Source organism: Arthrobacter sp. HY1533, from assembly GCF_027568515.1.
In the GTDB taxonomy this organism is placed as follows: Bacteria; Actinomycetota; Actinomycetes; order Actinomycetales; family Micrococcaceae; genus Specibacter.
Genome location: NZ_JANKZF010000006.1, coordinates 1 through 115,343, shown reverse-complemented (window position 1 = coordinate 115,343; position 115,343 = coordinate 1). Strand labels below are relative to the sequence as shown.

Genomic DNA, 115,343 nt, shown 5'->3' with positions numbered 1-115,343 from the left:
GCGGGGTGTCCCGGTTGAGCAAGTGCCGGAATTGCCCTACAGCTGTGTTGGCCTGATCCACCCCCAATTCGACAAGAGCGCCGTCGGCGCCGATGGAAAGGCCGTGCCCAACGCATGACATCCCCCACCTTGGTTGCCTGCGACCTGGACCGCACGCTCATTTACTCCAAAAGCGCGCTCTGGCTCGAGGGCGCCGACAAGGACGCCCCGGCCATGGTCGTGGCGGAGGTTTACGACGGCGCACCCCTGTCCTTCATGACCCTCGCGGCCCAGCAGTTGCTGGGGGCGGTCAAGGAGTCCGCGACGTTCGTCCCCGCCACCACGCGCACGCAGGCGCAGTACGAGCGCGTGCAGTTGCCCGGACCGGTTCCCGAGTACGCCATCACCTCCAACGGCGGCGTGCTGCTGCACCACGGTGTGCCGGATGCCCAGTGGAACGCCAAACTTTCGGCGCTCATGGCGGAGAGCTGCGCCCCGCTGGAAACCATTGAGGCGCACCTCTCCAAGCCCGAGTTTTCGGCGTGGATCCTGCGCCTGCGCCGGGCCGAGGACCTGTTTGCCTACGCCATCATTGACCGCGATCTCATGCCGGACTCCTTCGTGGCCGAGCTGGAGGAGCTGTGCGCGGAGGCCGGTTGGAGCGTGTCCGTCCAGGGCCGCAAGCTGTACTGCGTGCCCGCGCCCATCAACAAGGCCGACGCCCTGGCCGAGGTGGCCCGCCGCACCGGCGCCGCCAGCGTCATTGCCGCCGGCGATTCCCTGCTGGACCAGGGCATGCTGGAGCTGGCCCACGTGGCCTTCCGCCCCATCCACGGAGAACTGCACGACGCCGGATTTGCCGCCTCGCACCTGCGCCTGACCTCCGTTCGTGGCATCCTCGCCGGGGAGGAAATGCTGCGCGAGATCCTGGCCGAGGTCACCGCCGCCTGACCGGGACACTCCTTGGCTGCTAGCATGCAGGGATGGCATCGACTAGGGAGATTCAAGTCACCTTCGACTGTGCTGAGCCCGTTCGGGTCGCTCGTTTCTGGTGTGAGGTACTGGGGTACGTCCTCCCGACGCAGGAGGGGTTCGATACATGGGATGACTTCGATCGTTCGCAACCGCCTGGGGATCAAGGCTCTTGGTGTGCCTGCGTGGATCCTTCAGGTTCGGGCGCTCGACTGTACTTCCAACGTGTCCCGGAAGGCAAGGTCCTCAAGAACCGTCTGCATCTCGACGTACGGGTCGGTACCGGGCTCGTGGGCGACGAACGCCTGGCTGCGCTGGAGAGTGAATGTGGACGTCTGGTCGCCCTCGGCGCAAAACGCGTACGGCTCCTGCCAGCCGACAGCGACAACGAGTCGTGCCTCGTCATGCAAGACGTCGAGGGCAATGAGTTCTGCCTCGCTTGAGATGAGTGGCCCGACATCTGTCCCAGGGAAGTTCTGGCCGAGGATGTTGATGATCGCCGCCCAAGGCAGGCGCAACCATTGACCGAATTGCCACGCCGCGAGTTGGCCACACCAGGAACAATGCTCACGGCCGCGGCCATGAGCGGGAAGTTGATTAACCGCTAGTTAAGTGATTGACTCAACCGCATGGAAAGTCATTTGGAACATCGGAGTGACCCGGCATCCGCCCGCGAGGCGCTCGAGGCGATCGGCACTGACCGCGGCCGGATCGGCGAACGTGTAACGGCCGAGACGTGGTGGACTGCCCCTGCGCAGGGCCTGGGTGTTGCGCTTGTCATCGCGGCACCCGCGGCCGGGCTGCTCTGGGCGTGGTTGCCCTTTGTCCTCAGCATAGGGATCTTCGTCGGCGTTGAGGTGTTCTTTCGTAAGCGCAGCGGCCTCGGCATTACCCGACCGGCTGGTCCTCGCGGGCTCTGGTTGCTGGTTGCGCTCTTCTTGATCATCTTCTTCTCGTTTGTGATCAGCATGAAGCTCGCGTTGTTCGGTCTGACAGGGTGGGTTGTTGCCCTCGCTGTGGCCGCGGGTGTCATCACCGCGGTCATCGTCGTGGCATATGACCGCGCGTACGCTGCCGAGGTGCGCCGTGCGGGCTGACCCCCGTTTTGACGAAGCGATCCACGCACCAACGCGGCTGCGACTGTGTGCGATGCTGCGCCCCCTCGCCGACGCGGACTTCGCGTCGATTGCCGCGACGCTGGAGCTCAGCGAGGCAAACCTGTCAAAGACCGTGAGAAACCTGGTCGAAATTGGCTATCTCGCAACGAGCAAGCAGGCCTCCCCGCAGCGGACGGACGCGCGCCAGACGACCACAGTCAAACTCACCGCGCAGGGTCGCCGCGCCTTCGATGGGCACCTCGCGGCGCTGCGGGCGATGGCGGGCGATTAGGGCGTGTCTCCCACTTGTGGCTTGATTGACGCCCGATTCTGGGTGTGTGGCTTTTAGCCTGGGTTCTCATTCTCGTCGTTTGGGCAACGGCATACGGGACATCAAACTATGGTTGGGCAGCCGATTCGGCGATGCGCCGTTTCAGGGCCGCCGAGAAGGCCCGATAGTTGTCATAGGCCGCGTTTTCTTGACTCCCGATTTCGGCGAGTTGGACCTCCATGGCGCTTAGGGCTTCCTCATGACGGTTGAGAAGCCACAACGCGACAGGCGCACGGAACACTGTCTGCCATCTGTGGCCTTCTTTCGCCACTAGCGCCTGGGACATGGTCTCTAGAGTGACCCTCTTGCGCATGTAAGGCAAACCATAAGCATTTAGGCTGGCAAGGATGTCTGCGATGACCTCATCATTCGTCTCGGGGTCTTCGCGAGTCAGTATCCAGTCCATTCGGCTTTCGATTGGAACCAAATACCGTAGCGGTTCTGAAACCGTTGGTGGCACGTACTGGTGGAACTTTCGGCCAGTAATCTCAGCCAAGTTGCGTTCCAGCGACTGAATGCGCACACCACATATGGGGTGCATGTTCAACTCGCCTGGTCCGCCGGCTCGGCTTGCGTAGTTCAGTCCGAGAATGCCGAGAGCATCGTCGTTGAGGTCCATGGTGAAGATCCCATCGGCACGCTTCCTGAATCCGGCGCCCACCAGCGCTTCACAGAGTGACGCCTCCCCGGGATGCATTCGAGAGTTCACCATTTCGTCCCCCATATTTCCTAGTCAGGAATCGCGATTCGGGCCGCACCTGCATTTCAAAACACCACACCCACCAAGACGTCCATCGCCTGATCACACTGTACGACCAGAGTTCGCCGCTCTACAGCAGAGGCGGGAAGTTCCTCAAGCTGCCGCAGCCGAATAGCTTTGCTGCCTCAATGCCATGAAAGTTCAGGTCGATTCAGCGATGATCCGTTTTAGAGCTGAGGCGAAGTCCCGGCAGTCGTCATAAGCCGGGTTTCTTTGAGTGCCGAACCCGGCGAGTTGTTCCATGATGGCAGCTAGGGCCTCCTCTTTGCGATTGAGAAGCCACAAGGCGGTTGGAGCCCGGTACCAGGTCACCCATTTGTGACCCTCGTTGGCCACTAGCGCCTGGGACATGGCCTCCAAGTTTGCCCTCTTGCGCATATAAGGGAGGCCATAGGCATCTAGGCTCGCCAGGATATTTGCAATGACCTCCTCATTCCCCTCGGTGTTTTCACGAGTAAGAATCCAGTCCACCCGCTGTTCTTTTGGAACTAAATACCGCAATGGTTCGCACACGGTTGGGGGATTGTACTGGTGGAATTTTTCGCCCCTAATTTCAGCCAGGGTGCGTTCCAGTGACTGAATGCGTACACCACACACAGGATTCATGTTCAATTCACCTGGCTCGCCAGCGCGGCTGGCACGGTTTAGGCCGAGCCAGCCCAGAGCGTCGTCGTCGAAGGCTATTGTGAAACTCTCTCCGGCGCGCTTCCTTAATCCGGCGCCCACCAGGGCGTCACAGAGTGCCATCAATCCGGGATGATTTAGCGAACTCACTACTTGTCCTCCAGAACTCTTATCCGAGAATTGTTGACTGGATCCCGCTGGTTGCGACCACGACGACTCAATGCCCATAAACACACTACGAGCTAGGAACTGCACCTTCCCAGAAGAGTCAGGGAGAACTCGGCCTCTCCACAATGTCAGGATTTGAGTCCACACGAGGCCATCTTTTTGGCTCTGGCAGTCAATGCGGGACCCTTCAGCCGCCGCCTGATCCCGCGGGGCTCGCCTTAGCCATGCGGTCCTGGTGCGAAGGACAGCCGCTGGACCACTCCGCCGTCGAGCCCGCGCATGGTGAGCTCCAGGGACTGGTCCGTGGCCATGCCTTCGATCCACGTGGCGGCTTCCTCGCTGGCGGGGTCGTCGTCGGGCCCCCCCAGCCACCAGCTGGCCGTAGGGGAAGGTGTCGCCGGGCGGCAGCCAGGCCGGGAAGTGCGTGTGGCCCGAGACAACCACCTGGGCGCCCCATTCCTGCAGGGCGGCATCCCATGCGTCGCGGCTCCGGCGGCTGAACCAGTCATAACCTTCGTTGCCGTAGTCCACCTCGGTCTCGTCGATCCAGCGCAGTGGAATGTGGCAGAAGACCACCTTGTAGGGTGCATCCCGGATTTCCGGGCGGGCCGCCACCTCCCGCAGCCACTGGGCCTGTTCGGCGCGCAGCGGGTCAAAGGCCACCCGCCCCTCAAACGTCGGGTGGTCGTCGGGCTTGTCCTCACCCGTGTGCAGCACGATGCAGGCCACCGGTCCGCTGCGGAACGCCGAGAACGGCCGGTCCTCCGGCGTGGCCACGTAGTCGCCCAGCTGGTAGGCCCACGTTCCCCTGACGTCGTGGTTGCCCACCACCACGGCCAGCGGGCGGCCGGCACTGACGTCCTGCCCGGCCGGGTTCAAAATGGTGGAGACGAACTGCCCGTCGTCCTTCCAGTCATTGCACAGGTCCCCGTTCCACACCAGGAAGTCAACGCCGGGAGTGGCGGCGTGGAGGGCCCGGAGCGTGGCGTTGTTCTGGTGGGTGTCGTTCCAGACGGCGAAGTGCGTGCCGGCTGCCTCCGGATCCAGCGTCCGCACCGTCTTCCAGGGGCTTTCATGGCGTTCGGGAGGGCCGGCCACGGACTCGGTGACGGCCCGAACCGACCGTTCCTCTCCGGGAAGCCAGCCCTCCACTCGAACACGCAGCACCTTTTCGCCCTGCGGCACCATGCCGAAGGCGTCGGAGCCCGCCGTTCCACGGCTGCCGTCCGCCGCCTCCCACTCGAGCCATCCGCGGCTCAGGCGGCCAACGCCCCACACGGCCTCAAAGCCGTCGGTGCGTGGTGCCATGACGGATGGCGGGCTGGTCACGAGGTTTGAGGTCATGGTTCTCCTGTCATTGAGGGTGGCGGTGTCACTGGCCCAGTTCAAGGCTGAAGCGGAACAGCAGGTCGTCGTCGAGCCACATGGTGAAGTTGGTTCCCCAAACATTGTTGTGCAGGTTCACGTGGAATCCGTCCTCCGGCTCGGCGACGGCGTTTTCGTTGCGCAGCAGCGCCGGACGGCCAACAGCCACAAGTGCTGCATCCAGCGGCCGCAACGCAAAGCTGCGTTCGCCCGCGTGCGCCACCTCGGCCACGGCGTGCAGGCTCCGGTTGCCGTTGCGGACAACGTCGCGCGGATCCACCCGGGTGCCCAGCTTCCCCAGCGACCACGTGCCGGGGCCGGTCAGCGGGCGGAAGCCGAGCCAGCCGGCCTCCGGCAAACGGGAGGCGTCGGCGCCGCAAAGCTCTAGGCTGATGCCAATGGGGCCGGGCTCCGCGGGGAAGCTGTAGTTGAGCCGGATGTCCCGGGGCGCACCCCACAGCTCACTGGCCTCCGGGGGAAACGCCAGCCGCAGTTGCGCCACCGACTCCGTGCCGGACTCGAGCACCTCGGCGGACACCACGGAGGGGGTGAACACCGTGGCCGGCTGCGTGGCCGCGATGTTCAACCCCGGCTTGCTTTGGTCGGGCACGGCCCAGAAGCCCGTCTCCTCGATGTCCCGGCAGTACTCCTGAACCCAGCGGGCCTCATCGCGCTCGTCAAAGGTCTGGTGCCGGTAGCCGGCCAGCGCGTTGTCCGGACCGGCCCACTGCACGCCGTCCGCATCGAGCAGCGAGACGAGGGCGCCGTCGTCCCCGAAAACCGCCGCGTATGCGCCGAGCGCCTGCTCCTGCCCAACGGCAAAGGGCGTGCCAGGGCGGGCGCCGTGTGGCAAGGGCGAGCACTCCGCGATCACCCTCCTGGCCTGTTCCGCGCGTTCCGGGGACAGCGCCGCCACGGCGCGGTCCACATGTGCGCGCTGCTCCGCCCATGACCGTTCAAAGGCCGCATAGCCCAGCCCCTGCGGGGTGGGGTGTCCGGAGAAGGCCCAGGCGAACTCGTCGAAGTCGGCGGGGTTGGCAGAGGGGTCAATGGTGTCCGCCGCACGGGCCGCCGTGAAGTCCGCCTTGGTGTAGTTCACGTAGTCGGGCAGGAATGTCTTGAGGTCTTCGCCCCAGGTGTGCTCCGGGACCAGCAGCAGTCCGTCGCTGAACGCGTCGCACTCGGGCGTCCCGGCCACCAGCTCCCCTGTTTCCAACCAGCGTGTGCGCAGGCGCAGCAGGGCACGCAGCCGCGCCGTGAGCACGGGGTCGCTGGCCACGCCGTGGATCCAGGAGTCGCCAATTTCCGATTCAACCACGGGCAGCTCCGCGCGGTTTTCCAGCACGGCATGGGCAAAGGCGTCGAGGGTGGAGGCAATGATTTCCGCCCCCGGATAGCTGGCCTGCAGCTGCGCAAACAGCTCCTCAACGTCCTCGATGGGCGGGGGCCCAAAGTTGTCCCCCGTGTGGGCCAGGTGCAGTGCATGGGTGCCTCCGGGGGCCACGGCGGCACCCAGCTCGGTTGCCCCGTAACTCTGGGCGTAATTGACCACAACCTCGCTGCCGTCCGGTGCCCGCCAAATGAAGAATTCGGGAACGTCAGGCACGGCCGATGCTCCGTTGACCCCCAGGTGCAGGTACTCCAGGCCCGCTTCGGCCAGCAGCGGCACCAGCCCTATGGTGTGCCCTGGCACGTCAGTCATCTTGGCGGCCATGGTGTGCCGGTTGAACCGTGCATCGAGGCGCCTGCCAATGGAAATGCCGTGGCGCACCAGCCCCGGGTCCATCAATTCCGTGTGGGTGGTCATCGGCAGGCCGTGCCAGCTGACATGGCCGTCCCGGATGGCAGCCTCAAGCCTTGCCTGCTCCTGCTCCGTGCCCAGCCGGAACGCCTCGTGGATGAGCCACGAGCCTGTGGTCCAGTGGAAGCGCGCCGGCCCGCCGCGGCGCTCCAGCTCCTGGGCAAGGTCAATGGCCCGCGGCAGGTAGTCGTGGATGTACCGATCAGTAACATTGCGTGCGTAGTCCGTGAAGCCAAGGTCAAGATGCGTTTTGAAAACGACATGAAGCGTGCAGATCATTCGTGACTCTTTCGTTATAAAGTTTCTGAAGCATGACTGTTTACGCAAACATTATCGTGTCGTATAGTCGGTGGCAACGCAAACATTTTTTGACAGAAGAGGCTCAAATGACGAGGAAGTCATTCTCCGGAGTTGTCGGGGAGGTACGGAAGTGACAGATGCATCTATCAGTTCCTCCTCGCACACCGCGGACCGGATCCGTGCGAGGATCAGCAAGGAAGCACAGCCCGCCAAGGGCGAGTTCCGCAAGAACAAACGCAACTGGTCGGGTTGGTGGTTCGTCGGGCCGTTCATGCTCGTCTTCACCCTGGTCTTCATTGCCCCCCTGCTGTATGCCATCTACCTGAGCCTGTTCCGCGAATCCCTCATTGGCGGCAACGCCTTTGTGGGATTCGGGAACTACATGCTGGCGCTGAAGGACCCCAAGTTCTGGGACGCCACGCTGCGCGTCTCGATTTTCCTTCTCATCCAGGTGCCCATCATGCTTTTCCTGGCCATGTTTGCCGCCCTGGCACTGGACAGCGCCAGGCTGCGCTGGGTCCCGTTCTACCGGCTCTCAATCTTTCTGCCCTACGCCGTCCCGGGCGTCGTGGCGGTCATGATCTGGGGCTACATGTACGGCTCGCAGTTCGGCATGGTGGCCGACCTCAACAACTTCCTCGGCATTGAGCTGCCGTCCCCGCTGGCCTCCAACCTCATCATGGTGTCCATCGGCAACATCGTCACGTGGGAATTTGTGGGCTACAACATGCTGATCTTCTTCTCGGCACTGAAGGCAGTTCCCCAGGAACTGTATGAGGCCGCCGAGATTGACGGTGCGGGAACCTTCCGGACCATCTGGAGCATCAAGCTGCCCCAGATCCGCGGGGCCATCCTCATTGCCACCCTGTTCTCCATCATCGGCAGCTTCCAGCTGTTCAATGAACCATCCATCATGCAGTCCATTGCACCGAACGCCATCACCAGCTACTTCACCCCGAACATGTACGCGTTCAACCTGTCCTTCGCGGGCTCGCAGTTCAACTACGCGGCAGCCATCGCCATCATCTCCGGCGTCATCACCATGGTTGTTGCCTACGCCGCACAAATAGTCGGGAACAGGAAATGAGCGCAACCGTGACCGAGAAGCCCACGCCGGCCGAGCGCCGTCGCACCCCCAGCCGGCTCGCCAGCGGCCGGATGGCCAACGCCGGACGCGCCCGGAACAAGACCGCCAAGAAGGTCAGCCCGCGGCACCAGCGGGCATCCATAACGCTCACCGTGCTGATGACCCTGATGCTGCTCTACTGCCTGGTGCCGCTGTTCTGGCTGCTGGTCAACGCCAGCAAGACCAAGGAACACCTGTACAACTCCTTTGCGTTCTGGTTCAGCGGCCCTTTCGCCTTGTTCGACAACATCGGGCAGGTCCTCACCCACGGGGACGGCATCTTTGTCCGCTGGTTCCTGAACACCGTCATGTACGTGGTGGTTGGCGCCGGTGGTGCCACTGTCCTGGCGGCGCTGGCAGGCTACGGCCTGGCCAAGTACAAGTTTCCGGGCCGACGGGCGGTGTTTGCCATCATCCTGGGCGCACTGGCCATCCCCGGCTCGGTCCTGGCGGTGCCGCAGTTCCTGCTCTTCAGCGGAATGGGCATCACCAACACACCGTGGTCTGTCATCATCCCGTCCATGGTCAGCGCCTTCGGCCTGTACCTGGTGTGGGCCTACGCCTCCCAGGCCATTCCCGACGAGTTGATCGAGGCGGCCCGGATCGACGGCGCCGGCGAGATCCGCATCTTCTTCTCCATTTCGCTGCGGCAGCTGGCACCGGCGCTCATCACAGTGCTGATGTTTGCCGTGGTGGCCACCTGGAACAACTACTTCCTGCCACTGATCATGCTCAGCGACCCCAAGTGGTACCCACTCACCCTGGGCCTGAACCAGTGGGCGGCAGCAGACAGCTCCGTGGGCGGCGTGCCCATCCCCCACCTGGTCATCGCCGGGTCCCTCCTGACCGTAATACCGATCTCCGCGGCCTTCCTGTACCTGCAGCGCTACTGGCAGTCAGGGCTCACCGCCGGAAGCGTGAAATGAGCCGGAACCCCGGCTCGCCCAACAAGTTGTCCCAAGCGAAAGGAACCACCATGAAAAAAGTTACCCCCGCACGCTGGCTTCGAATTGGCGCCACAGCCACCGCCACAGTGCTGCTGGCAGGCACGTTGTTTGGATGCAGCAGCGGCAATGACGCCGGATCGGGCCAGGCCGCCGTCAGCCAGGCCGACATTGACGCGGCAGTGCAAAAGGAAACCACGCTGACATGGTGGACCTGGAGCGACGGCAACCAGCCGCTGGCCGATGCATTCATGAAGAAGTACCCCAAGATCAAGATCGACATGGTCAAGCTGGAGAACCCCGACGCCGTGGTGACGAAGCTGCAAAACGCCGTCAAGGCGGGCAAGGGCGCCCCCGACATTGTCCCCGTCGAATACCAGACCCTCCCCCAGCTCACCCTGGGCAAGGCACTGGCGGACATGACCCCGTATGGCCTGGACAAGTTCAAGGCCAACTTCAGCGATTCAACGTGGAACGCAGTCAACGTGCAGGGCAAGCTGGTGGGCCTGCCCCTGGATTCCGGCCCCATGGTCATGATCTACAACAAGGAGCTTTACGCCAAGTCAGGCGTCACCGAGGCACCCAAGACGTGGGACGAATTTGCCGCGGCATCCAAGAAGATCCACGCCACCGACAAGGACGCATACATCGCCAACAGCGGCGACGCAGGCTTCTTCACCAGCATGATGTGGGCATCCGGCGGACAGCCGTTCAAGGCCGACGGCGAGAAGGTCACCATCAACCTGCAGGACTCCGGCACCAAGAAGTTCGCCGACAACTGGGGCGCCCTGCTCAAGGCCGATGAGCTCTCCCCCGTTGCCACCTGGTCCGATGAATGGACCAAGGCGCTGAACCAGGACAAGCTGGGCACACTGCTCATCGGTTCATGGATGATCGGCGGCATGGACGACTACGGCACAGGAAAGTGGCAGGTTGCCCAGATGCCCACTGCCGACGGCAAGCCCGCCACAGCGGAAAACGGCGGCAGCTCCCTCGCCGTGACCGAGCAGAGCGCCAACAAGGCAGTGGCCGCGGCCCTGCTGCAGTTTGCCGCCGAAGGCGAAGGCCGGACCGTGGTTGAGGCCAACGGCTTCCCGTCCTCCACGGCAACCATGGAAAACCCCGAGTGGCTGAACAAGGAATTCCCGGCCTACGGCGGCCAGAAGGCCAACCAGGTTGGCGTTGAAGCTGCCAAGTCGGTTGTTCCGGGATGGCAGTACCTGCCGTTCCAGGGCTACGCCAACAACGTCTTTGGTGACTCCGTGGGCAAGGCGCTGGGCGCCAAGGGCGACATCAACGCCGCCCTCGTGGACTGGCAGCAGACCCTTGTCGACTACGGCAACACACAGGGATTCACGGTCAACAAGTAACAGCACCACCATCAAGCCCGCGCGGGGGGCCCGCCCCCGTGGCAGGCCCCCCCCCGGCCAAGAACCAACAAGCGCACACCAACCCCCACACCCACCCCGCGCGGGGGGGGCGCGTCCCTCGGGGGCCGCCCCCCCGCGTGCAATGACACAACAGGAGCATTGATGCCTTCCTTCGCCATCGGTGAGACAGACTTCCTCAAGGACAACACGCCATTTCAGGTGCTCTCGGGGGCCCTGCACTACTTCCGGGTCCACCCGGAGCAGTGGGCCGACCGCATCCACAAGGCCCGTCTCATGGGCCTGAACACGATCGAGACCTACGTTCCCTGGAACGCGCATGCCCCGCGGCGCGGCGAATTCAACGCCACAGGGCAGCTGGACCTGGGCCGCTTCCTGGACCTGGTCCATGCCGAGGGCATGCAGGCCATTGTGCGGCCCGGCCCCTACATCTGCGCCGAATGGCACGACGGCGGCCTGCCGCGGTGGCTGCTGGCAGATTCGTCGCTGAAGCTGCGCAGCAGCGACCCCAGCTACCTGGCCTTGATCGCGGAGTACCTCGACGCCGTGTACACAATCGTGGCCCCCCGCCAGATCCAGCACGGCGGACCGGTCATCCTGGTGCAGATCGAGAACGAGTATGGCGCCTACGGCTCCGACAGGGGCTACCTGCAGGCCCTGTCCGACATGACGCGCGAGCGCGGGATCGACGTCCCCCTGACCACTGTGGACCAGCCCACGGAGGAAATGTTGGGCAACGGCAGCCTCCCGAGCCTCCACCGGACGGCGTCGTTCGGCTCCCGCTCCACCCAGCGCCTGGGCACGCTGCGCAAGCACCAACCCACCGGGCCGCTCATGTGCTCCGAATTTTGGTGCGGCTGGTTCGACAGCTGGGGCGAGGCCCACCGCACCACAGACGCGGCCGAATCCGCACGGGAACTGGACGAGCTGCTGGCCGCGGGCGCTTCTGTCAACATCTACATGTTCCACGGCGGCAGCAACTTTGGCTTCACCTCCGGCGCCAACGACAAGGGCACGTACCGGCCCATCGCGACGTCGTATGACTACGACGCACCGCTGGCCGAGGACGGCACGCCCACCGAAAAGTTCTGGCGCTTCCGCGAGGTCATTGCCAAGTACGCGCCCGTGCCCGAGGAGACCCCGCCCGCGCGGGTGCCGGCCCCCAGCTTTGTCGTGCCGCTGCAGGGCAGCGTTCCCCTGTGGCAGCTTCCACTTGCCGGCGCCCGCGACTTCGATGAACTTCCGACGCCGGCCCAGTTCAGTTCCGCCGGCGGCTACTCCTGCTACACCACAACCATTGCCGCCGGGGGCCTGCTGGCCTTCGCGGAGGTGCGTGACCGCGCGCAGATCTTCCTCAACGGCGCCCCCGTGGGCACCCTCAGCCGGGACCACCATGAACGGTTCCTGCCGCTGCCTGCCACTGCGCAGGGGGAACTGGCAATCCTGCTGGAGGACCAGGGCGGGGTGAACTACGGGCCCCGGCTGGGCGAAGCCAAGGGGCTCATGGGACCGGTGACCCTGAACGGTGCGCCGCTGGCCGGCTGGCGCGTTGGAACAGTGGACCTCGATGACCTTGACGCCGTCCGGGCGGCACTGGCCGCGGCCCCCGCAGTAGGCCAGGGCACCGGCGTGTGCGGCCCAGCCTTCATTTCCGGCACCTTCGAGCTGCCGGAGGCGGCGGACCTGTTCCTGGACACGGCCGGATGGGGCAAGGGTGTTGCCTGGATCAACGGCTTCAACCTGGGGCGCTACTGGAACCGCGGTCCGCAGACCACGCTGCACGTGCCGTCCCCGCTGCTGCGCTCAGGCCGCAACGAGCTCATCGTGCTGGAAACCGTGGGAATGGACGCCGCCGTGGCCCGTTTCGCCACACGGCCAAACCTCGGTCCCACCGAGGAGTGATGCCCGGACCAGCGGGGCGCGGGGCAACCCGACGCCCCGCACCGGGGTCCCGGATTGTGCACGGCCCCGGTTCAGGAGCTGAGCTGCCCCCGCACGGGGCCGGTACTGCTGCGCACCACGAGGTCCGTGGGGATCAGCTTGTTTTTCGGGGCCGCCTTGCCGTCGATCATGGACAGCAGCAGGGCCGTGGCCCGCTTGCCCACCTCGCCGAAGTTTTGGTGGATGGTGGTCAAGGCCGGCCAGTAGGCCGCCGCATCCTCGGCGTCGTCAAAGCCCACAACACTGACGTCGCCGGGAACCTGCCAGCCGCGCTCATGGAAGGCATGCATGATGCCCAGCGCCATCTGGTCGTTGGCGGCGAAAACCGCCGTGGGCGGATGCTCCCCGGCCGCTATTTGGCGGCCCACCGCAACCCCGGAGGCGGCGGTCCAGTCGCCGCGCAGCACGGGCGGCGCGTCCAGCCCGGCGGCCTTCATGGTGTGCAGATAGGCTTCCGCGCGGCGTTTGGCCGAGAAGGAGATGGCGGGCCCGGATACGTGCAGGATGTCCTTGTGGCCCAATTCGATCAGGTGGCGGGTGGCCAGCCTGGCGCCCTGCTCCTGGTCGGTGTCAACAATGTTGTAGGGCTGGGATCCGTCGGAGTCCACGATGACCAGCGGCAGCCCGGCGGTGAGCTGCAGCTTCTCGGGGGACTCCACCTCGGCGGACATGATCAGGATGATGCCGTCAACGGCCTGCTCCTCAAGCCGGCCAAAGGCCCCGGCAACATCCAATTGGGTGGGGTCCAGCACGGGCAGCAGCGTTGTGGTGTATCCGGCCGTGGATGCCGCCTCGGCAACGGCGTCAAGGGTCCGTTCATTGCCCAGCGTGGTGAGGCTGAAGGTGACCACGCCAATGCTGCGGAAGCGCCCGGACTTCAGGTTCCTGGCGGCGCTGTTGGGCCTGTAGCCAAGGGCCTTCATGGAGGCCAGCACCTTGTCCCTCGTGTCGGGCCGCACATTTGTGGCCCGGTTGGCCACGCGGGAGACGGTCTGCGCCGAAACCCCCGCATGTATCGCCACGTCCTTGATGGAGGCTCGCGCATGTGCCGCGGGTTCCGGCTTCTGAATCTCTGTCTCAGTCATCATGGTGACGTAAACACTATCTGAATCAACCCCCGAAAGGAACTCCCATTGTGAGTGAAATGCCCGAGCTTGGCCTCGTGATGCGCGCCGCCGGCGTTGCCCTGGTTGTGGACCTGGGCGCCAATGCCCTGCCGGAGATTGTGCACTGGGGCGCCGACTGCGGCCCGCTGGACCAGCGCGCCTACCGGGCCCTGCGGCTCGCCGGCGTCGCGCCCGTAGGGGCCAGCGAAGTGGATGAGCCGGTGCGCATCTCCATCCTGCCCGAACACACATTGGGGTGGATGGGCCGCCCCGGGGTGGGCGGCTCCCGGGGCGGGACAGCGTGGTCGCCACGGTGGCGCACGGGGCGAATCCTTCTGGATGGCCGCGAGCTGGACGCCGGGCAGGTGGTGAACTGCGGCGCGGGGCGCCTGGAGGTCGAGGCGGAGGATGAGCAGGCCGCCCTGCGGCTTCTGCTCACGCTCGAATTCTCCCCGGAGGGAATCCTGCGGACCCGGGCTTCGGTGGTGAACCTGGCCGCCGGGACGTACCAGCTCGATGATCTCCTGCTGTGCCTGCCCACCCCCGCCATCGCCAGCGAGAGCCTTGACTTCGCCGGGCGCTGGGCCGGGGAACGGGCGCCCCAGCGCCGCCCCGTGACCATCGGCGCCCACCGCCGCGAGGGCCGCCACGGACGCACCGGGCTGGATGCGGCCACAATCCTGTCCGTGGGGACGCCGGGCTTCGGCTTCGCCGACGGTGAAGTGTGGGGCATCCACACTGCCTGGTCCGGCAACCATGTGCACCAGGTGGAGCGCGGGCTCAGCGGCGTCCAGCTGCTGGGCGGGGGCGAGCTCCTGCTCCCCGGGGAGGTCCGCTTGGGGCAGGGCGAAAGCTATGAGAGCCCGTGGGTGTACGGCATCTACGGCCGGGGCCTGGATGATGCGGCCCGGCGCATGCACCGCCACCTGCGCGCCCGCGCAACCCACCCCAGGACGCCCCGGCCCGTGACCCTGAACTCCTGGGAGGCCGTGTACTTTGACCATGACGAGCAGGGGCTGCTTGACCTTGCCAGCCGTGCCGCCGGGGCCGGTGTTGAACGGTTCGTCCTGGACGACGGCTGGTTCGGCGGGCGGCGCGGCGACCGCGCGGGCCTGGGCGACTGGACCGTGTCCCAGGACGCGTGGGCCGGCGGCCTGCACAGGCTCGTGGACCATGTGAACTCCCTCGGGATGGAGTTCGGGCTGTGGTTTGAACCGGAAATGGTGAACATGGATTCCGGGCTGGCCAGGGAGCACCCCGAATGGATCATGGCCACGGGCGGGCGGCTCCCGGTCGAGTCCCGCCACCAGCAGGTCCTGAACCTGGGCATTGAGGAATGCTGGGAACACATCCTCAACGCCATGGACGCCATCCTGAACGAATACAACATTGCCTACATCAAGTGGGACCACAACAGGGACCTGGTCGACGCCGGGGCGCAGCCCTCGGGTGCCCCCGGCGTGCACAGCCAAACGCTGGCCTACTACCGGCTCGTTGACGAGCTGAAGCGCCGCCACCCGGGACTGGAAATTGAGTCGTGCTCCTCCGGCGGGGGCAGGGTTGACCTGGGTGCCCTGGCCCGGACCGACAGGATCTGGGTTTCGGACAACAACGATCCCCTGGACAGGCAAATGATGAACAGGTGGACCACCCAGCTGGTTCCCCCGGAACTCATGGGCTCCCACCTGGCGTCCGCAACCTCACACGTCACGGGGCGCACCCACTCACTGTCATTCCGCGCCCAGACGGCCATGTTCGGGCACCTGGGGGTTGAGCTGGACTTGCGGCTCGCCAGTGGGGAGGAGCTTGAAAAAATTGGCAGCTGGATAGCCCTGCACAAGAGGCTGCGATGCGTCCTCCACCACGGCGATGTGGTCCGGCTGGACCACCCGGACGGCTCGCTGGCCCTGCACGGGGTGGTTTCCGCCGACGGCGCCCAAGCCGTCTACTCCTACGTTTCGCTCGCCCGGGGCGTGGTGTCCAACCCCGGCCGGGTCCGTCTTCCTGGCCTGGACCCGGCCGCCTCCTACCGGATCGAACCCCTGTTTCCCGACGGCGGGTCCGGCTACGTCCAGGGCATCCCGGCATGGTGGGATTCAAGGTCAACTGGCAGCATCGAACTGGGCGGCGCCTTCCTCGCAGGGGTGGGCATCGCCATGCCGGTCATTCACCCCGAACAGGCGGTGCTGCTGCTGGCAACCCGGATCTGAGCGCTGCCGGGCCCTGCCGGAACGGCCGGAGGGGCCCGTGTCAGTGCCCGCAGGTAGGCTTGAGGGCATCCGAACACCACCCACCCGGGGAGAACTACGCCTTGCCTGCACCACGCCCTGCCCGCACCATCGGGGCAGCCGAATTCATCATGGGCTCCGTGCTCGCCACAGTCCTCTTCACGGCCACGGCGTGCGGCGGCGCCTCGGCAGCGAAGGAGGTGCCGCCGTCGTCCACGGCCGCTGCAACGGCCCGGGCCACCCAGGAGCCCACGGACCTGGACACCGCACCGCTGGACGGCGATGGGGTTCCGGACCCCGGGAATGCCAGCCTGGCTGGCAACGTGCAGCCTGACTACGCATCCACGGCACTGGAGGTTTTGGCCGGGCTGCCCATCAAGGGCCGGGCACCAAAAACCGGGTACAGCCGTGAGGAATTCGGCCAGGCGTGGGCGGACGTGGACAGGAATGGCTGCGACACCCGCAACGACATCCTGGACCGGGACCTGGACGCCAAGACCTTCAAGCCCGGCACGCGGGACTGTGTGGTGCTCACGGGCGTCCTGGATGATCCCTACACGGCCTCAAGAATTGACTTTGCGCGGGGACCGGACACCAGCAGCGCCGTGCAGATCGACCATGTGGTGGCACTCAACGATGCCTGGCAAAAGGGTGCGCAGAAACTCACCGTGGAACAACGCACGGCCCTGGCAAACGATCCGTTGAACCTGCTGGCCGTGGACGGTCCCAGCAACCAGCAAAAGGGTGCGTCCGACGCCGCCACGTGGCTGCCGCCCAACAAGGCCTACCGCTGCCAGTACGTTGCCCGGCAGATCTCGGTCAAGGCCACCTACAAGCTGTGGGTCACGCAGGCAGAACACGACGCCATGGCCAAGGTGCTGGGCGGGTGCAAGGACACTCCCGCACCCACCAACCAGGGCGCCCCTGCCACGACGCCGGCCGAGCCGGCCCCGGTGAAGCCTGTCATCCTGCCGCCCGTGGCGCCGGTTGCCCCGGCTCCCCCGGTTGAGGCAGCCGCACCTCCTGCACCGCCGGCCGCACCGGTTGCTCCGCTGGTGGAAGCTCCAGCCGCCGCTTACTACGCCAACTGTGCCGCCGTGCGCGCAGCGGGTGCTGCGCCGATCCGTGCGGGCGATCCCGGCTTCCAGGCCAAGTTTGACCGCGACGGGGACGGGGTTGGCTGCGAGTAGGGCAACATCAGCCCTGCTGCGTGCGCCACTCGCCGAGTTCGGCCAGCAGGGCCGCCTTGCGGTCCGCGCCAGCAAAGGACGAGCGGATTGAGTTTGCCGCCAGCGTGGCCACGGTGTCGGCATCGAAGCCGAAGCCGGCCACCAGGGCGGCAAAGTTGTCATCCACGTAGCCGCCAAAATAGGCCGGGTCATCGGAGTTGACGCACACGTTCAGCCCCGCCGCCAGCATCTGCGGCAGTGGGTGCTCTGCCAGCGTGTCCACGGCGCGCAGGCGCACATTGGAGAGCGGGCAAACCGTCAACGGCACCTGTTCGGCGGCCAGGCGGGCCACCAGCGCGGGGTCTTCCATGGAGCGGATGCCGTGGTCGATCCGTTCCGCGCCCAGCAGGTCCAGCGCGTCGCTGACGTAGCTGGGCGGGCCCTCCTCGCCGGCGTGGGCGATGAGGCGCAGCCCTGCCGAGCGGGCCCGCTCGTACAGGCGCACAAATTTGGCCGGAGGGTTGCCCACCTCGGCCGAATCCAGGCCGATGCCAATGATGGGCGCGTCCAGGGCCAGCAAGTCCTCCAGGATCTCCAGCGCTGACTGTTCTGGCTCGTCCCGCAGGAACGCCGCAATCAGCGCGGTGGTCATGCCGAATTCCTGCTCGGAGGCGGCCAGGGCGGCGGCAATGCCGTTGACCGCGGTGGCCAGCGGGACCCCGCGGGCCACATGGGCCTGCGGGTCAAACATGATTTCTGCGTGGCGCACGCCGCCGGCCGAGGCACGGGCCAGGTAGGCGCGGGTCATGTCCGCGAAGTCTGCTTCGGTGCGCAGCACTGACATGTTGGCGTAGTACAGGTTCAAAAACGACTGCAGGTCGGTGAACTGGTACTGGGCACGCAAATCGGCCAGCGAGGCATGCGGCAGCTCAATGCCGTTGCGCGCCGCCAGTTCCATGATGAGCTCGGGCTCCAGGGTGCCTTCAATGTGCAGGTGCAGCTCGGCTGCGGGTACATGGCGCGTGGTCATTGCATCTCCTCTGGCTTCAACTCTTTGTCCTGGTATCCATTGTTGCCCGGCTGCGGGAGATTGGCCGCAATGCCCGTGGAAACGAAACAGCCCGCGCTGGTCAGCGCGGGCTGTTCACGTTTGGCCGGGGCACCATGTGCGGCGCTCCCATGCGGGTGGCTTGAACCATGCGGATGAGTAATGGTCATCGCAGCCACCTCCTTTCACAAAAAGGGGTGGCGGTCAGCGGATGTTGAACAAGTCAACCCGGATCATGTCCTGCTGCAGGTTTCCCCGCATCCGCTCAAACTTCTCCTGGTCCACCGGCGCGAAGAACACCCTCTTCACGGCCGACAAGCGGCCGGGATAAGACGATTCCTGTTTCATTTTTTCACCTCCCCAAATGACCTAGTGAATGCAATTATTGTATTTTTTGGCGCGACAAATAAAGCCATTGTTTATTCCCTAACAGGGCATTATGAGAGCACAAAAATGCGCGAATGATTTTGTGCATGAATTTCGGCAGCACCCGTGCGCGGACCCAGGGCCCAACGATCAAGGGGAAAGCCAGCCCGACCTGACAGGTCCGGGCGTTCGTAACTTAAGCGGTTACGACGCCTGATTCGCGTGCCGGGAAGGGGCCTTGCCGAACTCATGGACTTCGGTCTTGATTACTGTAAACATCATGGCCTCCTTTCAACGTGCATGCGGACATTCCGGGGGAATTCACCGGAACTGTTTACCAACCTACAACACAATCAATCCAAAACGCCAGCCCATCCGGCAAATTAATTCAAATATTTCTTGGACGCATTCCGGCGGCCCGGCGCACGGGCGGGAATGGCTGCGCCGGCACCCCGGAGAGTGGGCCACAATTGCCTCTGGAAACTGGCCGGGTTCTGGCTAGACTTTAAGCGTGAGCTCACGCAGCGACCAGCCTTTGGTTCCGGCAGTTTGGCAACGCCATGACACGGAGATCCTGCCGATATGGCGTGAGCGGCTTTGCGCCGAAATGGGCCCCACCGTGGCGAGCCGCTATGCGGCGGGGCTCTTCTTTGAGGACAGGCGCCGGCCCATTGCGCAGTGGTTCAATCCAGCCCTGGGTGCCGCGTTGCTGGTGGGGCTGGAGACCTCCGCGGAATGGCCCGTGCAACGCTTTGGCCTGTACTACGCCCCCGCGGGCGGCGGCGTGGTCCGGGTCCACATGAACACGCACGAGTGGTTCACACGCACACCAAAGCAGTCCCCCACGGAGGAAGAGGCTTTCATCGGTGCCGTGCGATCGGCCGAATCCTTCCTGCAGGTGGAGATGGACTTCATCTAGGCGCCGAGCGCCATTTTCAAGCCCAGGAAAAGCATGACGGCGGCAATCAGCCCGTCGAGCACGCGCCACGCGCCGGGCCGGGCAAAGATGGGACGCAGGAACCTTGCCCCGTAGCCCAGGGCGCTGAACCACGCAACGCTGCCCAGTGCGGCGCCGGCACCAAACCACCAGCGCAGTTCCCCATGCTGGTTGGCCAGGGTGCCCAGCAGCAGCACGGTGTCCAGGTACACGTGCGGGTTCAGCCAGGTCAGGGTCAGCGCAGTGGCGAGCACGGCCTTGCGGGTCAGGCTCCCCTGCCGGCCGCCGGCGGTCAGAACGCCCGGGCGGAAGGCGCGCTTCGCGGCAAGCGCCGCGTACCCCAGCAGAAACGCCGCGCCGGCCAGCCTGATGACCACCACGACGGCCGGAACTGCCGTGATCACGGCCCCGATGCCGAGGATCCCGGCGCCAATGAGCACGATGTCGCTGAGCATGCAGACCAGGACCACAAGCCCCACATGCTCGCCGCGGATGCCCTGGCGGAGCACAAACGCATTTTGGGCGCCGATGGCGACAATGAGGGCAAGCCCGGCGCCGAGTCCGGTGGCTGCAGTTCCAAGAATTTCCAGTGGCATCACAGCTTTGAAGCTACTAGGCTCGGCCAAGACAGTACAGCTAATTATTTTCACGTTGCATAAGGAAAACTAATGGCATCGTTCCAAACCGAGCAGCTGCGCACCTTCCTGGCGGTGCTGGACCATGGCACCTTTGATGCGGCCGCCCACCGCCTGCACGTCACGCCGTCGGCCGTTTCACAGCGCATCAAGGCCATGGAGCAGGCAGCCGGGCAGGTGTTGCTCCAGCGCACCACACCCATTGCCCCAACCCCGGCCGGCGCCGTGGTCCACAGGCTGGCGCGGCAGCTGCGGCAGCTGGAAGCTGATGCGGCCGCCGAACTCGGGCTGGCAGGCACGGGCCCCGGCACCCTGGCAGTTGTGGTCAACGCAGACTCCCTGGCCACGTGGTTCCTGGATGCCCTGGAGCTCATGCCCGAATCCGCACAGCCAGCCATTGAGGTGGTGCGCGAGGATGAACAGCACTCCGTGGGGCTGCTGCGCTCCGGCGCCGTCATGGCTGCCGTGACGGCCACGGCGGACCCCGTGCAGGGCTGCTCGGCAACCCCCCTGGGTGCCATGGCCTACCGCGCCGTGGCCTCCGCAGGCTTCATGGGCCGGTGGTTCCCGCGGGGGTTCTCATCCGGCGCGTTGGATGCAGCCCCTTCGCTGAACTACGACCGCACCGACACACTCCAAAGCAACTTTGCCGCAGCCGTTGCCGGCGGGGCGTTGGCAGGGCCGCGGCACTATCTTCCGGACACGCTGCAGCTGGCCGACGCCGTGGCCCGCGGCCTCGGCTGGGGCCTCATGCCACAGGCCCATTGCAGTGCGGGGCTGAAGGACGGTTCGCTCGTGGATCTGGTCCCCGGGCACACCACGCGCATCCCGCTGTTCTGGCAGCGGTGGCGGATCGAGTCCCCCGCATTGGACGTCTTGACGGATTCGGTGCAGCGCGCCGCCAGCCTGGCACTGGACCAAGGCGCGCACCGCCAGGACGGCTAGGCCCGCAGTGCCGCGCCCATCTGCTCCACGATTTGGCGCAGGATCGGTGCGGGTGTGGCAAAGTTCAGCCGGACAAAGCCCTTGCCGGCATCCCCGCACAATCCGCCCTCGGTCAGGGCAACGCCCGCCCGGGCGGCGAAGAACTCGGTGGGCGTCCCCTCGAAGCCGCCCAGGTCCAGGGCATTGCAGTCGATGAACGCCAAGTATGTCCCCTCGGGCATGGCAAAGGAGGCGCCCGGCAGCTGCTCCGCCACGAGCCCGGCCAGCAGCATCCGGTTCCGGTCCAGGTACGCCAGAACCTCTGCCAGCCAGGGCCGCGCATCGTTGTAGGCGACGGTGTTGGCCACCACGCCCAGCGGCGTGGCGGAGTGTTCTTTGAAGCCGCCCTTGGCCTTCCACACGGCGGCGTCAGCCGCATTGGAGAGGATCAGCTGCGCCGTCTTGAGCCCGGCAAGGTTCCACGCCTTCGAGGCGGAGGTTGCCGTCACTGTGTGCCCGGCAGCGGCGGCACTGACCGATGCGTACGGAACGTGCGTGCCGCCGTCGTACACCAGGGGCGCATGGATCTCATCGGCAAAGACCCTGGCGCCGCGGCGCTCCACAATTCCTGCCAACCGTTCCAGTTCGGCGCGTGTGTACACCTTGCCAATGGGGTTGTGCGGGTTGCAGAGAATGAGCAGGTCGCCGGGCGCGAGCGCATCCTCAAGCCCGGCAAAGTCCACGTCCCAGGAGGCTGCCCGGACCATGGGGAGCTGCACAAGTTCGCGCCCGTACAGGGCTGGCAGCCACATGAACGGCATGTAGGCAGGCGTCATGACGACGATCCGTCCGGTCTCCGGGGTGAAGAAGCGCACCGTGCACTCCAGGGCCGTGAGGACGTCGGTCACGGGGCGGATCCACTCCGCCGGGACGTCCCAGCCGTGCGTCTCGGCCATGAATGCGCTGGCGGCCCGTCCCATGCCGGGGATCAGCACGTTGGGCAGGTAGCCCACCCGGCCGGAGGCCACGGTCTCCGCGACGCGCGCGGCGATGGGCTGCGCCAAGCCAAAGTCCATCTCCGCCACCCACGCCGGCAGCATGTCAGGGAACTCTGACCACTTCAGGCTGCCGACGCTGCGCAGCTGCCCCGCGGTGATCGCATCAAAACGGGCTGTCGCGTCGGTCTGTGGTGTTGCCATGGCGGGGCGCTCCTCTGTCACACTGGTTTGGTCTTCGATTCACCCTAGGGCAATTCCGCGCCCCCAACCGGCACCCCGCCTGCCAGCCAAGGACCCACCCATGACCTCCCTTCCCCGCCAGCGACGCAACCAGGCTGTTTTGGTTGCCGGCCAGCTTTTGTCAGGCGTCGGCGTCGCCTCGGGTGTTGCCGTGGGCGGCATCCTGGCCGCCGAGCTGGCAGGCACCACGGCGGCCTCCGGCTTTGTGCAGACGGCCTCGGCTCTGGGCGCAGGCCTGGTCGCCGTGCCGCTGGCCAACCTTGCCGTGCGGGCCGGGCGACGCTGGGCCCTCAGCGCGGGCTTTGCGCTTGGGGCCGTGGGTGCCACGCTGGTGCTGCTGGCCGCGGAGCTGGGGCAATTCTGGCTCATGGCCGCCGGCATGCTGTTCTTTGGCTCGGCCACGGCGGCCGGCTTGCAGGCCCGCTATGCAGCGGTGGACGGCGCCGCCCCCGAGAAGGCAGGGCGGGCCATGGCGATCGTCATCTGGGCCACCACCGTGGGCTCCGTGGCCGGCCCCAACCTGTCCGAACCCGGCCGCCTGCTGGGCATGAACCTGGGCCTGGTGCCCCTGTCCGGGCCTTTTGTGTTCTCCCTTGTGGCGTTTGTGACGGCCGCCCTGGTCATTGCCGTCTTCTTCCTGGCTCCGGCGGCAAACGCCGGCGCGAAGCCCGTCAAGTCCGCCAAGCAGCACGGCGCGTGGCGGGCGCTGCGCCTGGCCTCACGCAATCCGCGCGCCCTGTTTGCCCTGGCGACCGTCACGGGCGGGCACGCCATCATGGTGGGCGTCATGGTCATGACCCCCGTGGCCATGAACGCGCATGGGCATTCACTGGAGATCATCGGCATCGTGATCAGCCTGCACATCCTGGGCATGTACGCCGCAAGCCCCGTGTTTGGCTGGCTCGTGGACCGGATCGGCGCGCAGTCCGTGGCGTTCATTGGCATGGGCATCTTCCTGGCCGCGATCGCCCTCGGCGCCGTGGTCTCGGACAGCAGCGACCCCATGCTCATGTCCGTGGCCCTGGCCATGCTGGGCCTGGGCTGGTCGGCGTGCCTGATCGGCGGCTCCTCGCTGCTAAACCAGTCGGCCCCCGACGATCTCCGCGTCCCGCTTCAGGGCGCCAACGACATGATGATGAACTTTGGAGCCGCCGGAATGGCCGCCCTGGCTGGTCCGGTCCTGGCTTGGGGCGGTTTCTTCTGGGTCAACATGATGGCCCTGGCCGTGCTCCTGGTCATGGTCACCCTGGCCCTGCGCGCCCTGCGCACGACGCCGGAACGCGCCTCCGCGGAGCCCGTCACCGACACCGTGGCGTAGCCGGGCGGCGTCCCAACCCGCGCGGGGGCAGTTGTTAAGATCCGAGCATTGCCGGCAAGCCTCGGATCTTAACAACTGCCCCCGCGGCGCTCCGGCCCGTGTGCGGGTGTCCCTAGCTCCCCGACGTCCTGCCCAGGATGTGCCGCAGCGCCGCCTCCAGGTCCGCATGCCGGAACGTGTATCCCGATTGCTGGACCTTGTCCGCGGACACGCGCTGGCTGGCCAGGGCGAGTTCTGCGGCGCCCTGCTCCCCCAACAGCAGCCTGGGCCCGAGTGCCGGGACCTTGAGGGCGGCCGGGCGGTGCAGCACCCGGCCCAGGGTGCGGGCAAATTCGGCTGCCGTCACGGGGTTCGGGGCAACACCGTTGACCGCACCCTCAAGGGACGGGGACAGCGCGGCATGGGCGAATATGCCGGCAATGTCATCAATGCCGATCCAGCTCTGCCACTGCCCCGAACCCAGCGGCCCGCCCACCCCCGCAAGGTACAGCGGCAGCAGGCGCTGCAGCACGCCGCCGGACGCGGATTGCACGATGCCCGTGCGCACATTCACCACCCGGACACCGGCCCCGGCGGCAGGCGCACAGGAAGCCTCCCAGTCGCGGCAGACGCCAGCCAGGAAGTCGCTGCCGGCGGGGTCCGATTCAACGAGCGGCCGCGGCCCGGCCTGGGCATGCGGGTCCGCCCCGTAGTATCCAACAGCCGAGCCGGAGACCAGGGTGCGCTCCACGCCGTCGGGCGCCAGCCCTGCCAGCGTTTCGGCCAGCAGGCGGGTTCCCTGGATCCGGCTCCGGTAAATGGCATCCTTGGTGGCCTGCGTGAACCGCCCGCCGATGGGGTGCCCGGCCAGGTTGATGACCACCTGTGCCCGGGCCAGCGCCGACGCATCGATGTCTCCGGCGGCGGGGTCCCAAAAGATCTCGTCTCCGCTGCGGGGCGCCCGGCGGACCAGTTTCAGCACGGTGTGGCCGCCGCCGGCCAGCAGGGCGCACAGCTGGCGGCCCACCATGCCGGAGGCGCCGCTCACCGCAATGGCCAACGGTTCCTGTATATGCCCGGCATGGAATGCAAGGTCGCCCAGCAGCTGCCGTTCCCGGAAGGCAAACATGTGCGCCAGTTCCGTCTCCATGCGCTGCACTGCCCAGGCTCCACGGGCCGGTGCCGGCAGTTCATAGCGCACCTCGTCCACCATGACGGTGGTTCCCGGGGCGCCGTCGGCAAAGCTGTGCCGGTGGGTCCAGGAGGCCAGCGGGCCCTTGTCCATGACATCCGTGAAGCTCTCGCCGGGCACCAGTTCGGTGTGCAGGGCGTCCCAGCGGATCTCCGGATGCGTCCACCGCTTGCCGGCGATGGACGGCGGCAGCAGTCCGCGCACGGTGCCGGCCGCCGATCCCAGCCACATGCCCAGCCCGCCGGGGGCACCCACGCCCATGGCCGCCGTCGAGCCGGGGTTCAGGCCGTTGCTTGGCTCGGCCAGGATGGTCCCAAAGAACGACGGCGTGAGCCGCACCAGGGCGCCCGGCCGGGTGAACCAGCGGAAAACTTCCTCGCGCGGGTGGGGAATGTGCGTTTCATGGCGGAACGTGGGCATGGCGCCTCCTGGGTGGATAGGTCCCATCTTGCCGCATTCGGCTGTGCGGCGGGGCCGGCGCGGGAATGTCCGTGGCCCTTCGGGCTAGGCAGCAGGCCGGGTCTGCGGCGAATGGTGCAGAAAGGCCGACGCGGGAAGTTTCGTCGCGTCCTGGATCGAGATCTGCGCGGCCTTCAGGTGCCTGAGCACCAGTTCATTCCCCAGGCCGTAGCCGGCCCAGCGGGGCAGGTGGCCTTCACCAAAGAACCATGTGGCGTGGCCATAGCCGGTGGTGTGCAGCAGGGGCGCTGCTTCTGCCCAGAGTTCATTGAAATCGGCCCTTGCCTTGGCATAGGGCGGGGTGTGTCCCGTCATCAGGCTTTCATACACGGTTGCCAATCCCTCCGACACGAGGGCCTCCAGCAAGGTGGGGCCGTATCCAACACTTCGCCACCGGGCTGCATGGTTCAGCTCGTGGGCCACGGTGCCGGGCAGATTTGTGCGCCAGTTGATGAACTCTGGATTCTCAGGTTCGACGGCGATGACCACCAGGCCTGCGCTGGGCGCATATCCCCCCACGGCCAGTTCCTGGATGGGAAGGTACGTATATTCGGTTGTGAGCACCACGTCGATGCCGGCAATGCCGAGGTCGGCGGTGAACCGTGCCACGCATTCCTGCATCAGCATTTCAAGGTCCCCGGCCACTGGTGCATCCATGCGGGCGGCGGCGTTCAGCACTGTCACGGTGTTGGCGAGGGCGCTCATTGCTCGATCCTAGTGGAACGTTGGCGTGGCGGGGCCGGCACGGCAATGTCCGTGGCCCTTGCTAGATTCAAGGTGCGCACCGCTCCCCGCACGGAAGGCTCCACATGTTTCTGCTTGACTCCCCCGAGGGCAGCCGGCCGCTGATTTTCTCGGCCTCGGACCTCGTGACGGCCAGTGAATGCCAGTACCGGACGCTGCGGATCCTCGATGAAAAGCTGGGCCGGACGGCGAAGCCGGGCTTTGCCAAGGACGAGATGCTGGAGCGGGCCGCCAAGCTCGGTGATGCGTTTGAGCACAAGATCCTTGATGAATACACAACAGAATTCGGCGAGTGGGACAGCGCCGCGGGCAAGGGTGTGAAGGACGTTGCGCGGGGCGATTTGAGTTGGGCCGGGCTCGAGGCCAAGCGCGAGGAAACCTTGGAGGCTCTGCGCATCGGCGCCGACGTGGTTTTCCAGGCCACCTTCTTCGACGGCTCCCTGGTGGGCTTCGCCGACTTCCTGATCCGGCAGCCCGACGGCTCCTACGCAGTCCACGACACCAAGCTGGCACGGCATGCCAAGGTCAGCGCCCTGCTGCAACTGGCCGCCTACGGGGACCAGCTGCAGCAGTACGGCATTCCCGTCCACCCCGTGGCCACACTGAAGCTCGGCGACCGCAGCGAAAGCAATCACCCCATGCCGGACCTGCTGCCCGTGTTTCGGGAGCACCGCGGGCGGTTCCTGGCACTGACGGGCGCCCACAGCGCCCAGCCGCTTCCCGTTTCGTGGCTGCAGGAAGGCATCGGCTACTGCGGCCGCTGCGACTACTGCGCGGAGCAAGTCAAGCTGCACGAGGACCTGCTGCTGGTCAACGGCATGACGGGTTCGCAGCGCCGCAAGCTCATGGCGCAGGGCATCGGCACGGTCCGGGAACTGGCGGGCATGGCCATCCCTGACACGAAAGGCCCGCTGGCCCGCCTGCGCGACCAGGCCCGCATGCAGCTGGGCATGGAACCGGGCGTGGTCACCGTGACGGCCGGCAAGGACGGCACCGAACATGAGATCAGCTTCAAGGTGCTGCGGGATTCGGTCAGCAAGTTGCCCAAGCCCAGCCCCGGCGACATCTTCTTCGACTTTGAGGGCGACCCCCTCTGGCAGGATCCAGCCACGGAAAAGTGGGGCTTGGAGTATCTTTTCGGATCGATCGAGGCCGTTCCCGAGGATGCGAACCCAGCCACCGTGCCCAACGGCGAGCTGGTGTTCAAGCCATTCTGGGCACACTCCCGCGGTGAGGAAGGCGAGGCCTTCAGGGCTTTTCTGGAGTATGTCGAGGCTCGGCGGGAAATATGGCCGGACATGCATGTTTACCATTACGCGCCCTATGAAAAGTCGGCCCTGCGCAACCTTTCGGTCATCCACGGCGACAGCACATCCGAGGACACGATCGATGACTGGCTGCGCTCCGGCCTGTTGGTGGACTTGCTGGACACCGTCCGGCAGTCGGTGCGGATCTCGGAGTCCTCCTACTCCATCAAGAAGCTCGAACCGTTCTACATGGGCCAGGACACCCGCTCCGGCGATGTGAAGGATGCCGGTGCTTCCGTGGTGGCCTACGCGGACTACTGCGCGCAGCGCGATGCCGGGAGCGGCGGTGACGCTGCCATGGCAGCCAAGGCGGAGGAAACCCTTGCCTCCATCAGCGACTACAACCGCTACGACTGCGTATCCACGCTGCGCCTGCGCGATTGGCTGTTCGCCATCGGGGCCGCCGTGGAGGTGGAGACCTGGTCCGAGGGCAGCGGAAAGCTCAGGCTCCCCGAGGAAAAGAAAGGCGGCTTCGAGCCGAGCCCCGAGGAGGCGAAGCTGGCCGGCTACATCGCCGCGCTCAGGGAACAAAAGGGCTACGAGTTCAGTGCCGAGGAAAACGCGATCGACATGGTGGCAGCCGCCGCCAGCTACCACCGGCGAGAAGACAAGCAGTTTTGGTGGGGCCACTTTGACCGACTGGAAAAGGGCCCCAATGCCTGGACTGAGGAACGCAACATGCTGCGCATCGAGCATGTTGAGATGGTTCAGGATTGGGCCAAACCGGCCGACAAGCCCCGGGCCCGGACCGAATCCCGCACCCTGAGGATCACGGGGACCGCCACGGAAGGATCGGACTTCCGCCCGGGAACCACGTGGTTTGGCATGTACAACGCCCCCTTGCCCGAGGGAATGGAGGACGACCCAACAGAATCCAGCAAGGCACCGGCCCTGCGAGGCGGGCTGTTCAACACCACAGTGCTCGAGGACGTCTCCGACCCCGCAACTCCGGAACTGACCACCCTGCTCGTGGAGGAAAAATCCACCACCAAGGTGCAGCCCTACAGCCAGCTGCCCATTGCCCTCGCGCCCAACAAGCCTGTCCCCACCGCCAGCATCCGGGCAGCGCTCTCGGAACTGGCCACCACAGTTGGCGGCAACGTTCCCCACCTGCCCAAACACCCGGGCCTGGACATCCTCCGCAAGTCAGCACCCAGGCTGCACGACGGCGCAAGCCTCCCCTCCGCGATCGTGTACGGGGACGGGCACAGCACGCAGGAGCACGACTACATCTCCGCCATCACCGGGGCCGTGCTGAACCTGGACCACTCCTACCTTGCCGTCCAGGGCCCGCCCGGCACCGGAAAGACGCACGTGGGATCGCACGTCATCGCAAACCTCATGGCCAGGGGCTGGAAGATCGGCGTGGTGGGCCAGTCGCACGCCGTGGTGGAGAACATGCTGCGGGCCGCCGTGGACAAGGCCGGGGTGGACCCGGAGCGCGTGGGCAAGAAGCTCAACGGTGCCTACGAGGTGCCGTGGAAAGTCACCGACGACAAGCAGTTTGGCAAGCTGCTTGGCAGCCAGGGCGGGGCACTGATCGGCGGCACGGCCTGGACCATGACGGGCGCCAACGTGCCGGAGGGGTCGCTGGACCTGCTCGTCATTGACGAGGCCGGGCAATATTCGCTGGCCAACACCCTGGCCGTGGCGCGCGCAACGAAGAACCTGCTGTTGCTTGGGGACCCGCAGCAACTGCCGCAGGTCACGCAGGGCTCTCATCCGGCGCCTGTTGACGAATCGGCGCTGGGCTGGCTGTCCGCCGGCCACGCCACATTGCCGCAGGAGTTGGGCTACTTCCTCGCCGATTCCTGGCGGATGCACCCCGAGCTGTGTGCCGCGGTGTCGCGCCTGAGCTACGAGGGGAAGCTGGCCTCGGCCCCGGCCGCCGGCCAGCGCCATCTTGCCGGCAAGGCGCCCGGCGTGGAAACCGTGTACGTGGCCCCGGCCCCGGGCAGCGGCCAGGAGAACAAGCAATCCTCCCCGGAAGAGGCCGAGGAAGTGGTGGCCCAGGCCCGAATACACCTCGGATTGATGTGGACCCCGGGACAGGACAAGGAACCGCGGCCGCTTGGGCAGGAGGACATCCTGGTGGTGGCCGCCTACAACGCGCAGGTGCACCTGGTGCGCGCCACCCTGGACAAGGCGGGCCTGTCCGGGGTGCGCGTGGGCACGGTGGACAAGTTCCAGGGCCAGGAGGCCCCCGTGGTGCTGGTGACCATGGCCTGCGCCGACCCGTCCGGTGCGCCACGCGGCATGGAATTCCTGCTCAACCGCAACCGCATCAACGTGGCGGTGTCCCGCGGGCAGTGGCGGGCGGTCATCATCCGCTCCCCAGAACTGAGCAACTTCATGCCGTCACGGCCGGAGGGCATGGCGGAGCTGGGCGCGTTCATCGGCCTGTGCACGCCCCGGGACAGTGGGGCGCCAGCCATGGCATGATCTCACCATGGACCACCTCAGCACGAACCGCAGACGACACCGGCAGCTCCGCCTCCTGGGCATGGTGCTTTGCGGCGCGGCTGCCGCGGCGTTGACGGGCACTTTGGGGGCGTGGATCTACGCCCCGGCCGTGGGCTGGGCCGTGGCGGCCCTGATCTACAACGCCACCGTCTGGTTCACAATTGCCCCCATGGACGCCGGCCGGACGGCTGCCCACGCCATGGAGGAGGATCCCGGCCGGAGCACCTCCGACCTGCTGATCCTGCTGGCGGCACTGGGCTCGCTGGCCGCCGTAGGACTGGTCATGGTGGGCAGCCATGACGCGCACGGGACAGGCAGGTTCCTGCTCGCGTTGCTGGCACTGAGCTGCACGGCGATGTCGTGGCTCATGGTGCACACCCTTTTCACGCTGCGCTACGCCGAGATCTACTACCAGGGCGAACCCGGCGGCATTGGCTTCAACCAGGACGAGCCGCCGCAGTACACCGACATTGCCTACATGGCCTTCAGCGTTGGCATGACGTACCAGGTCTCGGACACCAACATCACCACGCGGGCCATGCGCTCGGCCGTGCTGCGGCACAGCGTGCTCGCCTTTGTGTTTGGCACGGGCATCCTGGCCACCACCATCAACCTCGTGGTCAGCCTCGCAGCCTAGGCCTGACGGTCGCCCGGCGCGCCGTGCCCGGCCAGCCGTCCCAGGGCGGCCTGGCGGCGGCGGTGGCCAAGCTTTTCGTCTGCAATGATCATTCCGGCCGGTGCCGCAGCCACAATCACCAGGCACAGGGCCACGGGCGCCTGCGCCAGGGCAAGCAACACTGCCCCGGCCGTGGCGGCCACAAAGCCCGCGGCCATCCACAGGTGCAGCGGATCCAGTTCCACCATGACGGCGTAGAGGCCAACAAGCGCCAGGGCGAACACTGCAACAGGGATGGCCACGGCGGCAACAACCCCGGCCTCGCTCAGGGCTGAGTGCCCCTCGAGGTAGTACGCCACCACGTGCAGCCCTGCCCCTGTCGCCGCAATCGCCGAGAACACCAGAATGTGCGAGTAGCCGAAAATGTATGACACATTGCGGTTCGCGTGCAGGGCCTGCCCCGAGGGGAGTATGAAGTACAGCCACCACATGGCAAAAGCCAGGCCCGTCCCGGCGAGCCCAACAACCGCCGTGTCCACGCTCCAGCCGTGCGTTGCCACGAGTGCACGCAGCGCCTCAATGGTGCCCAGCAGGCATTCGCCGAGGGCAATGATGACCAGCAGGCTGTACCGTTCCGCGATGTGGTGCGCGTGCCACGGCGTCCGCACCCTGCGTTCGGCCAGGCCCGGCGTGGACATCTCCAGGACAAACAAGGGCGCCGCCATGAGGAACATGACAGGAATGCTGGTCTCCACAAAGATGACCACGATCCAGCCCAGCTGCGCAATGGCCAGGTACTTGGCGTATTTCAGGCAGGTGGCGCGCCTGCCAGGATCCTGCCTGGCGGCCCGCAGCCACTGGAACACGAGGGCAAGGCGCATCACCACATAGCCCAGCACCATGACCCGGTTGTCCACGTGCCCGCCCTCAACAATGGAGGAAAACATTGGCTCCAGCCCCATGGCCAGGATCAGCACGCCCACCATCTGCACCATGGTGACCAGCCGGAAAACCCAGTCGTCGGTGTCGTAGGCGCTGGCAAACCAGCTGAAGTTGATCCAGGCCCACACCACGGCAAACATGGCAAAGCCGAAGGCCAGCAGGCCTGCGCCCACATGCCCTTCCGCAAGGGCGCCGGCGAACTGGGCCGCCGCCACGCCAAAGGAAATGGCGAACGTCAGGTCAAAGAACAGTTCCAGCGGCGTGGAGACGCGGCCCTTCTCCAGCGGGTCGCGGCCGCCCATGGCGGCAAGTGCGTGGCTCAGCGGATTGTTGGACACGGCCGTCTCACCATGCGCCTACAAAGGCTCGCCAAAGAAGGTTTCGGCAATCCGGGCCAGGTGGTGCGGATCATCCACCCCGCACAGCTCGCGGGCGGAATGCATGGACAGCAGCGGCGTGCCCACATCCAGCGTCCGGATGCCGAGCCGGGTGGCCGTGAGCGGGCCAATCGTGGAACCGCACGGCACATCGTTGTTGGAGACGAATTCCTGGTACGGGGCGCCTGCCTTCGCGCACAGCACGGCCCACGCGGCAGCACCCACGCCGTCGGTGGCGTAACGCTGGTTGGCATTGATCTTCAGCAGCGGGCCGCCGTTGAGCACGGGCAGGTTGGCGGGGTCGTGCCGTTCGGCGTAGTTGGGGTGGACGGCGTGGCCGGCATCGGCGGAGACGCAGAAAGACCCCGCGAAGGCCCGGCGGCGCTCGCTCACCGAGGCACCCAGGCCGTCGGAGACCCGGGTCAGGACGTCCTCCAGGATGGGGCCGCAGGCGCCGGAACGCGAGCCTGAACCAATTTCCTCGTGGTCAAAGGCGGCAAGGACCGGGATTACGGGCTCCCCCGCAGCCGTGGCGTCGGCCGTGGCAATGAGCGCCACGAGCCCGGCATGCACGGACGTCAGGTTGTCCATGCGTCCTGCGGCGAAGAATTCGTTGTTCGCGCCAAACACCTGGCCCGGCTGGGTGTCGGCCACAACAATGTCGTAGCCGCCAATGGTGGCAGGGTCCACTCCCGCGCGCCCGGCCAGCAGCCCGAGCAGGTCCTCCTGCCCGGCGGGCCCCTGGCCCCACACGGGGTTCATGTGCTGCTGCTTGTCCAGCTTGAGCCCGTCATTGGCGGCGCGGTCCAGGTGGATGGCAAGCTGCGGAAAGCGCAGCAGGGGGCCGGTGGCCACAAGGGTTTCGGTGCCGTCGAGGTCCACCAGGCGTCCGGCAAACTGAAGCTCCCGGTCCAGCCAGGAGTTGAGCAGCGGGCCGCCGTACACTTCCACGCCGGCCTGCAGCCAGCCGAAGCGTCCCGTGGTGGGCTTGGGCTTGAGCTTGAAGGACGGGGAATCGGTGTGTGCGCCAAGGATGTTGAATGCCGTTGTGGCCGTGGCCGTCTTGGGCACGATCCAGGCCATGATGGCGCCGTCGCGGATCATGAAGAACTTTCCATGCACGGGCCATGCTTCGCTTTCGGCGAGCTGGGTGAACCCGGCCGCCGCGAGCCGCCGCCCCGCCTCATGCGCTGCGTGAAAGCTCGACGGCGAGGCCTCGATGAAGTCGCGAAGGTCCAGGATGTGCTCAACAGAAGTCATGTTTCGATTCAATCATACATCTGGGCGGGGGGGGGGGGCGCCCCCCCCCCCACCCCCCCCCCCCCCCCCCCCGCCGTCGTAAAACTACTTGCCTGCGGAGACTGAGGCTGCCGTGGCGGCAATGCTCTTCTCGCCGAAGAGGCTCTGGTAGCTCAGGCCCGCAATTGCCGCACCGATGAGCGGGGCAACAATGAACAGCCACACCTGGCCCAGGGCTTCCGGACCGGCGAACCAGGCGACGCCGATGGAGCGGGCCGGGTTGACGGAGGTGTTGGTGATCGGGATGGACACGAGGTGGATCAGGGTCAGGGTCAGGCCGATCGACAGGCCGGCAAAGCCCTTGGGTGCGCGCTTGTCGGTGGCGCCCAGGATGACGTACAGGAAGATGGCGGTCAGGATGATCTCGGCCAGCAGTGCCGAGAGCATGTTGTAGCCGTTGGGCGAGCGGTCGCCGTAGCCGTTGGAGGCAAAGCCGGAGGTGACGGCGTCAAAGCCTTCCTTGCCGCTGGCAATGGCAAACAGGCCCAATGCAGCAACTGAGGCGCCCACCACCTGGGTGACCATGTAGGCCGGGACGGCCTTCCACTCAACGCGGCCGGCAATGGCCGCACCAAGGGTGACGGCCGGGTTGAAGTGCCCGCCGGAAATGTGGCCCACAGCGTAGACCATGGCCAGCACGGTCAGGCCGAAGGCCAGGGCAACGCCGAGGAAGCCGATGCCCATGTTGACTACGTTGCCGTCGCTGCCGGCAAGGACCTGGGCGGAGAAGATGGCGCTGCCGCAGCCGCCGAAGACAAGCACGGCGGTGCCGAGGAATTCCGCCGTGAGGCGGGCTGTCATGGATGTGTTCATAAGTTCATCTGTTCTCTAGAAAATGGTGCTTCCTGGTTTCAAGATCCATCAGGTCCAGAGGGCAACAGACAAACTGGCATCCCCCATGCCGTTAGAACTTGTTGCTACAAATGCTATGGCACGCGAGTTACAGACGTAGGTACAAAATGTAAACATTACGGTGTATTTTTGCCCAGGCGCCGGGCGCGCCGGCTTTGCCGCTAGTAGTCGGGGTTGCTGGGGGTGACCATGCCCGTCTCGTAGGCGTACACCACCACCTGGACGCGGTCGCGCAGGTGCAGCTTGGTCAGGATCCGGCGCACGTGGGTCTTCACGGTGGCCTCGGAGAGAAAAAGGGTGTGCGCAATCTCGGCATTGGAGAGCCCCTGGGCGATGCACTGCGCCACCTCCAGCTCCCTCGGGGTCAGGTCCTCCAGCAGCGGGTCCACCTGGTGGGCCGGGCGTGTCGGGCTGTTGCGGACAAAGTTCTCCAGCAGGCGTTCGGTCACGCGCGGGGCCACCACGGCATCGCCGCTGGCCACAAGGCGAACCGCCTGGACCAGGTCCTGCGGCGCCACATCCTTGAGCAGAAAGGCGCTTGCCCCGGCCTGGAGTCCGGCAAAGGCGTATTCGTCCAGGTCGAAGGTTGTCAGGATGATGACCCTGGCCTCGGAGTGCGATGAGCTGATCCGGCCCGTGGCCTCGATGCCGTCCATGAGCGGCATGCGCACATCCATCAGCACCACGTCGGGCAAAAGCCTGTCCACGGCGGCAAGTGCCTCGATGCCGTTGGAAGCTTCGCCCACCACGGCGATGTCATCCTCGCCCTCCAGGATCAGCCGGAAGCCCATCCGCAGCAGCGGCTGGTCATCCACCAACAGCACCCGGATGGGCCCGTCCACGGATTCGCCCACAATTTCCCCCTCAAATTCTTGGTTCATGCCTGGCCTTCGGCCGGGTGCAGGGTGGCAACGACGAGCCACCCGCCCTGCGGAACCGGTCCGGCGTCGACGGTTCCGCCGTAGATGCGCGCCCGTTCCGCCATACCCACAATGCCACGCCCCGTGCCCACGGAGGCATTCATGGTGCCGTGGCCGTCGTCCCGAACCCGGACGCACAGCTCCCCGCGGTGGGGACTGTATTCAATGGACACCAGCACCCGGGACACCGAGGTGCCGTAGCGCAGCACGTTGGTCAGCGATTCCTGCACAATCCGGTAGACGGTCAGGGCCAGCGCCGGGTCCGCGGGCGCGGGCGGGCCTGACTGGCTGAAGCTGATGGGCAGGCCGGCCTGCCGGAAGCCCTCAACCAGGGCGCCCAAGTCGGTCAGGTCCGGTTGTGGGGACCGGTTGGCCCCGCCGTCGGCGCGCAGGACCCCGAGCACGCGGCGCATGTCCGCCAGGGCGGTCCGGCCGGTCTGGGAGAGCTGGCCCAGCACCTCCCCGGCCTGTGCAGGATCCCGCTTGACCACCACGGCGGCACCGTCGGACAGGGCCACCATGACTGTCAGCGAGTGGGCCACCACATCGTGCATTTCCCGGGCGATCCGGTTGCGTTCGGCCACCGAGGCGAGCTGCGCGTTGCGCACGGCCCACTGGCGCAGTTCCTCCTCGTGCCGGCGGCCGCTGCGCACGCCGGCGCCAATGCCGGCGGCGATGATGTTGGCCAGCAGCATCATGATCGCGGAGATCACGCTGGTCTGGGCGGCGGTGGGCCCGTCAGCCACGAGGTATTCGGAGGGGAACTGGAAGAAGAAGAGTGTGTAGAGAATGAGCGGGATGGCGCTCAACAGGGCGAGCGAGAAGCTCAGAAGGGCGCGGTGTGCAACCGCCACGGCATAGAGGGCAAACCAGATGCTGATGCCGATGTTGCCGGAGTTGGGCACCATGACGGCGTTGAGCACCTCAAAGACGGAGAGGATGGCCAGCACGGCCAGCGGCCTGTCCCGGCGGAACATGAGCACCACGGCGGAGGCCAGCACAATGATGGTGTGCACCCGCAGGTCCATGTCGGCCGCGGCGCTGATGTAGATGCCGGAGGTCGCGGCCAGGTAGGCCAGGGCCACCACCACGTCCATGACGCGGGGGTGGCTGTGGAAGTAGGTCCTGAACACGCCGCGGCGGCGGGCCGCAAATTCTTCGGCCCGCCGCTCAACGGAGGGTGGTTCGGCGGGGAAGGCGGCCGTTCGTTCCGCGTTCCCCGCCGGTTCTGGTGTGCGCATCTGAGTTGTCCCAAGAACCCCGAAAGGGGTTCATCAGCAGTCCCTAGATGTCGCGGGTCTTGAGGGAAATGGTGGCGGGGACCAGGAAGAGCAGGATCCAGCCGAGGAAGACCATGCCGCCGGCGAAGGGGCTCAGGAAGGCTTCCTTGTCATTGATCTCCAACATGCGGCCGCCGGAAACACTGGGCACATACTGTCCCACGTACTTCCAGAACTCGCCCGGCGCCATGCCCAACAGGCTGGTGCCAATTTCCAGCAGGAACATCAAGGCCACCAGGACAATGATGCCGCCGGCGGAGCTGCGCAACAGCGTGCCCAGGGACAGGCCGATCAAGGAAACTCCCGCAACGTACAGGCCGCCCATCAGGATGGAGTAGGCCACGCCCTCCAAGCCAAAGGAAATCTCAATGCCGTAGGCGCCGAAGATGGGCATGGCCACGAGCATGGTGACCACGGCAGCCACCAGCGTCAGGAAGTAGGAGACCACCACCAGCACCGCGGCCTTGGCAAAGAATGCCGGGAGGCGCCGGGGCACGGCCGTCATGGTGGAGCGGATCATGCCCGTGCCGAATTCGGAGGAGATCAGCAGAACTGCCAGGGCACCCAGGATGAGGATGCCGATTTGCAGGCCCGCATTCGGGATGGCGTACAGGTTAAAGCCAAGGGCCTCCTGCGCCTGGGCCGCGGTCATGGGTTCCGAGGGTGCACCCGGCATTCCCATGCCCATCCCGTTCTTCATGGCCCTTTCAAACGTCATGGCCTCCACCCAGGCTGTCATGGCGCCAACACCCACCATGGCCACAAAGGTGAAAAGCAGCAGCAGCCGGGTGGAGCGCAGGGAACGGAACTTGATCCATTCACTGCGCAGCACGCCGGCAAATGTCACGGAACCGTGTGCGGCGCGCCCGGGTGAGGAAATCGTCGTCGTGCTCATCTTTAGAGTCCCTTCGTGGCTGCGGCCGGCTCGGCGCCGTCGAATTCTTGCGAGTGGTATTCCACTGCGTCCTTGGTGAGGTTGAAGTAAGCGTCCTCGAGCGAGGTGGACAGCGGGGTCAGTTCGTAGACCAGCACCTGGTTGGCCAGCGCAATGGCGGCGATCTGGCGCGTGTCCAGGCCGGAAACTTCAAGGGTTTCGTTCTCGTTGCACTCGACCTTTACGCCGTTGCCGCCCAGCAGCTGGCTGAACCGGGTGACCTCGGGGGTGCGCACCCGCACCTTGGCCTGCTGGGTGCCGGCCAGGATCTCCGCGATGGGGGCGTCGGCAATGATCTGCCCGCGGCCAATCACAATGAGGTGGTCGGCGGTCTGCGCCATCTCGCTCATGAGGTGCGAGGACAGGAAAACTGTCTTGCCCTGCCCGGCCAGGTGCTTGGCCAGGTTGCGCACCCACAGCACACCCTCGGGGTCCAGGCCGTTCACGGGTTCGTCCAGGATCAAAGTCTGCGGGTCGCCCAACAGGGCCGAGGCAATGCCCAGGCGCTGGCCCATGCCCAGGGAGAATCCGCCGGCCCTCTTCTTGGCGACGGCGGCCAGGCCAGTCATGTCGATCACGTCGTTGACGCGCTTCTTGGGGATGTTGTGCGTGGCGGCCATGGCCAGCAGGTGGTTGTATGCGCTGCGCGAGGTGTGCACGGCCTTGGCATCGAGCAGGGCGCCCACCTGGTGCAGCGGGTCCTTGTGCTGTGCATAGGACTTGCCATTGACAGTCACGGTGCCGCGGCTGGGACGGTCCAGGCCCACGATCATGCGCATCGTGGTGGACTTGCCTGCGCCGTTCGGGCCCAGGAAGCCCGTCACCATTCCCGGCTGGACGGTGAAGGTGACACCGGCCACCGCCGTCTTGGCGCCGTAGTGCTTGGCCAGGTTTACTGCCTCAATCATGGACGTCCCCTTTGGATGGTCGCCGGGCCACAACGGGCCGGGCCTTTCGAATCTATTACCACCGTACGCAACTGGCCGGCCGATTTCGCCCATCTCAGGGATGATTCAGGGTCCGCTCAGGGTCGTCCCATCGGATGATGCCGCCCAGCCCCGCCCCCTAGACTGGCCAGATGCCATCCCCCGAACCCGTCAAGACCCTGCCCCCGAGCGGCGGGGCCGCCCGCCCCCTGGATTGGCCGCGCAGCCGGCTTCTGTGGATTGCCGTGCCGGCCCTGGCCATGGTGCTGGCAGGCGCGGTAATGCTCGCCGCCACGGGGAACAATCCCCCGTTCCAGAAGTTCGACGCCGGCTGGTACCAACTGATGCTCGGCTCACGGACGCCGTGGCTCACCGGCGCCAACCGGGTGCTGGACTTTGCCGGCAACGCAGGCATGGTGATTTATTGCGTGGTGCTGTTCCTTCTCCTGCTGCGGCGGCATTGGCGGCTTGCCCTGTTCACGGCGGGGGCCAACCTGGCCGTCCTGGGTACCACCCACCTGTTGAAGTTCCTGGTGGCGCGGCCGCGGCCGGAGGACCGCCTGGTGCCGGTGGATTCCGGCTCATACCCTTCAGGGCATACAAGCGCCACTGTGGCCGCCATGCTGGTGACGGCGATTGTGCTGGGCCGGGCGTGGATGTGGATCAGCGGCGCCATTCTCGGCGTGGCCATGATGTACAGCCGCACCTACCTTGGCGCCCACTGGGTTTCCGACACGGTTGCCGGGGCACTGCTGGCGGTGGGCCTGGTACTGCTGCTGTGGGCGCTGATGAAGGATAAATGCCTTGTGGGGAATGTTCCGCCGGGCTAGCTGGTGGCGTTTTCGAGTTCCGCCTCGGGCAGGGGCCTGGCGGCCGGGGCCGTGAGGATGGAGGCCACGATCGCCACCGCGATGGCCAGCAGGGCCCAGCGGATCGTGACGTGGTCGCCCAGGAATCCCAGCAGCGGCGGCCCGGCCAAAAACGCCACGTAGCCGATGGTCGAGACCACGGAGACACGCGCGGCGGCCCGGGCCGGATCGTCGGCGGCGGCCGACATGCCCATGGGGAACCCCATGGCGGAGCCGGCACCCCAGAACACGGCGCCAACCCCGGCCAGCAGCATGTTGGGTGCCAGGACAAACAGCACCAGGCCCAGCAGGGCGGAGCCAAGGCTGCCGTAAAGCACGGGGACGCGGCCAAAGCGGTCCACGAAGCGGCCGCCGCTGAATCTGAACAGGGTCATGGAGGCAACGAACACGGCGAACATGATGGCACCCTGGGATTCCGAGGCACCGAAGCCGTCCACGGTGGCCTTGGCGATCCAGTCGTTGGCGGAGCCTTCGGTCAGGGCGGCGCCGAGGACCACCAGGCCAACCAGCAGGGTGCGGCTTTCGGTCCAGGCGCTGCGGCCCTTGGCCCCGGCGGCCGATTCACCCCCGGCGTTGCCCACGGTCTCCACCTCGGGCAGGAAGTGGCGGGGCACAAACACCATGACCAGGACCACGGCCACCACGATGGCGAACAGGTGTCCGGACATGCTCACATCCAGTGCCGACAGCCCGGCCCCCACGAGCGCCCCGACCAGGGCACCACCGCTGAAGCCGCCGTGGAACTGCGGCATGACGGTACGGCGCAGGTGGCGCTCAACGGCGGCCCCCTCGATGTTCTGGGCCACGTCCCACAGCCCGATCCCGATGCCGAAGAAGAACAGGCCCACGGCCGTCAACGGCACGGCGTGCATGGCAAGGGCGGTGGCAATGACGAGCCCGCCGAATGCCGCCGTGAAACCGCCAATCCGGATGGTGCTGGCCGTGCCCACGCGGGCAACCACTGTGCCGGCCAGGGGCAGGGCAATGACCGATCCGGCCGCGATAGTCAGCAGGAGCAGCCCCATCTCCCCGGCCGTCAGGTCCAGGATCCGGGTGACGGCGGGGATGCGGGCCGCCCAGCTGGCGAACACGAAGCCGTTGATGGCAAAAACGGTAAAGGTGGCAATGGCCGCGCGGCGGACCGTTTGCTGGTTCATGGTGGATTGGCTCTTTACGCAGGGGGCTGGTGGCACTTTCAGTCAACTCTAGTGCCGTGCCGCACCTCCCAGGGGCGCGCGTCAGGCGGGCTGCGTTTCCGCCAGCTCCGGCACCTGGACAACACCCGCGAGGATGTAGTCATGTGAATGTGCGGAGAGGGCGTCGCGGCCCAGCTTGCCGGTCAGCACGCCCACGGAAATGCCGCCGGCGTTGCGGCCGGCCTGCACGTCCACCACGGTGTCGCCGGCAGCAAGGACCTTGCGGACATCGTGCACGCCGGTCCTTTCCATGGCGCGGTGGATCATGTAGGGGGCGGGGCGGCCCTGGGCCACGTCGGAGGTGGTGACCACGGCATCGACCGTGCTTCCCTCCCCTGCACCCACGCCCCAACCGAGCGATTCGAGCAGCGGGTAGGCCACGTCGTCGTCGAATCCGGTGGTCAGCGCCACCTTGATGCCGCGGCTGCGCAGCGTGGCAATCGCGGCGGCCACGCCGGGCAGCGCAACCGGTGGGGTTGCGGCGTAGCGTTCGGCCAGGATTTCACGGAAGCGGACAAAGGCGGCGGCCACGCGTTCCTGTGTGGGCTCCTGCCCGCCCAGCTCCATGAGGGCGGTGATGGCCGTGACCTTGTCGGCCCCCATCCATTCCTGCAGGTCCGCAACGGCCACTGGGGCCCCAGTTTCCTGCACGGCGTCCTGCAGGGCGATGTAGACGATTCCGTGGTCGTCAACGGTGGTTCCGGCCATGTCAAAGACGGCAAGTTCAATCATGGAGTTCATTTCCTTCTGGCGTCGGGGATCCCTGGATGCGGGCCACGGGGGCCCGGCCGTGCAGGGTGTTGTGGATCATGAAGTTGGCAAGTTCGGGCCGGTACCTGTCGTCGGCGTATTCCAGCGGCTGGTTGCTGCTGGAGTACGTCACGCGGCGTTCGCGCAGCAGTGGCGCACCGGGCGCCACGCCCAGCAGGGCGGCATCGGTGGCATCGGCGGCGACGGCGTCGATCACGTGGCGGGCGCTGTGCAGGTCAATCCCACAGGCCAGCAGGTGGCGGAAGGTGGAGCCGGAATCGGGGTCAAAGGCCAGCAGCGGTGCCCCGGCGGCCAGCACAAAGTGGGAGCGTTCAACCATGGCCGGTTCACCGTCCAGGAGGCGCTGGCGAAGCAGTTCCACCACCGGCTCGCCCTCCGCGATGCCCAGCTGCCCCGCAGCAAGCGGCCCTGCCGCCCGGCGGGCAATCTCAATGGTCTTTTGCCCTGGCGTCCGGCCGATCGTTTCCGCCCATTCCGTGAAGGACATGAACGTCTCCACGGACTGGGATACCACGCCGGGGCTGACCACAGGCGGCCGCCCGCGCCCGCCGGAGATTCGCCCCTCGGAGCGCAGTGCCGCAAGGGCCTGCCGGACAGGTCCGCGCGAGGCGCCAAACTCGCGGCACAGCGCGGACTCGGAAGGCACGGCGGCCCCTTCGAGCCAGCGGCCGGAGTCGATCCGGTGCCGGAATTCTTCCCGGAGCTGTTGGTGGATGGGCAATGTCATGACTTGATCCTACAAGTGGAAAATGGCCTAATTCCGCGGATTTGGGCCCCTTTGACTTGAACAAATGGCGAACTTTCGGGGGCCAGGATGAACCTTGCCCAAACTTGTCAATACAAGTGCCGCCGTGGCTTGCAAGGGCGGCACCTGTCAGGGAAAAGTCGGTTCCATGAGCGAATTGAATGCAAAGTTTCCCGCCACCGATGTCCTGATTGTGGGCGCCGGAATCACCGGGCTGGCCCATGCCGCCGAGGCCGTGTCCCGTGGCCTGACCGTGCGCATCATTGACCGTGACACGCGGGCCGCAGGCGCCTCGATCCGGAACTTTGGGCATTGCTGCGTCAGCGCCCAGACCGGCGAGCTGCTTGAGCTGGCCACCGTGGCGCGGGAGGGCTGGCTGCGGCACAGCGCCCGGGCTGGATTCTTCTCGGTGGAGTCCGGCGCCCTGGCCGTGGCCCGCAACAGTGCGGAGATGGCCGTGCTGGAGGAACTCGCGGCCCTCCGCGGTTCCGGCAGCGTTGAGCTGGCCCCGGCCGGCCGGGTGCGTGAGGAACTTTCCGGCGGCGGCGACCCCGCCATCGTGGGCGGCGCCCTGCTGCGTGAGGACATCCGGGTGGACCCGCGCCAGGCCGTGGGCAGCATGGCTGCCTGGCTGGCCGCCCAGCCGGGCGTTTCCTTCCTGTGGCGCACCTCCTACCTGGGCCCCGACGACGCCGGCACCTCAGCAAGCGGGACCGTCACCGTGCGCACCTCCCGCGGGCAGCTGTCTGCGGCACGGGTGATCGTGTGTGTGGGGCACGACCTGGACTATGTGCACCCCGAGGTGGCGGAACCCTTTGAGGTGAACCGTTGCGGCCTGCAGATGGCGCTCGTGCGCCCGGCCCGCCCCCTGGACATCCGGCGCGCCGTGCTCACGGGCACGTCAATGCTGCGCTACCCGGCTTTTGCCCAGACGGCCGCCGCGGCAGGGCTGCGCACCGAGCTGGAAACCAACAGCCCGGAACTGCTCGCGATCGACGCGAACCTCATGCTGACCCAGCGCCCCGACGGCACGCTGCTGATCGGCGACAGCCACCACACCGAAACAACGCTTGACCCGTTCCTGGACGAGGCCACCTCGGACACGCTCCTGGACGGCGCCGCCAAGCTGCTGGGCGCGGGCCCCTTCACCGTGTTGCAGCGCTGGCAGGGCATTTACGCCTCAAGCCCGCAGCAGAGCTTCCTGGTCAAGGAACTGCAGCCCGGCGTCACGGCCGTGTCCGTCACCAGCGGAATTGGCATGACCATCAGCTTTGGGCTGGCCAGGAAGACGTTCGCCCAGTTCTAGCGGGCGCGCTCCACCCGCTTCTCGTCCCACACGGGCTCGTCAGATTCGTAGACCTTGCCGTCGGAGCCAAAGACCAGGAAGCGGTCAAAGGAGCGGGCGAACCAGCGGTCGTGCGTGACGGCCATGACGGTGCCCTCGAAGGAGTCGATGGCCTTTTCCAGGGCCTCGGCCGAGTGCAGGTCAAGGTTGTCGGTGGGCTCGTCAAGCAGCAGCAGGGTGGCTCCGGAGAGCTCCAGCAGCAGGATCTGGAACCGCGCCTGCTGGCCGCCGGAGAGGGAATCGTACTTCTGCTCCGAACTGGAGGCCAGGCCGTAGCGGTCCAGCGCGCCGGCGGCTGCCTCGCGGCCCAGCCCGGAACGGTGCTCGTCGCCGCGGTGCAGGATGTCCAGCAGGGTCCGGTTCAAAAGGTCCGGCCGGGCGTGGGTCTGGGCAAAGAATCCGGGCCGGATGCGGGCACCGAGCTTCACCTTGCCCTCGTGCGGCACATGGGCAATGTCGACGTCGGACACGGGCTCGTGTTCCTTGTCCGGGTCGGATCCGCCGGCGGCCAGCAGGCGCAGGAAGTGGCTCTTGCCGGAACCGTTGGAGCCCAGCACGCCCACCCGGTCGCCAAACCAGATCTCGGCGTTGAACGGCTTCATCAGGCCCGTGAGCTCCAGCTTGGTGGCCACGATGGCGCGCTTGGCCGTGCGGCCGCCCTTGAGCCGCATCTTCACGTTCTGCTCAATGGGCAGCGCCTCCGGCGGGCCCTTCTCCAGGAACTGGGCCAGGCGGCTCTGGGCGGCCTGGTAGCGGTTGGCCATGTCGGAGCGGAACGCGGCCTTGGTCTTGTACATGTTGACGAGTTCCTTGAGCTTGACGTGCTCCTCGTCCCAACGCTTGCGCAGTTCTTCAAAACGGGCATTGCGGTCCTCGCGGGCCTTGACGTACGACTCGAAGCCGCCGCCGTGGGTCCAGCTGGAGGCGCCGTTGATGCCTGGCTCCAGGGTGACGATGCGGTCCGCGGCGTTGGCCAGCAGTTCGCGGTCGTGGCTGACGAACAGCACTGACTTGTCGGATTCGGCCATCTTGGCCTCGAGCCAACGCTTGCCCGGCACGTCAAGGTAGTTGTCGGGCTCATCGAGCAACAGCAGCTCGTCGGGGCCGGAGAACAGTGCCTCCAGAACCAGGCGCTTCTGCTCGCCGCCGCTCAGTGAGGCGGCCTTGCGGTACTGCGCCGTATAGAAGTCCATGCCCATGGCGGCCATGGTGACTTCGTCCCAGGTGGTTTCCATCTCGTAGCCGCCAACGTCGCCCCAGTCGGCGATGGCCTGGGCGTACGCCATCTGGCTGGGCTCGTCGTCGCGCTCCAACATGGCCAGCTCGGCCTCATCCACGGCCTTCCCGGCGGCGGCAATGTTGGCGGAGGCCACGGACAGCAGGAGGTCGCGCACAGTGCTGTCGTCACGGACCTGGCCCACGAACTGCCGCATGACGCCCATGCTGCCGGAACGGGAGACAACGCCCTCGTCGGGCTTGATGTCCTGGCAGATGATGCGCAGCAGGGTGGTCTTGCCGGTGCCGTTGGGGCCGATCAGGGCCGTCTTGGTGCCGTCGGAGACGCGGAAGTTCACCCCGTTCAGCAGCTGCCGGCCGTCGGAGAGGAAGTAGTCAATGTTTGCAACGTCAATATGTCCCACTTGGCAATTCTCCCATCCCCGCGCGCACTTCCCCACCGCAAGCCCCGCTGGGTGGATGGGCCCACGCCTGCGAGGGACCCGCTGCTGGGCCCACCAGCGCGAGGGACCCATGCGAGCTTGCGAGCAATGGGAGCGCTTGGGGAGGCACGAGCAGTGGGAGCAGGTGGGGATATCCCCACCCCTGTTTGACCGGCTGGCATGATGGTTTCAGGACCACGTTGCGGCAAGGATTGGTACATGTTCACTTCACCTGCCCCCACGGCGCCCCGCTCCTGGTTCATCCTGCGCCCCGCCACATGGCGCCAAATGGGCGCCGACCTGGCCTACATCCTGCCGGGCTTCGTTGTCTCGCTGGTCTCTTTCGTTGTCCTGCTCACCCTGTTTTCGCTGGGTGTCTCCACCCTTGTGGTGTGGGTGGGGCTGCCCATCCTGGTGGCTACCCTGGTTGTGTCGCGCTGGTTTGCCGGCCTCAACCGCGCCGCCTTGCGCCACTGGGCCGGGGATATTCCGCCGGTGCACTACAGGGCGCCACACAAGAATTCCGTGGGCGGCATGTTCAAGAACCTTGGGGATCCGCAGCTGTGGAAGGACTTCATCCACGGCGTCCTGGTGGCCTTCCCGCTGCGCACGGCAAGCTTCAGCATCGCCATCAGCGTCCTCGCCACGTCCCTTGGCGGCCTGACGCAGTGGTTCTGGCTGCGGTTCCTGCCCCAGGACAACCAGCCGCTGGCCCAGCTCATCGGCCTGGACAGGTGGCTGGGCGTCAGCCCCGACACGGCGGAGTCCTGGTTTGGACTGGCCTATGGCGCGGTGCTTCTGGTGCTGCTGCCCTTCATCATCCACGGCCTCGCCGTGGCCGATGCGGCCAGCACCCGGGCGCTGCTCACCAACGAGAACGCCGCCCTGCGTGCCCGCGGCGAGGAGCTTGCCGCCAGCCGGGCCCAGGTGGTGTCCGAGGAGGCCAGCACGCTGCGCAAGATTGAGCGCGACCTGCACGACGGACCCCAGCAGCGCCTGATCCGCCTGCAGATGGATGTCGAGGCAGCCCAGCGGCGCATGGCCACCGACCCGGAAGCCGCCCACAAGCTCATGGACGGTGCGCTCGAACAGAGCCGCGAGGCCCTCACCGAGCTGCGCCAGCTCTCCCGCGGAATTGCCCCGCCGCTGCTGGCCGACAGGGGCCTGCGCGCGGCCGTGGAGTCGCTGGCCGCCAGGTCCACCGTCCCGGTTTCCGTCACGGGCAGCCTCGGGCAGGGCGTTCGCCTGGCCGAAGGCGCCGAGAACGCCGCGTACTTTGTTGCCTCCGAGGCCCTCGCGAATGTCGCCAAGCATTCCGGCGCCCGGCAGGCCGCCGTCATCGTTGACGCCACCCCCGCCGAACTTGTCCTTGAGGTCACCGACAACGGCACCGGCGGCGCCCACCTCGGCAAGGGCCATGGCCTCGCAGGCCTCGTGGACCGCCTGGCCGGCGTCGACGGGACGCTGGAAATCAGCAGCCCTGAGGGCGGTCCCACCACCCTGCGCGCCAGCATCCCGTTGGGTGCCTGACGGCGCACACGGCACCGGCCACTACTGTGGAGGCATGCGTGTTGTCCTTGCCGAAGATTCCGTCCTGCTACGTGAGGGACTCATCCGCCTGCTCGAAGAGACCGGGGCCCAGGTGTGCGCGGCCGTGGGCGACGGCACCGAGCTGATGGCCGCCGTGCGGGAGCATGTGCCCGAGCTGGTCATCACGGACGTCCGGATGCCCCCCTCACACCGGGATGAGGGCCTGCGCGCGGCCCTGGCGATCCGGGCGGAATTCCCCTCGGTTGCCGTCCTGGTGCTCTCGCAATATGTGGAGCTGGACTACGCCGGCGAACTGCTCGCGGGGGCCTCCGGCGGCGCCGGCCTGGGGTACCTGCTCAAGGACCGGGTGGCCCGCTTCGAGGACTTCGCCGACGCCATCCGGCGGGTGGCAGCCGGCGCAACTGTCATTGATCCCGAGGTGGTGACGGCCCTGCTGTCCAACCGCTCGGCCGCCGACCCGCTTCACACCCTGAGCCCACGCGAGTCCCAGGTGCTTGGCCTCATGGCGCAGGGCCTGACGAATTCAGGCATCGCCAAGGTACTCGTCATCAGTGCCGGCGCCGTCGAAAAGCACATCAGCTCCATCTTCATCAAGCTGGGCCTGCAGCCGGGTGCCGACGACCACCGCCGCGTCCTGGCGGTGTTGAGCTTCCTCCAGCACGGCGGCTGAACCGGACCACGGAAAAGGGCCCGTCCGCACTGTGCGGACGGGCCCTTCCCCTATGTCAGGCTGCGCTGTTTATGCACGACGGCGGCGGGTGACCACCATCGCGCCGGCACCTCCCAGCACCAGCAGCAGGGCGATGCCTGCCGGCAGCATGACCTTGGCACCGGTGCTGGCCAGGCCGTCACCGTTGCCTGCCGTGTTGCTGCCGCCGTTGCCTGCCGGCTGGCTCGGCGTGGGCGTTCCCGTGGCGGGCGGGTTGGTGCCTGCCGCGGCAACAACCACTGCCGAGCGGGCCAGCACGGTGCCATCCTGCTCCAGCGTCAGCTCGTGGGCGCCGGCGGCGAGGTTCGCCGGGATGGTGCCCGTCAGCGTGACCGTGCCGTCGGCTGCGGCCTTGGCCGTGGCCAGCTTGACGGGCTCGGAGTGGATCCACAGCTCGTAGCTTGCACCGGGGGTGAGGTTCTTTGCCGTCACGGTGACAGTGGAACCTGCCTTCGCGGTGCCGGGGGCCGTGATGGACGGGGCCTCCGGCTGCGGCTTGCCCACGGGGGGAACCACGGCGTTGGCCGTGGATGCCGCCGACAGGCCGGCCTTGTCGGTGGCACGGTAGGAAACGGACACGCCGTCCTTGCCTGCCTTGATGGCAGCGGTGTAGGCCTGCCAGGTGGCGCCGCCGTTGGTGGAGTATTCCACCGAGGCGATGCCGGAGCCGGAATCGGCGGCCGTCAGCTTGACGTTACGTCCATCAACCTTGGCAACAACGGTGGGCACCTGGGTGTCCACCTTGAACTCTGCTGCCTTGGCGTCCTCGACGTTGCCGGCGGCGTCAGTGGAGCGGTACTTGAAGCCGTTGACACCCTCGGGCAGTGCAACTGCCTCGGTGTACGTGCTCCAGGGGCCGTTGCCAATCTGGTATTCGGTCGCAGTGACGCCCACGTTGTCGGTGCCGGCCAGTTCCACGGTCGGTGCCGTGGTGTACCAGCCGCTGGCGGCCGGAGCGGCCGGCACAATGGTTGCCGTGGTGACCGGAGCCTGCTCGTCGGCGGGCGGAGCCTCCGCGCAGAGGAACTTGGCGTTGCCCCACACGCCGTGGGCGCCGTTGATGGAGCCGCCGGAGATCGGGTCGACCTTCAGTTCCACGTAGGAGACGCCGCTGAGGTCAATGTTCAGCTTTTCCGGGGCAAAGCCCTTGACAAGTGTGCGGCTCTGGTAGAGCACCTTGCCGTCGCCCACCACCGTGAAGATGATGGTGCCGCCGAAGTCGCCTTCCAGGCCAATCTCGGAGGTGAAGCGGGAGCACTGCTCGCCCACGTAGTACGTGAGGTTGGAGGCCGCGTGGACACCCATGCCCTTATCGTACGTGGTGGTCTTCGGGCTGGCCGGGTCGGTGCGGTCAACAATGGTCAGCGGGACATCGGGCGAGTTTGCCGCATCCTTGTTGACCACGTCCTTGCCAATGACGCCGTAGCCGTTGCTGGCACTGACGGGGGTCACATCGGAGATGAAGGAATCCTTGTCCGGGGCCGTGGGCAGCGGGAAGTCCACTACCTGCCAGTCAAAGATCTTGACGTTCTCGGCAACGGGCAGCTGCACCGAGGCCAGCTCCTTGTTGGGGAGCAGGCGCACAGTGCCGGAGTAGATCTGGTAGCCGGTTCCTGTGTATTCCGGGTTGGCGGCCTGGGTCTTGCTGTTGCGGCCCATGGCCTTGATGGCCACCTTGGCGCCCCTGGTGTCGCCCTGGGGCAGCCAGTTGGGGAAGTACGGGGCACCCTTCTGGACAGTTCCGTCCTTGTAGGTGATGGTCAGTTCCGGGCTGACGCCCGATCCCGCGGCGGCCGAGCCGAGCACGGCCAGGTCGGTGCCCTTGCCGGTCAGCGCGATGGTCTGCCCGTTCAGTGCAACGGCGTTGTTCTTGTTCGCGCCTGCTGCAGGCCAGGTGTAGTTGACCTCGGTGGGCAGGCCGGCATCCACTGTGACAGTGGATCCCGGGGTGACCCCGCCTGCCGGGAGCGGGGCGGTCGCCAGCTGCTCGGAGCTGAAGGACGCTCCGCCGCCGTCGAAGTTGCCCAGCTTGTCCGCAAAGGCGCCGCTGGCGGTGGTGACGGAGATGTTGTTGAATGCACCAGCCAGTGACCCGTAGGCCACGTACATCTGGTTGGAGCCGGAGACTTCCTGGGGAGCCCCCTTGGAGTCCTTGTATGTTGCCTTGGCCCCGATGCTCTGCAGCCCCGCCTCCGAAGCCGCTCCGGGGAGCAGGTCAAAGGTTGCCTGGACAGTCGCGCCGGGGGCCACCTGGGCCACCGTTGCACCCTGTGCATTGCTCACGGTCCAGCCCGCGGGGACCACGGGGGTGATGACCACGTTCGTCTTGGCGTTGCTGCCCGTGTTGGTGAAGGTTGCCGAGGCCGCGGTCTTGCTGCCCTGGAACACCTTGCTTTCCAGGTTCACGGCCACGGCTGCCGCCTTGGCGTCCGAGTCCGTGCCGCCGACGGCGGAGGTTGCCTTGAGCGTGACGGTTGCCGTTGCGTTGGAGGCAATCGGGCCGGCCTTGACGTGGACCGTTCCGCCGGCATCCGCGGCGTCGTAGTACCAGCCGGTTGCTGCGGCTTCCAGTGCCGCGGCGTCGGCTGCCTTGGGCAGCGTGGTTGCGCCCACGGTGACCGAGGACGGTGCCGAGCCGCTGTGGACGGCCAGCTTGTAGGGGCGGGCAGCAGCCTTGCCGGCGTAGTCGCCGTCGCGCTTGCCGATCGTGACGCTGACGTCGCCGCCGTTCTTGGCGGGCGCAGCAACCTTGAATTCCTGGACGCTGGCCTTGCCGTTCTTGTATTCGCGGCTGACCTTGTCATCTTCCTTCAGGGTGAAGGAGGAGGCTCCGGCGGGGTAGACGTCAACCGTGAGGGCTGAATTTTCCGGGACCAGGGAGGCGTTGCGGGCAATGGGGCCCTTGGGCACCACGGCGCCTGCCCGGACAAAGATGGGCAGGGTTTCCAGCGGGGCGCTGTAGCCGTTGAGGACCTGGCCGCCCTGGTGGATGGCGCCGCTCCAGTAGTCGATCCACTGGGATCCGGCGGGCAGCACAATGCCGTTGCGCACCGGAGTGGAGGTGGAGACAGGGGCAACCAGGTAGTCGCGGCCCAGCAGGAACTGGGTTTCGGCTTCCTTGGTGTAGGACAGCGGATCGTTGGGGAATTCCAGCGGCATGCTGCGCATCATGCCCACGCCGTTGGCGTTGGAATCAACGGCCAGCGAGTAGATGAAGGGCATGAGTTCCTGGCGCATCTGCAGGTACTTGCGGTTGATCTCGGTGGCTGCCTCGCCATAGAGCCAGGGGCGCTTGTCCACGCTGGCCCAGCCGCTCATGGAGTACAGCTCGGGGGCGAACGCCTTCCACTGCAGGTCGCGGACGTAGCTTTCGGTGCTGCCACCGAAGATGCCGTCCACGTCGGAGGCTGTGAAGGCCTGGCCGGAGTTGGTGGCGCCGGCCATGGCCGGGACGGCCCAGCGGACGGCGTCCAGGTTGCCGGAGTGGTCGCCGGTCCACGGCACGCCACAGCGCTGGGCACCGGCCCAGCCCTCAACCATGAGGGTGTTGGCGCGGCCCGCGGAATACGTCTCGATGCCGCCCTTGGCGCTTTCACAGCCGGTCAGGGCCATGCGGTAGCCTGCACCGACCCAGGCGACGTCGAGCTTGCGCAGGGCAATGCCGTCGGTGCCGACTTCCTTTTCCTGGTTGCTCAGCGAACGCTGGGTCCACAGGCCGGTCTTGAGGTCGGCCTCGGCCTTGATGGCCTTGACCGTGTTGCCCAGGCCCTTGTCGGTGCTGTTGGGGTCGTACGGGGCATTCTTGTCGAATCCAGCCGCATCCTCGGTGTATTCACAGCCGTAGCCGTCGTTGACGATCATCCAGCCCGCGGGCATGTTGTTGGCCTTGAATTCCTTGGCCGTTTCAACGGAGTCGTAGGTGTGCTGCTTCTTGGTGGCGTTGGGGTCCGACGGCGGGGCCTCGCCGCGCAGTGCACGGTTGTAGCAGTCGGCGTCGCCATATTCCAGGCCGTACACGGGGGGCAGGTTGGGGCGCCCCGTCAGCTTGGTGTAGCCGTCCAGGCTCTGCTTGTAGTCGCCCACAAAGTAGTAGGCGTCGAAGCGCTTTTCCCTGTGGGTTGTGGTCTCATTGGCCGTGAACGTGTAGGAGCCGGGCGCAAAGGTGTTGCGCAGGACGCCGTAGCCGGCGCTCGTCATGTAGTACGGGACCGCGTTGGGGTGGCCCTCGTCGTCCCAGTCGAAGTTGTTGGAGATGTTGATCGTGGAGCCGGTGTGGACCACGCGGCCGTTCTGCATGCCGCCGCCCAGGAACTGCTCGCCGGCCTTGGGGGCCAGGTGCTGGGTGGTGGTGTTGGCACCGAAGCTCAGGGCGGAGGATTCCTGCCACACAACGCTGCCGTCGGCGCGCTTGAGGGTGAAGGCGCCGGATGCCTTGTTGACTTCCAGCTTCACCTTGGCCGTGGACATGGTGATGACACCGCCCGCGTCGGCCACGTTGACCGTGCCTGCCTTGAAGTCGGCCGCACCCACAACGATGTTGGCGGTGCGCGTTGCGTCGGCAGGTGATTCGGGGCTGTTGGCCGGATCCGAGAAGGATCCCGTGGGGGTTGCCTCAAGGCGGAAGTTGCCATCGTCCAGGAAGGTCACGCGGATGGCGCCGGTGGCCGGGGCCAGGCTGACCACATTGCCGGCCTGCGTGAAGGTGCTGATGGCGCCGAGGGTGGAGCCGTTGCTTTCAACGGGGACCTCTGGCTTGATGTTCGACGCCGCAATGGGCGTTCCGGGGGCGGCGAGGGCCGCCTGGGGCAGTGCCAGTGCAGGAACGGCACCGGCGGCGAGCAGGCCGGCCAGGGCAACGGCCACACTGCGCCGGCCCATGGCCCGCCGTCCCTTCTGTTTTGGCGGCGTGGTGGCCGGTTTCTTCTCGTGGAACAACGGCATGCGAACCAACTTTCAGTGCGAGACGACTGTTTGTGACTACTTGCATCTTGAAATACTCACCAACAATCACTGAAGACTGTGACGCAGGTCAAGTTCGGGGACTTTTGTGACGCATACCACTGCGGGCGCAGGGGCAGTAAAAAGGTCCCGTCCCGCGTCATGGAGACGCTGGACGGGACCCGTTCGCTGACAATTATGGAGTTGGGGTGGCGGTGCCCGGCTCCGTCGCTTCGCTCGATTCCGTTGCCGACTGGCTTGTGGCCAGTCCGGTGCCCGAGGGGGCCACCGTTACCGGTTCGGTGGTGCCCGCATCCGTTGTGGCCGGGGCGTCGCTGGTGGGGTCCTCGGTGGCCGGCGGCGGCGATGCGGGCGGTTCGGTGGTTGCCGGCGGCTCGGTGGTCGCGGGCGGGGTTGTCACCGGCGGCGTGGTGATGGGCGGAGTGGTGACGACAGGCGGCGTCGTCGGCGTGGTGACAGGTGGCGTCGTGGGTGGCTTCGTCCCGGGTCCTGTTGTGGCCGGCGGCTTGGTGGCTCCCGGCTTCGTTGGGGTGGGCTTGGCCGGGCCACTGGTCTTGCCTGGTGTGGTGGCCGCGGAGCTTGCTGCCGCAGAGGCTTTCTTGGCCTCGGCATCGGCCTTGGCCTTGGCGTCTGCAGCGGCAAAGGCCGGCATGGTGAAGTAGCTCGAGGAGGAGCTGACATCGGACGGTGCATGGATGAAGGTGCCCACCGAGGGGTTCAGTGCGCTGATCATCTTGCCGTTGCCAATGTAAATGCCAATGTGCGACCAGTGGTTGGGGCCGTCGGGATTCTGCACCACAATGTCACCGGGCTGCGGGTTGTTGGTTTCCACCATGGGCACCCACTGCTCGGTGCGCGGCAACACCACCCCGGCCTGCGCGTAGGCCCACTGGACAAATCCTGAGCAGTCCCAGCCGTTTTCAAAGCTCGTGCCGCCCCAGACGTAGCGGTGCCCCAGGCCCTGGTAGGCGGCGGCGAGGATGTCCTTGCGGACCTGGGAGATCAGTTCCGCGGACACCTCGGGAATGTCCCCGCGCATGGCATTGACCCCCCGAGCCAGGTGGGGCGTGTTGCCGTTGGGGTCGGTCAGGTCAAAGATCTTTTTGGCGGCGGGCTTTCTGGCGCTGATCAGGGTGTTGGCAAAGGAAATTTTCGCCCCCAGCCCCTGGGCGGCCACGGAATCAAAGCCGGCCGGCTGGACGTCGGGGGACGTGGCCTGGGTGCGGCCGGCCTGCTGGACACTAAGTGCTGCGGCGGCGTCGGCGGAGGACGTGCCAACATAGCCGGCCCCCACAAAACCACCGGAGGCCAGCAATGTGCAGACCACGGCCATACTCAACTGGTATGTCCGTGACTTGCCTCGCGAAAACGTCACTAGATGGTCCTCCTGCATCATTGCACGCGGTAGTGCTGAGCTTACGCCGATTTGGCCAGTCGCCCACTGAATTTCCGAGAAAAAACACAACTTGTCAGAATCGATCCGGCCACGAAAGCGATCCGAACTATTTCCCACATATGTTATGCATATCACACGGTAGTCGAAGTGTGTTGCGGCTGCGCCAACATGACGTGAACATTCAACGAAGCGGCAGGGAAAGGCAGGTGGAGTCCTCAGCCGGTGCCACGGATGATCCGCCGGGCCACCGCCACGGAGATGGCGGCCGTGCGGTTGTCCACATCCAACTTGTCGTAAATGTGCACCAGGTGGGTCTTGACGGTGGCTTCGGAAATGAACAGTTGGCGGGCGATCTCCTTGTTGGCCATTCCCGTGGCCAGAAGTTCCACGAGCTCCACCTCCCGCGCGGACAGTACGGGGGCGGGGTTGCGGATCCGGCCCATGAGCCGCGCCGCCACCTCGGGGGCCAGGGCCGTCTGCCCCGCCGCCGCCTGCTGCACTGCGGCGCGGATCTGCTCCGGCGGCGCGTCCTTGAGCATGTAGCCGCTGGCGCCTGCCTCCACGGCGGCCAGAATGTCGGCATCCGTGTCGTAGGTGGTCAGGATCAGCACGGGCGGGGCCTCCGCCAGCTCCTTGATGGCCTTGGTGGCGCTGACCCCGTCCATGCCGGCCCCCATCTGCAGGTCCATGAGCACCACGTCCACGGGCTCGCCGAGCATGGCCAGGCGCTGGACCTCCTTGATGGCGGCGGACCCTTCCGGTGCTTCGGCCACCACAGTGAAGCCTTCAAATTCCGTGAGCATGGCCCGCAGGCCCGCACGCACCACCGGGTGGTCGTCCACCAGCAATATGCGTATTTCAGCCATTTTCATCCCCTTGAGCCGCACTTTGCCCTGCATCCAGCGGCAGCCGGATGGCCACCACGGTACCTTCCCCCGGGGCCGACTCTATGGTCAGGGTCCCCTGTTGCGCCACGACCCTCTCGCGCAGCGAACGCAATCCAAATCCGCTGCCGTCTGCCCTCCCCGCCACGGTGTCCGCCAGCGTTTCGGGCTCAAAGCCGCGGCCGTCGTCGTACACGTCAAGGGTCACCTCACTGCCCAAAAAGGCCAGGCTGACCACGGCGGAGCCCGCCGCGGCGTGCAGCCAGACATTGGCCAGGCTCGCCTGGGCGGCACGCAGCAGGGTCACGCGGTACGGCTGGGGCAGGTCCACGGGTTCGCCGTCCAGGCGGAAGGTGCATGTGAGCGTTCCACCCCGGGCGGCAGCCTCCCGCTGCGTCTTCTCACACAGCCGGGACAGGCTCTCCACAAGCGAGGTTTCGGCCAGGGCCGGGGAGGAGAGCCCACGCACAAAGTTGCGGGCCTCGGCCAGGTTCTCCGCGGCGGTGGCCTCAACCATGGCAAGGCTCTCGGCCGTGGAGTCCAGGTCACCGGATTCCAGGCTGCGCCGTGCTGCGCGGGAGACCAGGATGATCGAGGAGAAGCCCTGGGCCAGGGTGTCGTGGATTTCGCGGGCCAACCGGGCACGCTCGGCCAGCACGCCGGATTCATGCTGGGTTGCGGCAAGTTCGGCGCGGGTTCGGCGCAGTTCGTCGGCTGCCAGCCGCTGCGTTTCACTCTCCTGGTACAGCAGCATGTAGGCCTTGGAGGTTGCCACGGCGAAAGCGGCACCAAACACGGGGCCCACCACCACTGCCAGGGGCGGGACCGCGGCGCCCGAGGCCGCCCACTGGGACCACACAACGCCGGCCGTCATGAGCACCACCATGGCCAGGCCCGCCCAGCGGGGCAGCAGGTGCAGGTGCAGGAAGAACAGCGGGAAGACAAGCCAGGAGAACTCCACGGAGCCGATCATGAGCACGGCCCACAGTGTCGTCACCACGGCCAGCCACAGGATGGCCAAGCGGCGGGGGTTGCGTGCCAGCGTTCCGCCGGCGAAGCGTTTCTCGGCGACGGTGCCCACCAGGTAGGCCGCGGCAAGAAGCAGCGACAGGGCCGGGTAGATGTAGCGTCCGGCGCCCGCGGCCGGCTCCACTGCGAGGCGGACCATGCCCACGGCCAGCAGCACGGCAAAGCCAACGTGCAGGCTCACGCGCAGAAAGCGCAGGATCATGCCACTGGTCACGGGCGGCGCATCCACGGCAGACATGCCACCAGCCTAGTTCCCCAACCCGCCCGGCGTATCAACCAAATGGTTGACCGGCGGATCAACCCAACCACTTCCGGGGATCATCCAAGCCTGCGATGGAAGGTGCGCGCGTCCGCGGGAGAGTGGAAACACCAGAAGAATCCGGACAAATCCAGGTGGTCCGGCACACGAAAGTAGCTCCACATGTTCCTCGCGATCCGAGACATCCGCTTTGCCAAGGGCAGGTTTGCCCTCATGGGCGCCGTCGTGGCGCTCATCAGCCTGCTGCTGGTGCTGCTGTCCGGCCTCACGGCCGGCCTGGGCAACCAGTCCACCTCGGCCGTCGCGCAGCTGGGCGGCGGCTCGGGCAGCGGCGTCAGCCAGATCGTGTTTGGCGCCCCGGCCAAGAACGACCCCAAGGTCTCCTTCACCGAAAGCCAGGTCACTGCCGGCCAGGCCGGTGAATGGGCCAAGCAGCCGGGCGTGGAGTCCGTGGTGCCGCTGGGCATCAGCCAGAGCCGCTTCCAGGGCGCCGGGGACAGCCTGGGCATCACCAACGTTGCCGTGTTTGGCTTGGGCACCCCGGCGGGCGGCGGGACGGCCGCGGACGCCGGGATCGCGCCGTCGGACATCAGTGACACCACAGTGGTGATCGGCGAAAGCGTCGCCAAGGACCTCTCCCTGTCCACGGGCGACGCCGTGACGATTGCAGGCACCGAACTGACGGTTTCGGGCATTGTGCCGGACCAGTGGTACTCGCACAGCTCGGTTGTCTGGACCACGCTTCCCACCTGGACAAAGGTGGCCCACCTCAGCGACCCCGAACAGATTGCCACCGTGCTGGCCGTGACCAAGCAGCCGGGTGCCACTGTTGACACGGACGCCGCCAACGCCGCAGCCGGCACCGTCAGCACCACGCGCAGCGGATCGTTCGCCGGGCTGGGCGGATACAAGAGCGAGAACGGCTCGCTCATGATGATGCAGGCGTTCCTGTACGGCATCTCGGCCCTGGTGATCGTGGCCTTCCTGACGGTGTGGACCGTGCAGCGCACCCGCGACATCGCAGTGCTCAAGGCCCTGGGCGCCTCCGGCAGCTACCTGCTGCGCGACGCCCTGACCCAGGCGGCCCTGGTGCTGCTGGCCGGAGCAGGCCTGGGCGGGCTCGTGGGCATTGTGGGAGGCGTCTTCGCCTCGCAGGCCGCACCGTTCCTGCTCACCCCGGCCACCACGCTGCTGCCCATCGTGGGCATTGTGGCCCTGGGCCTGGCCGGCGCCGCCCTGGCCGTCCGCAAGGTCACCCGCGTCGACGCCATGATCGCCCTCGGCGGCAACTGACCTCCCCCGCCGCCCGCCGAAAACCCTTTCGCACACTTTCCCAAGGAAAATCCCATGACTGCTTTGAACCTCATCAACGTCACCCTCGAATACCCTGACGGCGAAGGCACCCTGAAGGCGCTGGACGCCGTGGACCTCGCGGTGCCCGCGGGCCAGTTCGTCTCCCTTGTGGGCCCCTCCGGCTCGGGCAAGTCGAGCCTGCTGGCCGTTGCCGCCACCCTGGTCAAGCCGAGCTCCGGCCTGGTCATGATCGACGGCGTCGACGCCACCGCCCTGGGCGAAAAGGCACTGGCGGAACTGCGCCGCGACAAGGTGGGCATCATCTTCCAGCAGCCCAACCTGCTTGCCTCGCTGACCTCGATCGAGCAGCTTGTCATCACGGACCACCTGCGCGGAAAGCCCCTCAAGGCCGCCACCGCCCGGGCAGCGGAATTGCTGGACCTCGTGGGCCTGGCAGACTGCGGCAACAAGCGTCCGCACCAGCTTTCCGGCGGCCAGCGCCAGCGCGTCAACATTGCCCGTGCCCTCATGGCGCAGCCCAAGGTCCTGCTGGTGGACGAGCCCACGGCGGCACTTGACCACGAACGCAGCGCCTCGATCGTGCAACTCCTGCGCGAGGTCACCGACGAATTCAAGGTGGCAACCATCATGGTCACGCACGACACCGAGTTCGTTCCGCTCACCGATGCCGTGGCCACCATGCGCGACGGCGTCCTGGCGGCACCCGTGCCTGCCGGCGCCGGCGTCGGGGCAGCCTGAGCTTTTGCGAAGGCCGGGATTCCGGCCCCATGCAATAACATGAAGGAAACGCACGTCCAGCCCAGCGCGATCGGAGCTTCTCCCACCATGAAACGCATTGCAGCCCTTGCCGGCAGCCTTCTTTTGGCCCTCACCATCTCCTCCTGCGGTGCCGCAACCGGCCCCGTCGGCACCTGGGGGGACGGCTACAAGGTCGACAAGGCGCCGTACCTGGAGCTCTCCCTGGCAGCAGACCAGGACCCCAGCTTTGAGCAGGCCGGCTTTGTCAAGGGCAGCGACGGCTGCAACCGCCTCAGCGGGCAGTGGTTCCTGGTGAAGGGCGAGCTTTCCTTCCAGCAGCTTGGCGGCACCCTGATGGCCTGCGAAGGCGTGGACACCTGGCTGTCCAAGGCCGCCGGCGGCCACATCGACGGCGACACCCTGACCGTCACGGATGCCTCAGGCAAGACCCTGGGCACCCTGGACCGCCGCAACTAGCACTGCCGCAAACGGCCCGTGGGGTCGGGGAACCATGAAGGTTCCCCGACCCCACGGGCCGTTTTTGTTAAGCCTGCAGCCCCAGCTCCGGCGCGGGCAGGCCGAAGGTGTTCTTGAGCGCCGAGCGTGCCGCCAGCCAACCGGCCATGCCATGCACGGCCGGCCCCGGCGGGGTCGACGCCGAACCCAGGTACAGCCCGGCTGCGGGCGTCCGCCAGGGGTCCGGGGACAGGACGGGCCGCCTGATCAGCTGGGGCAGGGTCACGGCCCCCGAGCTGATGTCCCCGCCAATGTAGTTGGCGTTGTACGCGCCCACGTCCCGGGCGGTCTGGGTGCTGCTGGCCAGGATCAGCTCCCTGAATCCGGGCGCGTGTTTCTCCACGGCCCTGATGATGTCCTCGGTGCAATCCCTGGTGGATCCTGCGGGGACGTGGGTGTAGGCCCAGAAGGTGTGCTGCCCGGCAGGGGCGCGGCTGCCGTCAACCACCCCTGCCTGGACGGCCAGCACATAGGGGTTCTCCGGGTGGCGCCCGGCCAGCACCTCTTTTTCGGCGAAGGCGATGGCAGCGCGCGTTCCACCCAGGTGCAGGGTGGGTGCCTGGCGGAGTTCCTCCGCCGTCCAGGGCACAGGACCGGAGAGGGCAAAGTCCACCTTGCAGACGCCGGCCCCGTACCTGAAGGATTCCAGTTGGCGCATATACCGTTCCGGCAGCTGGTCGCTTGCCATAGCCGCCAGGGCGCGGGGCGTGGTGTCACAAATGACCGCCTTGGCCCCGGTAGCCGAGCGCAGCTCCGCGACGCTGTCCACCCTGTGTGCGAGCTCGATCCGGCCGCCATGGGCGGTGAGATCGTCCGCCATGGCTGCGGCGATGGCCTGAGAACCGCCCCTGGGCACAGGCCAGCCGCCGGCATGCGCCAGCACCCCGAGCAGCAGCCCGGCCCCCGAGGTGGCCAGCGACGGCAGCCGGCCGATCGCATGGGCGCCCACACCTGTCAGCATGGCCGGGGCCACATCGCCGGCGAATCCCATGTTCCACGCCGGGGTCCCCTGCAGGAGGGTCCGGAGCCCGTAGTTGACCACGGCGGCCGGATCCCTGGGCAGCCGCAGCAGGCTTCCCTGGGTGAAGTCAATGACGCCGTCCAGCCGGCGCAGCAACGGTTCCATCAGCGTGCGCCACGCCCGGCCATCGGCGCCCAGCCCCTCCACCGTGCGGTCCAGGCTGCGGTGGGCAATGCCTGCCCTGCCGCCGTCCAGCGGGTGGCCGTAGGAAATCTCCGGCACCAGCAACTCGATGCGGCGCCCCAGCTCAAAGGCCCTGAAGAAGGGCGAGGCCAGTGCCATGGGGTGCACGGCGGCACACACATCGTGGCGGAATCCCGGAAGCGTCAACTCGGCGGTCCGGGTGCCGCCGCCCACCGAATCCGCGGCCTCGAACAGCTGGACCGAAAGTCCGGCCCGGGCCATGGTCACGGCGGCGGCCAGGCCGTTGGGGCCCGACCCGACGACCGCGACGTCGACCACGCTAGGCCTGTTCCGCCCCGGCGGCCAGGGCCTGCGAAGGGTCGGCAGGCGGACCGGCCAGGACACCTGCCTGGGGGTCGTCCACGCCGCCGCGCCGCACCACATCATGCTCCGGCGCGTATATGTCCCGAACCACCAGGCCAAGCAGCGCGCAGCTGGCGGCCCCTGCCAGCAGGGCGGCAATCACAAAGTAGGGGGTGTCGATGGCGTGCTGGTTGCTGGTCTGACCAAGCACCTTGCCCTGGAACAGCATGAGCGCAATGAAGTGCGTGATGACGGCGGCCTGCCACAGCAGCACGGGCCGCCAGCGCGGCAGGGCCAGGGCCAGCAACGGCAGCAGCCAAATGGCATGCCAGGGCTCGGCGGCCTTGTTGACAACCGTGAAACCGGCAACCGCTATGAACAGCAGCTGGGCCACGCGGGGCCGCCTGGGGGCGTAAAGCGCCAGCCAGGCCAGTCCCATCAGCAGGGCCACGAACAGGATGGCCGCCAGTGCATTGCTGGTTCCGAGCCCCAGCTGCGGCAGGCCCATGCGCCCGGCCACGAGGTTCCAGCCGCCGTACAGCGATGATTCCGAAGGTTCGGCAGCGATGAGCTTCTTGAGGTAGTCCGGGAAGGCCGGCGGGTTTTGGGCCATGACCGGGGCCAGGACAAGCAGCCAGGCGATGACGGCCGCTGCAGCCATCTCCAGCATCTTGGTGGCGCGCCCGGTGCGGAAGCCCAGCAGAACCAGCGCCACCAGTATGACCGCCGGGTACGGTGCGGCCATCCCGGCCACGCCCAGCACAGCGCCGGCCCACAGGGTCCGGCGCCGGGCAAAGAGGAACACGGCCAGGGCCACCAGGGCTGCCGCCCAGAAGTCCCAGCTGACAAACGCGGTGAGCACAAGCACGGGGCTGGCGGCCACAATGGCGGCGTCCCAGGGGCGGCGTCCTGCACTGCGGGCCACCAGGACAACCGTGGCGATCCAGAGCACGGCGATGAGCGCGGCATTGAGGTCGAAGAACGCCAGCTGGCGCAGCGCGCCGTCGCCGGAGCCCTGGGTCAACCAGGCGGTGAGGCCGGCAACCCAGCCGGCCAGCACGGGCTGGTCAAACGTTGACCCCTGGCCCAAGAAAGGGAACACGGAGCCCAGCTGGTTCTCCGCAAAGGCGTTGGGGAACATTGACCAGCACACGGTGGAGTACTGGTCGGGTGTGGTCCAGCCGGAGGTGCGGCAGTGCCCCTTGCCCATGACCGCGATGAAGGCCGACACGGCCGCCATGATGACAAGGACCCGTTCCACGGTGAAGAACCCGGGGTTGGTGCGTCCCGGCCCTGTCCGCTTGCCCAGCGGCCCGCCCACAGGCTCCGTGAGGGTGCGCAGCAGTGCATCGCTGCGTGAGGGCACAACTATGGGAAGCCGGGTGGAAGTCCCCGTGGCCTGTGAATCCTGCATGGCTACGAGCCTACCGGCTGGCAGGGGCGGCAATCGTCGATTGCGTCACATCCGCGGCGGTGCCGCGGCAGCGGGCTCGGCAGTGGCTACAGCCCCCACTGCTCCACGGCCGGGGTCTTCTTGTCCCAGCCCAGCGTGCAGACCTTGGCGGTGCCGAGCATAAAGTGCCGGCCCTGCCCTGCCGGGAGCCCCAGCCAGCGGGCTGTGAGGATGCGCAGGAAGTGCCCGTGGGCCACGAGCAGCACGTTCGCCGGGGCGCCGTCGTCCCGCTTCACGGCGCGCACCCGCTCCACGATCCGGTCCGCGCGGGCGGCAACCTGCTCAAGGGTTTCGCCGTTGGGCACGCCGTTGTCCCAGATGAGGTAGCCCGGGTTCTGTGCGCGCACCACAGCACTGTCAATGCCTTCGTAGTCGCCGTAGTCCCATTCCACGGCGTTGGGCTCCAGCTGCGCGTCGGGGAAGCCGGCCAGGGTGGCCGTGCGGCGCGCGCGCTGCAGCGGCGAGGTCAGGACCAGGTCAAGTTCGACGCCGGACAGGGCCTTGTGCGCGGACCGGGCCTGGGCCTCGCCCTCCTCCGTCAACGGCAGGTCGGTCAAGCCCGTGTACTGCCCGCTGCGGGACCATTCGGTTTCCCCGTGGCGCAGCAGCCACAGCTTGGGGCCGCCGGGGACGGGTGCTGCCGCGGGGGTGGTTCCGTTGCTCATGGTGTTCCTGTCGCTTGGGCCTCTTCAGGCTGGGATTCGGGCTGTTCGGCCCACCACTGCCGCAGTTCGGCTTCGGCGCGCTCCGGGCCCAGGGGCCCGTGCTCCATGCGCTGTTCCAGCAGGAAGTTGTAGGCCCGGCCCACAACCCGTCCCGGCTTGATGCCCAGCAGCGCCATGATGGCGCCGCCGTCAAGGTCGGGGCGGATGGAGTCGAGCTCCTCCTGCTCGGCCAGCACGGCAATGCGGGCCTCAAGGTCATCGTAGGCGAAGGAGAGCCTGTCGGCCTTGCGCTGGTTGCGGGTTGTTACGTCAGAGCGTGTCAGGCGGTGCAGGCGCTCCAGGAGCGGCCCGGCGTCGGTCACGTAGCGGCGCACGGCCGAATCGGTCCAGCCGGATTCGCCGTAGCCGTAGAAACGCATGTGGAGTTCCACGAGCCGGGAAACGGCCTTGATGGAGTCGTTGTCAAAGCGCAGCGCCTTCATCCGCTTGGCCGTGAGCTTGGCGCCGGCCAGGTCGTGGTGGCGGAAACTGACACCGCCGCCGGGCTCAAAACGGCGGGTCTTGGGCTTGCCGACGTCGTGCATCAGGGCTGCAAAGCGGAGCACAAAGTCGGGGCCGGGCACGGCGCCGTCGGGCCCCGTCTCCAGGGAGGCTGCCTGCTCCAGCACCTGCAGGGAGTGCTGGTAGACGTCCTTGTGGCGGTGGTGTTCGTCGGTTTCCAGCTTCAGGGCCGGCACCTCGGGCAGCACCAGTTCGGCCAGGCCGGTCTCGACCAGGATGTCCACGCCCGTGCGCGGGTGGGCGCCGCAGATGAGCTTGACCAGCTCGTCGCGGACACGCTCGGCGGAGATGATGCTGATGCGCCCGGCCATGCCCGTCATGGCCGCCAGGACCTCGGGGTGCAGGGAGAAGCCAAGCTGCGAGGCAAACCGGGCGGCGCGCATCATGCGCAGGGGGTCGTCGGAGAAGGAGTCCTCGGCGGCACCCGGGGTGCGCAGCAGGCCGGCGGCCAGGTCCTCCGCGCCGCCGAACGGGTCCACGAGTTCCATCTCGGGCAGCCGCAGCGCCATGGAGTTGACGCTGAAGTCGCGGCGTTGCAGGTCATCCACCAGCGAGGTTCCGAAAGCCACCACGGGCTTGCGGGAGTCGGGGTCGTAGGCCTCGGCCCGGTAGGTGGTGACCTCAATGAGGAGCACCTCCTTCTTGCGGTTCCGCTTGCGGAAGCCGATGGTGCCGAATTCCCGGCCCATTTCCCAGTGCGAATCCGCCCATTTGGCGGCCACGGCGAGGATCTCATCGGGCGTGGCGTTGGTGGTGAAGTCCAGGTCGGGGGACGTCCGGCCCAAAAAGAGGTCGCGGACGGGCCCGCCCACGAGGGAAAGTTCGTATCCGGCGTCGGCAAAGAGCCGTCCAAGTTCAAGGACAACCGGGTCAAAATTAGAGGTATCAGGCGCAAAATCCATGGTTGCTTAAGAATGCCAGACTTTTGCACCCGCGCGCTTTCCCCGCCCCCGCCAACTGAGGGGGCCGCGGGCGGAAACCACCCCTGCGGCCTGTCATCATCCGTGGCCAAAGGTAGCTAGAGTGGACTCCATGGTCCACCCCGTGCCGCGCGCGCCCAAGAGGAACCCGTTGCCCCCCGCAACGGGCAATTCGGCCGTGCCCGCCGCACCGAGCTCGCCCAGCCAGCTGCCCACGGTTGAAGAGGTCTCCGCCGGCGGCGTGGTTGTTGACATGCTCGACGGCGTCCCCCGGGTTGCGATCATTGCCCGCATCAACCGCGGTGGCCGGCTCGAGTGGTGCCTGCCCAAGGGCCACCCCGAGGGCAGGGAGACACACGCCGAGGCCGCCGTGCGTGAAATTGAGGAGGAAACCGGGATTGCCGGGGACGTCCTGGCCACACTGGGCAGCATCGACTACTGGTTCACTGTCAGCGGCCACCGGGTGCACAAGACAGTCCACCACTTCCTGCTGCGTGCCACGGGCGGTTTCCTCACCATCGAGAACGACCCCGACCACGAGGCCGTCGACGTCGCCTGGGTTCCGCTTGACGAGCTGGCCCGGAAATTGTCCTTCCCCAATGAGCGCCGCATCACCGATTTGGCCCGGGAACTGCTGCCCGAACACTTCCAGGCCTGACGCACTGCCGCGTGCCGCGTTGTGGTTCGGCATACGGTGCTGCCAGCAGTCTTTGAGCCTGCAGTGAGAAGATGGGAACAATGTCTAACCATGAACGGGTGAACATCCCGCCCAAACCAACCTCAGCGCCACGGTCGGCTGCCCTGCAGGCCAGCATGGACACCTCGATGCTGGCCGTCGTGCAGGCCTCGCCCCAGGCGGCCATGCAGGCGTCCCCGTACACGCAGCAGCAGCCGGCGGCCACCCACCTGAACGTGGGCCGCACGCCGTCGACCATTCTGGCTGAGCACGCACCGCCTGCCGAGCCCGAGGCCGAGTCATCCGGCGGCAGCATGCGTTCCAGTGCCGTCCGCTCCAGCGCCTCCATGGCGATTGGCACCATGGCCTCGCGCATCCTGGGCTTCGTCAAGGGCATTGTGTTGGGCATTGCGATCGCCGGCAGTTCGGTGACAGTGGCCAACATTTTTGAGGGCGCCAACAACCTGCCCAACCTGATCTTCCTCATGATTGCCGGCGGCGTGTTCAATGCCGTGCTGATCCCGCAGATCGCCAAGGCCAGCAAGCAGCCGGACAAGGGCACTGACTTCATCTCGAGGCTGCTGACCCTGGGGGTCATCGGGCTGCTGGTGCTGACCGCCGTGGTCATGGCGTTGGTGACTCCCATCATGGGGCTGTCCACATCCTTTACAGGCAAAAACCTTGAGCTGGCCATCACCTTTGGCCTGTTCCTGCTGCCGCAGATCTTCTTCTACGGCCTGTTTTCGCTGCTGGGCCAGGTCCTGAACGCGCACAATTCCTTCAAGGCGTATGCGTGGGCGCCCGTGCTCAACAACGTGGTGGCCATCGCGGGCCTGCTCGTGTTCATTGCCGTATCCGGCCGTGCCACGACCAACCCGCACACCGTGGACAACTGGACCACGGGGCAGACCTGGATGCTGGCGGGCACAGCCACCCTGGGCATCATTGTCCAGTCCGCAGTGCTGCTCATTCCCGTGCACCGCCTGGGGCTGAAGCTGCGCCCCAAGTTCGGCTGGAGGGGCACTGGCCTGGGTGCAACGGCCAAGGTGGCCGTGTGGACCATGGGCACCATGATCATTGGCAACCTGAGCTTCATTGTCATCTTGCGTGTGGCCACGATCCCGGCCGGCGGCGACGGCGGGCCCGGCTCGGGCTCCACCATTCCCGGCCTCTTCGCGCTCAACCGCGCCACCGAGCTGTACATCATGCCGCACTCCATCATTGCCCTGTCCATTGCCACGGTGATGTTCACGGCCATGGCGCATGCCGCGGCGAGCAAGGACCTGGCCGGACTGCGCACCTCACTCGCGGGGGCCCTGCGGACCACTGGCATGGCCACGGTCTTTGCAGCCGTCGCCCTCGTGGTGCTGTCAGGACCCTTTGGGATGTTGTTCAGCGGTGGCTACGAAACCACCGGCCGCCAGATCGGCGTCACCCTGTCGATCCTGGCCATTGGCGCCCCGTTCTACAGCATCAACTTCATCCTGAACCGGGTGTTTTATGCACAGGAAAACGCCCGGACACCTTTCACCATCCAGTGCATCATGGTCTGCATTGGCTTGGGCACCGCACTGCTGGCTTCGCTGCTGCCGGAGGAATTCATCATCTACGGCCTGGCCGCCAGCTACACCCTCACGAATGTCCTTGGACCGGTGGTGAGCCATGTTCTCCTGCGCAAGAGGCTGGGCGACTACGGCGGCGGCCTGATCATGCGCGCGCACATGCGATTTGTCATAGCGGCACTGGCCTCCGGGATCGTCGGCGAACTGGGGCTGCGCCTGTTTGGCAGTTCCTCCACCGGCGGATTCATGTGGAGCTCAATCGGCGCCTCGGCAGTGACCCTGGCCGTGGTTGGCAGCGTCATGGCCGCCGTCTACGTGCTGGTGCTCAAGCAGCTGCGCGTGGCCGAGGTCGATGCCGTGCTCAACCCGCTGCTGGCGAAAGTCCGGGGACGGCTGCCCTCCCGCCGCTAGCCAGATTTCCAAAACAGGCGCGTCGGGCGCGTCCGGCAACCATGGAACTGGCAGTTTTGTCCGATAGAATCAGTGGAAATATGGCTTCGTGCGCATGACTCCACAAGCCACCATGCATGCAATGAGGAGGACTTGGTGCCACAACCCATCGATGTGGGCTCCATCCTTGGCGGCCGCTACAAGGTGACCGGCCGAATCTTGGCCTCCGCCGAGAACGACGTCATTCTGGACGGCCTGGACCAGGTGCTCAACCGCCCGGTCAGCATTCTGGTCGCGGCTGTCGACAATTCGCACCACCTGACCCAGAGCGCACGCGAGGTTGCCACGGGCGCCCGCATGTCCAATGTGTCCATCCTGGACCTGGGGGTGGCGGAAAACGCCACTTACCTCATTGCATCCCGGACCTCACCGGCGGACCTGCTGGACCTTGTGGTCCCCACGGAGCCGGTGGAAGAGGTCTACCAGGAGCCTTTCTTCACGGACACGCTCGGCACCGAAATCTTTGGCAAGGCCCGCGATGCGGCACCGACTGGCAGCCCGTACGTGTACGAGGACAACTCGCCCATGACGCCCGGTCACCCGCAGCCCGTGGTGCGCCGCGAGCCTGCGCCGCAGCCGGTCCGCCCGGCCGCAACACCGCCCACGGCGGCAGTGCCGCCCCAGGCAGCCAGGCCGGCCCCCGCCGTCGTTCCTCCCGCGGCTGCGGCGGCCCCGGCACCTGCCCCGGCCACAGCTGCTGCCCCCAAGGTGACGCTGTGGGACGAGGAAGACTACGGATTCATCAATGAGGACCACGAGGAAACCGCAGCACGCCGCCCGGGCACGTTCCCGGCCGCGCTTCGCGGCGACGACGATGGCGACGGCGACTCCGGCAATGGCGGCTACGCAGACGGTGACCTGCTCGAGGACGAGGACGACGGCAATGCGCCCCGTACCGGCGGCCGCTGGCTGACCGGCGCCATTGTCAGTGTCCTTCTCATCGGCGCACTCATTTTTGCGCTTCAGCACATTGGCACGCTCTTCAATGGCGGAGACAACCAGGCCGGCACCACCACGTCCGCGGAAACTCCGCAAGCCAGTGCAGAGCAGACGTCGGAGAACTCCGAGAAGCCCGCGGAACCGGCCCCCGTGGCCCCCGTGGTCAAGGGCCTGACGGACATCACCACCTATGCTCCCGGCGTGCAGAACTACAGCGAGGCCTACTTCCCCCGGCTGAAGGACGCGATCGACGGAAACAAGGCCACCTACTGGCCCACCGTTGAATTCTCGAACGCCGACTTTGCCGGCCTGACTGAGGGCGTGAACCTTGTGGTGGAGCTGGCGGAAGAATCCACCATCAGTTCGGTGACAATCAACCAGCTGGCCGGTTCCGGCGGGCAGTTCAACATCCTGACCAACAGCAAGCCGGAGCTGGCAGGAGCTGTGAAGATTGGCAGCGGTTCGTTCAGCGCACCGGACTTCACGTTCACCGCCGCCCCCGGGGTCAAGGCAAAGTACGTCATCATCAGCTTCACGGAACTGCCCAAGCTGCAGCCGTTCATCACGTACCCGTACGGGCTGAAGATCACCGAAATCAGCATCAAGTAATCGTTGACGATATTCCGCCGCACTTCCGCGGCGGAATATCTTCACACCTGTCCCCGTTGTGGATAGCGAAGGTCAATTGGGCTGCCACACTGCGGCCCGGTCACTGAAGGAAGAGGAACACCCACCCGTGAGCACGCAAGCCACCCCCGCAAGCGATGTCCGTGACGTCATCATCGTCGGCTCCGGCCCCGCAGGCTACACAGCGGCGATCTACACCGCCCGTGCGGACCTCAAGCCGCTGATGATCGCTGGCTCTGTCACCGCCGGCGGCGAGCTCATGAACACCACCGAAGTGGAAAACTTCCCCGGTTTCCCGGAGGGAATCATGGGGCCGGACCTCATGGACAACCTTGGCCAGCAGGCTGAGAAGTTCGGCACCGAAGTGATGTACGACGACGTCACGTCGGTCGAGCTCGAGGGCGACATCAAGACCGTGACCCTGGCCGACGGCCAGGAGTTCAAGGCCCGCACCATCATCATTTCCACCGGTTCCGCATACCGCGAGCTGGGCGTTGAGGGCGAGAAGCGCCTGGTGGGCCACGGCGTGAGCTCCTGCGCAACGTGCGACGGATTCTTCTTCAAGGGCCACGACATCGCCGTCATCGGCGGCGGCGACTCCGCCATGGAAGAGGCCATCTTCCTGACCAAGTTCGCAGAATCAGTGACGGTTGTTCACCGCCGCGACACCCTGCGCGCTTCCAAGATCATGGCCGACCGCGCCCTGAACCACCCCAAGATCAAGTTCGTCTGGAACTCCGAGGTTGTGGGCGTTGACGGCGAAGAAAAGGTCACTGGCATCCGCCTTAACAACCTGGTCACGGGCGAGAAGAGTGAACTGGCCGTCACCGGCGTATTTGTTGCTATAGGCAACGATCCCCGTGTTGACCTGGTCAAGGGTGTTCTCGAACTCACCGAGGCCGGCACCATTGCCGTTGAGGGGCGCACGTCCAAGACCAGCGTCACGGGTGTGTTTGCCGCGGGCGACGTTGTTGACCCCACCTACCGCCAGGCCATCACGGCCGCGGGCTCGGGATGTGTCGCCGCACTGGATGTGGAGCACTTCCTGGCCGATCAGAATTCCTAAGAGAAAGTAGTTCGCCATGAGCAACGCAAAGAGCGCAACTGATGCAACATTCGCCGAAACGGTTCTGAATTCAGAAAAGCCCGTCATTGTGGACTTTTGGGCAGAATGGTGCGGCCCCTGCCGCAAACTCGGCCCCATCCTGGACGAGATCTCCGTTGAGTACTCGGACAAGGTCGAGGTTGTGAAAGTTGATGTTGACGCCAACCCGGCAATCTCCGCCAAGTACGGAATTACTTCCATTCCCGCCGTGTACCTGTTCCAGGGCGGCGAGGTGACCGGCACGGTCATCGGCGCACGCCCCAAGCAGTACTTCGAGAAGGAATTCTCCGGCGTACTCAGCTAGTCAGCTGCAGGGCCTTCCATATATGGGTCTCAAGCTTTGAAACTGTTGAAAGGTGTGGATCGGACATTGTCCGGTCCACACTTTTTTTGTGCCTTATTTCGCTTCCCCCAGATCGATCCTAAGCGTCAGAAAATGGATTGGCTTGCGGGCCGCATTGGGCGATTTTGGCCCTCTTTTGGGCTTTCCCTTGACCGCTGTCTCGATTCACTTCTGGTTTCACGTGAAACGGAAGTTTGGTCCGTCCGGTCACCGGTGGTCGAGCCTGTCGAGACTCGGTGGTCGGCCTTGTCAGCAGCGACTCAGCATGGCGCCCGCCTAGTCTGACTCAAAACATGCCCGAAGCCATGACTCTCCCTGGCCCAGTCACTGCTTCGTGAAGGGAAAGACGACGCCGGCGCATGTGGACCCGGACGCTGGCCGGGCGACTCGATCGCGACCGCAACACTACCAACGCCGCATCACTTAATGCTGGTTTTCTGCCAACGCTGCATCACCTCTGACCTGGAATCGAGCAGCCCGGTGGTCGAGCCTGTCGAGACCCTGCCTCGGTGGTCGAGCCTGTCGAGACCCGGCGCAGCCCCGGTGGTCGAGCCTTTCGAGACCCGGCGCAGCCCCGGTGGTCGAGCCTACCCCCGGTGGTCGAGCTTGTCGAGACCCGGCCGGGCCCGGCCCCGTGATGCGAAAATATGTCCTTGAACTTCTCCACAACCATTTCACTACCAGCAAATTTGATCTATAATTGATGTATGGGCGGTTCGGTGAATTTCCCGGCTAATCGGGAGGGTTCCTCCACCACAGGTGCTGTGGCGGAACTGCTGGATGCCTTCACCTTTCCCACCATCATCCCCTTGGCCACCGACATTGCGGCCCTGGAGGGTTTGCCCGATTATCCGGATCCGAACATGGCCGCTGTTCCCGATGCCACCGTCTCAGATAGGGCCAGGGATGTCCCGGATTCCCGCCTGACCGGGGTCCGGGCCCTGCAGGACAGCACCACGACGGCCTTGGCCGCGATGCACCGACACAAGAACCAGGGCGCTGCCCTCACCGCGGTGTTGGTGGAACGAATGCTCTCCGCGGCGGAGGCCGAAGCGGCCCTGCTGGAGTTGGATCCGTGGCAGCGCGAAACATCCCGGGCCGGGGTGCGGGCCGAAATCGCCGCGCTGTTTAACATCACCGAAGGCTACGCCGGGGCCCTGATGATCGATGCGGCCACCCTGGTCCGCCACCTCCCCGCCACCATGGAGCAGCTCTCGGCGGGGGTGTTGGGGTGGGAACATGCCGTCATCATCGCCGAAGAAACCAGCCTCCTCCGCGCCGCCCACCTGCCCCAAGACGTGATTGACGCGTTCGAACAAGTGTTGTTGGGGAAGGCGGAGCATGCCACGCTGCACAGTTTCCGCGAGAAGGCCCGCCGCACCCGGGAACGCGCCTACCCGGAAACCCTGGTCCCCAAAACCCGGCAGGCCTATGAGCGCCGACAGCTGGGGATCAGCAGGTCCCGGGATGGCATGGCCTGGCTCAACCTCTACGGCCCCTCACCCACGATCGAGGCGATCTGGGCCCAATGCACCGCGACCGCCCAGGCGGCCCAAGGCCCCCACGAGGAGCGGACCCTGACCCAGCTGCGTGCCGACATCGCCGCCGCCCTCCTCCTGTGCCAAACCCTCGAGGCCAATAACATCCAGGCACCCGCACCCGCATCAATCAACGAGCCCAACACCCCGGAACACCCAGCGGCACCAGGCGGCGCAGGCGGGCAGAGCACCTGGTTCACCACCCTGGCCGATACCGGTCCGGACCCCTGCCAGGGCGGGGCGTTCCCTGACCCTGACCGCCTCGGCCCACACTTCTACTCCTGGCAACTTCCCGTCTTTGACGACCCCAACTATCAGGACCCGGGCTTCCGGGAGCCTGACCCGCGCAACCAGCCCGACTGGCAAGTACCCGGCCAACCACCACACCTCACGGCCATGGGAAGCAAGGGCGCAGCCGGGCCCGAAACCAGTCCGGAGGGGAGCAGTGTGTCTGGATGTGGTGGTGGGGTGTGGCCGCCCATGCCACTGGTCACCCCGATCCTTCTGGTGCCGGCGTTGTCGCTGCTGGGGTTCACGGACGAGCCGGCCTGGATGTCAGGAGCAGGACCGATCAGTATCGAAGTCGCGAAGTACCTCACCGCGAACGCGCCGTCCTTCTACCGGGTCCTGGTGGACCCGATCAACAACCAACCCCTGGATGCCGCCCCCGATGTCCACCGGGTGACGAAGGCCATGGAGATCAGGCTTTTGATGAGGGACGAGTATTGCGTGTTCCCGGGCTGCAACGCCCGGGCGGTGAACTGCGAGGCCGACCACCTCCAAGCCTTTAGCACCGGCGGACCCACCACCTACGACAACCTCGAATCCCTGTGCAGGCTCCACCACAGGCTCAAGCACCACAAAGACGACAAAACCCGCAACGGCCGCATCCGCACCGAGCAAACCTTTGAACGGCAATCCGTCCACCCCCGCGCCTGGAGCCCCCGCAAGACCCCAGAGGGCATCGAATGGACCAGCCCCACCGGCCACCAACACCCACCCGAGCAACACGACACCCAACCACCGGTCTACAACGAAACCCTCAAAACCCTCATCGACGCCACCCTGAAGGCACTCCAACAACGCCAGGGACAGTCCAATGCACCAGAGCCCTGCCAGGGCGGGGATCCCGGACCCGAAACCCACCCCGACTGCATCGACGAAGACGACATGGACCCCGAAGATCCCCGCTGGGAAAGCTATTTTTGGGACACCGACAACCTCCCCGAACCACCCGCCCCAAGCGAGGAAGACGAGGAATCCCTCGACCCCACGAGCATCGAAGACTACCTCCGGCGCCACCACGGGGCCGATTGACCAGCACTAATGAAACTCACCGATTGTCGCGAGGGACGCTCAGAGGTCTGGCATCAGCTCTTGATCGGCCACGTTTCACGTGAAACTACAAGCAGGTCCGCTGCTACTGGGCGATCCACTTTACGGCCTCAAATCGGTTGCTCGTCGTCAGGGCGGGTCATGGATATTGATCTTGAACAAAGGGCGACTGTCCGAGCTTCTAGGAGCTACTAGACTCACGCCTTTCCCGTGTTCATCGTGTCCGACGTCAATGGACCATTGCTCTTTACGGCGGCGAACTGTCGGGTGGCCGGACACGCCCCAACCGATCCGCCGCCCATGTCCAAGGAACTCGTTGTCACTCGTCGGTGAAGATACCAGCCAACCTCGAGCAGGAATTGTTGCATGGAGCAAGAACGGCCAGCAGGGTCCGGCCCGTGTTGCCAGAGCGACCGGGCTTCCTGCACTTCCAGTGCCCGGTGGGAGCATGGACCTCCGGAATAGCTGGTCCATACCGATGTGGCGAACTTCGCCCCTACCTTGCGATGACGGTGGCCGCGCACACCCCGCTACTAGCTGTAATTGGTCATCACGCTGGTGACACTGGGTTGATTGGTGTTGTTCCGATGCTGGTGTGGATGTGTTCATCGTTGTAGCGGATCAGCCACGGGCCAAGAGCTTGGGTTCCTTGGGTGTTGCTGGTGCAGGGGCAGTGCGGCTTGAGCGCGGCTGAATTCCGGTAGGCGAAGGCGTTGGCGAGCGGGGAATGATCATCGATGACCGCGTGTATGTAATCGAACGCGGTGAGAACCTTCTTGTATTTGTGGGCCACGGTCGCTTCACGCCCTAGGGCCCTCCATCCACCGCCGTCGGGGATCCGGCCTAGCTTCATGACATCAAGGTGGATTGGTTCGCCCGGGTGTTCGCGTTCGTAGAGGCGCCCGGTGATGCGCTGGGCCCGGATCAGATCCCCGGCGACCAAGTCGCACCAGGCCAGCCACACCCTCGACTCGGTAGCGATGCACCCAACGAGAGGCGCACTGGCGTGGGACATCGGAATCTCCGGAACGTGAAGGTTTGGACAACTCCCCTAAGCCCGGATGCTCCCCCTTTTTTCAAGACCGCAGCGCCTCCAACCTCATGACCAGGGACAACTAGCTCAAGCAACCCCTATCCGCGGCATCGGATCCGACTACGCCCATGTGGTCATCGCTGACCGGAGACAATTGCTTACTCCCAAATTCATGCCATCCTGAGGTCGTCACCGCTTGGGGGTCTTGCGTCGGGTAGCGACACCTTTCGCCCCACCCAGTAGTTTTGCCGCATCAAACTCGTCCTGGCCGATATAGCTGGCACCTGCCAGACACAGCCGCGCTCGAGCACTTCATCGCCGACGTTGGGCGGCACCACGTCATCATTGGAACAGAACCCTTCAACTAGGATTCACCTGGCCATTGGTCATGTACATCAAGCGCCAAGACAAACGTCCATGGGCTTCCCTGTGCTCCAGCTCAAGCGACTTCCGGGGATTGTTGTTTGTAGAAGGGGCCGTTGTTTCGCATGTAGTCGAGGACGTGGCGGCGATCAGAACCTTGCTGCCTGAAAGTGATGGGCGCTCACCATGGAAGGAAGTCCCTGGCCGTGGAAGGCTGCAGCTCGCCGCGCAACCTAGAGCCATGCCGGCGGACGCGCACAGGCGAACGGCACCTTTGAAAGTACTGTCGTCACCGATGCTCCGGAGAATTTTCGCCCTGGTCTTGATGCCGACGCCTGACATGGAGAACAAGAACTATGAAGGAGGGCGGTCATGGACCAGTAACCCACTTCGTTGGCATGGAGCTCCAGTTGGTGCTTCAGCGCCTTGCTCCGGGCAGCGACACTGGGAACAGTGACCTCCACGGCCCCTTGCCGGCCACGTTGCCGCTGGTCTCTCCCACAGGGGCCACGATCTCCTCCACCAACCCTTCTAGGACCTCGTTGGAATGGCCCCGGGCGCTCAGCCGCACATTGGACCAGGATGCATTCCGAAACCAAGCGCGGTCATCGGGATTCCTGGAGACGGCCATCTCCAGCGAGGTAAAGCATTGAAACAAGGAAACACACATCCAGTTGAGCGCCGGGAGAACGTCGCCCTACCGGTCCACGGCATCGACAGTAGTGACCCTAGGCCGGCCTGAGCCGCAGCGGTGGTCACAAAGACACTCCCCCTGCGTCTCACCGTCGGGGCATGATCGGGGCTCTCGTCTTTGTCCAGTCCATAGCGGGCACCAGCCGCATCGTTCTTGATCGCGCCGCCCCGCTACACAACCTTGGAGCCAGAGACGACAACCAATGTCCCCCACGTTGCGAAGAGACTGCTACGCTTCGGCTCCGGGCCATGCCCCAATTGGCGCTTACCGGCTTCATCGTCGCACCAGGATGCACAGCAGGAGGATTCTTGGGGCGGTCTCATTGCTGGGAATGTCAACGAGAAATTAGTTGGCTAGAGGTCTTTGCTCATGCGAATGGAAGTAGGTTCGTAGCCCAGCGATTCATAGAGCCGGCGCGCCGCGGTGTTGAAACCAAATACGTGAAGTCCCAAGCGGGTGCCTCCATGCAACCTGACCTCATTCTCGGCCAGAACCATTATTTGCCGTCCGTACCCAAGTCCCCTGAACCGCTCGTCGACGACCACGTCCCACACCCACCACTCGCTCTTTGGTGCATCTCGTTGTGGACCAATCCAAATGGTCCCGACGGGTGTTCCCACTTCATCCACGGCCATTCGAACCACATGACCAGGTTGCGGCCTGCCGTCAGGAAACATGTCCTTGAACGATTCTTCTGCTGTCTTTCGTGCGAGGTCGGGGGCCTCCCCCGATCTGATGCGATCACCCACGTAGTCCTCGAGGCTGCTTCGAAGCCACGTCCGAATTTGCTCCCCGGTCATTTTCACAAGCTTGAGATTCATAGATAGATTCTGCCACGGGAGATTTGCGTCCCACCTTTCTGGGAGCTGCACGGCGATCTCCGCACGTGGTTTGGGCCTCTCGGGACCGGTAGCTCGAGAATCCTGATCGTTGCGGGCTTCCCCCTAGGGCCGTCCAGGGACCGGGCGCCTCACCAACTCTGCGGCAAATGCTATCGGGTCCCATTGGGCTTCCACGCGCACACGACCGAAACGCGGACCATTGCTCGGGGAGACGGGGTGCATCATGGATATTGCCCTGCGGGGCTTCCGGGCTACAGGTCCCAAAGTTGAGGCAGTGCCGGGCCGCTGCTTCCGCAATCAGCCGAGCCAGGGCCGGACCATCGACTCAGCTCCATGTGGAATCCCGGCCTGGCCTCACTCATGGCAATTGCCTTGATCGCTGGCCCAACGTCCGCGGTGAGGCACCGCTACCGAAAGTACCCTTTGCCTAGACGAACCGCGGGACTGGGAAGTGCCTTGCACCGCCCGCGGGGCGCTGGCGGGCCCTACAAGCCGCCCAGCAGGGCCCTGTGCGCCGATCGGCGCCCCTGAGCAGTATCCACTCCCCCGAAGGTGCTATCGGGCCTCAGGGGGCCACGCAGCCCCTTGGTATGGCCATTGGACCTGTCTGAGGAGCCCAATCGGGATCATTTCCCCCAATGCGACTCTCTCCAGAATCGCCCTTGCGATCCATTTGCGTCCATCCGGACACTCATTCGCGTGTTTCCCAGGTGGCATGAACATCATTCGTTCCAGGCCGCCCTCCCTGGTTGGCGCCATGATCCTAGATCTCCAATTGGATCCGCCAGCCTCAATCCGGTGAATCTCCCAAACTCGGGATCACCTCACGGCATTGTTCCACGTGAAACATCGAGCGTCCTCGCCCTCATCGGGAACCGGTGGCAGCGACCCACGCGGAACGTCTCGAATCAACGGGACGCGGCTGGATAGTTCCTCGGACCCAATTTCATTCCCGCGTGAACTACCTCCGGAGGAAGGTGATGGCAATGAACACAAATCACCATCCGGCCCGACGCGGACAGGCCCCGAACATGCCGCTGTGTCGAAAGAACCGCAGCAACTGCCAGCGGCTTCAATTCGCCGCTGTTGGCCCACTCTGAGCAAAAGATGCCAATCAGAATCTGGCGCTTAGGATCAATCCTGGAGAAGCCACTCAAATGACAACGGGGACTGTTTCACGTGAAACAGTCCCCGCATAAAGCGCTGCGACTAGTTGCCGCCAGTGCCCAACACATCCATGATTCGGTTCAGGTCTTCAACCGAAGCAAACTCGATGCTGACCTTGCCCTTGCGGGCTCCCAGGGAAATCTTGACATTGGTATCGAGTCGGTCGGCCAATGAGCTGGCCAGGAAGTCCAGGCGCTCGTGGCGTGGGCTCGGGGTCTTGCCTGCCGGCTTCTTCCCGTCCAGGGGTGCGTGGTAGAGCTGAACGGCTTCCTCGGTGGCCCGGACGGACATGCCCTCGGCCACAATCTTCTGTGCGAGTTGCTCCATGGCTGCCGGTTCCGGAAGGGCCAGCAGCGCCCGCGCGTGCCCTGCGGAAAGGACTCCTGCAGCCACGCGGCGCTGGACAACGGGAGGAAGCTTGAGCAGGCGAAGGGTGTTTGAAACCTGGGGCCGCGAACGCCCGATGCGGTCGGCAAGCTGCTCATGCGTGGTGCCAAAGTCCTCAAGCAGCTGCTGATAAGCAGCAGCCTCTTCCAGCGGATTCAGCTGGCTACGGTGCAGGTTCTCCAGCAATGCGTCGCGGAGCAGGTTGTCGTCAGTGGTTTCGCGGACGATGACCGGAATTGTCTCAAGTCCGGCAGCCTGGCTGGCGCGCCAACGCCGTTCACCCATGACCAATTCGTACGGCTGGTCGCCTGTTTCGGTGGACTTGCGCACCACGATCGGCTGCAGGACGCCAATTTCACGTACTGAATGGACCAACTCGGCCATGTCGTCTTCATCAAAGACAGTTCGTGGCTGCTTGCGGTTCGGGTGGATCAGCCCAACGGGAAGTTCCATGAAAGTGGCGCCGGGAACCTCAACAAGCTCCACTGGCTCAGCGGCAACAACTGGCTTCTTCGCAGCGCGCGTAGGCTGCGCAGCTCCCGCAGGCTTGCGGCTCTTGGGTTCAGGAAAGAACAGGTCCACGGGCCGCGTGGGCAGCGAGGATCCTGTTTCATCGCCTGAAGAACTGGGGATTAGGGCACCCAAGCCGCGACCAAGACCCCTGCGCTTGTCAGTCATTGAGACATCCTCCATTGAATGAACCCCACCGTTGTCGGGTTCTGATGAACTTCATTGTAAGTTGAAAAGTGTGCAGCCCTGTGGAGGCTACGGTATCGACCGCTCGGCAAGTTCCGCGGCGGCTTCAAGGTAGGACAATGCGCCCGTTGACGACGGGTCGTACGTCATGACCGTCTGCTGGTAGCTGGGGGCCTCTGAAATACGCACAGAGCGCGGAATCAGGGCCTGAAGGACCTGCTGGGGGAAGTGTTCGCGCACATCTGCCGCCACATGGGCCGCCAAATTGGTGCGGCCGTCGTACATGGTGAGCAGGATGGTGGACACCACCAAGTCAGAATTCAAGTGCTTCTGAATCATTTCGATGTTCTTCAGGAGCTGGCTCAGGCCCTCCAGTGCATAGTATTCACACTGGATGGGGATCATGACCTCGTTGGCAGCGCAGAAAGCATTGACCGTCAGCAATCCAAGGCTTGGCGGGCAGTCAATGAAAATGAAATCCAACCGTTCCTGGCCATTGTTGGCGCGGAACTTCACGTACTCATCAATTGCCCGGCGAAGCCGCTGTTCGCGTGCCACCAGGGAGACCAGTTCAATCTCGGCTCCAGCCAGGTGAATGGTCGCCGGTGCGCAGTACAGGTTGTCAATGTCAGGGCATTCCGCAATGACTTCAGCCATGGAGACGTCGTTGATCAGCACATCGTAAATGCTGTCCACATCCGCGTGGTGTGGCACGCCAAGTGCCGTCGAGGCGTTTCCCTGTGGGTCGATGTCAATGACCAGGACCTGCAAGCCTGCGGAGGCCAGAGCTGCCGCCATGTTGACCGTGGTGGTGGTCTTGCCGACGCCACCCTTCTGGTTGGCAACAGTCAGGATGCGCGTGCGTCCGGGCTTCGGCAATTTGCGGCCCAGCAGCCGTTCGCGGCGCTTGGTTTCATTGACCAGCTGGCTCGCAATGGGGCTGCTGTCATCGAAGTCATTGTCGAGCGGGCTAATGGCCGCCACGTCTGTTTCACGTGAAACATTCAGTTTCACACCGGAATAATCAACCATTTTTGGTTGATTTGAGGCATTCGAACGTGCCGATCCCAAGGTCATGAACGGAGGGATCCGTTGCGAAGCTGCTTCGCTGCTGGTCACGCTGACACTCTCACTTTCCTGTGGCGTTGTTTGCCGTTCTCTAGCCTATCGGTTCCAGCCGACAGGCGCGGGGATCAGCGCCGCTTCACCTTTACACGAACTACAGTTGTCGGCTCTTCCAAGACATCCCGACCGGCCACAACAACCTCGGTAAGGTAGCCACCAAGATTCCTGATGGTCTTGCCTGCCGTGGCGATTTCCTCTTCAGCGCTGCGTCCCTTGATTGCCAAGAGCTCGCCCTCGCCGCCAAGAAGCGGAATGGTCAGCGGCGCCAAGGTCTTAAGTGCGGAGACGGCCCGAGCCGTCACCACTGAGCACTCCACCTTGCCGATGGCAGCCTCGGCCCGTGAACGGATGATCTCAACATTGCTCAGGCCCAGGTCCATGACGACTTCCTCGAGCCAGACCACGCGCCGCTCCAGCGGTTCAATGAGGGTCAGGTACAGGTCCGGGCGGGCAATGGCCAGGCACAGGCCCGGCAGGCCGGCGCCACTACCCACGTCGGCGACCTTGGCGCCGTCGTCAATAAGCTCCGCCACCACGGCGCAGTTCAGGACGTGCCGGTTCCACAGGCGGGGAACCTCGCGGGGGCCGATCAGCCCGCGCTCAATGCCCGATGTGGCCAGGTGTTCAACGTAGCGCTTGGCCAGGTCAAGCCGGTCACCAAAAATACGCTCCGCTGCAACGGCTTCCTGCTCAGTAAGTTCCACCACTGTTTGCATCCTCTTAAACCCATAAAATCCAGATCCCGGCCACGCGGTTCACGCAGCGGCCGGGATCAATTGGAAAACTTCTTCAAATGGCGTGCACTACTGTGCAGCCGTCACCACGATGTGGCGCTTGGGGCCTTCGCCCTCTGACTCTGACTCCAGGCCCAGCTCGGCAATGGCGTCATGGACGATCTTGCGCTCGTAGGCGCCCATCGGCTCCAGGGCCACGGACTCGCTGCCGGCTGCAATCTGAGCAGCCGCATCGTTGGCAATCTTGGCCAGTTCCGCGTTGCGGCGGTCCCGGTAGCCCGAGATGTCCAGAACCAGGCGCGAGCGGCTGTCCGTTGCCGAAAGCACGCTCAAGCGGGTCAGTTCCTGCAGGGCGTCCAGGACTTCGCCGTCCTGGCCAACCAGGTTCGCCAGTGAATCCGATCCTTCTTCCGCCACGATGGAGATGTAGGTGCGGCCACTGCGGACCTCAATGTCGATGTCGCCGTCGATGTCGGCAATGTCCAGCAGCTCTTCGAGGTAGTCGGCGGCGATGTCGCCTTCCTCCTCCAAACGGCTGACGGGAGCCTCAGCGGATTCGTCCGCGGGTGCCTGCACAGCAGCCTCCACGGTAGCTTCGGCGGGGGCAGTTGATTCTTCAGTGGCAGTCGGCACTTCTTCAGGCATTATTTCTTCTTCCTGTTCTTGCGCTGCGGCTGGCTCCGCTGGCCCTTGGCCTCAGGAATTTCCTCGACAGCTTCCTCGACGACGGTCTTCTTTGACGCGCCCAGCAGCGGCAGGCCCTTGGCCTCGCGGCGCTTCTGGTACTCCTTGTAGGCCGGGGACCCGGGGGTGGGCATGCGGCGGATGACGAAGAACTGCTGTCCCATGGTCCACAGGTTGGTGGTGGTCCAGTAGATGAGGACACCGATGGGGAAGTTCACGCCACCGATACCGAATACCAGGGGCAGTACGTAGAGCATCATCTTCTGCTGGCGCATGAACGGGCCCTGCATGGCTTCTTCAGACATGTTCTTGGACATGATCTGCTTCTGCGTGATGAACTGCGAGGCGATCATGGCCACGATCATCACGATCGACAGTGCCGCAATGGCGAAGGTCAGGTTGCCGCCCTGCATGGAAGGCAGAAGTGCGTCGGAGAGGCGTGCGCCAAAGATGGTGGCCGAATCGAACTGGGCCACCTGGTCATGGGTCATGGCCCCGATGCCCTTGGTTTCCTGGTTGGCCTTGGCCACGCCGGAAAGCACCTGGAACAGGGAGAAGAAGAACGGCATCTGGATCAGCATGGGCAGGCAGGCCGAGAACGGGTTGGTCCCGTGTTCCTTGTACAGTGCCATCTGTTCCTGGCCCATGGCCTGGCGGGACAGCTGGTCGGTCTTGCCCTTGTACTTGGCCTGCAGCTTCTTCATGTCAGGCTGAAGTGCCTGCATGCCGCGCTGCGCCTTGATCTGCTTGACGAAGACAGGAATCAGTGCCGCACGGATCACGAGCACCAGGCCAATGATGGCCAGCGTCCACGTGACACCGGAAGCGGCGTCCATCCCCAGCCAGGTCAGGACGTCATGGAAGGAAACCATGATCCATGACACGACCCACTTAAAGGGGAACAGAATTGTATCGAAGAAACCCATATTTCTTTATCTATCTCCTCAAGCCGCTTCGCGGCCTTGTGTTGCCTGTTGCTTGGCCAGAAAAACGTGCGGATGGTTCAGCTGGACAATGAGGGGCACCGTGGAAGGGTCGTCCCAATCAACATTGGCCGGCGAAGGCACCGGATCGAGGCCGCCTGCGCTCCAGGGATGGCAGCGCAGAACCCTGCGCGCAGCGTACCAGCTTCCCTTGACGGCACCGTGAACGGTGACGGCTTCAAGGGCGTAAGCCGAACATGATGGAAAAAACCGGCACACCTGCCCATAAATGGGTGAGATGACGCGCCGGTACAGCTTAAGAAGGACAATCAGGACGTTGCGGGGAAGATGCCACAGGAAAAGCACGACGGCGGAAAGCCACCTGGGTGCCTTGCCTGCGGTTTGTGAGTGGCTCACAAAACATCTTCTCCTTATGGCCCTATTGTTCCTCGACTGCGGCAGCTGCCGGGGCAGGCTGCGCAGCTTCTCCCATCCTCCCGCCCAAGCGGGGGAATGCGGTGGAAAATGCCTTGCGGTAGTCCGTGGCCAGCTCACTGAAGGAGGCGTTGGCGGCGGCAGGCAGGGCCCGCACCACAACGTTTATTCCACAGGGATGCTCTTTGACTGTCGCAACAACTATTTCCCTCAGTCTCCTCTTAACGAGGTTCCGGGTCACAGCGTTCCCAACAGTTTTCGCCACGATGAACCCAACTTGGCTGGGTGCATCCGGAGAAGTGGACACCACATATAACACTAAGTTCCGGCGTCCATTTCGGACGCCGGAACGTACAGTATGTGAGAAGTTGGCGGAAGTCCGCATTCTGTTTCTGGTGGCCAGCACCGTGCGACCTACCGCTACTTCACTAGGGCCTGGCGAATTGCCAAGCAGTTATTGTTTAGGCCGACAGCTCTACGCGACCCTTGCCACGGCGGGCGGCCAGAATGGCGCGGCCGGCGCGGGTGCGCATACGAAGGCGGAAGCCGTGCTTCTTGGCACGACGGCGGTTGTTCGGCTGAAAAGTCCGCTTGCTCACGGTAGTTACTCCAAGACAATCAAAGATGCGCCTTGCCCGCAGCTAACAGGGTAAGAAAGGGGTCGACGCTAAGTATATGGATGCCGGCTTCTCGCTTCTCAAGAAATACTTGACAAGCGTACGCGGTAGCGCAAAGCAGACACATGGGACTTCACAACATTAGGTCATTGGCGCACCTGCAGTCAAACGGCCAGACGCCCGATCGGCCGCCAGGCGGCTCCCGGCAGTGCCCAACAGAGCACTCAACAGGGTTCTGCAGGAGCCGGGGCAGTTCATCCACAGCTGTGCACAACTCCGTGGACAATGCCTGTGGAAGAAGCCCGATCCGGCACACCCCTGTGACATTTATCCACAACCCCTTTCTCCAGCTATCTTCTGGAGTATCCATCCTTTAGGCTAGGCCAGTAGCAAGTTATCCACCGATGTGCATAACTCTGTGGATTACGGCGGTTTAGCCGTATTTGGGTTGCTTCCCCCGCATCCAGTCCACAGGCCTGCGGTGTGTAACGGACATCACGGGCAGCGTGGGTTAACAGACAAGCATTCCGGTGGGCCAACCGGCGTTAAGGTAAGGAACATTCAATGAGCACTGAGGACATCAATGACGTTGGAAGTTCCTGGCGACGGGTCATCCGCATCCTGGAACAGGATGAAAGGGTTTCCCCGCGGCAGCGCGGCTTTGTGGTTCTCACACAGCCCCAGGGCCTGATTGGAAACACCCTGCTGGTTGCGGTTCCCAATGAACTGACGCGCGAAGTGCTGCAGAACCAGCTCAGCACGGCACTCAACGATGCACTGGGCCAGGTGTTCTCCGAGGAAATCAGCTGCGCCTTCAGCGTCAACGCAGACCTGGTGCCGCCGGCAAAGGAAGAAGAGCCGGCCCCGGCCCCCGTGGCCATCCGCACGGAACAGCCTGTGCACCACGAACCGCAGGAACAGCCCTCGAAGCCGGCCCCCACACCGCCGAGTACCTCGCAGGAGTTTGGCCGGCTGAACCCGAAGTACATTTTTGACTCCTTTGTCATCGGTTCCTCCAACCGATTTGCGCACGCCGCGGCCGTTGCCGTCGCAGAGGCCCCGGCCAAGGCCTACAACCCGCTGTTCATCTATGGTGATTCGGGTCTGGGCAAGACCCACCTGCTGCACGCGATCGGACACTATGCCCGCCGCCTGTACACGGGAATCCGCGTCCGGTACGTGAATTCGGAGGAATTCACGAACGATTTCATCAACTCCATCCGCGATGACGAGGGCGCCAGCTTCAAGCAGCTGTACCGCAACGTGGACATCCTGCTGATTGACGACATCCAGTTCCTGGCCAACAAGGATGCCACCCAGGAAGAGTTCTTCCACACCTTCAACGCCCTGCACAACCACAACAAGCAGGTTGTCATCACCTCCGACCTTCCGCCGAAGCGCCTCCAGGGCTTTGAGGAACGCATGCGTTCACGCTTCGAGTGGGGCCTGCTGACCGATGTGCAGCCGCCGGAACTGGAAACCCGCATCGCGATCCTGCGCAAAAAGGCCATTGGCGAAGGCCTTTCCGCCCCGGACGACGCCCTGGAATACATCGCATCGAAGATCTCCACGAACATCCGTGAGCTCGAGGGTGCCCTGATCCGCGTCACCGCATTCGCAAGCCTGAACCGCCAGCCGGTGGATGTTGGCCTGGCCGAACTGGTGCTCAAGGACCTCATCACCGACGACGGTGCGCAGGAAATCACCTCGACGGCGATCCTGGGGCAGACGGCCGCCTACTTCAACATCTCGCTGGAGGAGCTGTGCAGCAAGTCCAGGACACGGACCCTGGTGACTGCCCGGCAGATCGCCATGTACCTGTGCCGTGAGCTGACTGACATGTCCCTGCCGAAGATTGGGCAGGAATTCGGTGGCCGCGACCATACAACTGTGATCCATGCAGACCGCAAGATCCGCGAGTTGATGGCCGAACGCCGGGCCATCTACAACCAGGTCACGGAGCTGACCAACAAGATCAAGCAGCAGCAGCGCGAGGGATAGTCCGCGCAGCGGAGAAAAATTTCTGAGAAATTAACAGCTGTGGATAAGCCTGTGGATTAAAAGGGCACAAGTGCACACTCCCTGCGGATAACTCAGGGGGTCCCTGTGGATCATTAAATTGGCGCCAAAAGTTCTCCACTTCGCCCCACAGCCACAAGCGGGATGACCCCACAGGCTGTGCACAGGCAACTTCGGTGCGATCCCGTGACGCAGGGCAGTTATCCACAGTATCCACAGGACTTATTAACACTACGAACTACAAGAATTCTTCGTTTCAAAGAACATTTACCTTTCCCCGGTTCGACGCCCTGCAGGCAGTGCAGAGCAATGCCCACGTGGGCAGTTCTAGGGGCTAAGCTGTCTCCAAGCATGTAATTTGCGTCCTCCTGCTGTGGGCACTTCCACCTGGCAGCACTGTTGGGCGCTCACTGAACTTTTTTCGCACCATGAAAGGCGGCACCCTTCCGTGAAGTTCCGAGTCGAACGGGATGTTCTGACCGAAGCAGTCAGCTGGGCCGCACGATCCTTGTCACCACGCCCTCCTGTCCCCGTGCTTTCCGGCCTTCTCCTGAAGGCCGAGGCAGGGACACTGAGCCTGGCCAGTTTTGACTATGAGATCTCTGCGCGCCTGCAGATCCCTGCTGACATTTCCGAGGAAGGCACCATCCTGGTGTCCGGCCGCCTGTTGGCAGACATCTGCCGCAGCCTGCCGGCAGCCCCGGTTGATGTTGAAACCGACGGCAGCAAGGTCACGCTGACCTGCCGCAGCAGCCGCTTCCATCTGGCCACCATGCCGGTAAGCGACTACCCGGAATTGCCGGCCCTGCCGGAAGTGAGCGGAACAGTGGACGGCGAAGCGTTTGCCCAGGCCGTTTCCCAGGTCATCATTGCCTCGAGCAAGGACGACACCCTGCCCATCCTCACCGGCGTGAAGATGGAAATCGAGGGTGACCTGATCACCTTGCTGGCAACTGACCGGTACCGCCTGGCACTGCGTGAAATCCGCTGGAACCCCAGCACGCCCAACATCTCCACGGGTGCGCTGGTCAAGGCAAAGACCCTCAGCGAAGTGGCCAAGACCCTTGGCAGCTCAGGCAACATCAACATTGCCCTCTCTGAAAACAGCGAGCTCATTGGTTTCGAAAGCGGTGGCCGGCGCACAACCTCGCTGCTGGTCGACGGCGACTACCCCAAGATCCGCTCGCTGTTCCCGGACACCACGCCGATCCACGCAACGGTGGAAACCCACGCACTGGCTGAGGCCGTTCGCCGTGTGTCGCTCGTTGCCGAACGCAACACCCCGGTTCGCCTGATTTTCACCGACGGCCAGCTCACCCTCGATGCCGGCACCGGCGAGGACGCACAGGCTTCGGAGAACCTGGAAGCCACCCTGGTTGGCGAGGAAATCACTGTTGCCTTCAACCCGCACTACCTCAGCGAAGGCCTCAACGCCTTTGACAGCAAGTACGTGCGTTTCTCCTTCACCTCGGCACCCAAGCCGGCCATGCTCAGCGCACAGGATGACATCGACGGTGAACGCCGCGACGAGTACCGCTACCTGGTCATGCCCGTAAGGCTGCCCAACCAGTAGGACACCCGCCGCAGCCGCCCCTCATCAAGAACCCACACCATGGAAGAGAGCTAGATAACGTGCATATTGGACTCGTTGGACTTGGAAAAATGGGCTTCAACATGAGGGCGCGGCTGCGTGCAGCCAGCATCGACGTCACAGGATTCGACAGGAACCCGGACGTCACCGATGTGTCATCCCTGCAGGAACTCGTTGCTGCGGTTCCGGCTCCCCGGCTCATCTGGGTCATGGTCCCTTCCGGCGACATCACGAACTCCGTCATCACCGAGCTCTCAGGTCTCATGGAACCGGGTGACCTCCTGGTCGACGGCGGCAACTCCCGCTTCACGGAGGACCAAAAGCACGGGGAACTCCTTGCCGCCAAGGGCATCGGCTTCATGGACGTTGGCGTTTCCGGCGGTGTCTGGGGACTGGAAAACGGCTACGGCCTCATGGCCGGCGGCTCAGCTGAAGATGTGTCCCGGGCCCTTCCGGTCCTGGACGCACTCCGCCCGGAAGGCGACCGCGCGGACAGCTTTGTCCACGTGGGCGAAGTCGGAGCCGGCCACTACGCCAAAATGGTCCACAACGGCATTGAGTACGGTCTCATGCAGGCCTACGCCGAAGGCTACGAATTGCTGGCGAAGAAGGACATCATCGCGGACCTGCCGGGAACATTCCGGGCCTGGCAAAAGGGCACCGTTGTGCGCTCCTGGCTGCTGGACCTCATGGTCAAGGCGCTCGATGAGGATCCCGGCCTGGAATCCATTGACGACTACGTTGAGGATTCCGGCGAAGGCCGCTGGACTGTTGAGGAAGCCATCGCCAATGCGGTGCCCGCCCCTGCCATCACGGCCGCCCTCTTTGCCAGGTTCGCATCACGGGAAGACAACTCGCCGGCCATGAAAATGGTCTCGGCACTCCGCCACCAGTTCGGCGGACATGCAACAAAACCTGCCGGTTCCTAGCGGTGGATGATTCCGGGTTCCATGTATCTTGAACACCTTTCGCTCACCGATTTCCGCAGCTACGCCCAGGTCGACCTGACCCTGACACCGGGTGTCACAGTACTCGTGGGCTCCAACGGCCTGGGCAAGACCAACCTGGTGGAATCAATTGGCTACCTGTCCACGCTTTCCTCACACCGGGTCAGCAGCGACGGCCCCCTCCTGCGCTTTGGCACGGAACGGGCCCTCATCCGGGCCCAGCTGGTCAGGGGCGGACAAAAAGTCATGGTCGAGGTGGAGGTCAATGCGAGCCGGGCCAACCGGGCACGCATCAACCGAGCCAATCCCGTCCGGGCCCGGGACATCCTGGGCATTTGCCGCACTGTCCTCTTTGCCCCGGAGGACCTGGCCCTGGTCAAGGGGGATCCCGGCAACCGGCGCCGTTTCCTGGATGACCTTCTGGTTGTCCTGATGCCACGCCATGCCGGCACGCGCAGCGACTACGACAAAGTGCTCAAGCAGCGCAACGCACTGCTGAAATCCGCACGGTCACAGCATTTTTCCCGTTCAGGCGTCTCCGAATCACAGCTGGCCACCCTGGATGTGTGGGACCAACACATGGCTGCTGCCGCCGCTAAGCTGCTCGCCGCCAGGCTCGAATTGCTCAACCGGCTCCGCCCACACATGGCCGAGTCCTATGCCCAGCTGACAGATGGTTCCAAGGTTTTGCGGGCCATATACCGCAGCAGCCTGGACCCGATTGGCGCGCAGGAGCAGCCCGGAATGCACGACGGCGGTGCCCCCGACATTGCCGGCGCACCATCGGGTCCTTCCGCAGAAGACGGCGAAGACCTGTCGCTGCTCAGTGTCGATGACCTCGCCGAACGCTACCGCGTTGAATTGGCAGCCTCCCGAAGCCGCGAGCTGGAGCGCGGAATGTCACTCGTGGGCCCGCACCGGGACGAGCTTGACCTGCTTCTGGGACAGGCGCCGGCCCGGGGGTACGCATCCCACGGGGAGTCCTGGTCAATTGCCCTGGCCATGCGGCTGGCATCCTTTCATGTGCTCGACGAGGACAGGCACGTGGACGGCAACCAGCCGATCCTGATCCTTGACGACGTTTTTGCCGAGCTGGACGCCCAGCGTCGGCGGAAGCTTGCGGCCATGGTGGCATCCGCCGAACAAGTCCTCGTGACGGCAGCCGTGGGTGGCGACATTCCCCAGGAACTGGCGGGCTCCACCGTCCAGGTGATCCCCGGCGGCGTGGTCCCCAATGAGTGAGCAGCCCCCGGGCTTCTCCGAGGAGGATCCGACGGGCCAAAAACACAGCCGGGAGGCTGCGGCACAGGACCACACCACAGAAGTTGATGCGGCCCAGGCGGCCCTGAACCGGATGCGGCGGATCGCCAAGGGCCGCGGGGAACTGAGAATTTCACGGAACAAGTTGGGGCAAAAGGCTTCGCCGGGCAACAAGCGGACGCCGTTCCTTGATTCAAAAATTGGCAGCGGCCGCGACCCGCAGGGCCTGGGCAATGTGGTCAGCCGGCTGGTGTCGGACCGGGGTTGGAGTTCACCCCTTGCCGTGGGCTCGGTCATGACACGCTGGGATGCCCTGGTCGGCCCCGACATTGCCGCGCACTGCCAGCCGGAAAGTTTTGAGGCCACCACCCTCCACGTCAGGTGCGACTCGACAAGCTGGGCCACCCAGTTGAGGCTGCTTTCCTCATCGCTGCTTGCCCGCTTTGACGAGGAACTGGGCCGCGGCGTCGTCACCAAGATCATGGTCCTGGGCCCGGCCGCGCCCAGCTGGCGCAAGGGATTCCGCAACGTCAAGGGCAGGGGCCCCCGGGACACCTACGGATAGATCCGCCCACCGTTTGGATGAACTGCACAACGCGCTGCAGGGCGATTCAAACACCCTTTGGCGTACAGCTCCTCAAAGAAGGCCGAACGATTGCGTTCTAAGTGGGTTTTCTGGCCTCGCAGGGCACGTTGGCGCCCCATATGGGGGCTCCACAAGGTAGAATCGGAGCATAACCGTCTCTCCGCGGCGCTGTGGCAGTTTTTTGGTTTCGTTGAGAGCGGTATTTATCTGCCTACCCAGAGGAATTGATGCACGGGCGAGCAAGCACCGTGTGCCCTTTCCCGTGCTGGCAATCGAGCTGAACAACAAGAGGGGTCGAACGCGCCTGTGACGACGAACAATTCGGATAGTGCCGTGAATCCAGTGCCTGAAGACGCGCAAACAAGCGCGGAGACGGCCGCCGCGGAAGCGGCAGCCTCCGGCCACTACGATGCCAGCGACATCACAGTCTTGGAAGGCCTCGAGGCCGTCCGCAAGCGTCCCGGCATGTACATCGGATCCACCGGCCCGCGCGGCCTGCACCACCTGGTCTACGAAGTGGTGGACAACTCGGTGGATGAAGCCCTGGCCGGCTACTGCGACCACATTGACATCACCCTCACGGCCGACGGCGGTGTGAAGGTCATCGACAACGGCCGCGGCATCCCCGTGGACATCCACCCCACCGAGGGCAAGCCCACGGTTGAAGTGGTCATGACCATCCTGCACGCCGGCGGCAAGTTCGGCGGTGGCGGATACGCCGTCTCGGGCGGTCTTCACGGCGTGGGCATTTCCGTGGTCAACGCCCTGTCCCGCAAGGTTGACACGGAAATCCGCCGCAAGGGGCATGTCTGGCGCATGAGCTTTGCCGACGGTGGCAAGCCCCAAGGCACCCTGGTCAAGGGTGAGACCACCACCGAAACAGGCACCACGCAGACGTTCTACCCGGACCCCACCATTTTTGAGTCCGTTGAGTTCGACTTTGAAACCCTGCGCGCGCGGTTCCAGCAGATGGCCTTCCTCAACAAGGGCCTGAAGATCTCCCTCACGGACGACCGCGCCACCGCCGACGACCACGACGGCGACCCGGACCTCGACGCCATTCCCGAGGGCAAGGACGTCGCAACGGGCAAGCGCGTTGTTGTTTACCAGTACAACGACGGCCTGCTGGACTACGTCAAGCACCTGAACACCTCCAAGAAGTACGAGACAGTCCACGAGGACGTCATCGCCTTTGAAACCGAGGATTCCAGCCGGAGCATGGCCGTGGAAATTGCCATGCAGTGGACCACGTCGTTCTCCGAAAGCGTCCACACCTACGCGAACACGATCAACACGCATGAGGGCGGCACCCACGAAGAGGGCTTCCGCGCCGCCATGACGTCCCTGATCAACCGCTATGCGCGCGAGAAGAACATCATCAAGGAAAAGGATGACAACCTCACGGGCGACGACATCCGTGAAGGCCTCACCGCCGTCATCTCCGTGAAGCTCTCCGAACCCCAGTTTGAGGGACAGACCAAGACCAAGCTGGGCAACTCAGAGGTCAAGGGTTTCGTCCAGCGCGTTGTCACCGACGGCCTGGGCGACTGGCTCGAACGCAACCCCGGCCCGGCCCGCGACGTGATCCGCAAGTCCATCCAGGCCTCCATGGCCCGGCTCGCGGCCCGCAAGGCGCGTGAAAACACCCGCCGCAAGGGGCTGCTGGAATCCGGCGGCATGCCCGGCAAGCTCAAGGACTGCCAGTCCAAGGACCCCGCACTCTCCGAGATTTACATCGTGGAGGGTGACTCCGCAGGCGGCTCGGCCGTGCGCGGCCGGAACCCAACCACCCAGGCCATCCTGCCCCTGCGCGGCAAGATCCTCAACGTCGAGCGCGCCCGGCTTGACCGGGCCCTGGGCAATGCTGAAGTCCAGGCCATGATCACGGCGTTCGGCGCCGGCATCGGCGAGGACTTTGACGTGGCCAAGGCCCGCTACCACAAGATCGTCCTCATGGCCGATGCCGACGTGGACGGCCAGCACATCACCACGCTGCTGCTGACCCTGCTGTTCCGCTACATGCGCCCCTTGATTGAAAACGGTTACGTCTACCTGGCGCAGCCGCCGCTGTACCGCATCAAGTGGTCCAATGCGCCGCACGACTATGTCTTCACCGACAAGCAGCGCGACGCAGCCTTGGCCGCCGGTGCCGCAGCGGGCCGCCGCATCCCCAAGGAAAACGGCATCCAGCGCTACAAGGGCCTGGGCGAGATGGACTACACGGAACTGTGGGACACCACCATGGATCCGGCCCACCGCACCCTGCTGCAGGTCACCATGGACGATGCAGCCGAAGCCGACCAGATTTTCTCCATCCTCATGGGCGAAGACGTTGAATCCCGACGCAACTTCATCCAGCAAAACGCCAAGGACGTCAGGTTCCTCGACATCTAGGCCACGCCTTCATGGCAGCTGCGACATAGAGCGATTCAGACATATATTGGGAATGGAATATAAAAGATTATGAGCGACGAAACACCGCAGAACCCCGGCGAGCCCACGGTGGATGACACCAGCGCAGAGGTGCTCGAGGGAAACCTGATGCATGACAAGGTAGAGCAGATTGATCTCCAGGATGAGATGAAGCGCTCGTACCTGGACTACGCCATGGCCGTCATCGTGGGGCGTGCCCTGCCTGACGTCCGCGACGGGCTCAAGCCCGTGCACCGCCGCGTCCTGTACGCCATGTTCGACGGCGGCTACCGCCCGGAGCGCTCCTTCAACAAGTGCGCCCGCGTGGTTGGCGAAGTCATGGGCCAGTACCACCCGCACGGCGACTCGGCCATCTACGACGCCCTGGTCCGCCTGATCCAGGACTGGACCATGCGCTACCCGCTGGCCCTGGGCCAGGGCAACTTCGGCTCGCCCGGAAACGACGGCGCCGCAGCACCCCGATACACGGAAACCAAGATGGCCCCGCTGGCCATGGAAATGGTCCGGGACATCGACGAGGAAACCGTCGACTTCCAGGACAACTACGACGGCAAGAACCAGGAACCCACCATCCTGCCGTCGCGTTTCCCAAACCTTTTGGTCAACGGCTCCTCCGGCATCGCCGTGGGCATGGCCACCAACATTCCCCCGCACAACCTGCGCGAGGTTGCCGAGGGCGTCCAGTGGTACCTCGCCAACCCCACGGTGGGCCGCGAGGAGCTCCTGGAAGCGCTCATCGAGCGCATCAAGGGCCCGGATTTCCCCACCGGCGCACAGATCCTGGGCCGCAAGGGCATCGAGGACGCGTACCGCACGGGCCGCGGCTCCATCACCATGCGTGCCGTGGTCAACGTGGAGGAAATCCAGGGCCGCACCTGCCTGGTGGTCACCGAGCTGCCGTACCAGGCCAACCCGGACAACCTGGCCATCAAGATTGCCGACCTGGTCAAGGACGGCAAGATCTCCGGCATTGCCGACCTTCGCGATGAAACCTCCGGCCGCACCGGCCAGCGCCTCGTCGTCGTGCTCAAGCGCGACGCCGTGGCCAAGGTGGTCCTGAACAACCTGTTCAAGCACACGCAGCTGCAGGAAAACTTCAGCGCCAACATGCTGGCCATCGTGGACGGCGTGCCGCGCACCCTGCCGCTGGATGCCTTCATCCGCCACTGGGTCACGCACCAGATGGATGTCATTGTCCGCCGCACCCGCTTCCGCCTCCGCAAGGCCGAGGAAGAAGCGCACATCCAGCGGGCACTGCTCAAGGCACTGGATGCCCTGGATGAAGTCATTGCCCTGATCCGCCGTTCGTCCACCACCGAGGAAGCCCGCGACGGGCTGATCCAGCTCCTGGACATCGACGAGATCCAGGCCAAGGCCATCCTGGACATGCAGCTGCGACGCCTTGCCGCCCTGGAACACCAGAAGATCCAGGACCGGGCCACCGTCCTGGAAACCATGATTGCCGAGTTCAACCGCATCCTGGCCGATCCGGATGTGCAGCGCGGCATTGTCAGCGACGAGCTGGCAGAAATCACCGCCCGCTTCGGCGATGACCGCCGCACGGAAATCATGATGGGCTACGACCCCAACATGAGCATGGAAGACCTCATTCCCGAAGAGGAAATGGTTGTCACCATCACCCGCGGCGGCTACGTCAAGCGCACCCGCAGCGACAACTACCGCACGCAGCACCGCGGCGGCAAGGGCGTCAAGGGCGCCGCGCTTCGCGGGGACGACGTCGTCGAGCACTTCTTTGTGACCACAACGCACCATTGGCTGTTGTTCTTCACCAACCTGGGCCGCGTCTACCGGGCCAAGGCCTACGAACTGGCCGAGGCCGGCCGCGACGCCAAGGGCCAGCATGTGGCCAACCTGTTGGCGTTCCAGCCGGACGAGAAGATCGCCCAGGTCATGGAGCTCAAGGACTACCAGCAGTCCCCCTACCTGGTTTTGGCCACCAAGAACGGCTTGGTGAAGAAGACGTCCCTGGAGGACTACGACACCAACCGCTCCGCCGGCGTCATTGCGATCAACCTGCGCGACGGCGACGAGCTGGTCTCGGCCCAGCTGGTCTCCGACACGGATGACCTCCTGCTGGTGTCCCGCAAGGGACAGTCGATCCGCTTCACGGCCAGCAACGATGCGCTGCGTCCCATGGGGCGTGCAACCTCCGGTGTCACGGGCATGAAGTTCCGCGACTTTGATGAGCTGCTCGCGGCCGCCGTTGTCACTGAAGACTCCTACGTGTTCATTGTCACCGAGGGCGGCTATGCCAAGCGGACCGCCGTGGACGAGTACCGCCTGCAGGGCCGTGGCGGCCTCGGCATCAAGGTGGCCAAGCTCGTTGAGGACCGCGGTGACTTGATCGGCGCCCTCATTGTCCAGGAGGACGACGAGGTGCTGGTGGTCATGAGCGGCGGCAAGGTGGTGCGCTCGGATGTGTCCGAGGTGCCCGCCAAGGGACGCGACACCATGGGTGTCATTTTTGCCAAGCCGGACAAGAACGACCGCATCATCGGCATCGCCCGCAACAGCGAACGCGGCCTCGAGGAAGATGAGGACTTTGTGGAAGGCGACGCCCCCGCGGAGGCGGGCGAAGGGGACCTCGAAGCCAAGCCACAGCTTGATGAAGTACCGTTGAATGGTAATGATGGAATAACTGGAGGTACCGAGTGAGCACCAACAACCCGACTCCGCGGCCCGGCTCCGCACCCAGGGTAGGCGCCCCGGCACGACCCCCGCAGCGCCCGGCGCAGCGTCCCGCACAGCGCCCCACCGGCGCACCGGCCGCCGGCAGTGCCGCGGCCAAGCGACCTGCACCCAAGGCGCCGCCGACGCTGGTCAAGCCCGCGCCCAAGGCCAAGGCACGGCGTGCCCGGCTGCTGGTCAGCAAGATCGACCCGTGGTCGGTCCTGAAGATGGCCTTCCTGCTGTCCGTCGCCCTGGGCATCGTGACAGTTGTGGCATCCATTGTTCTGTGGTCCGTGCTGGACACCATTGGCTTGTTCGACAAGGTCAACTCCTTCATCAACGACATCCAGGGCCAGGAGGGCGGAACACCGTTCGACCTGCTGAGCATCGCCTCACTGGGCCAGGTGGCATCGTTCTCCACGATTGTCGCCGTGGTGAATGTTGTGTTGTTGACCACACTTTCGGTGCTGTCGGCCTGGCTGTACAACATCTCAGCCACCCTGGTTGGCGGCATCGGCGTGACCCTGACGGACGACTAACGACTCGTCCAACAGCCAAAAATCCTTGAATCGGCGGGCCAGCAGGCCCCTGCGGCCCGCCGATTTTGGACTTTGGGATTCTGTGGGGTAAAGTTTTGTCTCGGCCCGGTGAGGGTCACTGAGGGCGTATAGCTCAGGCGGTTAGAGCGCTTCGCTGATAACGAAGAGGTCCCTGGTTCAAGTCCAGGTACGCCCACGGAACCTGCTGGTTCTTGGCAAGGATGGTGTGCATTGAAGAAGTTGCTGGTTTTGGCCACTGCTTTGGTCGCTGCAGTTTTCCTGAACAAGAAATGGCGGGAATCCAAAGTTGTGAAGACAACGTGGAGCAAGTCCACAGATTCTGTGATTTGAATCTTTGGCCCGGCTTTACATATACTTGAATCTGCCTCATGGGGGCATGGCGCAATTGGTAGCGCACCTGCTTTGCAAGCAGGGGGTTCGGGGTTCGAGTCCCCGTGCCTCCACCATGGGAAACAACCCCGGTCTTCGGACCGGGGTTGTTTTGTTTGTCCCCGCGTGCCCTAGGCTTGGTTGGTGATATTACTACTGGCCGTTGTGGGCATTTTGGGCGTTTCCGCCTCTGGACCCATCATGGCGGCCACTGCGGCCCCCGCCCTGACCATCGCGCTGTGGCGCAACGTTTTCGGGGCACTGGTCCTGGGCGCCCCCGCGATCGCAAAGAATCCCCGCCTGTTTGGGTCCCTGACCCGGGCGGAGCTGAAATACACGGCACTCGCCGCGACCGCCCTGGCCTTCCACTTCGCCTGCTTTGTCACCTCGGTGAAGCTGACCAGCGTCGCAGCCGCAACGGCCCTGGTCTGCCTGCAGGCGGCATGGATTGCCCTGTTCCAGTGGATCAGGGGGGCAAGGCCGCCGCGGCCCGTCCTGCTGGGTCTGGGCACCGCCCTGCTGGGCGTTGTGGTCATCACCGGCTTCGACATGGGCGTCTCGCGGGAGGCCCTGATCGGTGACCTGCTGGCAGTCGCCGGCGGCGTGCTGGCAGCGATCTACACGATGGCCGGCTCCAAGGCACGCAAGACCCTCTCCACAGGCGTTTACTCGAGCCTCTGCTACGGCCTGTGCTCGGTGATCCTGCTGGCCATGTGCCTGGTGTTCGGTGCGCCGCTGGTCAACATTCCGCCGGAGGCCTGGTGGGGCATCATTGGCGTCACGGTTGCCGCGCAGTTGTTTGGGCACACCATCTTCAACTACCTGCTGGCCACCATCTCACCGCTCGTGGTCTCCATGATGATCCTCGTGGAAATTCCGGGCGCGGCCATCCTGGCCGGCATCTTCCTGGGGCAGCAGCTCCCGCCGGGAACTTATGTTGGCCTGGCACTGATCCTGGCCGGGCTGGCCGTGGTCATCATGCGCCAGGGCCGCAGCGGGCTCAAGAAGTAGTCAAGGCTAAAGGGAAGGGCCCGGATCCACTTGGATCCGGGCCCTTCCGCGCACTGCTTCTACTTCTTGGGTTCGGCAGGCTTCGGTGCGGCAGGCTTGGGCGCCGCAACCGGCTTGTCCACCACGTCCTCAACAGCGTCGGCGACTGCCTCCTTGGCGTCGTCCACTGCCTCCTTGGCGTCGTCCACGACGTCAGCCACCGTGTCGGCAACATGCGCACCGGTCTTGGCAGCGCCGTCGTCCGCGGGGACAGGGGCAGGAACCGGGGCAGGCACGGGGACTGGGGCGGCGGCCGGGGCCACGGGGGCAGGCGTCTTCCACGGGTCGGCCACGGGCTTGGACGCCTTCCAGGCAGCGGCACCGGCAGCGGCCGCAGCGGCAATTATGCCAACCACGATCCAACCCTTGCCGGACTTCTTTTCCTTCTTGGCAGCCTTGGCCAGCTCATCCGCAAGCTTCTTCGCTGCCTCGGCGGCAGCCTTTTCCGCCTTGGCCACGGCCTTCTTGCTGCCGGCCAGCTTAACGGCGGCCGCCTCGACCTGGCGGGACACCTTGGACTTGTCCAGCGCGGCCTCGACGGCGTGGGCGGCGTCGCCCAGCTTGTCCGAAACCATGGGCAGGAAATCCTCCACAACCCGGTCCTTGGCGGAGGTGATGGCGGGGGCGGTCCGATCCAGTGCCTCCTGGATGTGCGGGGTGGCCTCGTCGACGGCATCGGAAATCCGCGGGGCAAGGCGTTCCAGGCCCTCCTGCAGCTTCGGGGTGACGGCCGCAACGCCGACCGCCGTGTACTCCGCGGCCCTGCGCAGGCCGTCCTGGACGATCGGGGAAGCGTGTTCAATGCCCTTTTCAATGCGGGGAACGGCCCAGCCCAGGGCGGCCTCGACCCGCGGTGCGGTCCACTCCCGGGCAGTCTCCACGTGGGGGGCCGCCCACTCCAAGGCGTTGTCGACGCCGGAATTGAGTGAGTCTTCCAAACCTTGGGTCAAGCGGTCAACCTTCTTCACGTTTCCTCCAGATGTAGGCAGTATCATTCTTCAGCCTACGTCCACGTGCGCCCCGTTGCCATCATTGCCAGTTCGCCGGGCGCGGAATGCCCTGACTTCTCAGAAAATTTCCACGCTTACGTGGCAGAATGGCGCCATGACTGCTATCCCAACCGCAAAAGCAACTATCAGCACGAGCCTCGGCGACATCAAGGTTGACCTGTTCGGCAACCACGCGCCCAAGACCGTGGCGAACTTCGTTGGCCTGGCCACCGGAACGATCGAGTGGACCCACCCGGCCACCGGCGAGAAGACGAACGCCCCCCTGTACAACGGCACCATCTTCCACCGCATCATCAAGGACTTCATGATCCAGGGCGGCGATCCCCTGGGCCGTGGAATTGGCGGCCCCGGCTTCCAGTTCGACGACGAAATCAACCCTGACCTGAACTTCAACGACCCCTACAAGTTCGCCATGGCCAACGCCGGCATCCAGGGCGGCCGCGGAACCAACGGTTCACAGTTCTTCATCACCACTGTGAACACGAGCTGGCTGCAGGGCAAGCACACCATCTTCGGCGAGGTGACCGACGAGGCCTCACGCGCCGTCGTGGACGCCATCGAGGGCGTGGCAACCGGAGCCGGCGACAAGCCGCGCGAAGACGTTGTCATCAACTCCGTCACAGTCGAGCAGCTCTAACAACGGCTTTGCCCTTCACGGCTTTGGCCGCCGGACCCCCATGGGGAACCGGCGGCCAAGGCCTTCCTTTTATCTCCCCTGAGGACCCGATCCATGAGTTCTGCATTCCCGGTCCAGGAACCCGCCACCGGCATTCCTGTTTGCCCCCGCCACCCCGACCGCGTCTCCTATGTGAGTTGCCAGCGGTGTGGCCGGCCAACCTGCCCGGAATGCCAGCGCAGCGCAGCAGTGGGGGTCCAATGCGTGGACTGCGTGCATGAGGCAAGCAGGTCCGTGCCTTCGCGCCGCACCATCTTTGGCGGCGTCGCCCGCGCCGGCAGGCCCGTTGTCACCATCACCATGATGGCCATCTGCGTTGCCATGTTTGTCGCCAGCTGGGTGATTCCGAAGGACTTCATTTTCCAGACCTTCGCCTACGCCCCCTTCCTGACGGAGTCCGAGCCGTGGCGCATGATCACCTCCGCGTTCCTGCACTCATCAAACTTCATGCACATTGCCTTCAACATGTATGCCCTGTGGATCCTGGGCAATGCGCTGGAACCGGCATTCGGGCGTGTCCGTTTCCTGGCCGTGTACCTGGTCAGCGCCCTTGCCGGGTCTGTGGGCGTCCTGCTGCTCTCACCCATTGACACGGCAGTGGTTGGCGCCTCGGGCGCCGTGTTTGGCCTGTTCGGGGCCCTCTTCGTGGTGCAGCGCAAGCGTGGCGGGGACGTGCGCCAGATTGTTGTCCTTTTGCTCATCAACGCCGCCATCGGCTTCCTTCCCGGCGTGGGCATTGCCTGGCAGGCCCACCTGGGCGGCCTGATCGCCGGGGCCCTGTGCACAGCCGCCATCGCCTACGCACCGGCCAAGAACCGCAATTTGGTCCAGTGGGGCGGCATGGCCGCCGTTGTGGCCCTCCTGGTGGTCCTGACGGTCTACAAGGTCTCCACGTTCCCCAACTTCATCCTCGGCTGAGCCGGCTGTAGCTGCCGCCGTAGTGGACCAGGGGGGACAGCTCCCTGGTAAGTGGCGCATCCTCCCCCATTGACACCACATTGCCCACCACAAGAAGGTGGGTCGCCGCCTCGTGGACGGCGGTGGTCTCCACCTCAAAATAGGCCAGCGCGCCGGCTATCACCGCATTGCCGGTCACTGGGCCGCGCCTGAATTCAACCTGGCTCAACAGGCCCTCAATGGGCGTGCCCGGGCTGGCCAGCCAGTTCGCCGCCGACTTCTGGTCCGCCGTGAGAATAGACAACGCCCACGCGCCCCGGGCTGCAACAGCCTGGGCGATCCGGGACTCCGCATACAGGCTGACGAGCAATGTCGGTGGGTCATAGGACACTGACAGGAAGGAACTCACCGTGGCCGCATGGTCGCGGCCGCGTTCCGTGGTGCTGATGATGGCCACTCCGCTTGCCTGTTCACCGCCCAGGCGCCGGAATTCGTCGATCGCATCCTGTGTCAATTGCTGTGGGAAAACTCTGTGGGCATCGAGGGGATCAGCTAGTTCCATGGCATCATCGTCCCATGTATCCACAGTTATCCACATGGATGTCCACATATGGGCATAACTTACAGAGCTGTAGTTCTAGTAGTTGAGGATTCGTCGTACACGGTGTTCTCCACAGGGTTGTGCACACTGGGCATAAGTTACACACATGTAATTCCACAGCTGTGGATTACTTTCCCGCGCTGATTTTGCCGGGTTGCCGCGAAATGGGTCACAAAGTTATCCACTTCTGTGGATAACTTTGTGAACAACTATGGATAACCACAGTTTCGAAAATTGCTTGTGGATAGTTCGAATGAGTTGTGAACATCCGTGGACAACTCTGTGGGTTGTGGGAAAAGGTTACCCACAGTGTGGATAACCTTGGGGACAGTCGCATGGGCGGCCTGTGGATTTGTTCTTTGCGCCGAGGGCAAGTCCAGATGCTGGCGATTGCGTCGACACATTGCATGTGGCTACATAGACTGAGGCTAGTTTTTGTGGTTTCACTTCATGGCGGCGCCCGGCAACGGCGCCGCCACGGTCGAGCAGGTCCCGCAGCTGGGGACTGAATTTCACGAAATGGGGATTTGTGGCCCGCCGGGCAAACGTTGGGGACATAGTCAACGAATTGAACGGCACCTCTTCGAGGGGGGTGCTGATCGTCGGTTCACGCGGCACGGGTAAGACGTGGACACTGGGCCAGATTCTTGCTGCCCTTGGCCCGGAATCGGTCACCATCAGGTTTGCGGCCAGCAAGGCGTTGTCGGCCATACCTTTCGGGGCAGTGAACGCCCGCGTAGGCGCAAACCTGGTCCGCAGCAGTGACTACTATGAGGTGCTCAACGGGCTGCTGGATCAAATCAGTGACTCCGTCACGGCCGGGCATCGTGTTTTTCTCATGGTGGACAACGCCGAACACCTTGACAGCCAAAGCGCGGCAATCATCATCCAGGTGGTCATGTCCACCGAGGCCAAGCTCATCCTCGTGGACCAGCCCGGCGGGCACCACACGCACCTGCGTGAACTGTGGCGCGACGGGCACCTGACCCGCTTTGAACTCGCCCCGCTGCGGGCCGAGGAAGTCCAGGCGTACCTGGAGGGAGTGCTTGGAGGCAAGGTTGCACGCCCGGCCGCCGACTACCTGACCAGCCGTTCGGCGGGAAACCCGCTGGTCTTGCGGGGCCTCGTGGCGGGGGCCGAGGAGGAAGGCTCCCTGCGAAAAGTCAACAATGTGTGGATACTGGACCATCCAGCCGACCAACTCGGCGTGGAGTCCTGGGAGTTCCTGCAAATGGAGCTTGACCATGTCCCGCCGGGCTCCCGGCGCATCATTGAGATCTTGGCGCTGGCAGGGCCGCTGCCCCTGGATGCGCTGCTGGATTTGACGGGCCCGGAATCCGTTGACGACATCCAGCAGCGTGAATTGGTGGAGATTGTCCCCGGCGAAGTCCTCACTATGCGCTTGTCCCGCCAGGCCACGGCGGCCTCCATCAGGGCCATTGTCCCCGTGGGCCGCAGCCGGCGCCTTTTGGCGGATGTGGGAGAGGTCCTTCCCATGGACGACCACCTGGATGCCGAGAGGATCATCAACTTCACCCGCTGGTCCCTGGACTGCGGGCTTCCGGTGGGCAAGGACAGGATTCTGGAGGCCACTGTCTGGGCAAACCAGCTCATGCGCCCCATTGACGCCCTGCAGTTCAGCAGCAACAAGACAGGTGTTGCAATTTCGGCCGAATTGATGGCGGAACGGGCCATTGCGCTGCTTAACAAGAACCTGCCCGATGAGGCCCGCGCCGTTGCCCTGCGGGCGCTGGACCTGGCAGATTCGCCGAAGGCTGCCGCCGCGGCACTGCGGGCGGTGCACCTTGCCCATGTCTCGGAGGTGGACTATGAAAAGCGCTTCAATGATGCACTCGCCCGCCATGAAGACCGCTTCGGCACAACGGCACTGAACGAATCTTCAACTCGGGCCGACATCGATGTCCTGCTGCTTCTTGCCGCCAGGGACGTCTCACTTGGAGACGTTGCAGCCGCTGAAACACGCATCCAGGACCTGCTGGCCCACCCCGGCACGGCCAATTCGGGCGATCAGGTCCTGCTCAAGTCCCTGCAGTGTGAAGTGCTCAGTGCCACGGGGCAACTGACCGGCGCAGTGGAAATGGCCATGGAGGTCATTGGTGTTCTGGAGCACCCGGCCGGATTCCCCCGGCCGGACATCGCCATCCTCGCCTACTCACGTTCCGTCGCGGCATTTATTTACGACGGCGCATGGAGCCATGTGGAATTCGCCCTGGATCCGGCGACGTTCACCAATCCGGACATGATGCTCTATTCGGGCGGCCTCCGGGATCTGGCCGAGGCCATGATGCACTGCCGGCGAGGCCACATTGAGGAAGCACTGGTCTCCCTCGAATCGGCCGTGGGCGCCCTGGGCGACTATGACCCCTGGTCGGTCCTGACCACGGCCCTGGGGCTTTTGGCCTACTGCCAGGTCATGCGTGGAGACCTTGCAGGCTCGCAGGAGTCCCTGAATCACCTGGCCTCGCAGAACCGCCGGAGCGGCAAGTTTTATGAACTTGACGGAGCGGCTTACGCCGCAGCCGCCCAGGTCATGACCGGGCAGGCCGAACTTGGCCTGGCCCGACTGCGCAGCCTGCAGCGCGAGTGCCTGAACCGCGGCTACCTCGGCATCGAACTGACGGTGCTGGGGCTGCTTGTGAGGATTGGGGACAGCGCATCCGTGCCTAGGCTCGCCGAGGCCTCCTTGCAGCTTGAATCCACCTGCAAGGACTTCTATGTGGAGTGGTCCAGCGCCGTGCAGTCGCAGGATCCAGCCAGCCTGGACCGGGCCAGTGCAATCGCCCTTGACTACGGTTTTGAACTTGTCGCCGTTGAACTTGCCACCCAGGCGCTGAAGAAGTTCAATGACCGGGGCAAGGTCCACAAGAGCCGCAAGACCGCCAGCAAGGTTGTGGCCATGCGCGAGCAAATGCCAGGCCTGGTCTCTCCGGTGTTCCAGTCCATCGACCAGCCCAAGATGACTCGGCGGGAGCACCAGATTGCGTTGCTCGTGGCCCGGGGGGAATCAAACAATTCCATCGCCGAACGGTTGAATGTTTCCCTCCGCACCATCGAGGGGCACCTGTACAGGACGTTCATCAAGCTGGACATCCAGTCACGGGAACAACTGGCCGCCCTGATGAACGGCGACCGCGCAAAGGTGCCCTCAGAGGCATATTCCTCTTGAGGGACCACTCTTAATCGAGCCAAGCCACTCCATGGTTGTGTGCCCGAAAACCGCTGGAATTAGAGTGGCCGCCGCCAAAAAATGTGTTTCCCTTCCCAAAATTAGAGTGATCGCCACTCGCGTTTTCATTGACGGCCCCTTCCTACAATGAGCAGGCACACCTTGTGCACCGGGTCTCTCGTTGGGGGGGGATTTAGTCATGGAATTTCTGCCGGCTCGTCATGGAACCAACGGAGGGAGACGCCTTGCGTCCCCTCCCGAGCATTTCCTTGCTCGCAACCATGGGGGAACCACGCAACAGGGCAACCATGGTGGCCAACCGCCGCCACAAGGAAAGGACTCTCTGGCGTCCCCCGGCGCCAGAGGAGAAACGGCGGTCGAGTCCCCCAGCTGACCGCCGGGCCGAAAGGCGCGAAGGCCCTTGCCATCCCCCGGCAGGGGCCTTCGTAGTGGCCCGGGACGATCTGCATTGCCCTGTTCGCGAGACTGGCTTCGGCCTACCATGGAAGAAAGCTGACACCCGCGCCGGGCAATCCTGCGCGGTGGTGCCGGAGCCGCGAAAGGCAGGGCAGCACAATGTCGTCTGGGCATGATGATTCACAGCGTGAAGAAGAAACAGGGACGCCACAGGCCACACCCGGACGGGGACGGTACGTCCAGGGGCAATATGGCAAGGCCGGTGCGGAAAAGGGGCACGAGGCCGGGGACTCGGAGGGCCGCTTTGTCGAAGGGGACTACGGGGCCGCCGGAACGGAGGGCGCCAGCGAAGGAGACGGTGCCGGAAGGTTCGTTGAAGCCGACTACGGCACGGCCGGAGACGTTCCGGGCCGTGCCGCAGGTGATGCCAGGGGCCGTTACGCGCAGAGCGACCCGGGGGAGGAAGGGAAGCCTGGCGGCTAGCTCCGCCAGCGCGTGGTCATCATGAACCCGGCCAGGGCGATGGCGAAGCCAATGCCGATGTTCCAGTTGTGGATGTTCGGGATCGGGAAGGCGCCGTCGGAGATGTAGTACGTGATGATCCACGCCAGGCCAAGCAGCATCAAGGAGACCATGACCGGCACAAACCACACGGCGTTGGGCTGCTGTGCCTTGGTGGACGGAGTTTGGGCCGGGCCCTTTGCGGGGCGGCGACGCGACTTGGACTCAGGCACAGGAGCTCCTTGACATTGCGGCCGCAAAGAGGGCCGATTCGGTGGTTGGCAAGGCAGTTCATTACCTGTGGGTTTGCGGGGCAAATTGTTCCAGGCCGGTAAACTGCCGGTATTGTTGACGTAATTCTAGCTGCATTTAACGCAGCCATTGATTGCATGACATTGACGCCAAAACCCAGTCAGGAGACCCGCGTGGTTCAATCGCCAGGCCACCTCGATTCTGTCGTGGGCGTTGACGAACTCCTCGCCGGGAACAACAAGGCACGGGCGCAGCGCAAGCGCTCGGACAGGCGCCGCCGTGATCAGCGGCCGCGCCAGGGATTCTTCCGCACACTCGTGCAGGTTGTTGGCGAGCTTCTCATCACCGCCGGCGTCATCCTGCTGCTCTTTGTGGTGTGGGAACTGTGGTGGACCAACATTGAGGCGAATACCGCCCAGCAGAATGCAGTCTCCCAGTTTGCCCAGGAATTCCAGGGCCCCGTGACTCCCCCGCCGCCCGGGGGCTCCACCGACTTTGGCCCGCCCAAGGTCATGGCCGTCCCGGATGCCCCCAGCACGGTGTTTGGTGTTGCGTACATCCCGCGCTTCGGCAAGAACTACAGCCGGCCCCTCGTGGAGGGTGTGGCCCAGGCCCAGCTCGACACCCTGGGCCTGGGCCGGTACGAAAGCTCCACCATGCCTGGCGGGGTGGGAAACTTCGCCATTGCCGGCCACCGGCAGACCCACGGGGCCGTGCTGGATGCCATCCACACCCTGGTGCCGGGCGACAAGATCTACATCCAAACCAAAGACGGCTACTACACGTACGTGTTCCGCAACAACCAAGTCGTCATGCCCAACCGGGCCGATGTGTTGCTGCCCGTCCCCACACAGCCGGATGCCAAGCCCACCGAGCGGTTCCTGACCATGACCAGCTGCAACCCGCGGTTCGGCGCCGAGGAGCGCATCATTGCCTACTCGGTGCTTGAATCCTGGCAGCCGGCCAGTGCCGGACCCCCGGCCGCAATTGTGGCCCAAGTTGCTGCGAACCAGAAAGGCTGAGCATGTACGGCTGGATTTTTAGAAACCTCCCCGGGCCGCTGTGGTTCCGCATCATCACGTCTATCCTGTTCATCGCCGCAGCAGTGCTGGTGCTCATGCAGTTTGTGTTCCCGTGGCTTTCCCAGTTCAACCCCCTCAACGACTCAACGATCGGCGGTGGCGTCTGACATGGCAGTGCGCATCCTAGTCATAGACAACTACGACAGCTTTGTGTACACCCTGGTCGGCTACCTGCAGCAGCTCGGTGCCGAGACCACTGTGGTGCGCAACGACGACGTCACCCTCGCCGAGGCCATTGAGCTGGCCGAGGCCCGCGATGGTGTGCTGGTCTCCCCCGGCCCCGGAACGCCCGCAGAGGCCGGCGTGTGCATTGAGCTGATCAAGTGGTGCGGAAGCAACAACAAGCCCATGATGGGTGTCTGCCTGGGCCACCAGGCCCTTGCCGAAGCCTACGGCGGCACCGTCACGCATGCCGAGCAGCTGATGCACGGCAAGACAAGTGAAGTTCTCCACCATGGCACGAGCGTCTTTGCGGGCCTGCCCAGCCCAGTAACGGCCACACGCTACCACTCGCTGTCCGCGGTTCCGGCAAGCATCCCGGACGTCCTGGAAGTCACGGCTGAAACGGCCGACGGCGTGATCATGGGTTTGGCGCACAAGCACGCACCTTTGTGCGGAGTTCAGTTCCATCCGGAATCCGTGCTCACCGAGGGCGGCTACACGATGCTGGGCAACTGGCTCGAGTCGGTCGGCCTGGCAGGTGCTGCGGCGAAGGCCGCAACCCTGAGCCCCCTCATCAACAGCTGAAAAGTTAGGGTTTCGCCGGCGGGGAGTCCTTGGGGCCCTTGCTGGGCCCCTCCGTGGGGCTGGTGGTGACCGAACCAGTTGGCTCCTGTGTTGGCTCCACGGTTTCCGGCGCCTTGGCAAGGGTCACCACAACGGTTGTCCGCTGCGCCACGGCCGTGCCTGCCTGGATGGACTGGCCGGTGACCATGCCTGGGGTGACCACGGAGTTCTCCACCTCCTCGAACGTCACGTCCAGGTGCGTGGAGACCTTCTTGAGCGCCTCCGTGACGGATTCCTTGACCTTGGCCGGATCCTTGGTCAGGTCGAACAAGGACGGCATCAGCACCTGGCCGGTGGAAATCTTCAAGGTGACGGTGGTGCCGACCGCAACGCTGGTGCCGGGGGCAGGATCCGTGGTGACCACCTGGTTGGCCATGATGGTGCCGTCGTTGACCATTTGGTTGGGCCCGATCACCAGCTTCAAGTCAAGCAGGATCTGGCGCACCTCTGCCTCGGTGCGGCCCGCGAGATCCTTGGGGATCTCAACTTCTGACGGGCCCTTGGAGACAAAAACGTCTACGTTTGCGCCCGGCGCGGCAGTGGACCCGGCCGGCGGATCCGTGCGGATCACCAGCCCGGCCCTGACCGACTTGGAGAACTCCTCGGTGCTGTGGGGATTCAGGCCAAGCGCCAGCAATTGCGCCAGGGCGTCGTCCTTGTCCTTCTGGGCAAGGTTCGGAATGCTGACGTTCTGGACTGCGTCAGGCTGGGCGTTGATCATGTTGTAGCCCACAATGGCGCCACCACCCAGGACAAGGGCAAGCAGGACAAAGAGTGTGACCATCCAGGCCCGCCGGCGGCGCTTGAGTGCGGGGGGCACCTCCGCTGCGTCCTCGGGTTCTCCGCTGTCGGTGGTCAGCGCTCCCCCGGCCATGACCTTCGCCATGGCACGGGTGGAGGGCCCGTCGTCGGGCAGCATCGCCTCGGTGTCGGCCAGACTGGCGACCAGTGGAACTATCGCTGTGGATTCGGGGGCGGGAGCCGGCTGGCTGGCACTGTCCGGGGGCATGATGCCGGCGCCGGCAGCGCGCAGGGCACGGCGGAAGGAGGCTGCGTCCTGGAAGCGCTGGTTCCTGTCCTTCTGCAGGGCACGCATAAGCAGCGCGTCCAGTGCCTGGGACAGCGCGGGATTGAACGTGCTCGGGGCCGGGGGCAGTTCGCGAACATGCTGGTAGGCCACCGAGACCGGCGAATCGCCCGTGAAGGGCGGCCGGCCGGCAAGCATTTCGTACAGCAGGCATCCGGCGGAATACAGATCGGATCGGGCGTCAACACTTTCGCCGCGGGCCTGTTCCGGGGACAGGTACTGTGCCGTGCCCATGACCGTCTGCGTCTGGGTCATGGTTGCCGCGGAGTCCGAAATGGTGCGGGCAATGCCGAAGTCCATGACCTTGACCTGACCCAGGACGCCGCGGTCGTCTTCCGTGACCATGACGTTGGCGGGCTTGATGTCGCGGTGGACGATTCCGGCACGGTGGCTGTAGTCAAGGGCGGCCAGGACACCCATGGTGTAGTCAAGCGCCTGCTCGGTCGTGATCGACTTGGCCCGGATCAATTCGCGCAGGGTCTTGCCATGGACATACTCCATGACGATGTAGGGCAGGTGGGTGCTGTCGTGCGGCACATCTGAGGTGATGTGTTCACCCGTGTCGTACACGGCCACAATCGAAGGGTGGTTCAGGCCTGCAACGGCCTGGGCTTCACGCCTGAACCGGGCCTGCAGGTGGGAATCCCTGGCAACATCTGCCCGGAGCAGCTTGATGGCCACCGTCCGGCCCAGGCGCGTGTCGCGGGCCTTGTAGACGTCGGCCATGCCGCCCCTGCCCAGCAGCCCGCCGATCTCATACCGGTCATTCAGGACGCGCGGAACACTCATGGTGACTGTTTGTCCTTTCGGTTGAGGGTGGGTTCGCAGGGCTGCCGGGCAGTGATGGGGCTACTACTTCGGGTCCGCGGTCGGTGCAGTGGTGGCCTCGGCGGCGGGACCTGTGGAGACGTAGTACGTCACCACCGAACCCTTGGGCGTTGGTGTTCCTGCGGCAGGGTTGGTGCGGATGACTAGGCCCGGTGCCACGGTTGCCGACGGCTCCTCAACGCGGGCCGGCATGAAGCCAGCAGCAACCAGCGCGGCATCGTAGGCGTTGCCTTCCTGCCCGGCCGACGACGGAACCGGAGCGGTTTCGGTGCCCTTGGACACGGTGACAGTGATGGTGGAGCCCTCAGGCTGAAGGCCCGTCGGCGTCACGGAGATGACGTTGCCCTCAGGCACCGAGGCGCTGAACTCATCCGCCCGGGTCACCACCAGCTTGCCGCCGGTCAAGATGCCGTTGACCTCATCAAAGGTCTTTCCAACCAGCATGTTGCTGATGACATCGAACTGCTTGGGGGCTTCCGTTGTGGGCTCCTGCGTCGCCTCGGTGGGCTCGGGAGCCGCGGACGTGGTGGGCGGCGGGGCAGAGGTCTTCGTGACGGCCGGTGAGGACGTCTTGCTTTCCGTCGGGGCCGGGGAATTGCCGAAGAAGCCTGTACCCTGCAGCAGGAGGGCTCCCACGGCAAAGACGAGAAGGGCAATGAGGCCTACGAGCGGCCAGGTCCACGGGCTGCGGTGCTTCTTGGCCGGGGCCTCGGGCGGAAGGTCATCCTCCTCGGACAATAGCTCGTGGGAGCCTTCGTGCTCAGCATCCCAGGCGCGCTCGGCGCCGAGAATTTCCGCACGTGTCGGCGCAGGCGCCTCTTCCATGATGGTGGGCAGCGCCGTCGTGCTGGGCTCTGAGATGCTGCCAACCACTGTGGTGGGCGCTGTGGCATTGATGTCCACGGGGGCCGTGATGGGGCCGGTGGTCGCCTCGAACAGCAGCATTCCCGGCACCGCGGCATGGGCGGCCTTGATGTCGCCTGCGCGGATGGCGTCAGCGGCCTCGGCCAGCTTCAGGGCATTGGCCGGGCGGTTGGCCGGCTCCTTGGCCAGCATCGACATCAGCAGTGCGCGCACGGGTGTGGGCAGGGTGTCGGGCAGCGGCGGCGGGGCGTCGTTGACCTGGGCCAGGGCGATGGCGATCTGGGATTCACCCGAGAACGGGCGGTGCCCCGTGATGCACTCATAACCTATGACACCCAGGGAATATATGTCGCTGGAGCCGGTGGCCACCTGTCCTGTTGCCTGCTCCGGGGCAAGGTACTGGGCCGTGCCCATGACCTGTCCGGTCTGCGTCAGCGGCACCTGGTCGGCCAGGCGGGCAATGCCGAAGTCGGTGATCTTGACCTTGCCGTCGGGGGTGATCAGCAGGTTTCCGGGCTTCACGTCACGGTGCACCAGGCCCTGTGCGTGGGCCACGGCCAGGGCGCGGGCGGTCTGCGAGATCATGGACAGGGTCCAGTCGGCCGACAGCACATGCTCGCGCTCAATCATGGCGGACAGGGGTTCGCCCGGCACCAGCTCCATGACAAGGTAGGCGGAACCGTCCTCTTCGCCGTAGTCAAAGACGTTGGCAATGCCCTCGTGGTTCAGCAGCGCAGTGTGCTTTGCCTCCGCCCGAAAGCGTGCGCGGAAGCCGGGATCGCCCGTGTATTCATCCTTGAGGATCTTGATCGCGACAATCCTGCCCAGGACCAGGTCCTGGGCCTTCCACACCTCGCCCATGCCGCCGATGGCAATGCGTGATGTGAGTTGGAACCTGCCGCCTAAGGTGATACCGGAAATAGGCCTCACTTGTTCAACACCGCCTTGAAGAGTTTGCTTGCATTTGGACTGGTAAGTTCTGCGCCGGTGGCCACATTGACCCTCGGCATGACGATGGTGATGACCACTTCCGGGTCATTTGCCGGCGCGAAGCCCGTGAACCATGCGTTGTTCAACATTTCTCCGTTTTCATCGAGCCCGAGTTCGGCCGTACCCGTCTTGGCGGCCACTTCGACGCCGGGAACGGCAGCCGCCGCTCCGATGCCGTTGTCCACCACGCTGACCATCCAGTCCCTGATCTGGGCTGCAATCTCAGGGGTGGTCGACTGGCGCAAGACCTCGGGCTCAAGGCTTGAAACGGTCTTCAGGTCAGGGGTGCGGACCGTCTCCACGAGGTTTGGTGCCATCTGCTTGCCACCGTTGGCGATGGCCGCGGTCATCATGGCGATCTGAAGAGGTGTTGCGATGACATCCCGCTGGCCAATGGCGCTCTGGGCCAGCGACGGGGCATCCAGCACGCCCAGGCTGCCGGGGAAGCGGCTGGCTTCAACCGCGGCGGGGAACTTCAATGACTTGTCATTGAAGCCAAACTTCTCGGCCTGGGCCGTAATGGCGTCCTGGCCCAGGTCCAGGGCAATGCTCGCGAACGGTGTGTTGCAGGAGTTCTCCAGCGCAAAGGCGAACGTGGCCTTGTCCCGTGTGTAGCACTGGCCATACGCGTAGTTGGGCAGGCTGTAGTCGATGCCGGGGAAGGTCAGGTTTGCCGGGTTGGGCAGGACACTGTCCTTGTTGTACTTCCCGGACTCCAGGGCGGCGGCCGTGTCGATGATCTTGAACACCGAACCGGGCGCATAGGCCTGCCGGTAGGCGGAGGAGCCGTACAGGTTGATGCCCGGAATGGCCTGGAGCTCGGCCATGGAGGCGTCAAAGGCCTTCTTGTCGTGCGTTGCCATGAGGTTGGTGTCGTAGGACGGCTTGGACGCCATGGCGATGATGGCACCGGTCTTGGGGTTCATGGCCACGATGGATCCGCCAATGCCGTCCGGGATCATGTCATAGGCCATCTTCTGGATCTTGCTGTCGATGGTCAGCTCCACGGAGCGGCCCTGCGGCTGCGCACCCGTGAACACCTGGGCGATGCGGTCAAACAAGGCATCGCTGGAATTGCCCGTCAACTCATCCTTCATGGCTGCCTCCACGCCGTACTGGCCGGAGAACTTGCTGAAGAAGCCCGTGAGGCCGGCGTACAGCAGGGGGTCGTTGTACTTGCGCTGGTACTTGCAGTCAGTGTTGGTGGCAACGGATTCGGCAATGGCCTGCCCGTCCACCAGGATGGGCCCACGGCTGCTGCAGAAGTTCAGCTCCAGCTGCCTGTTGTTGTTTGGATGGGCGTTGAGCGAGTCCACGTCAAAGAACTGCACGTAGGAGATCGAGCCAAAGAGCAGCGCAAACAAGGCGATGGCTACTATCCAGGAATTGCGGATGGCCTGGTTCATGGTGCCGGCACCTCCTTCTGGGCCTGGTCAATGGTGGGAGTCGTCTCGACGGGCGCGGGCGGCCCCGTCACGTCAATGGGGCGCCGGGCGGCGTCGGAAATCTTCAGGATCAACGCAACGATGATCCAGTTGGACAGCAGGGAGGAACCGCCAGCGGCCAGGAACGGCGTGGTCAGGCCCGTCAACGGGATCAGCCGCGTCACGCCGCCGATGATGACAAAGCACTGCAGGGCCACGGCAAAGGAAAGACCCACCGCCAGCAGCTTGCCGAACGCATCGCGCGTGCCCAGGGCGGCCCGGAAGCCACGCGCAATGAACAGGGCGTACAGGCACAGGATGGCAAACAGGCCAACGAGCCCGAGTTCCTCGCCAATGCTGGCAATGATCATGTCCGAGTTGGCCAGCGGGATGCTGTACGGGGCGCCCTGGCCAAAACCGGTGCCGAGCAGGCCGCCGTTCGCCATGCCAAACAGGCCCGAGACGATCTGGCCGCTGCCGAAGGGCGCGCCGATGTATTCCGGGTCAAGGGCGTTCACCCACACATCGATGCGCTGGGTGACGTGCGGGAAGATCTGGTACGCAGCGACTCCGCCAACGGCGATCAGGGCAAGCCCAATCAGGATCCAGCTGATGCGGCTCGTGGCCACATAAATCATGACCATGAACAGGCCAAAGAACAGGATCGAGGTGCCCAGGTCGCGCTGGAACACCAGGACACCCACGCTGGCCAGCCAGGCCACGATCATGGGCGCCAAGTCCCGCACGCGCGGCAGCTGCAGCGGGCCGATCTTCTTTCCTGCCAGCAGGATCAAATCCCGGTTGGAGGAAAGATACCCGGCGAAGAATATGGCCAGCGTGATCTTTGCAATCTCGCCCGGCTGGAAGGTGAACGGGCCAATGGCGATCCAGACGGTTGCGCCGTTGACGTTTCCGGCGCTGATGCCGGGGACCAGGGGCAGAATCAGCAGGACCACTGATGCCAGCAGCGAAATATATGTGTAGCGGCGCAGGATCCTGTGGTCGCGCAGGAACCACACCACGGCAATGGCAGCAACAACGGCCAGGGAGGTCCACATCCACTGCCGCTGCCCCGCGGTGTCGCCTGTGGCGATGTCCAGCCGGTGGATGACGGCGAGGCCGAGGCCGTTCAGGGCCACCACAACAGGCAATATGACCGGATCGGCATACTTTGCCTTGAACCGCAGGACCATGTGGAAGGCCAGGGAAAGCCCCGCCAGAATGGCTATCTGGGCGAAGAAGTCGTTGTCAAAGGTCCGACCCAGATTCAGGTTCACCAGCGCATTGGCCAGTGCGGACATGCCCAGGGCAAGGATCAGCAAAAGCAGTTCCGTGTTGCGGCGGGGCTTGGCCACTGTTTGCAATTGGCTCATTTTCCGCCTCCGGGAATGCAGCTGGGCTGTGCGGTGGATGTTGCCGTGGGTTGTGCCGTGGCGGTTGCCTTGCCGCTTGGCGTGGCACTCGGTGTTGGCTTGGCACTCGGTGGGGCGGAGGTGCCTGCCGAGGGACTTGCGGTTGCCGTGGCGGTGGTTGCCGGCGCCAGGAATTCACACGGAGGCAGGCTGGTGCCTGTGCCCAACTGCAGGTCGCTGATGATCTGTTCTGCATCGCCGAGCGTTGATGCCGGCATGGTGCCTGCCACCAGCTGCTGCGAATAGTCCGGGAGCGAGGAGACCTCGACGCTGGTTTCGCGGTACAGGTGGGACAGTGAGATGGGCCCCAGGGACTGTGACACACCCTGGTAGATGGCCACGTTGCCGTTGCTGGTGCCCACAAAGTACTGTGTCTGGGTCCAGGCATAGGCGGCCCACGAGGCGGCCACGATTGCCAGTGCAGCCAGCGCGCCCACGATGGCCAGCACCAGGGGACGCTGTCGCAGCCTGGGCAGCGAAACCTCAGTGTCCTCCACCAGGGTGGGGCGGGTGGCGGTCTTGTGCGTGAGAACTGTGGCGGCACGCTGGGTGGCCGGGTGCCGTTCCAGTTGCGGGATCTTGCCCTCGGCATTGGCCGTCAGTGCCGCACCCACCAGCTCATGCTTGCGCGAGGACAGCTCCTTTGCCACGGCTGCGGCCCTGATGTGGGTGTCCAGCGCCTCGGCGTCATCGGTGCCTTCGACGGAACCCTCGGCCTCGTCGACGCCCTGGGCGTCGGTGGCCGCGGCAGGCGCCACCCCGGAAGCGGCGACGGCGTCTGCCGGCGTGACCCCGGCGGCAACTGCCGCCTCCGGCGCGGCCGGGGACCCGGCGTCGTGCTTGTCTGGGGACTGCTCCAGCGGCGGCAGGTCCGGCTCATCCGAAGGGTCGGCGGGCACTGTGTCCAGGGCTGCGGTGTGGGTTTCGACCGGGACGGCCTCGGCGATGTCGAAGACAACAACGGTGACGTTGTCCGGCGAACCCGCCGCCAGGGTCAGCTCGATGAGGGTGTCGGCAGCGGTGGCCAGCGACTTGGTGTGCCGGATGACCTCTTCAACCATTTCGTGGCGGACAAAGTTCAGTCCGTCCGAGCACAGCAGCCAGCGTTCACCGGGGCTTGCGTCAAAGTACAGGAGGTCCAGTTCCGGTGAGGCGTCGACGTCGCCCAGCACGCGCATGAGCACGTTCTTGTGGGGGTGGACCTCGGCTTCGGCCTCGGTCATGCGGCCCTCGTCGATCATGCGCTGGACAAAGGTGTGGTCAGTGCTCAGCTGCTCAAAGACGCCGTCCTTGAGCCGGTAGGCGCGGGAATCGCCAATGTGGGCGAATGCCAGCCGCTCGCCAGCGAGGAGCAGTGCGGTGACCGTGGTGCCCATGCCGGCAAGTTTGGGATTGACGTGCACCAGCTCGGAGAGCAGCGAATTGGCGCTCTGGATCTCATCGGCAAGATGGGCCCCGGCATCGCCGTCGTGGTGGTTGTGGTCAAGGTGCACCAGGTCCAGGACTGTGGAGGCGCTGGCAACGTCGCCGCCCGCGTGCCCGCCCATGCCGTCGGCAACCACGGCCAAATACTCGCCCACGTAGGCGGAGTCGTCATTCTTTGCCCTGACCATGCCCACATGGGATCTGGCCGCATAGCGCAGGACCAGCGGGTATTCGGCCATGCTCACGGCCTCAATTCGATGACCGTTTTGCCGATCCGCACGGGGACCCCAAGTTCCACAGGCAGGGCGCGGGTCAGCGCATTGCCGCCCAGGAACGTTCCATTGGTGGAACCCAGGTCTTCGATGAACCAGCGCGTGCCCTGGGGGAACAGACGTGCGTGGCGGCCGGAGGCGTAGTCGTCCTCCAACACAAGTGTGGCTTCCTGGGCGCGGCCCAGCAGGATGGGTGTGCCGGAAAGTTCCAGCGTGGTGCCGGCCAGCGGGCCTTCGGTCACCACGAGCTGGCGTGCCTGCACCTTGGCCGGAGGGGCATCCTCAACAAGTTCGGGATGCCGGCGGGCCTGCCTGGCCGTGGGTGCGCCCACCTTGGCCTTGCGGCCAATGACCAGGTCGCGGCGCATGGCAGCAACGACGGCGAAAACCATGATCCACATGAGCGCCAGGAAGCCGAAGCGCAGGATGGTGACAACAAGGCTGAGATCGTTCATCGGCTGCCACCTCCGCGGGCAGGCAGGATGCGGAATGTAATTTGGGTGCGTCCCATGGTGATGCTCGATCCGTCGTGCAACTCAGCGGAGCCCTGGATGCGGTGTCCATCCACATAGCTGCCGTTGGTGGACCCAAGGTCCACGGCAGTGCCGGCGCCGCCTTGTGTGCGGATTTCCAGGTGTTTGCGGGAGACGCCTGTGTCGTCGATAAGAATGTCGGCTTCCGAGGAGCGGCCCAGAACGATCGAGGGGGCGTTAAGGGAGTAGCGCTGGCCGTCTATGTCCAGCACGGGCTGGCCCTGGACTGCCGGGGTGGCAGCCTGGCGCTTGTAGACCGGCGCGGGAGCCGCGGGAGCCGCAGGGGCGGCGCCGGGGACCTGGCCGGGCCTGGACGGCGGGCGCGGCGGGGCCGGCTGGCTCGCACCAGGTGCCGAGCTCTCCCGCTCGGTGGAGGACTGGACCTCGAACTGGCCGGGGCGCAGTTCGCCGTCGTGGTTGAAGGCCACCCGGACCGGTCCCTGCAGGACATAGCCTTGGCTGCGTGCATGGTTGATGACCACGTCGCACAGTTCCTCGGCGAGCGTCACACCCCAGGAACGGGCGCGCTCAAAGTCCGCGTCGCCCAACTGAATGTTGAAAACGTTCGGGGCAAGTGTGCGCCCGGCGTCCAAGGTCATGGCCTTGTCGTCAAGCTCCCTGCGCAGTGCGCTGGCCATTTCCACAGGCTGCAATGACTTGGAACCAAGGGAGAAGGCTCCGCGAACTGCCTTTTCAATGCCCTTTTCAACGTTGTCAAACAATCCCATGCGCTCTCCTCTCCTCTGCCAGTGCCCGCTGCAAGACCGCAGCAGGGCCGTGTCCAGCCGCGCCCTCGGCGGGCGCAGACTGCCAGTTGCCCGCGCCGCGGACAACCCTGTTCAAGCTTGATACTACTGCCGGAATCTTTGAATACACCCATTGATCGGCCCGGATGTGGCAAATTTCCTACCTGGGTAGGGGTTTGTCAAAACTTTTTTGAAGTCTCCAAAATCCGCGCAATCTCGGGGTTTTCTGGGCCCTGGGCGCCTCGAATCGAAGCCGTTTGGGGGCCGCAGGGGACCTCGTTTAGGCAAATCGGCCAAACGTCCTATATGCTTGATCTCGCTGTTCCACTGAAAGACGAAATCACTTCGACTGTTCGGTGGGTAGCGAAAAACGCGCGAGTGGCGGAACGGCAGACGCGCTGGCTTCAGGTGCCAGTGTCCGAAAGGGCGTGGGGGTTCAAATCCCCCCTCGCGCACGTTTTGAAAAATCCCCGGTGAAACCCAAGGTTTCCCGGGGATTTTTTGTGCCCGGAAACAGTCTGACGGCATCCAAGGCCGGCCAGCTTCCCGCAAGCTGCTTCAGCCCGCTGTTCCACTCCTATATACCCGCTGTTCCACTCCTATATATAGGGACGCTGAGCAAGCGACTGTTGCCCGCCGCGCATACCTCTATATACTGTGCAGCAAACACACGTCCCTATATACAGTGCAGAATTCCTTCGCTGGCTGCCTGCCCCTGTTCCATGGATGCACGCCCGGCATAGGATCGGTGAATGAACAACCTCATGATTGGCATTGGCGTCCAGCTTGGCAGTTCCGCAGTGGCCATTGTCCTCGCAGCGATTCTCCTGCGCGGCTTTGGCTTGAACTTCGGGGGATTCCTGACTGCGGTGGTGGTCTTCACCATCGCCCAGTCGCTCTTGGCGGGCCTGGTGGCAAAACTGGCTGGCAAGTACGCCCCGGCCCTGGCAGGTGCGGCCTCGCTTGTATCCACCTGGCTGGCACTGATAGTCGCCACACTCCCCTTTGGCGGAATCCGCATCCACGGCTTCTTCACCTGGATCTGGGCCGCACTGATCATCTGGGGAGTTACGGCGCTTTGTGCGGTGCTTGTTCCCAAGTTCCTCCTGAAGCAATCCGCCCAATAGACCTCATTTGCTTGGCGTGGCAGGCAGGGCAGCCCGGCCAGGGCACCCACCGGCCTTCCGATTTGCGCAACGCCGAAAAGGTGTGTATTGTTTTCCGAGTTGCCCCGGTTGATGGGGGAACGAAAACCCCTAAAGATTGTGGCCGGTTTTGCCGGTTGTTTTCTTGTGTTTTGGTGGTGTTGGTCTGCTTGAGAGTGGATTTGCATTACTGAGATATTGCGGGTAAGCTTGAAAAGTTGCCCCGGCACTGATCGTCACGGACTGTTTGTTGGTTCTGGTGTGTTGGCTGGGTGTGGTTGTTGTTTGAGAACTCAATAGTGTGCCAAGTTTTATTGATACCAATTT

Annotated in this window: 97 protein-coding genes, 3 tRNA genes and 1 pseudogene (1 of these 101 running past the window's edge); 50 read left to right on the top strand and 51 right to left on the bottom strand. The window is 64.9% G+C overall.

All coding sequences use genetic code 11. From position 1 onward, the window contains the following. The 5 genes from PCK14_RS06895 to PCK14_RS06875 form a co-directional block, all read left to right on the top strand. Positions 1–118: the final stretch of a cysteine protease StiP family protein gene (locus tag PCK14_RS06895; RefSeq protein WP_269937723.1), read on the top strand. Its footprint begins 1,052 nt before the window's first position; only the last 118 of its 1,170 coding nucleotides appear in the window; the start codon falls outside the window, past its left edge; it ends in the stop codon at positions 116–118. Then, entirely contained in the window at positions 115–930 is an 816-nt protein-coding gene (locus PCK14_RS06890; RefSeq protein ID WP_269937722.1) for an HAD family hydrolase, read from the top strand. The genes PCK14_RS06895 and PCK14_RS06890 overlap by 4 nt, the downstream gene beginning before the upstream one ends. Before the next feature lie 32 nt (positions 931–962). Next, entirely contained in the window at positions 963–1,394 is a 432-nt protein-coding gene (locus tag PCK14_RS06885) for a VOC family protein (RefSeq protein ID WP_269937721.1), read from the top strand. A gap of 186 nt (positions 1,395–1,580) precedes the next feature. After that, positions 1,581–2,048 carry a hypothetical protein gene (locus PCK14_RS06880; protein ID WP_269937720.1) on the top strand — a complete coding sequence of 156 codons (468 nt, stop codon included), beginning with the start codon at positions 1,581–1,583 and terminating at the stop codon, positions 2,046–2,048. Beyond that, positions 2,038–2,340 (top strand): transcriptional regulator, encoded by a 303-nt coding sequence (locus PCK14_RS06875; protein ID WP_269937719.1) that lies wholly within the window; start codon positions 2,038–2,040, stop codon positions 2,338–2,340. The genes PCK14_RS06880 and PCK14_RS06875 overlap by 11 nt, the downstream gene beginning before the upstream one ends. Positions 2,341–2,446: 106 nt before the next feature. On the opposite strand, the gene PCK14_RS06870 is transcribed toward PCK14_RS06875, so the two are convergent. The 3 genes from PCK14_RS06870 to PCK14_RS06860 form a co-directional block, all read right to left on the bottom strand. Then, positions 2,447–2,998 carry a hypothetical protein gene (locus tag PCK14_RS06870; RefSeq protein WP_269937718.1) on the bottom strand — a complete coding sequence of 184 codons (552 nt, stop codon included), beginning with the start codon at positions 2,996–2,998 and terminating at the stop codon, positions 2,447–2,449. A gap of 282 nt (positions 2,999–3,280) precedes the next feature. Further along, positions 3,281–5,275 carry a metallophosphoesterase family protein gene (locus PCK14_RS06865; RefSeq protein WP_269937717.1) on the bottom strand — a complete coding sequence of 665 codons (1,995 nt, stop codon included), beginning with the start codon at positions 5,273–5,275 and terminating at the stop codon, positions 3,281–3,283. Positions 5,276–5,303: 28 nt separating this feature from the next. Next, on the bottom strand, positions 5,304–7,376 hold the full coding sequence (locus PCK14_RS06860) for a DUF5054 domain-containing protein (protein ID WP_269937716.1): 2,073 nt from the start codon (positions 7,374–7,376) through the stop codon (positions 5,304–5,306). 151 nt (positions 7,377–7,527) lie between these two features. Between PCK14_RS06860 and PCK14_RS06855 the strand changes: the two genes are divergently transcribed. From PCK14_RS06855 to PCK14_RS06840, 4 genes are all read left to right on the top strand, one after another. Next, positions 7,528–8,484, top strand: coding sequence for a carbohydrate ABC transporter permease (locus PCK14_RS06855; RefSeq protein WP_442864676.1), 957 nt, complete (start codon positions 7,528–7,530; stop codon positions 8,482–8,484). After that, positions 8,481–9,449, top strand: coding sequence for a carbohydrate ABC transporter permease (locus PCK14_RS06850; RefSeq protein ID WP_269937715.1), 969 nt, complete (start codon positions 8,481–8,483; stop codon positions 9,447–9,449). The genes PCK14_RS06855 and PCK14_RS06850 overlap by 4 nt, the downstream gene beginning before the upstream one ends. Positions 9,450–9,499: 50 nt before the next feature. Beyond that, positions 9,500–10,837 carry an ABC transporter substrate-binding protein gene (locus PCK14_RS06845; RefSeq protein ID WP_269937714.1) on the top strand — a complete coding sequence of 446 codons (1,338 nt, stop codon included), beginning with the start codon at positions 9,500–9,502 and terminating at the stop codon, positions 10,835–10,837. A 162-nt stretch (positions 10,838–10,999) separates the two neighbouring features. After that, a complete protein-coding gene (locus PCK14_RS06840) occupies positions 11,000–12,757 on the top strand; it encodes a glycoside hydrolase family 35 protein (RefSeq protein ID WP_269937713.1) in 1,758 nt (585 codons plus the stop codon). Between the two features lie 71 nt (positions 12,758–12,828). Here PCK14_RS06840 and PCK14_RS06835 read toward each other — a convergent pair whose 3' ends face one another. After that, the gene (locus tag PCK14_RS06835) at positions 12,829–13,884 is read right to left on the bottom strand and encodes a LacI family DNA-binding transcriptional regulator (RefSeq protein ID WP_269937712.1); all 1,056 of its coding nucleotides are present in this window, start codon (positions 13,882–13,884) and stop codon (positions 12,829–12,831) included. Between the two features lie 56 nt (positions 13,885–13,940). On the opposite strand from PCK14_RS06835, the gene PCK14_RS06830 reads away from it, so the two are divergent. Next, positions 13,941–16,112: an alpha-galactosidase gene (locus PCK14_RS06830; protein WP_269937860.1), complete on the top strand. Its 2,172-nt coding sequence runs from the start codon at positions 13,941–13,943 to the stop codon at positions 16,110–16,112. 101 nt (positions 16,113–16,213) lie between these two features. After that, entirely contained in the window at positions 16,214–17,320 is a 1,107-nt protein-coding gene (locus PCK14_RS06825) for a GmrSD restriction endonuclease domain-containing protein (RefSeq protein WP_333474348.1), read from the top strand. A gap of 7 nt (positions 17,321–17,327) precedes the next feature. On the opposite strand, the gene PCK14_RS06820 is transcribed toward PCK14_RS06825, so the two are convergent. From PCK14_RS06820 to PCK14_RS06810, 3 genes are read right to left on the bottom strand one after another with little or no spacing between them, the layout of a single operon-like run. Next, positions 17,328–18,329, bottom strand: a complete 1,002-nt coding sequence (locus PCK14_RS06820; protein WP_269937711.1) for an adenosine deaminase — start codon at positions 18,327–18,329, stop codon at positions 17,328–17,330. Next, positions 18,326–18,517 (bottom strand): hypothetical protein, encoded by a 192-nt coding sequence (locus tag PCK14_RS06815; protein ID WP_269937710.1) that lies wholly within the window; start codon positions 18,515–18,517, stop codon positions 18,326–18,328. The genes PCK14_RS06820 and PCK14_RS06815 overlap by 4 nt, the downstream gene beginning before the upstream one ends. Positions 18,518–18,551: 34 nt before the next feature. Then, on the bottom strand, positions 18,552–18,695 hold the full coding sequence (locus tag PCK14_RS06810; RefSeq protein ID WP_269937709.1) for a hypothetical protein: 144 nt from the start codon (positions 18,693–18,695) through the stop codon (positions 18,552–18,554). Between the two features lie 529 nt (positions 18,696–19,224). Between PCK14_RS06810 and PCK14_RS06805 the strand changes: the two genes are divergently transcribed. Next, positions 19,225–19,632 carry a hypothetical protein gene (locus PCK14_RS06805; RefSeq protein ID WP_269937708.1) on the top strand — a complete coding sequence of 136 codons (408 nt, stop codon included), beginning with the start codon at positions 19,225–19,227 and terminating at the stop codon, positions 19,630–19,632. On the opposite strand, the gene PCK14_RS06800 is transcribed toward PCK14_RS06805, so the two are convergent. Continuing rightward, positions 19,629–20,246, bottom strand: coding sequence for a LysE/ArgO family amino acid transporter (locus tag PCK14_RS06800; protein ID WP_269937707.1), 618 nt, complete (start codon positions 20,244–20,246; stop codon positions 19,629–19,631). The genes PCK14_RS06805 and PCK14_RS06800 overlap by 4 nt on opposite strands. 72 nt (positions 20,247–20,318) lie before the next feature. On the opposite strand from PCK14_RS06800, the gene PCK14_RS06795 reads away from it, so the two are divergent. Further along, positions 20,319–21,230 (top strand): LysR family transcriptional regulator ArgP, encoded by a 912-nt coding sequence (locus PCK14_RS06795; protein WP_269937706.1) that lies wholly within the window; start codon positions 20,319–20,321, stop codon positions 21,228–21,230. On the opposite strand, the gene PCK14_RS06790 is transcribed toward PCK14_RS06795, so the two are convergent. After that, positions 21,227–22,408 carry a MalY/PatB family protein gene (locus tag PCK14_RS06790; RefSeq protein ID WP_269937705.1) on the bottom strand — a complete coding sequence of 394 codons (1,182 nt, stop codon included), beginning with the start codon at positions 22,406–22,408 and terminating at the stop codon, positions 21,227–21,229. The genes PCK14_RS06795 and PCK14_RS06790 overlap by 4 nt on opposite strands. Positions 22,409–22,508: 100 nt before the next feature. Between PCK14_RS06790 and PCK14_RS06785 the strand changes: the two genes are divergently transcribed. Then, positions 22,509–23,765, top strand: coding sequence for an MFS transporter (locus PCK14_RS06785; protein WP_269937704.1), 1,257 nt, complete (start codon positions 22,509–22,511; stop codon positions 23,763–23,765). 112 nt (positions 23,766–23,877) lie between these two features. Here the strand turns inward: PCK14_RS06785 and PCK14_RS06780 are convergent, their stop codons facing one another. After that, positions 23,878–25,356: a TIGR01777 family oxidoreductase gene (locus tag PCK14_RS06780; RefSeq protein ID WP_269937703.1), complete on the bottom strand. Its 1,479-nt coding sequence runs from the start codon at positions 25,354–25,356 to the stop codon at positions 23,878–23,880. An 84-nt stretch (positions 25,357–25,440) separates the two neighbouring features. Beyond that, positions 25,441–26,100, bottom strand: coding sequence for a DUF2268 domain-containing putative Zn-dependent protease (locus PCK14_RS06775; protein WP_269937702.1), 660 nt, complete (start codon positions 26,098–26,100; stop codon positions 25,441–25,443). Between the two features lie 104 nt (positions 26,101–26,204). Here PCK14_RS06775 and PCK14_RS06770 point away from each other — a divergent pair, with 104 nt between their 5' ends. Together PCK14_RS06770 and PCK14_RS06765 are read left to right on the top strand one after the other, a co-directional pair. Next, positions 26,205–29,888, top strand: a complete 3,684-nt coding sequence (locus PCK14_RS06770; RefSeq protein ID WP_269937701.1) for a TM0106 family RecB-like putative nuclease — start codon at positions 26,205–26,207, stop codon at positions 29,886–29,888. 7 nt (positions 29,889–29,895) lie between these two features. Continuing rightward, complete coding sequence (locus PCK14_RS06765) at positions 29,896–30,546, top strand: DUF1345 domain-containing protein (RefSeq protein ID WP_269937700.1); 651 nt, start codon at positions 29,896–29,898, stop codon at positions 30,544–30,546. On the opposite strand, the gene PCK14_RS06760 is transcribed toward PCK14_RS06765, so the two are convergent. From PCK14_RS06760 to PCK14_RS06730, 7 genes are all read right to left on the bottom strand, one after another. Next, positions 30,543–31,805: a low temperature requirement protein A gene (locus PCK14_RS06760; protein ID WP_269937699.1), complete on the bottom strand. Its 1,263-nt coding sequence runs from the start codon at positions 31,803–31,805 to the stop codon at positions 30,543–30,545. The two genes, PCK14_RS06765 and PCK14_RS06760, sit on opposite strands and share 4 nt — an antisense overlap. Before the next feature lie 18 nt (positions 31,806–31,823). Then, complete coding sequence (locus PCK14_RS06755) at positions 31,824–33,104, bottom strand: M18 family aminopeptidase (RefSeq protein ID WP_269937698.1); 1,281 nt, start codon at positions 33,102–33,104, stop codon at positions 31,824–31,826. 84 nt (positions 33,105–33,188) lie between these two features. Further along, complete coding sequence (gene aqpZ / locus PCK14_RS06750; protein ID WP_269937697.1) at positions 33,189–33,944, bottom strand: aquaporin Z; 756 nt, start codon at positions 33,942–33,944, stop codon at positions 33,189–33,191. A 212-nt stretch (positions 33,945–34,156) separates the two neighbouring features. Then, a complete protein-coding gene (locus PCK14_RS06745; RefSeq protein ID WP_269937696.1) occupies positions 34,157–34,876 on the bottom strand; it encodes a response regulator in 720 nt (239 codons plus the stop codon). Further along, positions 34,873–36,156: a sensor histidine kinase gene (locus PCK14_RS06740; RefSeq protein WP_269937695.1), complete on the bottom strand. Its 1,284-nt coding sequence runs from the start codon at positions 36,154–36,156 to the stop codon at positions 34,873–34,875. Before PCK14_RS06740 ends, PCK14_RS06745 begins: the two co-directional genes overlap by 4 nt. Positions 36,157–36,199: 43 nt before the next feature. After that, entirely contained in the window at positions 36,200–37,090 is an 891-nt protein-coding gene (locus tag PCK14_RS06735; protein WP_269937694.1) for an ABC transporter permease, read from the bottom strand. Positions 37,091–37,092: 2 nt separating this feature from the next. Beyond that, entirely contained in the window at positions 37,093–38,037 is a 945-nt protein-coding gene (locus tag PCK14_RS06730; RefSeq protein WP_269937693.1) for an ABC transporter ATP-binding protein, read from the bottom strand. Positions 38,038–38,207: 170 nt separating this feature from the next. Between PCK14_RS06730 and PCK14_RS06725 the strand changes: the two genes are divergently transcribed. Further along, positions 38,208–38,885, top strand: coding sequence for a phosphatase PAP2 family protein (locus PCK14_RS06725; protein WP_269937692.1), 678 nt, complete (start codon positions 38,208–38,210; stop codon positions 38,883–38,885). Here the strand turns inward: PCK14_RS06725 and PCK14_RS06720 are convergent. From PCK14_RS06720 to PCK14_RS06710, 3 genes are all read right to left on the bottom strand, one after another. Beyond that, entirely contained in the window at positions 38,882–40,081 is a 1,200-nt protein-coding gene (locus PCK14_RS06720) for an MFS transporter (RefSeq protein WP_269937691.1), read from the bottom strand. The genes PCK14_RS06725 and PCK14_RS06720 overlap by 4 nt on opposite strands. A gap of 81 nt (positions 40,082–40,162) precedes the next feature. Continuing rightward, a complete protein-coding gene (locus tag PCK14_RS06715) occupies positions 40,163–40,852 on the bottom strand; it encodes a phosphonatase-like hydrolase (RefSeq protein WP_269937690.1) in 690 nt (229 codons plus the stop codon). Beyond that, positions 40,845–41,618, bottom strand: coding sequence for a GntR family transcriptional regulator (locus tag PCK14_RS06710; RefSeq protein ID WP_269937689.1), 774 nt, complete (start codon positions 41,616–41,618; stop codon positions 40,845–40,847). The genes PCK14_RS06715 and PCK14_RS06710 overlap by 8 nt, the downstream gene beginning before the upstream one ends. A gap of 166 nt (positions 41,619–41,784) precedes the next feature. Between PCK14_RS06710 and PCK14_RS06705 the strand changes: the two genes are divergently transcribed. Beyond that, complete coding sequence (locus PCK14_RS06705; RefSeq protein ID WP_269937688.1) at positions 41,785–42,942, top strand: TIGR03364 family FAD-dependent oxidoreductase; 1,158 nt, start codon at positions 41,785–41,787, stop codon at positions 42,940–42,942. Here PCK14_RS06705 and PCK14_RS06700 read toward each other — a convergent pair. Then, positions 42,939–44,621, bottom strand: a complete 1,683-nt coding sequence (locus tag PCK14_RS06700; RefSeq protein WP_269937687.1) for an ABC-F family ATP-binding cassette domain-containing protein — start codon at positions 44,619–44,621, stop codon at positions 42,939–42,941. The genes PCK14_RS06705 and PCK14_RS06700 overlap by 4 nt on opposite strands. Before the next feature lie 237 nt (positions 44,622–44,858). Here PCK14_RS06700 and PCK14_RS06695 point away from each other — a divergent pair, with 237 nt between their 5' ends. Both PCK14_RS06695 and PCK14_RS06690 read left to right on the top strand, forming a co-directional pair. After that, a complete protein-coding gene (locus PCK14_RS06695) occupies positions 44,859–46,169 on the top strand; it encodes a sensor histidine kinase (RefSeq protein ID WP_269937686.1) in 1,311 nt (436 codons plus the stop codon). A 34-nt stretch (positions 46,170–46,203) separates the two neighbouring features. Beyond that, complete coding sequence (locus PCK14_RS06690; protein WP_269937685.1) at positions 46,204–46,860, top strand: response regulator transcription factor; 657 nt, start codon at positions 46,204–46,206, stop codon at positions 46,858–46,860. 69 nt (positions 46,861–46,929) lie between these two features. Here the strand turns inward: PCK14_RS06690 and PCK14_RS06685 are convergent, their stop codons facing one another. The 4 genes from PCK14_RS06685 to PCK14_RS06670 all read right to left on the bottom strand — a co-directional run bounded on the left by PCK14_RS06685 (position 46,930) and on the right by PCK14_RS06670 (position 55,405). Continuing rightward, positions 46,930–51,777: an NPCBM/NEW2 domain-containing protein gene (locus PCK14_RS06685; RefSeq protein WP_269937684.1), complete on the bottom strand. Its 4,848-nt coding sequence runs from the start codon at positions 51,775–51,777 to the stop codon at positions 46,930–46,932. A 256-nt stretch (positions 51,778–52,033) separates the two neighbouring features. Then, positions 52,034–53,233 (bottom strand): C40 family peptidase, encoded by a 1,200-nt coding sequence (locus PCK14_RS06680; RefSeq protein WP_269937683.1) that lies wholly within the window; start codon positions 53,231–53,233, stop codon positions 52,034–52,036. A gap of 236 nt (positions 53,234–53,469) precedes the next feature. After that, a complete protein-coding gene (locus PCK14_RS06675) occupies positions 53,470–54,120 on the bottom strand; it encodes a response regulator transcription factor (RefSeq protein ID WP_269937682.1) in 651 nt (216 codons plus the stop codon). Continuing rightward, complete coding sequence (locus PCK14_RS06670; RefSeq protein ID WP_269937681.1) at positions 54,113–55,405, bottom strand: sensor histidine kinase; 1,293 nt, start codon at positions 55,403–55,405, stop codon at positions 54,113–54,115. The genes PCK14_RS06675 and PCK14_RS06670 overlap by 8 nt, the downstream gene beginning before the upstream one ends. Positions 55,406–55,588: 183 nt before the next feature. Here PCK14_RS06670 and PCK14_RS06665 point away from each other — a divergent pair, with 183 nt between their 5' ends. From PCK14_RS06665 to PCK14_RS06655, 3 genes are all read left to right on the top strand, one after another. Next, the gene (locus PCK14_RS06665) at positions 55,589–56,719 is read left to right on the top strand and encodes an ABC transporter permease (protein WP_269937680.1); all 1,131 of its coding nucleotides are present in this window, start codon (positions 55,589–55,591) and stop codon (positions 56,717–56,719) included. A 54-nt stretch (positions 56,720–56,773) separates the two neighbouring features. Beyond that, positions 56,774–57,478 carry an ABC transporter ATP-binding protein gene (locus tag PCK14_RS06660; protein WP_269937679.1) on the top strand — a complete coding sequence of 235 codons (705 nt, stop codon included), beginning with the start codon at positions 56,774–56,776 and terminating at the stop codon, positions 57,476–57,478. A gap of 87 nt (positions 57,479–57,565) precedes the next feature. Continuing rightward, positions 57,566–57,955: an META domain-containing protein gene (locus PCK14_RS06655; RefSeq protein ID WP_269937678.1), complete on the top strand. Its 390-nt coding sequence runs from the start codon at positions 57,566–57,568 to the stop codon at positions 57,953–57,955. A 67-nt stretch (positions 57,956–58,022) separates the two neighbouring features. On the opposite strand, the gene PCK14_RS06650 is transcribed toward PCK14_RS06655, so the two are convergent. The 4 genes from PCK14_RS06650 to PCK14_RS06635 form a co-directional block, all read right to left on the bottom strand. Beyond that, entirely contained in the window at positions 58,023–59,477 is a 1,455-nt protein-coding gene (locus tag PCK14_RS06650) for a phytoene desaturase family protein (protein WP_269937677.1), read from the bottom strand. Position 59,478: 1 nt separating this feature from the next. Next, a complete protein-coding gene (locus PCK14_RS06645) occupies positions 59,479–60,915 on the bottom strand; it encodes a glycosyltransferase family 87 protein (protein WP_269937676.1) in 1,437 nt (478 codons plus the stop codon). Positions 60,916–61,001: 86 nt separating this feature from the next. Then, on the bottom strand, positions 61,002–61,619 hold the full coding sequence (locus PCK14_RS06640; RefSeq protein WP_269937675.1) for a histidine phosphatase family protein: 618 nt from the start codon (positions 61,617–61,619) through the stop codon (positions 61,002–61,004). Further along, entirely contained in the window at positions 61,616–63,082 is a 1,467-nt protein-coding gene (locus PCK14_RS06635; RefSeq protein ID WP_269937674.1) for a CCA tRNA nucleotidyltransferase, read from the bottom strand. The genes PCK14_RS06640 and PCK14_RS06635 overlap by 4 nt, the downstream gene beginning before the upstream one ends. 130 nt (positions 63,083–63,212) lie before the next feature. Between PCK14_RS06635 and PCK14_RS06630 the strand changes: the two genes are divergently transcribed. The 6 genes from PCK14_RS06630 to PCK14_RS06605 all read left to right on the top strand — a co-directional run bounded on the left by PCK14_RS06630 (position 63,213) and on the right by PCK14_RS06605 (position 71,657). Continuing rightward, on the top strand, positions 63,213–63,758 hold the full coding sequence (locus PCK14_RS06630) for an NUDIX hydrolase (RefSeq protein ID WP_269937858.1): 546 nt from the start codon (positions 63,213–63,215) through the stop codon (positions 63,756–63,758). An 80-nt stretch (positions 63,759–63,838) separates the two neighbouring features. Beyond that, complete coding sequence (gene murJ, locus PCK14_RS06625; RefSeq protein ID WP_269937673.1) at positions 63,839–65,749, top strand: murein biosynthesis integral membrane protein MurJ; 1,911 nt, start codon at positions 63,839–63,841, stop codon at positions 65,747–65,749. Between the two features lie 135 nt (positions 65,750–65,884). Then, positions 65,885–67,336, top strand: coding sequence for an ABC transporter substrate-binding protein (locus PCK14_RS06620; RefSeq protein ID WP_269937672.1), 1,452 nt, complete (start codon positions 65,885–65,887; stop codon positions 67,334–67,336). 127 nt (positions 67,337–67,463) lie between these two features. Then, positions 67,464–68,420 (top strand): thioredoxin-disulfide reductase, encoded by a 957-nt coding sequence (trxB, locus tag PCK14_RS06615; RefSeq protein WP_269937671.1) that lies wholly within the window; start codon positions 67,464–67,466, stop codon positions 68,418–68,420. 16 nt (positions 68,421–68,436) lie between these two features. After that, positions 68,437–68,763, top strand: a complete 327-nt coding sequence (gene trxA, locus PCK14_RS06610; protein ID WP_269937670.1) for a thioredoxin — start codon at positions 68,437–68,439, stop codon at positions 68,761–68,763. A 746-nt stretch (positions 68,764–69,509) separates the two neighbouring features. Continuing rightward, a complete protein-coding gene (locus tag PCK14_RS06605; protein WP_269937669.1) occupies positions 69,510–71,657 on the top strand; it encodes an HNH endonuclease signature motif containing protein in 2,148 nt (715 codons plus the stop codon). A 568-nt stretch (positions 71,658–72,225) separates the two neighbouring features. Here PCK14_RS06605 and PCK14_RS06600 read toward each other — a convergent pair. The 10 genes and pseudogenes from PCK14_RS06600 to rpmH all read right to left on the bottom strand — a co-directional run. After that, positions 72,226–72,633: pseudogene (locus tag PCK14_RS06600) on the bottom strand (hypothetical protein); the annotation flags it as partial. A gap of 1,485 nt (positions 72,634–74,118) precedes the next feature. Beyond that, positions 74,119–74,586: a GNAT family N-acetyltransferase gene (locus tag PCK14_RS06595; protein ID WP_269937668.1), complete on the bottom strand. Its 468-nt coding sequence runs from the start codon at positions 74,584–74,586 to the stop codon at positions 74,119–74,121. Positions 74,587–75,816: 1,230 nt separating this feature from the next. Further along, positions 75,817–76,839, bottom strand: a complete 1,023-nt coding sequence (locus PCK14_RS06590) for a ParB/RepB/Spo0J family partition protein (protein ID WP_269937667.1) — start codon at positions 76,837–76,839, stop codon at positions 75,817–75,819. An 87-nt stretch (positions 76,840–76,926) separates the two neighbouring features. Next, positions 76,927–77,934 (bottom strand): ParA family protein, encoded by a 1,008-nt coding sequence (locus PCK14_RS06585; RefSeq protein ID WP_442864680.1) that lies wholly within the window; start codon positions 77,932–77,934, stop codon positions 76,927–76,929. 116 nt (positions 77,935–78,050) lie between these two features. Further along, positions 78,051–78,698, bottom strand: coding sequence for a 16S rRNA (guanine(527)-N(7))-methyltransferase RsmG (gene rsmG / locus PCK14_RS06580; RefSeq protein WP_442864675.1), 648 nt, complete (start codon positions 78,696–78,698; stop codon positions 78,051–78,053). A gap of 87 nt (positions 78,699–78,785) precedes the next feature. Continuing rightward, positions 78,786–79,361, bottom strand: coding sequence for a Jag family protein (locus PCK14_RS06575; protein ID WP_269937664.1), 576 nt, complete (start codon positions 79,359–79,361; stop codon positions 78,786–78,788). Further along, entirely contained in the window at positions 79,361–80,326 is a 966-nt protein-coding gene (yidC, locus tag PCK14_RS06570) for a membrane protein insertase YidC (protein ID WP_269937663.1), read from the bottom strand. The genes PCK14_RS06575 and yidC overlap by 1 nt, the downstream gene beginning before the upstream one ends. An 18-nt stretch (positions 80,327–80,344) precedes the next feature. Continuing rightward, the gene (gene yidD / locus PCK14_RS06565) at positions 80,345–80,740 is read right to left on the bottom strand and encodes a membrane protein insertion efficiency factor YidD (RefSeq protein ID WP_269937662.1); all 396 of its coding nucleotides are present in this window, start codon (positions 80,738–80,740) and stop codon (positions 80,345–80,347) included. 22 nt (positions 80,741–80,762) lie between these two features. Next, on the bottom strand, positions 80,763–81,164 hold the full coding sequence (gene rnpA / locus PCK14_RS06560; protein ID WP_269937661.1) for a ribonuclease P protein component: 402 nt from the start codon (positions 81,162–81,164) through the stop codon (positions 80,763–80,765). Between the two features lie 55 nt (positions 81,165–81,219). Then, positions 81,220–81,357, bottom strand: a complete 138-nt coding sequence (rpmH, locus tag PCK14_RS06555) for a 50S ribosomal protein L34 (RefSeq protein WP_011776797.1) — start codon at positions 81,355–81,357, stop codon at positions 81,220–81,222. 582 nt (positions 81,358–81,939) lie between these two features. Here rpmH and dnaA point away from each other — a divergent pair. The 12 genes from dnaA (at position 81,940) to PCK14_RS06495 (ending at position 94,842) form a co-directional block, all read left to right on the top strand. After that, the gene (gene dnaA / locus PCK14_RS06550; protein ID WP_269937660.1) at positions 81,940–83,376 is read left to right on the top strand and encodes a chromosomal replication initiator protein DnaA; all 1,437 of its coding nucleotides are present in this window, start codon (positions 81,940–81,942) and stop codon (positions 83,374–83,376) included. A 466-nt stretch (positions 83,377–83,842) separates the two neighbouring features. Further along, positions 83,843–84,967, top strand: coding sequence for a DNA polymerase III subunit beta (gene dnaN / locus PCK14_RS06545; RefSeq protein ID WP_269937659.1), 1,125 nt, complete (start codon positions 83,843–83,845; stop codon positions 84,965–84,967). A 59-nt stretch (positions 84,968–85,026) separates the two neighbouring features. Beyond that, positions 85,027–85,914 (top strand): phosphogluconate dehydrogenase (NAD(+)-dependent, decarboxylating), encoded by an 888-nt coding sequence (gnd, locus tag PCK14_RS06540; RefSeq protein ID WP_269937658.1) that lies wholly within the window; start codon positions 85,027–85,029, stop codon positions 85,912–85,914. A gap of 21 nt (positions 85,915–85,935) precedes the next feature. After that, entirely contained in the window at positions 85,936–87,174 is a 1,239-nt protein-coding gene (gene recF, locus PCK14_RS06535; protein WP_269937657.1) for a DNA replication/repair protein RecF, read from the top strand. After that, positions 87,167–87,757: a DUF721 domain-containing protein gene (locus PCK14_RS06530; RefSeq protein WP_269937656.1), complete on the top strand. Its 591-nt coding sequence runs from the start codon at positions 87,167–87,169 to the stop codon at positions 87,755–87,757. The genes recF and PCK14_RS06530 overlap by 8 nt, the downstream gene beginning before the upstream one ends. A 363-nt stretch (positions 87,758–88,120) precedes the next feature. After that, positions 88,121–90,172, top strand: a complete 2,052-nt coding sequence (gene gyrB, locus PCK14_RS06525; RefSeq protein WP_442864679.1) for a DNA topoisomerase (ATP-hydrolyzing) subunit B — start codon at positions 88,121–88,123, stop codon at positions 90,170–90,172. Positions 90,173–90,241: 69 nt separating this feature from the next. Next, complete coding sequence (gyrA, locus tag PCK14_RS06520) at positions 90,242–92,887, top strand: DNA gyrase subunit A (RefSeq protein ID WP_269937654.1); 2,646 nt, start codon at positions 90,242–90,244, stop codon at positions 92,885–92,887. Beyond that, entirely contained in the window at positions 92,884–93,441 is a 558-nt protein-coding gene (locus PCK14_RS06515) for a DUF3566 domain-containing protein (protein ID WP_269937653.1), read from the top strand. The genes gyrA and PCK14_RS06515 overlap by 4 nt, the downstream gene beginning before the upstream one ends. A gap of 122 nt (positions 93,442–93,563) precedes the next feature. After that, positions 93,564–93,637 (top strand) — tRNA-Ile (locus PCK14_RS06510). A 35-nt stretch (positions 93,638–93,672) separates the two neighbouring features. Next, positions 93,673–93,792 carry a DLW-39 family protein gene (locus PCK14_RS06505; protein WP_333474347.1) on the top strand — a complete coding sequence of 40 codons (120 nt, stop codon included), beginning with the start codon at positions 93,673–93,675 and terminating at the stop codon, positions 93,790–93,792. A 40-nt stretch (positions 93,793–93,832) separates the two neighbouring features. Further along, positions 93,833–93,908, top strand: a tRNA-Ala gene (locus PCK14_RS06500). 67 nt (positions 93,909–93,975) lie between these two features. Beyond that, entirely contained in the window at positions 93,976–94,842 is an 867-nt protein-coding gene (locus PCK14_RS06495) for a DMT family transporter (protein WP_269937652.1), read from the top strand. 59 nt (positions 94,843–94,901) lie between these two features. Here the strand turns inward: PCK14_RS06495 and PCK14_RS06490 are convergent, their stop codons facing one another. After that, a complete protein-coding gene (locus PCK14_RS06490) occupies positions 94,902–95,831 on the bottom strand; it encodes a hypothetical protein (RefSeq protein ID WP_269937651.1) in 930 nt (309 codons plus the stop codon). A 154-nt stretch (positions 95,832–95,985) separates the two neighbouring features. Here PCK14_RS06490 and PCK14_RS06485 point away from each other — a divergent pair, with 154 nt between their 5' ends. Together PCK14_RS06485 and PCK14_RS06480 are read left to right on the top strand one after the other, a co-directional pair. Beyond that, a complete protein-coding gene (locus tag PCK14_RS06485; RefSeq protein ID WP_269937650.1) occupies positions 95,986–96,528 on the top strand; it encodes a peptidylprolyl isomerase in 543 nt (180 codons plus the stop codon). 273 nt (positions 96,529–96,801) lie between these two features. Next, positions 96,802–97,485: a rhomboid family intramembrane serine protease gene (locus PCK14_RS06480; protein ID WP_333474346.1), complete on the top strand. Its 684-nt coding sequence runs from the start codon at positions 96,802–96,804 to the stop codon at positions 97,483–97,485. On the opposite strand, the gene PCK14_RS06475 is transcribed toward PCK14_RS06480, so the two are convergent. Continuing rightward, a complete protein-coding gene (locus PCK14_RS06475; protein WP_269937648.1) occupies positions 97,472–97,978 on the bottom strand; it encodes a flavin reductase family protein in 507 nt (168 codons plus the stop codon). The genes PCK14_RS06480 and PCK14_RS06475 overlap by 14 nt on opposite strands. Positions 97,979–98,633: 655 nt before the next feature. On the opposite strand from PCK14_RS06475, the gene PCK14_RS06470 reads away from it, so the two are divergent. Together PCK14_RS06470 and PCK14_RS06465 are read left to right on the top strand one after the other, a co-directional pair. After that, complete coding sequence (locus PCK14_RS06470) at positions 98,634–101,252, top strand: LuxR C-terminal-related transcriptional regulator (RefSeq protein ID WP_269937647.1); 2,619 nt, start codon at positions 98,634–98,636, stop codon at positions 101,250–101,252. Between the two features lie 576 nt (positions 101,253–101,828). Then, positions 101,829–102,152 (top strand): hypothetical protein, encoded by a 324-nt coding sequence (locus PCK14_RS06465; RefSeq protein WP_269937646.1) that lies wholly within the window; start codon positions 101,829–101,831, stop codon positions 102,150–102,152. Here PCK14_RS06465 and PCK14_RS06460 read toward each other — a convergent pair. After that, positions 102,149–102,403 (bottom strand): cell division protein CrgA, encoded by a 255-nt coding sequence (locus PCK14_RS06460; RefSeq protein ID WP_269937645.1) that lies wholly within the window; start codon positions 102,401–102,403, stop codon positions 102,149–102,151. The genes PCK14_RS06465 and PCK14_RS06460 overlap by 4 nt on opposite strands. A gap of 192 nt (positions 102,404–102,595) precedes the next feature. Here PCK14_RS06460 and PCK14_RS06455 point away from each other — a divergent pair, with 192 nt between their 5' ends. Genes PCK14_RS06455 through PCK14_RS06445 form a run of 3 tightly spaced genes read left to right on the top strand, consistent with a single transcriptional unit; the run spans position 102,596 to position 104,251 of the window. Beyond that, positions 102,596–103,444: a class E sortase gene (locus PCK14_RS06455; RefSeq protein WP_269937644.1), complete on the top strand. Its 849-nt coding sequence runs from the start codon at positions 102,596–102,598 to the stop codon at positions 103,442–103,444. A 2-nt stretch (positions 103,445–103,446) separates the two neighbouring features. After that, positions 103,447–103,611, top strand: a complete 165-nt coding sequence (locus PCK14_RS06450) for a hypothetical protein (RefSeq protein WP_269937643.1) — start codon at positions 103,447–103,449, stop codon at positions 103,609–103,611. Position 103,612: 1 nt separating this feature from the next. Next, on the top strand, positions 103,613–104,251 hold the full coding sequence (locus tag PCK14_RS06445; protein WP_269937642.1) for an anthranilate synthase component II: 639 nt from the start codon (positions 103,613–103,615) through the stop codon (positions 104,249–104,251). 4 nt (positions 104,252–104,255) lie between these two features. Here the strand turns inward: PCK14_RS06445 and pknB are convergent, their stop codons facing one another. From pknB to PCK14_RS06410, 7 genes are all read right to left on the bottom strand, one after another. Then, positions 104,256–106,166, bottom strand: coding sequence for a Stk1 family PASTA domain-containing Ser/Thr kinase (pknB, locus tag PCK14_RS06440; RefSeq protein WP_269937641.1), 1,911 nt, complete (start codon positions 106,164–106,166; stop codon positions 104,256–104,258). Positions 106,167–106,229: 63 nt separating this feature from the next. Next, positions 106,230–107,999, bottom strand: coding sequence for a protein kinase domain-containing protein (locus PCK14_RS06435; RefSeq protein WP_269937640.1), 1,770 nt, complete (start codon positions 107,997–107,999; stop codon positions 106,230–106,232). Then, entirely contained in the window at positions 107,996–109,465 is a 1,470-nt protein-coding gene (locus tag PCK14_RS06430; protein ID WP_269937639.1) for a peptidoglycan D,D-transpeptidase FtsI family protein, read from the bottom strand. The genes PCK14_RS06435 and PCK14_RS06430 overlap by 4 nt, the downstream gene beginning before the upstream one ends. Then, positions 109,462–110,856 (bottom strand): FtsW/RodA/SpoVE family cell cycle protein, encoded by a 1,395-nt coding sequence (locus tag PCK14_RS06425; protein ID WP_269937638.1) that lies wholly within the window; start codon positions 110,854–110,856, stop codon positions 109,462–109,464. Before PCK14_RS06425 ends, PCK14_RS06430 begins: the two co-directional genes overlap by 4 nt. Continuing rightward, a complete protein-coding gene (locus tag PCK14_RS06420) occupies positions 110,853–112,559 on the bottom strand; it encodes a PP2C family protein-serine/threonine phosphatase (RefSeq protein WP_269937856.1) in 1,707 nt (568 codons plus the stop codon). The genes PCK14_RS06425 and PCK14_RS06420 overlap by 4 nt, the downstream gene beginning before the upstream one ends. Positions 112,560–112,561: 2 nt before the next feature. Next, on the bottom strand, positions 112,562–113,047 hold the full coding sequence (locus PCK14_RS06415; RefSeq protein ID WP_269937637.1) for an FHA domain-containing protein FhaB/FipA: 486 nt from the start codon (positions 113,045–113,047) through the stop codon (positions 112,562–112,564). Continuing rightward, entirely contained in the window at positions 113,044–113,853 is an 810-nt protein-coding gene (locus PCK14_RS06410) for an FhaA domain-containing protein (protein WP_269937636.1), read from the bottom strand. Before PCK14_RS06410 ends, PCK14_RS06415 begins: the two co-directional genes overlap by 4 nt. A gap of 390 nt (positions 113,854–114,243) precedes the next feature. On the opposite strand from PCK14_RS06410, the gene PCK14_RS06405 reads away from it, so the two are divergent. After that, positions 114,244–114,326, top strand: a tRNA-Leu gene (locus tag PCK14_RS06405). A 297-nt stretch (positions 114,327–114,623) separates the two neighbouring features. Next, the gene (locus PCK14_RS06400) at positions 114,624–114,998 is read left to right on the top strand and encodes a phage holin family protein (RefSeq protein ID WP_269937635.1); all 375 of its coding nucleotides are present in this window, start codon (positions 114,624–114,626) and stop codon (positions 114,996–114,998) included. Positions 114,999–115,127: 129 nt separating this feature from the next. Here PCK14_RS06400 and PCK14_RS06395 read toward each other — a convergent pair. Next, a partial coding sequence (locus PCK14_RS06395) for a hypothetical protein (RefSeq protein WP_269937634.1) occupies positions 115,128–115,343 on the bottom strand: 216 nt, incomplete at its 5' end.

Bases quoted from the DNA above. Each gene is read 5' to 3' on its own strand.
- PCK14_RS06695 (WP_269937686.1), top strand. From the start codon at position 44,859: ATGTTCACTTCACCTGCCCCCACGGCGCCCCGCTCCTGGTTCATCCTG.
- PCK14_RS06400 (WP_269937635.1), top strand. From the start codon at position 114,624: ATGAACAACCTCATGATTGGCATTGGCGTCCAGCTTGGCAGTTCCGCA.
- PCK14_RS06835 (WP_269937712.1), bottom strand. From the start codon at position 13,884: ATGATGACTGAGACAGAGATTCAGAAGCCGGAACCCGCGGCACATGCG.
- PCK14_RS06430 (WP_269937639.1), bottom strand. From the start codon at position 109,465: ATGAACCAGGCCATCCGCAATTCCTGGATAGTAGCCATCGCCTTGTTT.
- PCK14_RS06785 (WP_269937704.1), top strand. From the start codon at position 22,509: ATGACCTCCCTTCCCCGCCAGCGACGCAACCAGGCTGTTTTGGTTGCC.
- PCK14_RS06450 (WP_269937643.1), top strand. From the start codon at position 103,447: ATGTACGGCTGGATTTTTAGAAACCTCCCCGGGCCGCTGTGGTTCCGC.
- PCK14_RS06690 (WP_269937685.1), top strand. From the start codon at position 46,204: ATGCGTGTTGTCCTTGCCGAAGATTCCGTCCTGCTACGTGAGGGACTC.
- PCK14_RS06665 (WP_269937680.1), top strand. From the start codon at position 55,589: ATGTTCCTCGCGATCCGAGACATCCGCTTTGCCAAGGGCAGGTTTGCC.
- PCK14_RS06705 (WP_269937688.1), top strand. From the start codon at position 41,785: ATGAGCGAATTGAATGCAAAGTTTCCCGCCACCGATGTCCTGATTGTG.
- PCK14_RS06575 (WP_269937664.1), bottom strand. From the start codon at position 79,361: ATGCCTGAAGAAGTGCCGACTGCCACTGAAGAATCAACTGCCCCCGCC.
- PCK14_RS06420 (WP_269937856.1), bottom strand. From the start codon at position 112,559: ATGGCCGAATACCCGCTGGTCCTGCGCTATGCGGCCAGATCCCATGTG.
- PCK14_RS06585 (WP_442864680.1), bottom strand. From the start codon at position 77,934: ATGACCTTGGGATCGGCACGTTCGAATGCCTCAAATCAACCAAAAATG.
- PCK14_RS06860 (WP_269937716.1), bottom strand. From the start codon at position 7,376: ATGATCTGCACGCTTCATGTCGTTTTCAAAACGCATCTTGACCTTGGC.
- PCK14_RS06765 (WP_269937700.1), top strand. From the start codon at position 29,896: ATGGACCACCTCAGCACGAACCGCAGACGACACCGGCAGCTCCGCCTC.
- aqpZ (WP_269937697.1), bottom strand. From the start codon at position 33,944: ATGACAGCCCGCCTCACGGCGGAATTCCTCGGCACCGCCGTGCTTGTC.
- PCK14_RS06485 (WP_269937650.1), top strand. From the start codon at position 95,986: ATGACTGCTATCCCAACCGCAAAAGCAACTATCAGCACGAGCCTCGGC.
- PCK14_RS06730 (WP_269937693.1), bottom strand. From the start codon at position 38,037: ATGATTGAGGCAGTAAACCTGGCCAAGCACTACGGCGCCAAGACGGCG.
- PCK14_RS06830 (WP_269937860.1), top strand. From the start codon at position 13,941: ATGCCCGAGCTTGGCCTCGTGATGCGCGCCGCCGGCGTTGCCCTGGTT.
- dnaA (WP_269937660.1), top strand. From the start codon at position 81,940: ATGAGCACTGAGGACATCAATGACGTTGGAAGTTCCTGGCGACGGGTC.
- PCK14_RS06595 (WP_269937668.1), bottom strand. From the start codon at position 74,586: ATGAATCTCAAGCTTGTGAAAATGACCGGGGAGCAAATTCGGACGTGG.
- PCK14_RS06810 (WP_269937709.1), bottom strand. From the start codon at position 18,695: ATGAAACAGGAATCGTCTTATCCCGGCCGCTTGTCGGCCGTGAAGAGG.
- PCK14_RS06645 (WP_269937676.1), bottom strand. From the start codon at position 60,915: ATGCAGGATTCACAGGCCACGGGGACTTCCACCCGGCTTCCCATAGTT.
- trxA (WP_269937670.1), top strand. From the start codon at position 68,437: ATGAGCAACGCAAAGAGCGCAACTGATGCAACATTCGCCGAAACGGTT.
- PCK14_RS06655 (WP_269937678.1), top strand. From the start codon at position 57,566: ATGAAACGCATTGCAGCCCTTGCCGGCAGCCTTCTTTTGGCCCTCACC.
- PCK14_RS06710 (WP_269937689.1), bottom strand. From the start codon at position 41,618: ATGACATTGCCCATCCACCAACAGCTCCGGGAAGAATTCCGGCACCGG.
- PCK14_RS06745 (WP_269937696.1), bottom strand. From the start codon at position 34,876: ATGAACCAAGAATTTGAGGGGGAAATTGTGGGCGAATCCGTGGACGGG.
- PCK14_RS06865 (WP_269937717.1), bottom strand. From the start codon at position 5,275: ATGACCTCAAACCTCGTGACCAGCCCGCCATCCGTCATGGCACCACGC.
- PCK14_RS06635 (WP_269937674.1), bottom strand. From the start codon at position 63,082: ATGGATTTTGCGCCTGATACCTCTAATTTTGACCCGGTTGTCCTTGAA.
- PCK14_RS06675 (WP_269937682.1), bottom strand. From the start codon at position 54,120: ATGGCTGAAATACGCATATTGCTGGTGGACGACCACCCGGTGGTGCGT.
- PCK14_RS06790 (WP_269937705.1), bottom strand. From the start codon at position 22,408: ATGGCAACACCACAGACCGACGCGACAGCCCGTTTTGATGCGATCACC.
- PCK14_RS06880 (WP_269937720.1), top strand. From the start codon at position 1,581: ATGGAAAGTCATTTGGAACATCGGAGTGACCCGGCATCCGCCCGCGAG.
- PCK14_RS06800 (WP_269937707.1), bottom strand. From the start codon at position 20,246: ATGCCACTGGAAATTCTTGGAACTGCAGCCACCGGACTCGGCGCCGGG.
- PCK14_RS06445 (WP_269937642.1), top strand. From the start codon at position 103,613: ATGGCAGTGCGCATCCTAGTCATAGACAACTACGACAGCTTTGTGTAC.
- PCK14_RS06715 (WP_269937690.1), bottom strand. From the start codon at position 40,852: ATGATTGAACTTGCCGTCTTTGACATGGCCGGAACCACCGTTGACGAC.
- PCK14_RS06465 (WP_269937646.1), top strand. From the start codon at position 101,829: ATGTCGTCTGGGCATGATGATTCACAGCGTGAAGAAGAAACAGGGACG.
- PCK14_RS06630 (WP_269937858.1), top strand. From the start codon at position 63,213: ATGGTCCACCCCGTGCCGCGCGCGCCCAAGAGGAACCCGTTGCCCCCC.
- PCK14_RS06850 (WP_269937715.1), top strand. From the start codon at position 8,481: ATGAGCGCAACCGTGACCGAGAAGCCCACGCCGGCCGAGCGCCGTCGC.
- PCK14_RS06425 (WP_269937638.1), bottom strand. From the start codon at position 110,856: ATGAGCCAATTGCAAACAGTGGCCAAGCCCCGCCGCAACACGGAACTG.
- PCK14_RS06740 (WP_269937695.1), bottom strand. From the start codon at position 36,156: ATGCGCACACCAGAACCGGCGGGGAACGCGGAACGAACGGCCGCCTTC.
- PCK14_RS06415 (WP_269937637.1), bottom strand. From the start codon at position 113,047: ATGAACGATCTCAGCCTTGTTGTCACCATCCTGCGCTTCGGCTTCCTG.
- PCK14_RS06775 (WP_269937702.1), bottom strand. From the start codon at position 26,100: ATGAGCGCCCTCGCCAACACCGTGACAGTGCTGAACGCCGCCGCCCGC.
- PCK14_RS06640 (WP_269937675.1), bottom strand. From the start codon at position 61,619: ATGAGCAACGGAACCACCCCCGCGGCAGCACCCGTCCCCGGCGGCCCC.
- PCK14_RS06770 (WP_269937701.1), top strand. From the start codon at position 26,205: ATGTTTCTGCTTGACTCCCCCGAGGGCAGCCGGCCGCTGATTTTCTCG.
- PCK14_RS06885 (WP_269937721.1), top strand. From the start codon at position 963: ATGGCATCGACTAGGGAGATTCAAGTCACCTTCGACTGTGCTGAGCCC.
- recF (WP_269937657.1), top strand. From the start codon at position 85,936: ATGTATCTTGAACACCTTTCGCTCACCGATTTCCGCAGCTACGCCCAG.
- PCK14_RS06410 (WP_269937636.1), bottom strand. From the start codon at position 113,853: ATGGGATTGTTTGACAACGTTGAAAAGGGCATTGAAAAGGCAGTTCGC.
- PCK14_RS06670 (WP_269937681.1), bottom strand. From the start codon at position 55,405: ATGTCTGCCGTGGATGCGCCGCCCGTGACCAGTGGCATGATCCTGCGC.
- PCK14_RS06590 (WP_269937667.1), bottom strand. From the start codon at position 76,839: ATGACTGACAAGCGCAGGGGTCTTGGTCGCGGCTTGGGTGCCCTAATC.
- PCK14_RS06605 (WP_269937669.1), top strand. From the start codon at position 69,510: ATGGGCGGTTCGGTGAATTTCCCGGCTAATCGGGAGGGTTCCTCCACC.
- PCK14_RS06725 (WP_269937692.1), top strand. From the start codon at position 38,208: ATGCCATCCCCCGAACCCGTCAAGACCCTGCCCCCGAGCGGCGGGGCC.
- PCK14_RS06820 (WP_269937711.1), bottom strand. From the start codon at position 18,329: ATGACCACGCGCCATGTACCCGCAGCCGAGCTGCACCTGCACATTGAA.
- PCK14_RS06840 (WP_269937713.1), top strand. From the start codon at position 11,000: ATGCCTTCCTTCGCCATCGGTGAGACAGACTTCCTCAAGGACAACACG.
- PCK14_RS06530 (WP_269937656.1), top strand. From the start codon at position 87,167: ATGAGTGAGCAGCCCCCGGGCTTCTCCGAGGAGGATCCGACGGGCCAA.
- PCK14_RS06890 (WP_269937722.1), top strand. From the start codon at position 115: ATGACATCCCCCACCTTGGTTGCCTGCGACCTGGACCGCACGCTCATT.
- PCK14_RS06720 (WP_269937691.1), bottom strand. From the start codon at position 40,081: ATGAACCAGCAAACGGTCCGCCGCGCGGCCATTGCCACCTTTACCGTT.
- rsmG (WP_442864675.1), bottom strand. From the start codon at position 78,698: ATGCAAACAGTGGTGGAACTTACTGAGCAGGAAGCCGTTGCAGCGGAG.
- PCK14_RS06815 (WP_269937710.1), bottom strand. From the start codon at position 18,517: ATGACCATTACTCATCCGCATGGTTCAAGCCACCCGCATGGGAGCGCC.
- gyrA (WP_269937654.1), top strand. From the start codon at position 90,242: ATGAGCGACGAAACACCGCAGAACCCCGGCGAGCCCACGGTGGATGAC.
- PCK14_RS06755 (WP_269937698.1), bottom strand. From the start codon at position 33,104: ATGACTTCTGTTGAGCACATCCTGGACCTTCGCGACTTCATCGAGGCC.
- PCK14_RS06795 (WP_269937706.1), top strand. From the start codon at position 20,319: ATGGCATCGTTCCAAACCGAGCAGCTGCGCACCTTCCTGGCGGTGCTG.
- yidC (WP_269937663.1), bottom strand. From the start codon at position 80,326: ATGGGTTTCTTCGATACAATTCTGTTCCCCTTTAAGTGGGTCGTGTCA.
- PCK14_RS06780 (WP_269937703.1), bottom strand. From the start codon at position 25,356: ATGCCCACGTTCCGCCATGAAACGCACATTCCCCACCCGCGCGAGGAA.
- murJ (WP_269937673.1), top strand. From the start codon at position 63,839: ATGTCTAACCATGAACGGGTGAACATCCCGCCCAAACCAACCTCAGCG.
- PCK14_RS06845 (WP_269937714.1), top strand. From the start codon at position 9,500: ATGAAAAAAGTTACCCCCGCACGCTGGCTTCGAATTGGCGCCACAGCC.
- PCK14_RS06735 (WP_269937694.1), bottom strand. From the start codon at position 37,090: ATGAGCACGACGACGATTTCCTCACCCGGGCGCGCCGCACACGGTTCC.
- PCK14_RS06660 (WP_269937679.1), top strand. From the start codon at position 56,774: ATGACTGCTTTGAACCTCATCAACGTCACCCTCGAATACCCTGACGGC.
- PCK14_RS06685 (WP_269937684.1), bottom strand. From the start codon at position 51,777: ATGGGCCGGCGCAGTGTGGCCGTTGCCCTGGCCGGCCTGCTCGCCGCC.
- PCK14_RS06870 (WP_269937718.1), bottom strand. From the start codon at position 2,998: ATGGACCTCAACGACGATGCTCTCGGCATTCTCGGACTGAACTACGCA.
- pknB (WP_269937641.1), bottom strand. From the start codon at position 106,166: ATGAGTGTTCCGCGCGTCCTGAATGACCGGTATGAGATCGGCGGGCTG.